Annotated in this window: 113 protein-coding genes (1 of these 113 running past the window's edge); 46 read left to right on the plus strand and 67 right to left on the minus strand. The window is 60.6% G+C overall.

Annotated elements, in window-relative coordinates:
- The 4 genes from KHP07_RS02090 to KHP07_RS02105 all read left to right on the plus strand — a co-directional run.
- Positions 1-1953 carry the 3' portion of a [protein-PII] uridylyltransferase gene (locus KHP07_RS02090; protein ID WP_078047203.1) on the plus strand. Its footprint begins 750 nt before the window's first position, so the window shows 1953 of its 2703 coding nt (coding positions 751-2703); its start codon lies off the left edge, out of view; the stop codon is at positions 1951-1953.
- A gap of 143 nt (positions 1954-2096) precedes the next feature.
- Positions 2097-3296 (plus strand): succinyldiaminopimelate transaminase, encoded by a 1200-nt coding sequence (dapC, locus tag KHP07_RS02095; protein WP_078047202.1) that lies wholly within the window; start codon positions 2097-2099, stop codon positions 3294-3296.
- 135 nt (positions 3297-3431) lie between these two features.
- Positions 3432-4142, plus strand: coding sequence for a matrixin family metalloprotease (locus KHP07_RS02100; RefSeq protein WP_214496516.1), 711 nt, complete (start codon positions 3432-3434; stop codon positions 4140-4142).
- 243 nt (positions 4143-4385) lie between these two features.
- Positions 4386-5252, plus strand: a complete 867-nt coding sequence (locus KHP07_RS02105) for a M12 family metallopeptidase (RefSeq protein WP_214496517.1) — start codon at positions 4386-4388, stop codon at positions 5250-5252.
- A gap of 7 nt (positions 5253-5259) precedes the next feature.
- On the opposite strand, the gene KHP07_RS02110 is transcribed toward KHP07_RS02105, so the two are convergent.
- Positions 5260-6903 (minus strand): Na+/H+ antiporter, encoded by a 1644-nt coding sequence (locus KHP07_RS02110; RefSeq protein ID WP_214496518.1) that lies wholly within the window; start codon positions 6901-6903, stop codon positions 5260-5262.
- 267 nt (positions 6904-7170) lie between these two features.
- Between KHP07_RS02110 and KHP07_RS02115 the strand changes: the two genes are divergently transcribed.
- The 4 genes from KHP07_RS02115 to KHP07_RS02130 all read left to right on the plus strand — a co-directional run bounded on the left by KHP07_RS02115 (position 7171) and on the right by KHP07_RS02130 (position 10227).
- Positions 7171-7479, plus strand: a complete 309-nt coding sequence (locus KHP07_RS02115; protein ID WP_229999207.1) for an arsenate reductase — start codon at positions 7171-7173, stop codon at positions 7477-7479.
- A 33-nt stretch (positions 7480-7512) separates the two neighbouring features.
- The gene (gene dapD, locus KHP07_RS02120) at positions 7513-8547 is read left to right on the plus strand and encodes a 2,3,4,5-tetrahydropyridine-2,6-dicarboxylate N-succinyltransferase (protein WP_078047198.1); all 1035 of its coding nucleotides are present in this window, start codon (positions 7513-7515) and stop codon (positions 8545-8547) included.
- Positions 8548-8611: 64 nt separating this feature from the next.
- Positions 8612-9817: an aminotransferase class V-fold PLP-dependent enzyme gene (locus KHP07_RS02125; RefSeq protein WP_099493732.1), complete on the plus strand. Its 1206-nt coding sequence runs from the start codon at positions 8612-8614 to the stop codon at positions 9815-9817.
- A complete protein-coding gene (locus KHP07_RS02130) occupies positions 9814-10227 on the plus strand; it encodes a SufE family protein (protein ID WP_214496519.1) in 414 nt (137 codons plus the stop codon). Before KHP07_RS02125 ends, KHP07_RS02130 begins: the two co-directional genes overlap by 4 nt.
- A gap of 116 nt (positions 10228-10343) precedes the next feature.
- Here the strand turns inward: KHP07_RS02130 and tcdA are convergent, their stop codons facing one another.
- On the minus strand, positions 10344-11159 hold the full coding sequence (tcdA, locus tag KHP07_RS02135) for a tRNA cyclic N6-threonylcarbamoyladenosine(37) synthase TcdA (RefSeq protein WP_032891671.1): 816 nt from the start codon (positions 11157-11159) through the stop codon (positions 10344-10346).
- Between the two features lie 212 nt (positions 11160-11371).
- Between tcdA and KHP07_RS02140 the strand changes: the two genes are divergently transcribed.
- From KHP07_RS02140 to KHP07_RS02155, 4 genes are all read left to right on the plus strand, one after another.
- Entirely contained in the window at positions 11372-13963 is a 2592-nt protein-coding gene (locus KHP07_RS02140) for a glycosyltransferase (protein ID WP_214496520.1), read from the plus strand.
- Positions 13964-14221: 258 nt separating this feature from the next.
- On the plus strand, positions 14222-15373 hold the full coding sequence (gene dapE, locus KHP07_RS02145) for a succinyl-diaminopimelate desuccinylase (protein ID WP_214496521.1): 1152 nt from the start codon (positions 14222-14224) through the stop codon (positions 15371-15373).
- Complete coding sequence (locus KHP07_RS02150; protein ID WP_078047193.1) at positions 15373-16182, plus strand: putative RNA methyltransferase; 810 nt, start codon at positions 15373-15375, stop codon at positions 16180-16182. The genes dapE and KHP07_RS02150 overlap by 1 nt, the downstream gene beginning before the upstream one ends.
- Positions 16183-16236: 54 nt before the next feature.
- Positions 16237-16614 (plus strand): hypothetical protein, encoded by a 378-nt coding sequence (locus tag KHP07_RS02155; protein ID WP_012722582.1) that lies wholly within the window; start codon positions 16237-16239, stop codon positions 16612-16614.
- 140 nt (positions 16615-16754) lie between these two features.
- On the opposite strand, the gene KHP07_RS02160 is transcribed toward KHP07_RS02155, so the two are convergent.
- On the minus strand, positions 16755-16964 hold the full coding sequence (locus KHP07_RS02160; RefSeq protein ID WP_003219353.1) for a cold-shock protein: 210 nt from the start codon (positions 16962-16964) through the stop codon (positions 16755-16757).
- A gap of 181 nt (positions 16965-17145) precedes the next feature.
- On the opposite strand from KHP07_RS02160, the gene plsB reads away from it, so the two are divergent.
- The 3 genes from plsB to KHP07_RS02175 are packed head-to-tail and all read left to right on the plus strand — an operon-like array spanning position 17146 to position 20832.
- Positions 17146-19650 (plus strand): glycerol-3-phosphate 1-O-acyltransferase PlsB, encoded by a 2505-nt coding sequence (gene plsB / locus KHP07_RS02165; protein WP_214496522.1) that lies wholly within the window; start codon positions 17146-17148, stop codon positions 19648-19650.
- Between the two features lie 51 nt (positions 19651-19701).
- Positions 19702-20103, plus strand: a complete 402-nt coding sequence (locus KHP07_RS02170) for a YbaY family lipoprotein (protein ID WP_078047191.1) — start codon at positions 19702-19704, stop codon at positions 20101-20103.
- 39 nt (positions 20104-20142) lie between these two features.
- A complete protein-coding gene (locus KHP07_RS02175) occupies positions 20143-20832 on the plus strand; it encodes a DUF4197 domain-containing protein (RefSeq protein ID WP_071496953.1) in 690 nt (229 codons plus the stop codon).
- A 69-nt stretch (positions 20833-20901) separates the two neighbouring features.
- Here the strand turns inward: KHP07_RS02175 and KHP07_RS02180 are convergent, their stop codons facing one another.
- Together KHP07_RS02180 and KHP07_RS02185 are read right to left on the minus strand one after the other, a co-directional pair.
- Positions 20902-23967 carry an efflux RND transporter permease subunit gene (locus KHP07_RS02180; protein WP_214496523.1) on the minus strand — a complete coding sequence of 1022 codons (3066 nt, stop codon included), beginning with the start codon at positions 23965-23967 and terminating at the stop codon, positions 20902-20904.
- A gap of 6 nt (positions 23968-23973) precedes the next feature.
- A complete protein-coding gene (locus KHP07_RS02185; protein WP_214496524.1) occupies positions 23974-25074 on the minus strand; it encodes an efflux RND transporter periplasmic adaptor subunit in 1101 nt (366 codons plus the stop codon).
- A gap of 93 nt (positions 25075-25167) precedes the next feature.
- Between KHP07_RS02185 and KHP07_RS02190 the strand changes: the two genes are divergently transcribed.
- The gene (locus KHP07_RS02190; protein ID WP_078047188.1) at positions 25168-25821 is read left to right on the plus strand and encodes a TetR/AcrR family transcriptional regulator; all 654 of its coding nucleotides are present in this window, start codon (positions 25168-25170) and stop codon (positions 25819-25821) included.
- A 44-nt stretch (positions 25822-25865) separates the two neighbouring features.
- Here the strand turns inward: KHP07_RS02190 and KHP07_RS02195 are convergent, their stop codons facing one another.
- Positions 25866-26648, minus strand: a complete 783-nt coding sequence (locus tag KHP07_RS02195; protein WP_078047187.1) for a class I SAM-dependent methyltransferase — start codon at positions 26646-26648, stop codon at positions 25866-25868.
- 96 nt (positions 26649-26744) lie between these two features.
- Between KHP07_RS02195 and KHP07_RS02200 the strand changes: the two genes are divergently transcribed.
- Entirely contained in the window at positions 26745-27365 is a 621-nt protein-coding gene (locus KHP07_RS02200; protein WP_078047186.1) for an energy transducer TonB, read from the plus strand.
- Between the two features lie 3 nt (positions 27366-27368).
- Here the strand turns inward: KHP07_RS02200 and KHP07_RS02205 are convergent, their stop codons facing one another.
- From KHP07_RS02205 to ppc, 7 genes are all read right to left on the minus strand, one after another.
- Positions 27369-28049, minus strand: a complete 681-nt coding sequence (locus KHP07_RS02205) for an extensin-like domain-containing protein (RefSeq protein ID WP_250883449.1) — start codon at positions 28047-28049, stop codon at positions 27369-27371.
- 21 nt (positions 28050-28070) lie between these two features.
- Positions 28071-28898: an isocitrate lyase/PEP mutase family protein gene (locus tag KHP07_RS02210; protein ID WP_214496526.1), complete on the minus strand. Its 828-nt coding sequence runs from the start codon at positions 28896-28898 to the stop codon at positions 28071-28073.
- A gap of 27 nt (positions 28899-28925) precedes the next feature.
- Positions 28926-29786 carry a DUF72 domain-containing protein gene (locus KHP07_RS02215; RefSeq protein ID WP_214496527.1) on the minus strand — a complete coding sequence of 287 codons (861 nt, stop codon included), beginning with the start codon at positions 29784-29786 and terminating at the stop codon, positions 28926-28928.
- A complete protein-coding gene (locus KHP07_RS02220) occupies positions 29786-30076 on the minus strand; it encodes a hypothetical protein (RefSeq protein WP_078047182.1) in 291 nt (96 codons plus the stop codon). Before KHP07_RS02220 ends, KHP07_RS02215 begins: the two co-directional genes overlap by 1 nt.
- A 160-nt stretch (positions 30077-30236) precedes the next feature.
- A complete protein-coding gene (gene tsaB / locus KHP07_RS02225) occupies positions 30237-30923 on the minus strand; it encodes a tRNA (adenosine(37)-N6)-threonylcarbamoyltransferase complex dimerization subunit type 1 TsaB (protein WP_214496528.1) in 687 nt (228 codons plus the stop codon).
- A 90-nt stretch (positions 30924-31013) separates the two neighbouring features.
- Positions 31014-31661: an adenylate kinase gene (gene adk / locus KHP07_RS02230; RefSeq protein ID WP_010212617.1), complete on the minus strand. Its 648-nt coding sequence runs from the start codon at positions 31659-31661 to the stop codon at positions 31014-31016.
- A gap of 279 nt (positions 31662-31940) precedes the next feature.
- Complete coding sequence (gene ppc / locus KHP07_RS02235) at positions 31941-34586, minus strand: phosphoenolpyruvate carboxylase (RefSeq protein ID WP_214496529.1); 2646 nt, start codon at positions 34584-34586, stop codon at positions 31941-31943.
- Positions 34587-34771: 185 nt separating this feature from the next.
- On the opposite strand from ppc, the gene KHP07_RS02240 reads away from it, so the two are divergent.
- The 3 genes from KHP07_RS02240 to lptF all read left to right on the plus strand — a co-directional run bounded on the left by KHP07_RS02240 (position 34772) and on the right by lptF (position 36656).
- Positions 34772-35116, plus strand: coding sequence for a pilin assembly protein (locus KHP07_RS02240; RefSeq protein ID WP_099493718.1), 345 nt, complete (start codon positions 34772-34774; stop codon positions 35114-35116).
- 273 nt (positions 35117-35389) lie between these two features.
- Positions 35390-35815 (plus strand): DUF4398 domain-containing protein, encoded by a 426-nt coding sequence (locus KHP07_RS02245; protein ID WP_214496530.1) that lies wholly within the window; start codon positions 35390-35392, stop codon positions 35813-35815.
- Positions 35816-35870: 55 nt separating this feature from the next.
- The gene (gene lptF / locus KHP07_RS02250) at positions 35871-36656 is read left to right on the plus strand and encodes a lipotoxin F family OmpA-related lipoprotein LptF (protein WP_078047179.1); all 786 of its coding nucleotides are present in this window, start codon (positions 35871-35873) and stop codon (positions 36654-36656) included.
- 93 nt (positions 36657-36749) lie between these two features.
- Here lptF and KHP07_RS02255 read toward each other — a convergent pair whose 3' ends face one another.
- The 18 genes from KHP07_RS02255 to KHP07_RS02340 form a co-directional block, all read right to left on the minus strand.
- Positions 36750-37100: a hypothetical protein gene (locus KHP07_RS02255; protein WP_214496531.1), complete on the minus strand. Its 351-nt coding sequence runs from the start codon at positions 37098-37100 to the stop codon at positions 36750-36752.
- A 171-nt stretch (positions 37101-37271) separates the two neighbouring features.
- Positions 37272-37748, minus strand: coding sequence for a hypothetical protein (locus KHP07_RS02260; RefSeq protein ID WP_214496532.1), 477 nt, complete (start codon positions 37746-37748; stop codon positions 37272-37274).
- A gap of 217 nt (positions 37749-37965) precedes the next feature.
- Complete coding sequence (locus KHP07_RS02265; protein ID WP_099493717.1) at positions 37966-38148, minus strand: hypothetical protein; 183 nt, start codon at positions 38146-38148, stop codon at positions 37966-37968.
- Positions 38149-38258: 110 nt separating this feature from the next.
- On the minus strand, positions 38259-38585 hold the full coding sequence (locus KHP07_RS02270; protein ID WP_069022076.1) for a PA3694 family proteiin: 327 nt from the start codon (positions 38583-38585) through the stop codon (positions 38259-38261).
- On the minus strand, positions 38582-39487 hold the full coding sequence (locus KHP07_RS02275) for an alpha/beta hydrolase (RefSeq protein WP_214496533.1): 906 nt from the start codon (positions 39485-39487) through the stop codon (positions 38582-38584). Before KHP07_RS02275 ends, KHP07_RS02270 begins: the two co-directional genes overlap by 4 nt.
- Before the next feature lie 154 nt (positions 39488-39641).
- Positions 39642-40919 (minus strand): flavohemoglobin expression-modulating QEGLA motif protein, encoded by a 1278-nt coding sequence (locus KHP07_RS02280; RefSeq protein WP_078047176.1) that lies wholly within the window; start codon positions 40917-40919, stop codon positions 39642-39644.
- Between the two features lie 21 nt (positions 40920-40940).
- A complete protein-coding gene (locus KHP07_RS02285; protein ID WP_078047175.1) occupies positions 40941-41489 on the minus strand; it encodes a hypothetical protein in 549 nt (182 codons plus the stop codon).
- 16 nt (positions 41490-41505) lie between these two features.
- Positions 41506-42222, minus strand: a complete 717-nt coding sequence (locus KHP07_RS02290) for a TetR/AcrR family transcriptional regulator (RefSeq protein WP_078047174.1) — start codon at positions 42220-42222, stop codon at positions 41506-41508.
- A 106-nt stretch (positions 42223-42328) separates the two neighbouring features.
- Positions 42329-43831: a lysine--tRNA ligase gene (lysS, locus tag KHP07_RS02295; protein WP_078047173.1), complete on the minus strand. Its 1503-nt coding sequence runs from the start codon at positions 43829-43831 to the stop codon at positions 42329-42331.
- Positions 43832-43912: 81 nt separating this feature from the next.
- A protein-coding gene (prfB, locus tag KHP07_RS02300) for a peptide chain release factor 2 (RefSeq protein WP_099493714.1) occupies positions 43913-45008 on the minus strand; the annotation gives its coding sequence in 2 pieces (ribosomal slippage) (positions 43913-44935 and positions 44937-45008; 1095 coding nt in all).
- An 889-nt stretch (positions 45009-45897) separates the two neighbouring features.
- Positions 45898-46899 (minus strand): response regulator, encoded by a 1002-nt coding sequence (locus tag KHP07_RS02305; RefSeq protein WP_078047172.1) that lies wholly within the window; start codon positions 46897-46899, stop codon positions 45898-45900.
- Between the two features lie 51 nt (positions 46900-46950).
- Entirely contained in the window at positions 46951-47961 is a 1011-nt protein-coding gene (locus KHP07_RS02310) for a chemotaxis response regulator protein-glutamate methylesterase (protein WP_214496534.1), read from the minus strand.
- The gene (locus KHP07_RS02315) at positions 47958-50228 is read right to left on the minus strand and encodes a hybrid sensor histidine kinase/response regulator (protein WP_214496535.1); all 2271 of its coding nucleotides are present in this window, start codon (positions 50226-50228) and stop codon (positions 47958-47960) included. The genes KHP07_RS02310 and KHP07_RS02315 overlap by 4 nt, the downstream gene beginning before the upstream one ends.
- The gene (locus KHP07_RS02320) at positions 50225-50926 is read right to left on the minus strand and encodes a chemotaxis protein CheW (protein ID WP_078047169.1); all 702 of its coding nucleotides are present in this window, start codon (positions 50924-50926) and stop codon (positions 50225-50227) included. The genes KHP07_RS02315 and KHP07_RS02320 overlap by 4 nt, the downstream gene beginning before the upstream one ends.
- Positions 50923-52182, minus strand: a complete 1260-nt coding sequence (locus KHP07_RS02325) for a CheR family methyltransferase (RefSeq protein WP_214496536.1) — start codon at positions 52180-52182, stop codon at positions 50923-50925. Before KHP07_RS02325 ends, KHP07_RS02320 begins: the two co-directional genes overlap by 4 nt.
- Positions 52179-52691, minus strand: coding sequence for a chemotaxis protein CheW (locus tag KHP07_RS02330; protein ID WP_078047167.1), 513 nt, complete (start codon positions 52689-52691; stop codon positions 52179-52181). The genes KHP07_RS02325 and KHP07_RS02330 overlap by 4 nt, the downstream gene beginning before the upstream one ends.
- Positions 52691-54313 (minus strand): methyl-accepting chemotaxis protein, encoded by a 1623-nt coding sequence (locus KHP07_RS02335; protein ID WP_078047166.1) that lies wholly within the window; start codon positions 54311-54313, stop codon positions 52691-52693. The genes KHP07_RS02330 and KHP07_RS02335 overlap by 1 nt, the downstream gene beginning before the upstream one ends.
- A gap of 147 nt (positions 54314-54460) precedes the next feature.
- On the minus strand, positions 54461-55171 hold the full coding sequence (locus KHP07_RS02340; RefSeq protein WP_078047165.1) for a tellurite resistance TerB family protein: 711 nt from the start codon (positions 55169-55171) through the stop codon (positions 54461-54463).
- Between the two features lie 168 nt (positions 55172-55339).
- Here KHP07_RS02340 and KHP07_RS02345 point away from each other — a divergent pair, with 168 nt between their 5' ends.
- From KHP07_RS02345 to KHP07_RS02385, 9 genes are all read left to right on the plus strand, one after another.
- Complete coding sequence (locus KHP07_RS02345) at positions 55340-56251, plus strand: LysR family transcriptional regulator (RefSeq protein ID WP_003209548.1); 912 nt, start codon at positions 55340-55342, stop codon at positions 56249-56251.
- A 133-nt stretch (positions 56252-56384) separates the two neighbouring features.
- The gene (locus KHP07_RS02350; RefSeq protein WP_214496537.1) at positions 56385-57842 is read left to right on the plus strand and encodes a gamma-aminobutyraldehyde dehydrogenase; all 1458 of its coding nucleotides are present in this window, start codon (positions 56385-56387) and stop codon (positions 57840-57842) included.
- Positions 57843-57914: 72 nt separating this feature from the next.
- A complete protein-coding gene (gene ydcS, locus KHP07_RS02355) occupies positions 57915-59066 on the plus strand; it encodes a putative ABC transporter substrate-binding protein YdcS (RefSeq protein ID WP_078047162.1) in 1152 nt (383 codons plus the stop codon).
- A gap of 234 nt (positions 59067-59300) precedes the next feature.
- Positions 59301-60335 (plus strand): ABC transporter ATP-binding protein, encoded by a 1035-nt coding sequence (locus tag KHP07_RS02360; RefSeq protein ID WP_078047161.1) that lies wholly within the window; start codon positions 59301-59303, stop codon positions 60333-60335.
- A 1-nt stretch (position 60336) separates the two neighbouring features.
- The gene (locus KHP07_RS02365; protein ID WP_078047160.1) at positions 60337-61266 is read left to right on the plus strand and encodes an ABC transporter permease; all 930 of its coding nucleotides are present in this window, start codon (positions 60337-60339) and stop codon (positions 61264-61266) included.
- On the plus strand, positions 61256-62065 hold the full coding sequence (locus KHP07_RS02370; RefSeq protein ID WP_012722540.1) for an ABC transporter permease: 810 nt from the start codon (positions 61256-61258) through the stop codon (positions 62063-62065). Before KHP07_RS02365 ends, KHP07_RS02370 begins: the two co-directional genes overlap by 11 nt.
- 170 nt (positions 62066-62235) lie before the next feature.
- Complete coding sequence (locus KHP07_RS02375) at positions 62236-63660, plus strand: gamma-aminobutyraldehyde dehydrogenase (RefSeq protein ID WP_214496538.1); 1425 nt, start codon at positions 62236-62238, stop codon at positions 63658-63660.
- Positions 63661-63793: 133 nt separating this feature from the next.
- Positions 63794-65656, plus strand: a complete 1863-nt coding sequence (locus KHP07_RS02380) for a flavin monoamine oxidase family protein (protein ID WP_214496539.1) — start codon at positions 63794-63796, stop codon at positions 65654-65656.
- Between the two features lie 296 nt (positions 65657-65952).
- On the plus strand, positions 65953-67578 hold the full coding sequence (locus KHP07_RS02385; protein ID WP_078047157.1) for a glucan biosynthesis protein D: 1626 nt from the start codon (positions 65953-65955) through the stop codon (positions 67576-67578).
- Positions 67579-67677: 99 nt separating this feature from the next.
- Here the strand turns inward: KHP07_RS02385 and KHP07_RS02390 are convergent, their stop codons facing one another.
- From KHP07_RS02390 to KHP07_RS02400, 3 genes are all read right to left on the minus strand, one after another.
- Positions 67678-67863, minus strand: coding sequence for a hypothetical protein (locus KHP07_RS02390; protein WP_078047156.1), 186 nt, complete (start codon positions 67861-67863; stop codon positions 67678-67680).
- A 270-nt stretch (positions 67864-68133) separates the two neighbouring features.
- Positions 68134-69240, minus strand: a complete 1107-nt coding sequence (locus KHP07_RS02395; RefSeq protein ID WP_078047155.1) for an NADH:flavin oxidoreductase/NADH oxidase — start codon at positions 69238-69240, stop codon at positions 68134-68136.
- Between the two features lie 127 nt (positions 69241-69367).
- Positions 69368-71269 carry a potassium transporter Kup gene (locus KHP07_RS02400; protein WP_078047154.1) on the minus strand — a complete coding sequence of 634 codons (1902 nt, stop codon included), beginning with the start codon at positions 71267-71269 and terminating at the stop codon, positions 69368-69370.
- A gap of 289 nt (positions 71270-71558) precedes the next feature.
- On the opposite strand from KHP07_RS02400, the gene rimO reads away from it, so the two are divergent.
- The 5 genes from rimO to tsaA all read left to right on the plus strand — a co-directional run bounded on the left by rimO (position 71559) and on the right by tsaA (position 75599).
- Positions 71559-72899, plus strand: a complete 1341-nt coding sequence (gene rimO / locus KHP07_RS02405; protein ID WP_003231334.1) for a 30S ribosomal protein S12 methylthiotransferase RimO — start codon at positions 71559-71561, stop codon at positions 72897-72899.
- Positions 72900-73004: 105 nt separating this feature from the next.
- Positions 73005-73475 carry a GNAT family N-acetyltransferase gene (locus KHP07_RS02410; protein ID WP_099494188.1) on the plus strand — a complete coding sequence of 157 codons (471 nt, stop codon included), beginning with the start codon at positions 73005-73007 and terminating at the stop codon, positions 73473-73475.
- Between the two features lie 183 nt (positions 73476-73658).
- The gene (locus KHP07_RS02415; RefSeq protein ID WP_214496540.1) at positions 73659-74369 is read left to right on the plus strand and encodes an rRNA pseudouridine synthase; all 711 of its coding nucleotides are present in this window, start codon (positions 73659-73661) and stop codon (positions 74367-74369) included.
- Between the two features lie 69 nt (positions 74370-74438).
- Positions 74439-74900 carry a YehS family protein gene (locus KHP07_RS02420; RefSeq protein ID WP_010212675.1) on the plus strand — a complete coding sequence of 154 codons (462 nt, stop codon included), beginning with the start codon at positions 74439-74441 and terminating at the stop codon, positions 74898-74900.
- 3 nt (positions 74901-74903) lie between these two features.
- The gene (tsaA, locus tag KHP07_RS02425) at positions 74904-75599 is read left to right on the plus strand and encodes a tRNA (N6-threonylcarbamoyladenosine(37)-N6)-methyltransferase TrmO (RefSeq protein ID WP_078047151.1); all 696 of its coding nucleotides are present in this window, start codon (positions 74904-74906) and stop codon (positions 75597-75599) included.
- Positions 75600-75747: 148 nt separating this feature from the next.
- Here the strand turns inward: tsaA and fpr are convergent, their stop codons facing one another.
- Complete coding sequence (fpr, locus tag KHP07_RS02430; RefSeq protein WP_003189055.1) at positions 75748-76527, minus strand: ferredoxin-NADP reductase; 780 nt, start codon at positions 76525-76527, stop codon at positions 75748-75750.
- A gap of 123 nt (positions 76528-76650) precedes the next feature.
- Between fpr and KHP07_RS02435 the strand changes: the two genes are divergently transcribed.
- On the plus strand, positions 76651-77577 hold the full coding sequence (locus KHP07_RS02435) for a LysR family transcriptional regulator (RefSeq protein WP_122719680.1): 927 nt from the start codon (positions 76651-76653) through the stop codon (positions 77575-77577).
- A gap of 3 nt (positions 77578-77580) precedes the next feature.
- On the opposite strand, the gene KHP07_RS02440 is transcribed toward KHP07_RS02435, so the two are convergent.
- The 3 genes from KHP07_RS02440 to KHP07_RS02450 form a co-directional block, all read right to left on the minus strand.
- On the minus strand, positions 77581-77943 hold the full coding sequence (locus tag KHP07_RS02440) for a diacylglycerol kinase (RefSeq protein WP_012722527.1): 363 nt from the start codon (positions 77941-77943) through the stop codon (positions 77581-77583).
- A 75-nt stretch (positions 77944-78018) separates the two neighbouring features.
- Positions 78019-78669 carry a response regulator transcription factor ErdR gene (erdR, locus tag KHP07_RS02445; protein WP_003189050.1) on the minus strand — a complete coding sequence of 217 codons (651 nt, stop codon included), beginning with the start codon at positions 78667-78669 and terminating at the stop codon, positions 78019-78021.
- 252 nt (positions 78670-78921) lie between these two features.
- Entirely contained in the window at positions 78922-79641 is a 720-nt protein-coding gene (locus KHP07_RS02450; RefSeq protein ID WP_214496541.1) for a tRNA-uridine aminocarboxypropyltransferase, read from the minus strand.
- A gap of 179 nt (positions 79642-79820) precedes the next feature.
- Here KHP07_RS02450 and KHP07_RS02455 point away from each other — a divergent pair, with 179 nt between their 5' ends.
- Complete coding sequence (locus tag KHP07_RS02455) at positions 79821-80261, plus strand: PA3611 family quorum-sensing-regulated virulence factor (protein ID WP_034102440.1); 441 nt, start codon at positions 79821-79823, stop codon at positions 80259-80261.
- A 377-nt stretch (positions 80262-80638) separates the two neighbouring features.
- Positions 80639-81751 carry an LOG family protein gene (locus KHP07_RS02460; protein ID WP_078047147.1) on the plus strand — a complete coding sequence of 371 codons (1113 nt, stop codon included), beginning with the start codon at positions 80639-80641 and terminating at the stop codon, positions 81749-81751.
- Positions 81752-81873: 122 nt separating this feature from the next.
- Here the strand turns inward: KHP07_RS02460 and recX are convergent, their stop codons facing one another.
- The 24 genes from recX to KHP07_RS02575 form a co-directional block, all read right to left on the minus strand.
- The gene (recX, locus tag KHP07_RS02465; RefSeq protein ID WP_078047146.1) at positions 81874-82341 is read right to left on the minus strand and encodes a recombination regulator RecX; all 468 of its coding nucleotides are present in this window, start codon (positions 82339-82341) and stop codon (positions 81874-81876) included.
- A gap of 8 nt (positions 82342-82349) precedes the next feature.
- The gene (gene recA, locus KHP07_RS02470) at positions 82350-83408 is read right to left on the minus strand and encodes a recombinase RecA (protein WP_010170065.1); all 1059 of its coding nucleotides are present in this window, start codon (positions 83406-83408) and stop codon (positions 82350-82352) included.
- Between the two features lie 84 nt (positions 83409-83492).
- Complete coding sequence (locus tag KHP07_RS02475) at positions 83493-83993, minus strand: CinA family protein (protein ID WP_071488741.1); 501 nt, start codon at positions 83991-83993, stop codon at positions 83493-83495.
- Between the two features lie 81 nt (positions 83994-84074).
- Positions 84075-84536 (minus strand): lysis system i-spanin subunit Rz, encoded by a 462-nt coding sequence (locus KHP07_RS02480; RefSeq protein WP_179030376.1) that lies wholly within the window; start codon positions 84534-84536, stop codon positions 84075-84077.
- A complete protein-coding gene (locus KHP07_RS02485; protein ID WP_214496542.1) occupies positions 84524-85081 on the minus strand; it encodes a glycoside hydrolase family 19 protein in 558 nt (185 codons plus the stop codon). Before KHP07_RS02485 ends, KHP07_RS02480 begins: the two co-directional genes overlap by 13 nt.
- 55 nt (positions 85082-85136) lie before the next feature.
- Positions 85137-86144 (minus strand): phage tail protein, encoded by a 1008-nt coding sequence (locus tag KHP07_RS02490; protein ID WP_071488738.1) that lies wholly within the window; start codon positions 86142-86144, stop codon positions 85137-85139.
- 9 nt (positions 86145-86153) lie between these two features.
- Complete coding sequence (locus KHP07_RS02495) at positions 86154-86366, minus strand: tail protein X (protein ID WP_071488737.1); 213 nt, start codon at positions 86364-86366, stop codon at positions 86154-86156.
- Positions 86359-86742, minus strand: coding sequence for a phage tail protein (locus KHP07_RS02500; protein WP_214496543.1), 384 nt, complete (start codon positions 86740-86742; stop codon positions 86359-86361). Before KHP07_RS02500 ends, KHP07_RS02495 begins: the two co-directional genes overlap by 8 nt.
- Complete coding sequence (locus tag KHP07_RS29420) at positions 86742-88313, minus strand: glycine zipper domain-containing protein (RefSeq protein WP_250883403.1); 1572 nt, start codon at positions 88311-88313, stop codon at positions 86742-86744. Before KHP07_RS29420 ends, KHP07_RS02500 begins: the two co-directional genes overlap by 1 nt.
- Before the next feature lie 5 nt (positions 88314-88318).
- Positions 88319-88444 carry a hypothetical protein gene (locus tag KHP07_RS29660; protein ID WP_017844653.1) on the minus strand — a complete coding sequence of 42 codons (126 nt, stop codon included), beginning with the start codon at positions 88442-88444 and terminating at the stop codon, positions 88319-88321.
- On the minus strand, positions 88441-89013 hold the full coding sequence (locus tag KHP07_RS02510; protein WP_214496544.1) for a phage tail assembly protein: 573 nt from the start codon (positions 89011-89013) through the stop codon (positions 88441-88443). Before KHP07_RS02510 ends, KHP07_RS29660 begins: the two co-directional genes overlap by 4 nt.
- A gap of 51 nt (positions 89014-89064) precedes the next feature.
- Entirely contained in the window at positions 89065-89571 is a 507-nt protein-coding gene (locus KHP07_RS02515) for a phage major tail tube protein (protein ID WP_071488733.1), read from the minus strand.
- On the minus strand, positions 89571-90737 hold the full coding sequence (locus KHP07_RS02520) for a phage tail sheath protein (protein WP_214496545.1): 1167 nt from the start codon (positions 90735-90737) through the stop codon (positions 89571-89573). The genes KHP07_RS02515 and KHP07_RS02520 overlap by 1 nt, the downstream gene beginning before the upstream one ends.
- A gap of 2 nt (positions 90738-90739) precedes the next feature.
- The gene (locus KHP07_RS02525; protein WP_175486651.1) at positions 90740-90913 is read right to left on the minus strand and encodes a hypothetical protein; all 174 of its coding nucleotides are present in this window, start codon (positions 90911-90913) and stop codon (positions 90740-90742) included.
- 83 nt (positions 90914-90996) lie between these two features.
- Positions 90997-91233: a tail fiber assembly protein gene (locus tag KHP07_RS02530; RefSeq protein ID WP_214496546.1), complete on the minus strand. Its 237-nt coding sequence runs from the start codon at positions 91231-91233 to the stop codon at positions 90997-90999.
- 9 nt (positions 91234-91242) lie between these two features.
- Entirely contained in the window at positions 91243-91995 is a 753-nt protein-coding gene (locus KHP07_RS02535; protein ID WP_214496547.1) for a hypothetical protein, read from the minus strand.
- Positions 91996-92062: 67 nt separating this feature from the next.
- Positions 92063-92605: a hypothetical protein gene (locus tag KHP07_RS02540; protein WP_214496548.1), complete on the minus strand. Its 543-nt coding sequence runs from the start codon at positions 92603-92605 to the stop codon at positions 92063-92065.
- Positions 92602-93240, minus strand: a complete 639-nt coding sequence (locus KHP07_RS02545) for a phage tail protein I (RefSeq protein ID WP_093120068.1) — start codon at positions 93238-93240, stop codon at positions 92602-92604. Before KHP07_RS02545 ends, KHP07_RS02540 begins: the two co-directional genes overlap by 4 nt.
- On the minus strand, positions 93240-94235 hold the full coding sequence (locus KHP07_RS02550) for a baseplate J/gp47 family protein (protein WP_214496549.1): 996 nt from the start codon (positions 94233-94235) through the stop codon (positions 93240-93242). The genes KHP07_RS02545 and KHP07_RS02550 overlap by 1 nt, the downstream gene beginning before the upstream one ends.
- The gene (locus KHP07_RS02555) at positions 94232-94564 is read right to left on the minus strand and encodes a phage baseplate protein (RefSeq protein ID WP_071488728.1); all 333 of its coding nucleotides are present in this window, start codon (positions 94562-94564) and stop codon (positions 94232-94234) included. Before KHP07_RS02555 ends, KHP07_RS02550 begins: the two co-directional genes overlap by 4 nt.
- Before the next feature lie 12 nt (positions 94565-94576).
- Entirely contained in the window at positions 94577-95185 is a 609-nt protein-coding gene (locus KHP07_RS02560; protein ID WP_214496550.1) for a phage baseplate assembly protein V, read from the minus strand.
- A 3-nt stretch (positions 95186-95188) separates the two neighbouring features.
- Complete coding sequence (locus tag KHP07_RS02565) at positions 95189-95704, minus strand: hypothetical protein (protein ID WP_071488726.1); 516 nt, start codon at positions 95702-95704, stop codon at positions 95189-95191.
- A 21-nt stretch (positions 95705-95725) separates the two neighbouring features.
- A complete protein-coding gene (locus KHP07_RS02570) occupies positions 95726-96070 on the minus strand; it encodes a phage holin family protein (protein ID WP_071488725.1) in 345 nt (114 codons plus the stop codon).
- A gap of 603 nt (positions 96071-96673) precedes the next feature.
- Positions 96674-97408, minus strand: coding sequence for a LexA family transcriptional regulator (locus tag KHP07_RS02575; protein ID WP_071488724.1), 735 nt, complete (start codon positions 97406-97408; stop codon positions 96674-96676).
- Between the two features lie 125 nt (positions 97409-97533).
- Here KHP07_RS02575 and KHP07_RS02580 point away from each other — a divergent pair, with 125 nt between their 5' ends.
- The 3 genes from KHP07_RS02580 to fdxA all read left to right on the plus strand — a co-directional run bounded on the left by KHP07_RS02580 (position 97534) and on the right by fdxA (position 101717).
- On the plus strand, positions 97534-98463 hold the full coding sequence (locus KHP07_RS02580; RefSeq protein ID WP_214496551.1) for an AraC family transcriptional regulator: 930 nt from the start codon (positions 97534-97536) through the stop codon (positions 98461-98463).
- Positions 98464-98659: 196 nt separating this feature from the next.
- A complete protein-coding gene (gene mutS, locus KHP07_RS02585) occupies positions 98660-101251 on the plus strand; it encodes a DNA mismatch repair protein MutS (RefSeq protein WP_078047127.1) in 2592 nt (863 codons plus the stop codon).
- Positions 101252-101393: 142 nt separating this feature from the next.
- Positions 101394-101717: a ferredoxin FdxA gene (gene fdxA / locus KHP07_RS02590; protein ID WP_003208688.1), complete on the plus strand. Its 324-nt coding sequence runs from the start codon at positions 101394-101396 to the stop codon at positions 101715-101717.
- 492 nt (positions 101718-102209) lie between these two features.
- On the opposite strand, the gene apbC is transcribed toward fdxA, so the two are convergent.
- Positions 102210-103304 (minus strand): iron-sulfur cluster carrier protein ApbC, encoded by a 1095-nt coding sequence (gene apbC, locus KHP07_RS02595; RefSeq protein WP_078047125.1) that lies wholly within the window; start codon positions 103302-103304, stop codon positions 102210-102212.
- Positions 103305-103476: 172 nt separating this feature from the next.
- Between apbC and metG the strand changes: the two genes are divergently transcribed.
- From metG to KHP07_RS02615, 4 genes are all read left to right on the plus strand, one after another.
- Entirely contained in the window at positions 103477-105528 is a 2052-nt protein-coding gene (gene metG / locus KHP07_RS02600; RefSeq protein WP_078047124.1) for a methionine--tRNA ligase, read from the plus strand.
- Between the two features lie 150 nt (positions 105529-105678).
- Complete coding sequence (gene rsxB, locus KHP07_RS02605; RefSeq protein WP_214496552.1) at positions 105679-106842, plus strand: electron transport complex subunit RsxB; 1164 nt, start codon at positions 105679-105681, stop codon at positions 106840-106842.
- Between the two features lie 126 nt (positions 106843-106968).
- On the plus strand, positions 106969-107607 hold the full coding sequence (nth, locus tag KHP07_RS02610) for an endonuclease III (RefSeq protein WP_099494176.1): 639 nt from the start codon (positions 106969-106971) through the stop codon (positions 107605-107607).
- A 107-nt stretch (positions 107608-107714) separates the two neighbouring features.
- On the plus strand, positions 107715-107897 hold the full coding sequence (locus KHP07_RS02615) for a PA3496 family putative envelope integrity protein (protein ID WP_099494175.1): 183 nt from the start codon (positions 107715-107717) through the stop codon (positions 107895-107897).
- An 84-nt stretch (positions 107898-107981) separates the two neighbouring features.
- Here KHP07_RS02615 and KHP07_RS02620 read toward each other — a convergent pair whose 3' ends face one another.
- From KHP07_RS02620 to KHP07_RS02630, 3 genes are all read right to left on the minus strand, one after another.
- Positions 107982-108614, minus strand: coding sequence for a response regulator transcription factor (locus KHP07_RS02620; protein ID WP_078047120.1), 633 nt, complete (start codon positions 108612-108614; stop codon positions 107982-107984).
- A gap of 623 nt (positions 108615-109237) precedes the next feature.
- The gene (locus KHP07_RS02625) at positions 109238-110455 is read right to left on the minus strand and encodes an argininosuccinate synthase (RefSeq protein ID WP_010212738.1); all 1218 of its coding nucleotides are present in this window, start codon (positions 110453-110455) and stop codon (positions 109238-109240) included.
- 129 nt (positions 110456-110584) lie between these two features.
- A complete protein-coding gene (locus KHP07_RS02630; protein ID WP_078047119.1) occupies positions 110585-111493 on the minus strand; it encodes a flagellar protein MotY in 909 nt (302 codons plus the stop codon).
- Positions 111494-111649: 156 nt separating this feature from the next.
- Here KHP07_RS02630 and pyrC point away from each other — a divergent pair, with 156 nt between their 5' ends.
- Positions 111650-112696 carry a dihydroorotase gene (gene pyrC / locus KHP07_RS02635; protein WP_034102409.1) on the plus strand — a complete coding sequence of 349 codons (1047 nt, stop codon included), beginning with the start codon at positions 111650-111652 and terminating at the stop codon, positions 112694-112696.
- A complete protein-coding gene (rnt, locus tag KHP07_RS02640; protein WP_010564138.1) occupies positions 112693-113364 on the plus strand; it encodes a ribonuclease T in 672 nt (223 codons plus the stop codon). Before pyrC ends, rnt begins: the two co-directional genes overlap by 4 nt.
- 100 nt (positions 113365-113464) lie before the next feature.
- Here the strand turns inward: rnt and KHP07_RS02645 are convergent, their stop codons facing one another.
- On the minus strand, positions 113465-114067 hold the full coding sequence (locus tag KHP07_RS02645) for a peroxiredoxin (protein ID WP_003172097.1): 603 nt from the start codon (positions 114065-114067) through the stop codon (positions 113465-113467).
- Positions 114068-114311: the final 244 nt, after the last annotated feature.

Consider the following 114311-nt stretch of genomic DNA (forward strand, 5'->3'; position numbering starts at 1 on the left):
AACGCTCTGCTGGCCTCGTCGCAGGAATTCCTCTGGAAGGTACGCTACGCCCTGCACATGCTCGCCGGGCGCTCCGAAGACCGCCTGCTGTTCGACCACCAGCGCTCCATCGCCACCCTGCTGGGTTTTGAAGGCGAGGACGCGAAGACCAGCATCGAAAGCTTCATGCAGCAGTATTACCGGGTGGTCATGAGCATTGCCCAGCTCAGCGACCTGATCATCCAGCACTTCGAAGAAGTGATCCTGGCCCCCGAGGATGAAGCGCCGCCACAGCCGATCAACTCGCGCTTCCAGCTGCATGATGGCTACATCGAGGCGCGCAACGACAATGTGTTCCGTCGCACGCCGTTCGCCATGCTGGAAATTTTCGTGCTGATGGCCCAGCAGCCGGAAATCAAGGGCGTACGCGCCGATACCATCCGCCTGCTGCGGGAAAACCGTCACCTGATCGACGATGATTTCCGTAACGACATCCGCAACACCAGCCTGTTTATCGAACTGTTCAAGTGCAAGATCGGTATCCACCGCAACCTGCGGCGCATGAACCGCTACGGCATTCTCGGGCGTTACTTGCCGGAGTTCGGCTTTATTGTCGGGCAAATGCAGCACGACCTGTTCCACATCTATACCGTGGACGCCCACACCCTGAACCTGATCAAGCACCTGCGTAAGCTGCAGTACACCCAGGTGTCAGAGAAATTCCCGCTGGCCAGCAAGTTGATGGCCAAGCTGCCCAAACCCGAGCTGATCTACCTGGCCGGCCTGTACCACGACATCGGCAAAGGCCGGCATGGCGACCATTCCGAGATCGGCGCCGTGGATGCCGAGGCCTTCTGCCAGCGCCACCAGTTGCCACTCTGGGACAGCCGGCTGATCGTCTGGCTGGTGCAGAACCACCTGGTGATGTCGACCACTGCACAGCGCAAGGACTTGTCCGACCCGCAGGTGATCCACGACTTTGCGCAGATCGTCGGCGATGAAACCCGCCTCGATTACCTGTACGTGCTGACCGTCTCCGACATCAACGCCACCAACCCGACGCTGTGGAACTCCTGGCGTGCCAGCCTGCTGCGCCAGCTCTACACCGAGACCAAGCGTGCCTTGCGTCGCGGCCTGGAAAACCCGGTGGACCGCGAAGAGCAGATCCGCCGCACCCAGAGCGCCGCCCTGGATATCCTGGTGCGCGGCGGCAACGATCCGGACGATGTCGAGCAACTGTGGTCGCAACTGGGTGACGATTATTTCCTGCGCCACACCGCCGGCGACGTGGCCTGGCACAGTGACGCGATCCTGCAACAGCCTGCCGATGGCGGCCCGCTGGTGCTGATCAAGGAAACCACCCAGCGCGAATTCGAAGGCGGCACGCAGATATTCATCTACGCCCCCGACCAGCACGATTTCTTCGCCGTGACCGTGGCAGCCATGGACCAGCTCAACCTGAACATTCATGACGCCCGGGTCATCACCTCCAGCAGCCAGTTCACCCTCGACACCTATATCGTGCTCGACACCGACGGCGACTCGATCGGCGACAACCCAGTGCGGGTGAAAAAGATCCGCGAAGGCCTGACCGAGGCCCTGCGCAACCCTGACGACTACCCGACCATCATCCAGCGCCGGGTACCGCGCCAACTCAAACACTTTGCGTTTGCGCCACAGGTGACCATTTCCAACGACGCCCAGCGTCCGGTCACGGTACTGGAACTCAGCGCCCCGGATCGCCCAGGGCTGTTGGCCCGTATTGGTGGAATCTTCCTGGAGTTCGACCTGTCGTTGCAGAACGCCAAGATTGCGACCCTCGGCGAGCGCGTGGAAGACGTGTTCTTTATTACCGATGCCGACAACCAGCCGCTGTCCGACCCGGAGCTGTGCCTGCGCCTGCAGGAAGCCATCGTCCAACAGCTAAGCGTCACCCAGGAACCCGGCGTCGAGCTGACGCGCCTGACCATATGAATTTTTAACTTTGTAAACACGCCCTTTGTAGGAGTCGGCTTGCCGGCGATGCGAACACCTTGGTGTATCAGGTACACCGACGCGATGCCATCGCTGGCAAGCCAGTTCCTACACGGTCTGTGTACACCGTCATAGAGGCTTACATGAACAACGCCCTGAACCAACTGCAGCCCTACCCGTTCGAGAAATTGCGCGCCTTGCTGGGCAGCGTCACGCCGAACCCGGACAAGCGCCCGATCGCACTGTCCATCGGCGAACCCAAGCACACATCGCCAACGTTCGTGGCTGAAGCACTGAGCAATAACCTCGACCAGATGGCGGTGTACCCGACCACGCTGGGCATCCCGGCCCTGCGCGAGGCCATCGGCGCCTGGTGCGAGCGCCGCTTCAACGTGCCCAAGGGCTGGCTCGACCCGGCGCGCAATATCCTGCCGGTGAACGGCACCCGTGAAGCGCTGTTCGCCTTCACCCAGACCGTGGTCAATCGTGGTGATGATGCGCTGGTAGTCAGCCCGAACCCGTTCTACCAGATCTACGAGGGCGCAGCGTTCCTGGCCGGGGCCAAGCCACACTACCTGCCATGCCTGGACGCCAATGGCTTCAACCCGGATTTCGACGCGGTGTCGCCGGACATCTGGAAACGCTGCCAGATCCTGTTCCTGTGCTCCCCCGGCAACCCGACCGGCGCATTGATCCCGGTCGACACCCTGAAAAAACTCATCGCCCTGGCCGACGAATACGACTTCGTCATCGCCGCCGACGAGTGCTACAGCGAACTCTACTTCGACGAACAAACCCCGCCACCTGGCCTACTGAGCGCCTGCGTCGAACTGGGTCGCCAGGACTTCAAACGTTGCGTGGTGTTCCACAGCCTGTCCAAGCGCTCCAACCTGCCCGGCCTGCGTTCCGGGTTCGTGGCCGGCGACGCCGAGATCCTCAAGGCTTTCCTGCTGTACCGCACCTACCACGGTTGCGCGATGCCGGTGCAAACCCAGCTGGCCAGTATCGCGGCCTGGCAGGATGAAGCCCACGTGCAGGCCAACCGTGACTTGTACCGCGAGAAATTCGATGCGGTGCTGGCGATCCTCAAGCCGGTACTGGATGTGCAGAGCCCGGATGGCGGCTTCTATCTGTGGCCGAATGTGAACGGCGACGATGCCACGTTCTGCCGCGATCTGTTCGTGGAAGAACACGTGACCGTGGTGCCAGGTTCGTACCTGTCCCGTGAAGTGGACGGCACCAACCCCGGCGCCGGACGCGTGCGTATGGCGCTGGTTGCGCCGCTGGCGGAATGTGTCGAGGCAGCCGAACGGATCAAGGCATTCATCACCCGTCGACACTGATCAACGAGGCCCGTTTGCACGCTGTAGTACACGGGCCTTCGCAGCGAAACATCTGCTAGTGACTACAGGGGAACGTTCCTGCAGCTTGGGTGAATAAGGAGTGGTCTTCGTCTTTATTCACAGCAGGAAAAAACCATGATCATTGCGAATAGCTCTCCTTTTCTTCATTCCCCCCTCCCCAACGAAGAAGCACCAGGCGCCAGTCGCTCAAGAACGCGACGTAATGTTGGCGAACCCGGCACGTATTGGCCACAGAACAGCACGATTAAAATCGCTCTGTACGGCTACGACATGAATGGGCCTTGGGTACAGGCCGTGAAGAACGCCGCCAACCAATGGCTGCCGTATATCAATCTCAAGTTCGAGTTTGTATCGGGAGAGGAAGGCGATGTGCGGATTTCGTACCGCCCACTGAGTCAACCTGCCGGCTCTGATTTGGGTACGAACGCGAGGCATACTCCTCCCGTGGAGCCGACTATGCATCTACCTGCGGACCCTACGGACCCAGACTTCGAAAAGACCGTAATTCATGAGTTCGGGCATATGCTGGGCGCTCGCCATGCCCATCAGCACCCGGATTCCCACATTCCATGGAACGTCCCCCAGACTTACGCCTATTACGGCCGGCTAGGCATGAGTGAAGAAAGTGTGCGCAGCAATATCCTCCCCCTCCCACGTAGCGACGCCTACTCGCTCCTTCCTTACGATGGGGATTCGATCATGCACTATCACATCGATCCGCAGGTGACGGACGGGTCTTGGGCGCAATCGGAATCCTATTCGCTCAGCGAGGGAGATAAAGCCTGGGCAAGAAATGCTTACCCTAGGACAGGGCAGGCAGAGTAATCATTCATCTTATAGACCCCAAACTCGGCTTATTCATATTCAAATCCGTCGTCATATATCTCTGAGCGTCGGCATCTGCTGCCCAAAGCTGATCGCATAGTGCAATCCACTCTGTCTCTCAAGTAACGGCTAACGTTCAGCAATAGATTCTCCGGAACCAAAGACATCAAGAGAACAACAATGCACACAGCACCCACCTGCCCCATTTTCAACCACGCAGGATTGGTCATCGAGGACAGGACAATGACCCGTATCGCACACTCACACCCCCCTATGCTTACAAACGCTTTCACTGCGCACACACCCCGTGACACTTCGAACAATGACGCAAGTATCAATACGCAACCCCTGAGTAGAAAAAAACGAGGTATTGCTGAGACTGCAAACCTTTGGCCTCAAAACTCAACACTTAAAATCTCGTTATACGGCTTAGACGAAAAGACCAAAAAGCTTATAAAAGAGGAAGCCAGCAAACTCCTACCCCACATCAATCTAAAGTTCGAATTCACAGACGAACGTGGCGGAGACATAAGAGTCACCCTGTTCAAGGGTACATGGTCTGCCGTCGGCACCGAGGCAAAAACTTTGCCGGTCGACGAACCCACCCTGTCTTTCGACAGAGGACTGATTGACACCCCCGAAGACCGTGGGCTAATAAAACATGAATTTATGCATGCACTCGGCGTGCACCATGAACATCAGCACCCCGACAGGGTTCTACCTCCTGAAGTACAGCTAGAGTATGAGAACCTTAAACAACGCGTAGACGCGCTAGAGAGAAAAAAAGAGGTCGCGATCAAAAGTGGGGACAAATGGGATTTGAAGAACGCAGAAAAAGAACTCAAACCCTTAAAAGAAAAATTAGAGCAAATGACCCGCGACAAAATAAACATTATCAACCCCGATACATCGACCCTCACAGACTACGACCCTGGCTCGATAACGGGTTATTGGCCCACCCCCAGAACCGAAGAGCTCTCAGACGGAGACAAAGAACTTCTGCGCTTACTCTATCCACCCAACACCGCACCGTCAGAGGCTCACACAATAATCGACCCTTTACCGCTGGCAACTACACTCATACGTTTCCTGATAGAAGAAGCGAATTGAGCAACGCTCATTTAACGCTGCCCAAATTCGCCTCACTCATATCCAGATCCGCCAACACCTCCCGCAACACGTCATCACCAATCTGGTGATGACGGCTCAGGCTATACAACTCCAATCGCTGTGCCCTGAGCGCCTTCAGTCGTAGCTTGCGCTCAAGCAGGTCCATCTGCTGCGCCAACGCCTGGGCTTCAGCAGAATCGTTGAACACTTCCAACTGATGGCGATATTCCGACATCAGGCGGGCCTTGAGTTCAGTCGCGAGTGCGGCCTGGGCGGCATCCTGGGTTTCGGCTTCAGCGGGCTCCTCCGCTTCAAGGGCGTGGATTGCCGCGACGGCAGTTTTCTTCCAGGCTTCACGCACTTCCTTGTGGCGTTTTTCATCAGGACTTTTTTCGATACCACGCAACAACAGCGGCAAAGCGATACACGCTGCAATCAGCGACAGCAAGATCACCCCGGCAGCAATGAAGATCAGCAGGTCGCGTTCGGGAAAGTCCTGGCCCGGCGTCAGCAGCAAAGGCACCGACATCACACCGGCCAAGGTCACCGCCCCGCGCACACCGCCAACGGTCAACAGCCAGCAGGAACGGGCGGTCGGCACCAGCGTCAGCTCGCTTTTGCCGCGAATCCTGCGTAACAGCCCGGACAGCCGCCAGATGCTCTGCACCCAGATAAAACGCAGCACCACCAAAACCAGGAAGATCGCAATCACATCCAGGCAGCGATAAAACAGCGCCGGCCACAGCGTCGGCTCATGGCTGACCACCGCCTTGATGATGTCCGGCAGTTGCAGGCCCAGCAGCAAGAAAATCAGACCGTTGAAGGCAAACTCCAACAGCGACCACACGCTGCGGTTAAGCAAGCGCGTGCTGGTCTGGCGCGGCAGCAGGTCGAGCCAGCTTTGCATCATGCCCGCCGCCACCGCTGACAAAATGCCCGAGGCGCCCAAGCGCTCGGCCAGCACATAGGCGGCAAACGGCAGCAGCAACATGAACACCACGTGGGTCGCTGGATCATCCCAGCCGCGGGCAATCATCCAGGCGCGCAAACGGCCGACCAACCAGCTCAGGGCCACGCCGACCGCCAGGCCACCCACGGCCACCAGGACAAAGGTCAGGCTCGCGTCCGCCAGGGAAAACACCCCCGTCAACGCCGCCGCCAGGGCGAACTTGAACGTTACCAGGCCCGAAGCATCGTTCATCAAGGCTTCGCCCTGGAGCATATGCATCAGCGGTGTGGGGAGACGGTTTTGGGCAATGGCCGACACCGCCACGGCATCCGTCGGCGACAACACGGCCGCCAGGGCGAAGGCCACCGGCAACGGGATCGTAGGCAATATCCAATGGATGAAATAGCCCGCACCGACCACCGTGAACAGCACCAGCCCCACTGCCAACGTCAGGATCGGCCCACGCAGCCGCCACAACTCACGCTTGGGCATGCGCCAACCGTCGGAGAACAACAATGGCGGCAGGAACAGAAACAGGAACAGCTCCGGGTCCAGCGCCACATGCAGCCCCAGCGTGGGCCAGGCCAGCAAGGCACCCGCGGCGATCTGCACCAAAGGTAAGGGTAACGGGATGACGCGCCCGATAAGGCGTGAAACGCTGACCAGCATCAGCAGGATAAGAACGGTGTAGGCGGTTTGCATAAAGCGGGGTTCCCGGACAATCGACTTGCAACGACACACATCAGGCAACAACTCACCGTTGAAGTGCCATATTACCCGGCTATGTTACCGCCCATGCTGCCCGCGGGCATTGGCACATAAGTCGCACGCCAGCATGACGGGGGGCACCGGCCCGCTGGTCGTGGCATAATCCATGACCTTTAATTTTCACTTGGTCCAAAGGGGGGCAATTCCTTGACCGCTTCAAGCAAAACGTTGCACCTTTTCGGCATCAAAGCCTGCGACACCATGAAAAAGGCGCGCACCTGGCTCGATGAGCACGGCGTCAGCTATGAGTTCCACGACTACAAAACGGCCGGTATCGACCGCGAACACTTGACCCAATGGTGCAACGAGCACGGTTGGCAGGTGGTTTTGAACCGTGCGGGCACCACCTTTCGCAAACTCGAAGACGAACGCAAAGCCGATCTCGATCAGTCGAAAGCCATTGAATTGATGCTCGCACAACCTTCGATGATCAAGCGCCCAGTGCTCGATCTCGGTGACAGAACCCTGATTGGCTTCAAGCCAGATAGTTATTCGGCGGCCCTCAAGTAGGCCAGCCCTTTCCATTTTTGTAGAGGTAACAGCATGTCCAATTCCCTGTTCAGCCTGGGCTTCGGCGTCGGCACTCAGAACCGCCAAGGTGCTTGGCTGGAAGTGTTTTACGCACAACCGTTGCTCAACCCATCGGCTGAAATTGTCGCCGCCATCACGCCGATCCTCGGTTACACCGAAGGCAACCAGGCAATCACGTTCACCGTCACCCAGGCCCTGCAACTGGCTGACGCGCTCAAAGGTGTCGACGCCGCCCAAGCCGCGTTGCTGAGCCGCCTGGCTGAAAGCCACACCCCGCTGGTCGCCACCCTGTTGGCCGAAGACGCCGCGCTGACCTCCACCCCCGAGGCCTACCTCAAGCTGCACCTGCTGTCCCATCGCCTGGTCAAGCCACACGGCCTGAGCCTGGCCGGTGTGTTCCCGCAGCTGCCGAACGTAGCCTGGACCAGCCAGGGCGCGATCGACATCAACGAACTGGCCGAGCGCCAGCTCGAAGCGCGCCTGCGTGGCGAGTTGCTGGAAGTGTTCTCGGTGGACAAGTTCCCGAAAATGACCGACTACGTCGTGCCGAGCGGCGTACGTATTGCTGACGCCGCGCGTATCCGCCTGGGTGCCTACGTGGGCGAAGGCACTACCGTGATGCACGAAGGTTTCGTCAACTTCAACGCCGGTACCGAAGGCCCGGGCATGATCGAAGGCCGTGTATCGGCTGGCGTCTTCGTCGGCAAGGGTTCGGACCTGGGCGGCGGTTGCTCCACCATGGGCACCCTGTCGGGCGGCGGCAACATCGTGATCAAGGTCGGCGAAGGCTGCCTGATCGGCGCCAACGCCGGTATCGGTATCCCGCTGGGCGACCGCAACACCGTCGAATCGGGCCTGTATGTCACCGCTGGCACCAAGGTCGCACTGCTGGACGAGCAAAACCAACTGGTCAAAGTGGTCAAGGCCCGTGAACTGGCTGGCCAGCCGGACCTGCTGTTCCGCCGCAACTCCGAGACCGGTGCCGTGGAGTGCAAAACCCACAAATCGGCCATCGAACTGAACGAAGCGCTGCACGCTCACAACTAAGCAGCCACTCGATGCCACTAGCGGGCCCCTACCCTGGGGCTCGCTTATACGAGTCTTGAACACCATGCTAGTGCCCTCCCCCTGGCGCGCCGATTTCCCGGCCATCGCCACCCTGCAACGGCAAGACCAGACCTACCTGGACAACGCCGCCACCACGCAAAAACCCCAGGCCCTGTTGGATGCCATCAGCCATTACTACGCCAACGGCGCAGCCAATGTGCACCGTGCCCAGCATTTGCCAGGTGCCCATGCGACCCAGGCGTTCGAAGACAGTCGCAGCAAGGTCGCGCAGTGGTTGAACGCAGGCGACAGTGGGCAGATCGTGTTCACCCACGGCGCAACTTCTGCGCTGAACCTCCTGGCCTATGGCCTTGAGCACTTATTCAATGCGGGCGATGAGATTGTCATCAGCGCCCTGGAACACCACGCCAACCTGCTGCCTTGGCAGCAACTGGCCAAACGTCGCGCCGCCACGCTGGTGGTGTTGCCGCTGGACGATGACGGCGTGATCGACCTGCCCGCCGCAGCCGAGCTGATCGGACCACGCACGCGTCTGCTGGCGGTGAGCCAGCTGTCCAACGTGCTCGGCGCCTGGCAGCCGCTGGAGGCCTTGTTGGCGCTTGCCCGGCCACACGGCGCCTTGACCGTAGTCGATGGTGCTCAAGGCATCGTCCACGGCCGCCACGACGTGCAGGCGCTGGGCTGCGATTTCTATGTGTTTTCCAGCCATAAACTCTATGGCCCGGACGGCGTCGGCGTGCTGTTCGGCCGCGATGAAGCCCTGCATCACCTGCGTCACTGGCAGTTTGGCGGCGAGATGGTGCAACAGGCGGACTACCACAGCGCCAGCTTTCGCCCGGCGCCGCTGGGTTTCGAGGCCGGCACACCGCCGATTGCCAGCGTGATTGGCCTGGGCGCCAGCCTGGATTACCTGAGTTCGCTGGACCAGCAGGCCGTCGTTGCCCACGAAGCGGCGCTGCATGATTACTTGTTGCGCGGGCTCAACGCGCGCAATGGCGTGCGCATACTCGGTTCACCGCAGGTCGCGCTGGTGAGTTTTGTCGTAGAGGGCGTGCATAACGCTGACCTTGCGCACTTGCTCACCGAGCAAGGTATTGCCGTGCGCGCCGGCCATCACTGCGCGATGCCCCTGCTCAAGGCGATGCACCTGTCGGGAGCCATTCGCGTGTCCCTGGCGTTATATAACGATTCCGATGACCTGGAACGCTTCTTCGAAGCGCTGGACCAATCCCTGGATATGCTGCGATGAGCTTGCCGATAGAGGCCGTTGCCGCACTTGAAGCCTTCCAGGCCGTCGGCAGTTGGGAGCAGCGCGCACGGATGCTGATGCAATGGGGCGAGCGGCTGCCGCCATTGGCGGATGAGGACAAGGTCGACGCCAACCTGGTGCAGGGCTGTGAAAGCCTGGTGTGGCTGCTGGGACGTTTGCAGGATGGCCACTGGCAGTTTGTTGCGAGCAGCGACGCGCGGATGATTCGAGGGTTGGTGGCGTTACTGCTGGCGCGGGTCAATGGGTTGTCGACGGCTGAGTTGCAGGCGGTTGACGTGCCCGACTGGTTTGCACAGTTGGGGCTTTCCCGCCAACTGTCACCGTCGCGCAGCAATGGCCTGAATGCGGTCTTGCAGCGCATGCGGGCATTAAGCCTTGCACAAAACTAAATGTGGGAGCGGGCTTGCTCGCGAAAGCGCAGCGTCAGTAGATACATCATTGACTGAACTACCGCATTCGCGAGCACGCCCGCTCCCACATTTGGGTCTATGTTCAGCAGTGAGATCTAGGCGGGTTTGACCCGCTCGGATGGCCTGCGCACCCCGGCCACAATCTTGTCCACCGCCTTGGTCGCCGCGACCATGCCAAAGGTGGCCGTCACCATCATCACCGCGCCAAACCCGCCCGCGCAGTCCAGCTTCACGCCGTCTCCGACAAAACTCTTCTGCAAACAGATGCTGCCGTCCGGCTTGGGATAGCGCAGTTGTTCGGTGGAAAACACGCACGGCACGCTGTAGTGGCGGGTCACGGTGCGTGAGAAACCGTAGTCGCGACGCAAAGTGGAGCGCACTTTCGAGGCCAGCGGGTCATTGAAGGTGCGGTTCAGGTCGCAGACTTGGATCAGCGTCGGGTCAATCTGCCCACCAGCGCCGCCGGTGGTGATGATTTGGATCTTGCGGCGCTTGCACCAGGCAATCAGCGCGGCCTTGGCATTCACCGCGTCGATGCAGTCAATCACGCAGTCGATGTTGGGCGTGATGTACTCGGCCATGGTGTCGCGGGTCACGAAGTCGGCCACCGCATGCACGGTGCAATCCGGGTTGATACCACGCAAGCGCTCGGCCATGACTTCGACCTTGGGCTTGCCCACGGTGCTGTCCAGCGCGTGCAACTGGCGGTTGCTGTTGCTGACGCACACGTCGTCCAGGTCAAACAGCGAGATCTCGCCCACCCCGCACCGGGCCATGGCTTCCGCTGCCCACGAGCCTACGCCGCCGACGCCGACGATCGCCACATGGGCCGCTTTCAAGCGTTCCAGGCCTTCAATGCCATACAAGCGGGCGACGCCTGCAAACCGCGGATCTTCTGTACTCATGACCATTACCCCAAAAACCGGCGCGCATTATAGGGCTACGCAGCGACAAGTTCGAAGCTTCAAGCTACAAGTTAAGAACTAAGATGGGCTTTCGCGGACTAATGTCCGGTTTTTCTCTGCTTGCTGTACGGTCAGGGAAGGGCCGGTGTAGGATGCGCGCCGTTCGGCGCAGGCCGACACCTCTTTTCGTTCCACACCCTTTGGAACCCGAAATAGCCATGGCATCGCGTAAATTTGGACTCAACCTGGTGATCGTGCTGGCAATCGCCGCGCTGTTCACCGGTTTCTGGGCGCTGATCAACCGCCCCGTCACCACTCCCAACTGGCCTGAACAGATCTCCGGTTTTTCCTACTCGCCGTTCCAGCAAGGCCAGTACCCACAGAAAGACCAGTACCCGACCGACGACCAGATGCGTCGCGACCTCGAGATCATGAGCAAGCTGACGGACAACATCCGTACTTACTCGGTCGATGGCACCCTGGGTGACATCCCCAAGTTGGCCGAAGAATTCGGCCTGCGCGTGACCCTCGGGATCTGGATCAGCCCGGATCTTGAGCGCAACGAGCGGGAAATCCAGCGCGCCATTGAAATTGCCAACAGCTCGCGCAGTGTGGTGCGGGTGGTGGTCGGCAACGAAGCCCTGTTCCGTGAAGAAATCACCCCAGAAGCCCTGATTGTGCTGCTCGACCGGGTGCGCGCTGCTGTGAAAGTGCCGGTGACTACGTCCGAGCAGTGGCACATCTGGGAAAAGAACCCGCAACTGGCCAAGCACGTCGACCTGATCGCCGCGCACATCCTGCCGTTCTGGGAATACATTCCCATGGACAAGGCCGGCCAGTACGTCCTCGACCGCGCCCGCGACCTGAAGAAAATGTTCCCGAAAAAGCCGCTGCTGCTGTCGGAGGTTGGCTGGCCTAGCAACGGGCGCATGCGCGGTGGCAATGAAACGTCCCCTGCCGACCAGGCGATCTACTTGCGCACTCTGGTGAACAAACTGAATCGCCAAGGCTTCAACTACTTCGTGATCGAAGCGTTCGATCAGCCGTGGAAAGTCAGCGACGAAGGCTCGGCCGGCGCGTACTGGGGCGTGTACAACGCCGCACGCCAGCAGAAATTCAACTTTGACGGGCCGGTGGTGGCAATTCCACAGTGGCGCGTGCTGGCCATCGGTTCGGTGGTGCTCGCATTGCTGTCCCTGACGCTGTTGATGATCGACGGCTCGGCCCTGCGCCAGCGTGGTCGTACCTTCCTGACCTTTATCGCGTTCCTCTGCGGTTCGGTGCTGGTGTGGATCGGCTACGACTACAGCCAGCAATACAGCACCTGGTTCAGCGTAACCGTGGGTATCCTGCTGGCCCTCGGCGCCCTGGGCGTGTTTATCGTGCTGCTCACAGAAGCCCATGAACTGGCGGAAGCGGTATGGACCCACAAGCGTCGGCGTGAATTCCTGCCGGTCGAGGGGGATTCGGACTACCGCCCGAAAGTGTCGATCCACGTGCCCTGCTACAACGAGCCGCCGGAGATGGTCAAACAGACCCTCGACGCCCTGGCCGCCCTGGATTACCCGGACTACGAAGTCCTGATCATCGACAACAACACCAAGGACCCGGCGGTGTGGGAGCCGGTGCGCGATTATTGCGAAACCCTCGGTCCGCGCTTCAAGTTCTTCCATGTCGCGCCCCTGGCCGGTTTCAAGGGTGGCGCATTGAACTACCTGATCCCGCACACCGCCAAGGACGCCGAAGTGATCGCGGTGATCGACTCCGACTACTGCGTATCACCGAACTGGCTCAAGCACATGGTGCCGCACTTCGCCGACCCGAAAATCGCCGTGGTGCAATCGCCGCAGGATTACCGCGACCAGAACGAAAGCACCTTCAAGAAGCTTTGCTACGCGGAATACAAGGGCTTCTTCCATATCGGCATGGTCACCCGCAACGACCGTGACGCGATCATCCAGCACGGCACCATGACCATGACCCGTCGCTCGGTGCTTGAAGAACTGGGCTGGGCCGACTGGTGCATCTGCGAAGACGCCGAACTGGGCCTACGTGTGTTCGAGAAAGGTCTGTCGGCGGCGTATTACCACGACAGCTACGGCAAGGGCCTGATGCCGGACACCTTTATCGACTTCAAGAAACAGCGTTTCCGCTGGGCCTACGGGGCGATCCAGATCATCAAGCGTCACACCGCCAGCCTGCTGCGCGGCAAGGACACCGAGTTGACCCGTGGCCAGCGTTACCACTTCCTCGCAGGCTGGTTGCCGTGGGTGGCGGATGGCATGAACATCTTCTTCACCGTGGGCGCCCTGTTGTGGTCGGCGGCGATGATCATCGTGCCGACGCGGGTCGACCCGCCGTTGCTGATTTTCGCGATCCCGCCGTTGGCGCTGTTCGTGTTCAAGGTGGGCAAGATCATCTTCCTCTACCGCCGTGCGGTGGGTGTGAACCTCAAGGACGCGTTCTGCGCAGCCTTGGCGGGTCTGGCGTTGTCCCACACCATCGCCAAGGCGGTGCTGTATGGCTTCTTCACCACCAGTATTCCGTTCTTTCGTACACCGAAAAACGCGGACAACCACGGCTTCTGGGTAGCGATTTCCGAAGCCCGCGAAGAAATGTTCATCATGTTGCTGCTGTGGGGCGCGGCACTGGGGATCTACCTGGTGCAGGGCTTGCCGAGCAATGACATCCGCTTCTGGGTGGTGATGCTGCTGGTGCAGTCGCTGCCGTATGTGGCGGCGCTGGTCATGGCGTTCCTGTCGTCGCTGCCGAAACCGGCGCCGAAGGCCGAGCCGGCGACGGTTGAGTAAAAACTTGCGCAATGCACTAAACGGCGGCCTCTGGCCGCCGTTTTGCTATAAGATAACGGCCGTTTTGTTGGATCAGGCAAGCGCCGATTGCCTTATGTGGGAGCGGGCTTGCTCGCGAATGCGGTGTTTGCGCCAATACATGCGTAGCTGACACTCCGCATTCGCGAGCAAGCCCGCTCCCACATTAGAATTTCGCCATTTCAAGTTCTGTATTCCACATTCGCCCTGCGCCCATTACACGCTTTCCGGAGTTCCCCCATGACGGCCCACGCCGACCTTTCGCCGACCCTTCAACTTGCCATCGACCTGATCCGTCGACCCTCAGTGACGCCGGTCGACGCCGATTGCCAGAAGCTGATGATGCAGCGCCTGGGCGACGCCGGTTTTGCGCTTGAGCCAATGCGCATTGAAGACGTGGACAACTTCTGGGCCACTCACGGCAAGCACGACGGCCCGGTGCTGTGCTTTGCCGGCCACACCGACGTGGTGCCGACCGGCCCGGTGCAAGCCTGGCAGAACGACCCGTTCGACGCGTTGATCGATGAAAACGGCATGCTCTGCGGCCGTGGCGCGGCGGACATGAAAGGCAGCCTGGCGGCAATGCTGGTGGCGTCGGAGCGTTTTGTCGCCGACTACCCGGACCACAAGGGTTCGGTCGCTTTCCTGATCACCAGCGATGAGGAAGGCCCGGCGCACCATGGCACCAAGGCCGTGATCGAACGCCTGGCCGCACGCAAGGAGCGCCTGGACTGGTGCATCGTCGGCGAACCTTCCAGCACCACGCTGGTGGGCGATGTGGTCAAGAACGGCCGTCGCGGCTCCCTCGGCGCCACCCTGACCGTACGCGGTGTACAGGGTCACGTGGCCTACCCGCACCTGGCGAAGAACCCGATCCACCTGGCCGCACCGGCATTGGCCGAACTGGCCGCCGAGCATTGGGATGACGGCAACACGTTCTTCCCGCCGACCAGCTTCCAGATCTCCAACCTCAACTCCGGCACCGGCGCGACCAACGTGATTCCGGGCGACCTGACGGCAGTGTTCAACTTCCGCTTCTCCACCGAATCCACCGTTGAAGGCTTGCAACAGCGGGTTGCCCAGATCCTCGACAAGCATGGCCTGGACTGGCACGTGGACTGGGCCCTGTCAGGCCTGCCGTTCCTCACCGAACCCGGCGCGTTGCTGGATGCGGTGTCGGCGAGCATCAAGGCGATCACCGGGCGTGAGACCAAGGCGTCCACCAGCGGTGGCACTTCGGATGGGCGCTTCATCGCCACGCTGGGCACCCAGGTGGTCGAACTCGGCCCGGTCAACGCCACGATCCACCAGGTCAACGAGCGCATCCTGGCCAGCGACCTCGATGTATTGACCGAAATCTACTACCAGACCCTGATCAAGTTGCTCGCCTGATGCTGGCCTGCCCCATTTGCAGCGCCCCGCTGAACGCGGTGGACAATGGCGTGGCGTGCCCGGCCGGGCACCGTTTCGACCGCGCGCGCCAGGGTTACCTGAACCTGTTACCGGTGCAGCACAAGAACAGCCGCGACCCGGGCGATAACCTCGCCATGGTCGAGGCCCGTCGTGACTTTCTCAACGCCGGGCACTACGCCCCGGTGGCCAAGCGCCTGGCGGAACTTGCCGCAGAACGCGCGCCGCAGCGCTGGGTGGATATCGGTTGTGGCGAGGGTTACTACACCGCGCAAATCGCCGACGCCCTGCCCCACGCCGATGGCTACGCCCTGGATATCTCCAAGGAAGCCGTAAAGCGCGCGTGCAAGCGCAACCCGGCGCTGACCTGGTTGATTGCGAGCATGGCCCGCGTGCCATTGGCGTCAGGCAGTTGCCAGTTTCTTGCCAGCGTGTTCAGCCCATTGGACTGGGAAGAGGCCAAGCGCCTGCTCAGCCCCGGCGGCGGCCTGATGAAGGTCGGCCCGACCAGCGGCCACCTGATGGAACTGCGTGAGCGCCTGTACGACGAAGTCCGCGAATACACCGACGACAAGCACCTGGCCCTGGTGCCCGACGGCATGAGCCTGGCCCACAGCGAGACGCTGGAATTCACCCTGAGCCTGGCCGAGCCCCAGGACCGGGCGAATTTGCTGGCGATGACACCCCACGGCTGGCGCGCCAGTGCCGAGCGCCGTGCCGAAGTCATCGAGGCCGCCGAGCCGCTGCAGGTCACGGTGTCGATGCGCTACGATTATTTCGTGCTTCAATAACCGACTTTTAAGCATCCGCGAATGGATTTTCGAATCCCGCAACGAGGAACATCCATGCGCCAACCTGATATCGAGATTTACCTGAAGGACGCCGACGTCGACTACAAGGCCATCGCCGCCTGGCTGGGCGCCGCTCTGGGTCCTTGCACCGACTGGGTCCAGAAAGGCCAGACCTACAAATGCAAGGCCGGCAACGTGCCCGTGACCTGGCTCCCCAAAGCCGTGGGCAAATGGAACAGCCTGTACCTGGAAAGCGACCAGACGCCGTGGGACGACGATATCGCCTGCGCCCGCGCCGCGTTTGCCGCGCTGAACGTCGAAGTGCGTTGCGCACCGGGCACGTGGGTCGAGGAAGAAGGTGAAGAAAGCGCTGATACCTGGATTCGCATCAGTGAAGACGGTGAAGAGCAGATCACCTGGAAAACCGCATAAGCCTGAGGTGTGAACCCAATCAAACTGTGGGAGCTGGCTTGCCTGCGATAGCATCACTGTGGTCTAGCTGATAGACCGAAGTGTCTGCATCGCAGGCAAGCCAGCTCCCACATGGGTTCAGCGGTATAACAACGTCCGCGTTAAAGCCCCACCACATCCTCCGCCTGCAAGCCCTTCTCGCCCGTCACCACGGCGTATTCCACCTGCTGGCCCTCGGCCAGGGAGCGGTGGCCTTCACCGCGAATGGCGCGGTAGTGCACAAACACATCCTTGCCGTCTTCGCGTTGAATGAAGCCATAGCCCTTTGCATCGTTGAACCACTTCACATTGCCGGTTTCGCGCGTTGCCATCTGTTTTGCTCCCACATGCTTTTTATTGTTGAGTCGCTCGCATTGAACTGCCGAGTATAAGACAGGCTCAAAAACGATCAACTCAAGTTTACATCGCTGCTTTTTTGCCGATTTTCGGCGAATACGGCACACTACCCGCCCGAGCGCCTGCTCGGTTTTTTCCACTTGAAGCAGCACGCCTATGACCCGCTCCCCGTTCCGCCGTCTAGTGTTTGGCACCTTGCGCCGACTGTTGTACCTCTGGGTTCGCTCGGAGACGATCAACCAGTCGTCCCTAACCCTCAACCTGGACCGCAGCCGGCCGGTGTTCTACGTCCTGCAATCGCCCTCCCTCACCGAATTGGCCGTGGTCGATGCCGAGTGCACCAAGGCCGGCCTGCCGCGCCCGGTGCTGCCGGTCTCGGTCGGCCCGTTGATGGAACCGGCGGCGTTCTTCTACCTCACGCCGGAACCGGACTGGCTCGGCCGCCAGGACAAGCGCGGCGCGCCGCCGACCCTGACCCGCCTGGTCGACACCCTCAGCGACCACGCCGAAGAGAATGCACAAATCATTCCGGTCAGCGTGTTCTGGGGCCAGTCGCCCGAAAGCGAGTCCAGCCCGTGGAAGCTGTTGTTTGCCGACAGCTGGGCCGTCACCGGGCGTCTGCGTCGCTTGTTGAGCATCCTGATCCTGGGTCGCAAGACCCGTGTGCAATTCTCTGCGCCTATCAACCTGCGTGAATTGATCGAGCACAATAAAGGGCACGAACGCACTGTGCGCATGGCCCAGCGCATCCTGCGTGTGCACTTTCGTAACCTGAAGACGGCGGTGATCGGCCCCGACCTGTCCCACCGTCGCAACCTGGTGAAGGGCCTGGTCAACATGCCATTGGTGCGCCAGGCCATCATCGACGAAGCCGAGCGCGAAAAAATCAGCCCGGAAAAAGCCAAGGCCCAGGCCCTGCGCTACGGCAACGAAATCGCCTCGGACTACACCTACACCGCGATCCGCTTCCTCGAAGTGGTGCTGAGCTGGTTCTGGAACAAGATCTACGACGGCATCAAGGTCAATAACATCGAAGGTGTGCAAAAGGTTGCCCAGGGTTACGAGGTAATCTATGTGCCGTGCCACCGCAGCCATATCGACTACCTGCTGCTGTCCTACCTGCTGTTCAAGAACGGCCTGACCCCGCCGCACATCGCCGCCGGTATCAACTTGAACATGCCGGTGATCGGCAGCCTGCTGCGCCGTGGCGGTGCGTTTTTCATGCGCCGCACCTTCAAGGGCAATCCGCTGTACACCTCGGTGTTCAACGAATACCTGCACACCTTGTTCACCAAGGGCTTCCCGGTGGAGTACTTCGTCGAAGGCGGACGCTCGCGCACCGGGCGCATGCTGCAGCCAAAGACCGGCATGCTGGCGATTACCCTGCGCAGTTTCCTGCGCTCCTCGCGCATGCCCATCGTGTTTGTGCCGGTGTACATCGGTTATGAGCGCGTGCTCGAAGGCCGCACCTACCTTGGCGAGCTGCGTGGCGCGAGCAAGAAAAAAGAATCGATCTTCGATATTTTCAAAGTGGTCGGCGCGCTCAAGCAACGCTTTGGCCAAGTCGCGGTCAACTTTGGCGAGCCGATCAAGCTGGCCGAATTCCTCGACAGTGAACAGCCGGATTGGCGCTCCCAGGAACTGGGCCCGAACTACAAGCCGGCCTGGCTCAACGAGACCACCAACCGCCTCGGCGAACAGGTGGCGCGCCACTTGAACGAAGCCGCGGCGGTAAACCCGGTGAACCTGGTGGCGCTGGCATTGCTGTCCACCACACGCCTGGCCTTGGACGAACAAGCCATGGCCCGCCAGTTGGACCTGTACCTGGCGCTGTTGCGCCGGGTGCCCTATTCGCAGCACACCACCTTGCCCGAAGGTGATGGCCTGGCGCTGATCAAACACGTCAAGGACATGGACCTGCTGTCGGAACAGAGCGATGCCCTGGGTAAGATTCTGTACCTGGACGAGCAGAACGCCGTCCTGATGACGTACTACCGCAACAACGTGCTGCACATCTTTGCCCTGCCGGCGCTGCTGGCGAGTTTCTTCCAAAGCACCTCGCGCATGAGCCGTGAGCAGATCCTGCGCTACAGCCACGCGCTGTACCCGTACCTGCAATCGGAACTGTTCATTCGTTGGTCACTGGAAGAACTCGATACGGTGATCGACCAATGGCTGGAGGCCTTTGTCGAGCAAGGCCTGCTGCGTTTCGAGAACAACGTGTACCTGCGCCCGGCCCCGAGCTCGCGGCACTTTGTGCTGCTGACGCTGCTGTCCAAGAGCATTGCCCAGACCCTGCAACGCTTCTACATGGCGATTTCGCTGCTGCTCAACAGCGGCCAGAGCAGCATCAGCGCCGAAGAACTGGAAGACCTGTGCACGATCATGGCCCAGCGCCTGTCGATCCTGCATGGCCTCAACGCCCCGGAATTCTTCGACAAGAGCCTTTTCCGACATTTCATCCAGACCTTGCTGGAGCAAGATGTGCTGCGCCGCGACGAGGCCGGCAAACTGAGCTATCACGACCTGCTCGGCGAACTGGCCGAGGGCGCGGCCAAGCGCGTGCTGCCGGCGGAGATTCGCCTGTCGATCCGCCAGGTCGCCCTGCACCGTGTCGATGGCGCGGCCGAAGCACCTGTCGAACCTGAAGAAAGCCGCTAGATTTAAGAAGGCGCCGGTTGGATGCCGGCGCCGCTGAAAAGGAGCTGTACCATGAAAAAGATCATCCTCCTGGGCCTCACCGCCCTGCTCGGAGCCTGCCAGTCCATGAGCCCCACGCCCAAGGCCAGCCTCGATGGCGAAGTGTTCTACCTGCAACGCATCGCCCTGCCGCCGGCCGCGACCCTGAGTGTCAGCCTGCAGGACGTTTCCCTGGCGGATGCACCGGCTGTGACCCTCGCCGAGCAGAAAGGCCCGGTCAAGGGCCAGGTGCCGCTGCCCTTCCACCTGAGCTACGACCCGGCGCAAGTCAAACCCGGCCACAGTTACTCGGTGAGCGCTCGCATCGAACTGGATGGCAAGCTACTGTTTATCACCACCGAACGGCACTCCGTGCAGCTCAATGGCCAGGACCCGCAACCGCTGCGTCTGCGCGTTGATGCAGTGGCCCACTGATAGCCACCAGAACATAAGCCCTACCAAAAGGAAGCGTCCATGCTCCGTAACTCCCTTCGTTTGACTGCCCTGTGTGCCGGCCTGTTGCTCGGTGCCAACGCCATGGCCCTGGACTTGAGCAGCCTGTCCCAGGGTGACGCCAGCGGCGGCCTCAAGGACGCCCTGACCCAAGGCGCGCAGATTGCCGTGAAGCAACTGGGCGTACCCGGTGGTTTCAGCAACAACCCGGAAGTGAAGATCGGCCTGCCAGGCAAGCTGGGCAAAGTCGCCGACAAACTGAAAATGTTCGGCATGGGCGACCAAGTCACCCAGCTGGAAACCAGCATGAACAAGGCTGCCGAAACCGCCGTGACCCAGGCTCAGCCGATCCTGGTCAACGCCGTGAAGAACATGAGCGTCACGGACGCCAAGGGCATCCTCAGCGGTGGCCAGGATTCGGCCACCCAATACTTGAACAAAAGCAGTCGCGAACAGATCCGCGCCAAGTTCCTGCCAATCGTCAAGGCCGCTACCGACAAGGTCGGCGTGGCCCAGCAGTACAACGCTTTGGCCGGCAAGGCCGCAGCCTTCGGCGCAGTGGACGCCAAAAGCGCCAACGTCGAGAACTACGTGACTGAACAGGCGCTGGACGGCTTGTTCAAGATGATTGCCAAGCAGGAAGAAACTATCCGCGAGAACCCGGCGGCGGCGGCCACCAGCCTGGCGAAGAAGGTATTCGGAGCGCTGTAACCCTCGTATCACCTTTGAACCACTGCGCCAAGGCCGCTTGTACGGGGCCTTGGCGCAATGCTGTCAGGCTTACACCACTTCTTTCCTGACTCTGAACCATGCCGCGTACAACGCCGGCAGGAACAACAGCGTCAGCGCGGTTGCCACAATCAACCCGCCCATGATCGCCACGGCCATCGGCCCGAAAAACACACTGCGTGACAGCGGGATCATTGCCAACACCGCCGCCAAAGCCGTCAGCACAATCGGGCGGAAGCGTCGCACGGTGGCTTCGATGATCGCCTGCCACGGTGCCAGGCCCGCCTTGATGTCTTGTTCGATCTGGTCCACCAGGATCACCGAGTTACGCATGATCATCCCGGACAGGGCGATGGTTCCCAGCATGGCCACGAAGCCGAAAGGCTGGCGGAAGACCAGCAGGAACAGCGTCACACCGATGAGCCCAAGCGGGGCGGTCAGAAACACCATCGCCGTGCGTGAGAAGCTGCGCAGTTGCAGCATCAGCAAGGTCAGCACCACCACGATGAACAGCGGCACACCGGCTTTTACCGAGTTCTGGCCACGGGCAGAGTCCTCGACCGTACCACCGACGTCCAGCAGGTAGCCATCCGGCAGCTCGGCACGCACACCTTCAAGGCTCGGCAGGATCTGCTGGACCAATGTCGCGGGTTGCTCCTTGCCATAGATATCCGCACGGACCGTCACCGTCGGCAGACGATTGCGGTGCCAGATGATGCCTTCTTCGAAGCCATATTCGAGGGTGGCGATCTGCGACAGCGCCACGCTCTTGCCATTGTCGGTCGGCACCGCCAGGCTTGGCAGCAGAGACAGTTCGGTGCGCTCATGCACGGTGCCGCGCAGGAGAATTTCGATCAACTCGTTGTCCTCCCGGTATTGACTCACGCTGGAACCGGTCAACGAACTCTGCAGGAATTTCGACAGGTTGGCCGTGCTGACGCCGAGGGCACGGGCACGGTCCTGGTCAATATTGAGGTAGACGATCTTGCTCGGCTCCTCCCAGTCCAGGTGCACGTTGACCACATGGGTATTCTCGCGAACCTTGGCCGCCACTTTGCGCGCGAGGGCGCGAACTTCCTCGATATGTTCACCGGTCACCCGGAACTGCACCGGGTAGCCCACGGGTGGGCCGTTTTCCAGGCGGGTCACCCGTGAACGCAGATCGGGAAATTGCTCGTTGAGAGTTTCGATCAGCCAGGTGCGCAGGCTTTCGCGCTCCTCGATGGTTTTCGCCAGCACCACAAACTGGGCGAAGCTGGCGGCTGGCAGTTGCTGATCCAGCGGCAGGTAGAAACGCGGCGAACCAGTCCCCACGTAGGCCACGTAGTTGTCGATGCCTGCGTGGTGCTTGAGCAAAGCTTCCAGGCGTTTGACCTGCTCGGCGGTGTTGCTCAGGGAGGCGCCTTCGGCAAGTTTGAGATCAACCATCAGTTCCAGGCGACCGGACGCCGGGAAGAACTGTTGTGGTACGAAGCGGAACAGCGCCACCGAGCCGATAAACAGCAGCAGGGTGAGGACGATTACCGTCTTGCGCCGCCGCACGCACCACTCCACCAAACGTCTTACACGCTGGTAGAACGGCGTGCCGTAGGGATCCGGACCATCGGTGCCGTGCTTGGCTGCATGAATCTTCGCCAGGTCTGGCAGGAGTTTTTCCCCCAGGTAGGGCACGAACACTACGGCAGCGACCCACGAAGCCAGCAACGCGATGGTCACCACCTGGAAGATCGAGCGTGTGTATTCGCCGGTGCTCGACTGCGCCGTGGCAATCGGCAGGAAACCCGCGGCGGTGATCAATGTGCCAGTGAGCATCGGGAACGCGGTGCTGGTCCAGGCAAAGCTGGCGGCCTTGAGCCGGTCGTAGCCCTGCTCCATTTTGATCGCCATCATCTCCACGGCGATGATCGCGTCATCCACCAGCAAGCCGAGCGCCAGCACCAGCGCGCCCAGGGAAATCTTGTGCAAGCCGATGCCGAGGTAGTACATGGTGGCAAACGTCATTGCCAGAACCAGCGGAATCGCCAGGGCCACCACCATGCCGGTGCGCACGCCCAGAGAGAAGAAACTCACCAGCAACACGATGGCCAGCGCTTCGGCCAGTACCTGCACGAATTCGCCGACGCTGGTCTTCACCGCCGCCGGTTGGTCCGACACCTTGCGCAGCTCCATGCCGGCCGGAAGGTTCTTCTGCAGGCGTGCGAATTCGCCTTCCAGGGCTTTGCCCAAGACCAGTATGTCGCCACCGTCACGCATGGCGACGGCCAGGCCGATCGCGTCTTCGCCCATGTAGCGCATGCGCGGTGCCGGTGGGTCGTTGAAGCCACGATGGATATCAGCCACATCACCGATGCGGAAGGTGCGATCACCCACACGGATCGGGAAGTTGCGGATCTCTTCCACAGTCTTGAAGTTGCCCGACACCCGCAGTTGCACGCGCTCGCTCGGAGTTTCAAAGAAGCCTGCGGTGGAGACCGCATTCTGTTCCTGCAAGGCTTGCTGCACCGCCGCCAATGGCAGGCCGAGGGTGGCCAGCTTGAGGTTGGACAGCTCGATCCAAATCTTTTCATCCTGCAGGCCAAGCAACTCGACCTTGCCCACATCCGCGACGCGCTGCAGTTGAATCTGGATGCGGTCGGCGTAGTCCTTGAGCACCGCGTAGTCGAAACCGTCGCCGGTCAGTGCGTAGATGTTGCCGAAGGTGGTGCCGAATTCATCGTTGAAAAACGGCCCCTGGATATCCGGCGGCAAGGTCTGGCGAATGTCGCTGATCTTCTTGCGCACCTGGTACCACAGCTCGGGAATCTGCGCCGAGTGCATGGCGTCACGGGCCATGAAGGTGACCTGGGACTCGCCGGGGCGCGAGAAGGAGACGATGCGTTCGTACTCACCGGTCTCCATGAGTTTTTTCTCGATGCGCTCGGTAACTTGCCGCGAGACTTCCTGGGCCGTAGCGCCGGGCCAGTTGGTCTTGATCACCATGGCCTTGAAGGTGAACGGCGGGTCTTCGCTCTGCCCCAGCTTGGAGTAGGACAATGTGCCGACAACCGCCAGCAGGATCATCAGGAACAGTACGATCTGGCGATTGCGCAACGCCCATTCGGAAAGATTGAAACCCATCGGGGACTACTCCTTGGCCGCCAGATTCACCACACGGTTGGAGCGATCCACCGGCCGCACCTGCTGGCCTTCGTGGAGCACATGCACACCCGCAGCAATCACCCAATCGGTCGGGGCCAGGCCTTCCAGGACTGGGACGGATTTTTCACCAAAGGCGCCAATGCGCACCGGCACACGGGTGATGGAGTTGTCCGGCTGCACACGCCAGACGTAGGACGCACCGTTCTCCGCACTGAGGGCCGACAGCGGCACCGACAGCGGAACAACACCGTCGGCCTGTATGAAAACGCGCGCGCTTTGGCCCAATTCGGCCGGGACCTTGCCACCGATGAATGCCACACGTGCGGCGAAGGTGCGCGACTTCGGATCGGCTGCCGGCGACAGCTCGCGAATGCGCCCGCTGAAGCGTTGATCGGGCTGGCTCCACAGCTCGACCGACACCGGCTGGCCGATCTTGAAGCGGCCAAAACCTTGCTCCGGCAAGCTGATCAGCACTTCACGCTCGCCATCGGTGGCCAGGGTAAATACGGTCTGGCCGGCAGACACCACTTGGCCGACTTCCACCGCACGCTTGGCAACCACCCCGTCCTGGGGCGCACGCAATACGGCATAGCCGGCCTGGTTGCTGGCCACGTCGAACTCGGCCTTGATCTGCTTGAGGCGTGCTTCACCGGATCTATAGAGGTTTTCGGAATTGTCGTACTGAGAGCGGCTGACCATCTGACGGTCCATCAGAGTCTTGTAGCGGTCGCGTTCGGCCCGCACCAGGCTCAGGTTGGCCTCGGCGGCGGCGACTTGGGCTCGGGTCGCTTCCAGTTGCAGGCGCACGTCCTGAGGATCGAGCTCTGCCAGCGCCTGGTTGGCCTTGACGCGTTCGCCCTCTTCCACCAGCCGCTTGCTGACTTTGCCGCCAATGCGAAAGGCCAGGTCCGGCTCAAAGCGTGCGCGCACTTCGCCTGGGTAGCTGTCCATCGACTGCGCAGAAGGCTGTGGCTGCACCACCATGGCCGGGCGGATGGTAATCTGGGCCGCTTCTTCATGGCCGCAAGCGGCCAACAGCAAGACCAAACTGACAGGCAAAGCAAAGGGCAGGAAAGTACTGCGCATGCTGTAGGACCTTTCGCAAGTAGAGCTAGGAATAATTATACTGGCGGGTATGGTATTAATACCAAACTCGCCAGTCCAGTATTAAAGGTGAAAATGTCCGACAATCCTGTAAACACCAATAGCCCCGGGCGCCCCAAGGACATGGCAAAACGCCAGGCGATCCTCGAAGCAGCGAAAAATCTGTTTTTGAGCAATGGCTACGCCAGTACCAGCATGGATGCGGTGGCACTGGAAGCCGGCGTGTCGAAACTGACCGTGTACAGCCACTTCAACGATAAAGAGACCTTGTTCACCGCCGCCGTGGTGGCCAAGTGCGAAGAACAACTGCCGGTGATGTACTTCGAGCTGCCCACGGGCATGCCCGTGGAAACCGTGTTGTTGAACATCGCGCGGGGGTTCCATCGCCTGATCAATAGCGAAGAGTCAGTCAACCTGCATCGCCTGATGATGACCACCGGCAATCAGGACGTGAAACTCTCGCAGATCTTCTTCGAGGCAGGCCCCATGCGCATGTTGCAGGGCATGGAACGCCTGCTCAGCAAGATCGACCAGAGCGGCGCGCTGAGCATCGACAAACCGTTTACGGCAGCCGAACACTTCTTCTGCCTGCTCAAGGGCACGGCGAACTTTTGCCTGCTGTATGGCTGCGGCGGGCAACTGAGCGAAGAAGCCGCCGAAGCCCATGTACAGGAGGTGGTGGGGTTGTTTATGCGGGCTTATAGGAGAGAGGCAGCGGTAAGTTGTTAGCTGCAAGCTGCAAGTTGAAAGCACTTTAGCTTGCAGCTTGTGGTTTAAGGCTTGAGTGCTTTTTTAGGGTAGATGTCATACCGGCTGGACTTGCCATCCAACGCATGGCTCGGCTTGGGCCCCTCAATGCACGGCGCCTTGCGCGGACGCTTGACCACCACCCGGTGACTGGCCAGGGCCAGGGCGGCCGCCAACAGCGCCGGAGCGTCTGGATCATCCCCCACCAGCGGCCGGAAAAGACGCATTTCCTTCTTCACAAGCGCAGTTTTCTCACGGTGCGGAAACATCGGGTCGAGGTAGATCACCTGCGGCGGCTCGCCTTCCCAATTGCGCATCACGTCGATGGAGTTGCCCTTGAGCAGCGTCATGCGCGCCACGATCGGCGCCACCTCGAAATCATCCGCGCCACGCGCCAGCCCGTCTTCAAGCAATGCGCCGATCAGCGGCTGACGCTCGATCAGGCTCATCTCGCAGCCCAGGCTCGCCAGCACAAAGGCGTCCTTGCCCAGACCTGCCGTGGCGTCCAGCACCCGTGGGCGCACGCCTTGGGCGATGCCGACGGCCTTGGCGATCATCTGCCCGCTGCCGCCACCATACAAACGCCGATGTGCCGCGCCCCCTTCCACAAAGTCCACCCGCACCGGCCCAGGCGCATCAGGCCCGAGCTGTTGCAACTGCAGGCCATGCTCCCCGACTTGCAGGGAAAAGTCCGCATCCGCCACCTGCAACGGCAGCCCCAACAGAGACGCCCACTGCTCGGCACGGGCCTTGAAACCGTCGCCCAAGGCCTCGACCTGTATGCGGCTGGCCGCTGGTTGTTCGCTCATCAATCGCTACGCTCAAAAATATTAAGGATCGGCAAATACCGGCCGATAAAAACAACAGTCAGGTATTTTGCCAGAGCTGAGCGTCGACCGAGAAAAATGTCAGACATTCTTCCCCTAACTATCGGTGTACTGCCGACCCACAACCACTACGGCCTGCGCAATACTCAAGCGCTGGCCGGGGTGAGTCATGTGTGGCAGGACTTCTTCGCCCGGGCGCTGGCCGAGCAGCTTGGCGATACGCCGGACGCGCTCGCCGTGCAGGTGCCTGCACCAGCGGACCCAGCGGTAGAACCCAGCGCCGGCGCCGACCTGTTGTCGCAGATCCTCACCCAACGTGAGTGCGACGTGAAAGACACCGAAATCGCCCCCCCTGAACCGCTGTTCCTGCCGATCGCCGAGCTCGAGGCCGACTTGCTGCCACCGGCCGCCCCGCCGTTCCCGGAAGAAGAGATCGTCGCCCAGCAGCGCCAGCAGAACTTCGAAAGCGGCTGGGTGCGCCCGATTGTGCTGACCGCCGGCCAACCGTTGCCAGAGCCTGGCCCGGCACCGGAACCTCGCCCTCTGCACCTGCCCATCGCCGAATTCGAACTGGACCTGCTGCCACCGGCTGCCACGCCGTACCCCACCGAAGAACTGGTGGCGCAACAAAAAGCCTTGGACTTTGATTACTACTGGGCGCGCCCGCTGGTCACCCAGAACCTGCGCCTGGCCGCCTGACCCTCAGCGACACACCCACCAACGCCCCATATCCAGATGGAAATGGTTGCGGTGCGCGGCGTTGTAGTCCGGGCTCAACACCACATTGAAATCATCGCAGGCGCTGTCGCGGACCTGACGCAGAAACCGCGCCTTGTCGCCCTCCCCTGGCCAGTCCTTGAGCACGTTGATGCTGCGCCCATCCGCCAGGCGAAAGCCGGCAATGTCCAGCGCATTGGCCGACGCGTGCTGGCTGAGTCGCCCCTCGGCACGGTTGTAGATATTGCGGCAGGCAAAGCTGCCCAGGTGATCGACCCGCGTCACCGCCTGGCCGAATATCGCCTGGGCCGCCGGTTGCACACTGTGGCGCTCGAACAGCGCAAACGCCACCGCCAATGGGCAACTGGCAAGGAAGCTGCTGCTCAGCCCCACCGCAGCGCCCTGTACGCGCAAAGTATTGCGCAAGGGGCACGCGGCATCCGCCGGCGAGTCCGCCTGATGGCTGACGCGCAGGCCCGAGGTTTCCAGCACCTGGTCGCACAGCGCCGGGTCATCCTGCAGGCGGCCCAGCTTGTAGCGGGTCAAGAAGTTGGGGTTGGCGCGCACGTCCAGCGGTGCCCATGGGTTCCAATCGGCCGGCAGTGGCACCCATCCACGCCAGGCACCCACGGCAACGGCACCCGCCAGGATCAGCAACACGCCCATCACTTTGAAAAAGCGCACCGCTTAGTCCTTGAAGAACTGGTTGGCCTGACTGAACGGCATCTTGCGCTCGGTAAAGGTGAACGTGCCCAGTTCATAGACTTCCTGGGCAGCGCGATAGAACTCACCATAGGCGGCCAGCGCCAGGGCCGAGCCAACGCTGATGCGCCGCACACCCATCTCGCTGAGCTGCGCGACGCTCAGGTTCAAGCCGCCGGACATCAACACATTCACTGGCTTGGGCGCCACCGCCTTGACCACCGCCAACACTTCCTCGGCAGTACGCAGGGCCGGCGCGTACAGCACGTCGGCACCGGCTTCGGCGTAGGCTTGCAGGCGGCGGATGGTGTCGGGCAGATCCAGGCGGCCATGCAGGAGGTTTTCCGCACGGGCCGTCAGGGTGAAAGGGAGTGGCAGGCTGCGCGCGGCAGCCACCGCGGCTTCCACACGCTCGACGGACAGGTCGAAGGGATAGATCGGGTCGACGGCAATGCCCGTGGCATCTTCGATGGAGCCGCCAACGATCCCGCTAGCCGCAGCACGCAGGATGGTCTGGGCGCAGCCTTCGGGGGTGTCGCTAAAGCCGTTTTCCAGGTCCGCCGCCACCGGCAACGCCGTGGCATTGGCAATCATGCTGGCGTTGATCAACGTGTCTTCCAGGGACAGCGCGCCTTCTGCATCTGGCCGCGCCAGGCTGAACGCGTAGCCCGCGCTGGTGGTGGCCAGCGCTTCAAAACCCAGGCTGGCCAGCATGACGGCGGAGCCTGCGTCCCATGGGTTTGGCATCACGAACGCGCGGTCACGCTCATGCAAGGCCTTGAAGGTTTCGGCGCGTAGGGTTTGGGCATCCATGTCGGGCTCCTGGCGGGAAAAGGAGCCCTAGAGTAACCCCAGTTGCTCCGCTTCGGGGGCCCGATCCAAGGTCGGCAGCGGCGGCAGGCCGGGTAGACGCGCCATCAACTGGTCGTGAAAGCGCAGCGCCAATTGCGCGGCGAGGCGGTTATCCGAGGTGTGCAGGAACACGTAGGGGGTGCGCCCTTCTTCGATCCAGCCGGCGACCTTTTCCACCCATGGCAGCAAAAATGGGTCGTTGGCTTCCAGTTCGGGATGACCGATAAACCGCACTTGGGGAAACTGCGTCAGCGCCGCCGGCCTTGGCGGCACCTTGGGCTTTTTCGATTGGGCGTGCAGCACGGCGGCCGTGGTGGAGGTGCAACTGAACAGTGCGCGCGGGTCCAGGCAGATACGCTCCACACCCCGGTCACGCAGCAAGCGGTTGAGCATGCGCTCGGCATCGCCCTTGGCGAAGAACGCCTGATGGCGTACCTCCACTGCCATTGGCCGCTCCAGGCCATCAATGAAACCTGCCAGCTCTCCCAGGCGCTGCGGTGTGAACGTCGCGGGCAGTTGCAACCACATCGGCGAGACGCGCTCCCCCAACGGGCTCATCAAGCCCACAAAGCTTTGCGCAGCCGGCAGCTGTTCAATCAGGTTGCCGCTATGGCTGATATCACCGGGAAATTTGGCCGTGAAGCGGAAATCGTCGGGCATGATTTCAGCCCAGCGTTGCACCGTGGCGGCCGAGGGGCGAGCGTAGAACGTGGTATTGCCTTCAACCGCATTGAAGACTTGGGAATAGAGCGCGAGGTATTCGCTGGAGCGGGCATCGGCGGGGTACAGGTACTCGCGCCAGGCGTGTTCACTCCAGGACGGGCAACCGAGGTAGTAAGGCAGACGCATCAGATGTGGATGTCGAGACCCAGCACTTCCATATCCCATTCGACAAAACCGGCGGTGGTCAGGTAGCTGGCCAGGGCGTTGGCGACGCTTTTGCTCATGGAGCGCGGGAAGACCATGTCTTGCTGACGGGCGGGAAGACCGCTGATACGAGCTTGAGAGTTGGCCTGCGCATCGGCCTGGACGTCGATGAAGTCCGGTGAATCCTCGACCGACTCGTCTACCGTGACGTTTGCCTTACGCGGCTTGCGTTTGATTGGGTAAGACTGTGAGGAAAAGCCATCAATACGCATGGGCGCGAACTCGCTATCAGTAATGGCATTTTGGCAGCATCGTCCATGGTGCGCAAATGCTCTGGTGATAACTAGAACACATAATTTGAAAAAGGTTTAAAACCAGGGCCAAATTCTGACGATTGGTGAACTTAGCCCCAAATTGCCATCATTTTTGACGTCAAATAATCCCGCGCTCGGCCTTGGTCTGCGCCACTTTATCGCGCAGGTACACAGGCGCTGCCTGATCTGCGGGAATCGCCTCACCGCGCTCGAAGGCGAAGCGCGCGAGGGTCAACAAATCTTCAGCGTGAGGCAACATCGTCGCGTCCTGGCCCACCAAGGGCACAGCGATGCGCTCGCCATAACCCCAACCGGTGCCAGCACCGAACCAGTCACCGCTGGCATCGTCCGGGAGTACAGACGCTTGCGGCGGCTGCACGGCTTCCACACCCACCAGGCGCATCTCGCCCGCCGTTTCGCGGTAGCAGCCCCAATAGACTTCATCCATGCGCGCATCGATGGCCGCCGCCACCTGGTGGGCACCGTGTTCACGCAAGGCGCGCTGGGCCAGCACGGCAAGGTTGGACACCGGCAACACCGGACGCTCCAACGCGAATGCCAGGCCCTGCACCACGCCGATGGCAATGCGCACACCGGTAAACGCACCCGGGCCACGGCCGAAGGCGATGGCATCCACCGCCGCCAGGGTGGTCCCGGCGTCTTCGAGCAGTTGCTTGATCATGGGCAACAGCTTCTGCGCGTGCAGGCGCGGAATCACCTCGTAGTGGCTTGTTACCTTGCCATCGTGCAGCAGGGCAACGGAGCAAGCTTCAGTCGCGGTGTCCAGGGCCAGCAGGGTGCTCATCGGTGTGGGTGTCCAAGTCGAAAAAAAGTGCGCCAGTATAAACAACAACGGCCCGCAAGCGGGCCGTTATCCTTGAAGCCAGTCGAGGGATCAGCTCAGTGCTTGCAGCACTTTGGCAGTGATCGCTTCAACCGAGCCGACGCCAGGAATGTGGCTGTACTTCGGCTTGCCCTGGGCAGCGGACAGCTTCTGGTAGAAGTCCACCAGCGGTTTGGTCTGGGAGTGGTAGACCGACAGGCGATGACGCACGGTTTCTTCGGTGTCGTCTTTACGCTGCACCAGGTCTTCGCCGGTCACATCGTCCTTACCTTCCACTTTAGGCGGGTTGTAGACAGTGTGGTACACGCGGCCAGAGGCTTCGTGAACGCGACGACCGGCAATGCGCTGGACGATCTCTTCATCTTCAACCGCGATTTCGACCACGGCATCCAGCTCGACGCCGGCCTTCACCAGGGCTTCAGCCTGGGGAATGGTGCGTGGGAAGCCGTCGAACAGGAAACCGTTCTTGCAGTCTTCCTGGCTGATGCGTTCCTTGACCAGGTTGATGATCAAGTCATCGGAAACCAGGCCACCGCTGTCCATCACGCTCTTGGCGATCAGGCCCAGCTCGGTGCCAGCCTTGACGGCCGCACGCAGCATGTCGCCGGTGGAGATTTGTGGAATGCCGAATTTTTCAGTGATGAACTTTGCCTGAGTACCTTTACCGGCCCCGGGAGCTCCCAGCAGAATGACGCGCATCGATGTGCTCCTCAATTTTTTATAGAGATGACGCTCGGATTCGCCGCGGGGGGCCAATCGCGTAAAAATAGAATTCGGGCCGCCCAAACGGCCAAAGGCTGATCAAGATACACAGCAGGCCTTAAGCACACAAGCCGCCAAAAGTCGCAGGAACCCGCGCCGTGCATGCGTCATAGGTAGGGTGTGCCTGGGGGCAACCCGGCCCTGTAAACGTTGACCGCCCCTTTCAGGGCGGTCGTTGCGGTTGGCTCGCAAGCCGTTGAGAACACGTAAAAAACCCTAGCCGGTGTTACGCAAACCGGCGGCAATACCGGCCACGGAGACCAGTAGCGCCTGTTCCAGAGGGCTGTCCTGTGCCGCTTCCTGCTGGCGCGAGCGGGCCAGCAACTCGGCCTGCAACAGGTGCAAGGGGTCGAGGTAGGTGTTGCGCAGGCGGATAAACTCCAGGGTATCAGGGCTATGGGCCAGCAGTTGCGACTGGCCAGTCAGGCCAAGCACCACGCTGCACGCCTGCGACAATAGGTCGCGCAGATGCGCACCCAATGGCAGCAGGTCGGGCTGCACCAGGCGCTCGTCATACAGGCGCGCGATGTCGGCATCGGCCTTGGCCAGCACCATTTCCAGCATGTCGATGCGGGTACGGAAGAACGGCCACTGCTCGCGCATTTGCCCCAGCAGCTCGCCTTCGCCGCGCTCCAAGGCCTTGCTCAGTGCCGCTTCCCAGCCGAGCCAGGCGGGCAGCATCAAGCGGGTCTGGGTCCAGCCGAAAATCCACGGGATCGCGCGCAGGCTTTCAATACCGCCCGCCCGACGCTTGGCGGGGCGACTGCCCAACGGCAAGCGGCCCAGTTCCTGTTCCGGGGTGGACTGGCGGAAATACTCGACGAACTGCGGATTTTCCCGCACCACGGCGCGATAGGCGCTGACCCCGTCCGCTGCCAATTCGTCCATCAAATGGCGCCAAGCCGGCTCGGGCGGCGGCGGAGGCAAGAGCGTCGCCTCCAACACAGCGGCCAGGTAAAGGTTGAGGTTCTGCTCGGCGATATCCGGCAAACCGAACTTGAAGCGAATCATCTCGCCCTGCTCAGTGGTGCGGAACCGCCCCGCCACCGAACCCGGCGGCTGCGACAGGATCGCCGCGTGCGCCGGGCCGCCGCCACGGCCCACGGTGCCTCCGCGACCGTGGAACAACAGCAGCTCCACTTGTTGCTCGCGGCAAATGTCCACCAACCGCTCCTGCGCCCGGTATTGCGCCCAGGCAGCGGCGGTAGTGCCGGCATCCTTGGCCGAGTCCGAATAGCCGATCATCACTTCCTGCGGCCCCTGCAAACGCGCGCGATAGCCCGGCAGCAGCAACAATTGCTCGATCACCGGGCCGGCGTTGTCCAGGTCGGCCAGGGTCTCGAACAGCGGCACCACGCGCATTGGCCGTTGCACGCCCGACTCTTTAAGCAGCAGTTGTACCGCCAACACGTCCGACGCCGCACCCGCCATGGAGATGACGTACGAGCCCAACGATGCAGCGGGGGCAGCGGCCACTTCCTTACAGGTGTTGAGTACTTCGGCGGTGTCGGTCGAGGGTTTGAAGTAGCTCGGCAGCAGCGGTCGACGATTGGCCAGTTCCTTCATCAGGAAGCTGATACGCGTCGCTTCGTCCCAGTCTTCGTAACGACCGAGGCCGAGGTAATCGGTGATTTCAGTCATGGCGGCCGAATGACGGCTGGAGTCCTGGCGCACATCCAGGCGCACCAGGAACAGACCGAACGTCACTGCACGCCGCAGGCAATCGAGCAGCGGGCCATCGGCGATCACGCCCATGCCGCACTCGTGCAACGACTGGTAGCACAGCTCCAGCGGCTCCAGCAGGTCGCGGTTGTTCTGCAGCACTTCGCCAGGCGCGGGCGTGCTGCTGCTCAGCGCCGTGTGGGCCCATTGGCGCGTGGCCCGCAGGCGTTCGCGCAATTGCTTGAGCAGGGCGCGATAGGGTTCGACGCTGTCACCGACCTTGGCCTGCAATGCCGGGCTGGCTTGCTGCATCGACAGCTCGGAAGCCAGGTGGTCGATGTCGCGCAGGTACAGGTCGGCCGCCATCCAGCGCGCCAGCAACAACACTTCCCGGGTGACCGGCGCGGTGACATTCGGGTTGCCGTCACGGTCACCGCCCATCCACGACGCAAAGCGGATCGGCGCCGCCTCCAGGGGCAAGCGCAGGCCGGTGGCGGCGTGCAGGGCCTGGTCGGCCTTGCGCAGGTAATTGGGAATGGCGTGCCACAGCGAATGTTCGATGACCGCAAAGCCCCACTTGGCTTCGTCCACCGGCGTGGGCCGGGTGCGGCGGATTTCTTCGGTGTGCCAGGCCTCGGCGATCAAGCGTTGCAGGCGCTGGCGGATCTGCTCGCGCTCCGCCGAGGTGAGGTCGCGGTGATCCTGCAGCGCCAGTTGGGCGGCGATGGCATCGTATTTCTGGATCAGGGTGCGGCGCGCCACTTCAGTAGGGTGGGCGGTGAGGACCAGTTCGATCTCCAGGCGCCCCAACTGGCGGGCCAGGGATTCGTTGCTGTGGCCTTCGGCTTGCAGACGCGCCAGCAGCTCAGGCAATACGCGGGATTCAAAGGGCGCCGGTTGCGACTCATCGCGCCGGTGAATCAGTTGGTATTGCTCGGCGATGTTGGCCAGGTTGAGAAACTGGTTGAAGGCCCGGGCGACGGGCAGCAGTTCGTTTTCCTGCAACTGATTCAGACGGGAGCTCAGCTCATCCCCCGCCGCCTTGTCGGAAATGGCTCCGCGGCGGTCAGCCTTGGCGCCTTTGCGGATCTGCTCGATCTTGTCGAGAAAATCATCGCCGTACTGGTCTCGAATGGTGTTGCCCAACAGCTCACCCAGCAGGTGAACATCCTCACGCAAGCGTGCATCGATATCACTCATCAGCCAATCTCCAGCCAGAAATCCGGGACGCGCAGGTCTGCCAGAGTGCCGCCAGCATCGTTTTATGACAAGACTTTAAACCTTGTGAGTTGCAGCTAGTCTCAACACTGAGTCGCCTGTGTTTATCCATGCACGCGACTGGTCACTCATCACTGCCTGCCATCGCGGGCTCCATTGAGGTTGCCATGAAAATCCGAGAACTGGCCCAGCATTGGGAAGAGAACGCCAAGGGTCGCTTGACCAAGACCGAGTACGCCATCCACCTGGACGTGGAGTCTGCCGCGAGGCTAGCGGCCATTGCCGAAATGTACCCCAAGCGCCAAACCGAAGAATTGCTCGGCGAGCTGATCGGCGCCGCCCTTGAAGAGCTGGAAGCCAGCTTTCCCTACATCAAGGGTCAGCAGGTGGTCGCCACCGACGAAGAGGGGGACCCGCTGTACGAAGACGTCGGCCCTACCCCGCGCTTTTTGACGCTGTCGCGACGCTATCTGCATGATATGTCGCTCAGCAGCGACGAACAGAAACACTGAAGCCACTCCAGCAAAACCCTTGTACGCCGGGCCTTCGCGGGCCAGGCGTACCGCTGCGCAACGCAGAAGTTCCAACTTTTTTACCCTGACCAATCAGTCAGATATTTTTTTAGGCAAATCGCCATCTTCTCTGAACTTTTGAAAAAAGCCTCCGGTCACAGCCAGTAAGCCATCACTTGGAACGGTCGTTTTAAAGGGCAATTTGTGCTTTACCGCCAAGGCCCCAACCGCTGACCAGTGACATGGATTTTGATGTATTTCAGGAGTTATCCAATGGAGTTGAAGACGATGAAGACCAGCACTGCCAAATCCTCGTTTAACCATCTGCGCGGGCTCAAATTGGCCGCGCTGGCAATCGGCACCAGCTTCGTTCTGGCAGGTTGCGCCGGTAACCCGCCGACCGAGCAGTACGCGGTGACCCAGTCCGCAGTGAACAGCGCTGTCAGCGCCGGCGGCACCGAGTACGCGGCTGTAGAAATGAAGTCGGCCCAGGACAAGCTCAAGCAAGCCGAGATTGCCATGCACGACAAGAACTACGACGAAGCCCGCCGCCTGGCTGAACAAGCCGAGTGGGACGCTCGCGTCGCAGAGCGCAAATCCCAGGCCGCCAAGGCTGAACAAGCTCTGAAGGATTCCCAGAAGGCTGTTGATGAGCTGCGTAAGGAAGGCATGCGCCCGGCTGCTATCCAGCAGAAGTAAGACGCACCCCTTGACCGCATCGCACCTGATATCGAATTGAAAGGACGACACGACTATGCGTAAACAATTGATGATCCCTGCCCTGCTGGCGATGAGCGTTGCACTGGCGGCCTGCTCCACCCCGCCTAACGCGAACCTGGAAAACGCACGGACCAACTTCTCGGCCCTGCAGACCAACCCGCAAGCCACCAAGCTGGCGGCACTGGAAACCAAGGACGCCAGCGAATGGCTGGACAAGGCTGACAAGGCCTACCGCGACAAGGAAGACGAGAAGAAAGTCGACCAGTTGGCCTACCTGACCAACCAGCGCGTTGAAGTGGCCAAAGACACCATCGTGCTGCGCGAATCCGAAGCCAAGCTGAAAAATGCCGGTGACGAACGTGCCCGCGCCCTGCTGGACGCCCGTGATGCACAGATCAAGCAACTGCAAGACAGCCTGAATGCCAAGCAGACCGATCGCGGTACCCTGGTAACGTTCGGTGACGTGCTGTTCGCCACTAACAAATCCGACCTGAAATCCAGCGGTCTGGTGAACATCACCAAACTGGCTCAGTTCCTGCGCGACAACCCGGACCGTAAAGTGATCGTCGAAGGCTACACCGACAGCACCGGTTCCGACTCTTATAACCAGAGCCTGTCCGAGCGTCGTGCGTCTTCCGTGCAACGCGCACTGGCTCAGCAAGGCGTGGACATTTCGCGCATCGTGACCCAGGGTTATGGCAAGGAATACCCGGTTGCCGACAACGGCAGCGTTTCGGGCCGTGCCATGAACCGCCGCGTTGAAGTGACCATCTCCAACGACAACCAACCGGTCAAGCCACGGTCTTCCGTCGCTAACTGATCGATAGGTGCAAAAAAAGCCCCGCCTGAATAGGCGGGGCTTTTTCGTTGTGTCTGACCCCAGGCGAAAGCTCTTCAGCACTTGATAACTGACTTAATTACTAGAGTAACCCGCTGTACGATTGCCGTTCTGCCCCGAATTAATGTAACTGCTAAAGCCCCCGGAGTTACCGTTATTGCCATAGTTGCCATGGCTACCGTGACGATTGGGTGAAGTCACCCGCAGCCCATCTATCTCATTGCCATTGCGCCCATGATTTTCATAGCGACTATGTGCGCCACCATTTCCGTTATTGCCATAGTTACCATGATTGCCGTTATCACCGCCGCCATAACGGCTGCCCCACGCACGTTGCTCGGCCGCAGGCCTCCAAGCCTGTTCATCGGGATAACGTGCGTAAAATGCATTGCGGTATTCATAGTGCGAGGCTAATAGCTGAGTCATCTTGACACCTTCTCTATTCCAGTAGACTGATGGGTTACACGTTCGCAATATAATAAGCGGCACTGTTCAGTCCGAATTACATCACCCCCATTAATTGGTGCCTTATTGGCAACCAGTTCATTTCGAATATTCTAGAAAATAAGTCAACGTTTGAAAGGGTGCGCCACTGCTTCAGGGCTGATTACCTTGCCTCAGGCCATTACGGGAAGGCCCGGCGCCTGCGGCGATTCGTTGATTACCGTTTATTCCGTGGTTGGAATAACCACTGTGACTCCCGCTGTTACCGTTATTTCCGTAGTTACCAAAATTGCCGTTATTCATGCTGCCATGGCCGCTATTGACATGCACACCCACTTGAGCTGACTTCACATCCCTGACGCTCACGTAGTGAATGTTGAAGATGTAGTTGTTATGGGTGACTGTAAGCGGCCGCTTCGATTCCAGCGGCTGACGCCAAGGTGCTCGCCCCATGTGCTGGGCTATCCCGCGATTCGGCGCTTGAATGCCGGCATACCTGGGTCGCTGGCTCGGTTGATAACTGGGGTAATGGCTTGCGTTGCCGCCACGGCTCCAGCCCATACTCTGTCCCGTGACAACGTTCCATGCCGTGGACATGGTCGTGAGGGTGTTCATGACTGCCGTGTTCATCAACGAGTCCAATCTCATCGCTATACTCCAAATGTAATTTCCCACGCGCCGGATTTAATCTCCTGACCGATATAGCAGTGGTCTCCCGCCGCTATCAGTTCCGTGCGGTATACCTTGGTAATAAATGATGGAGTGGCGCGACCCGCTTTCTCACTGATGCTGATGGATCAATTGAGCAGAAATAAAAAACCCACCAGAAGCGGTGGGTTTTTCACGTTTAGAATGTGATCGGACGCTTATCGTTCTCGAAACCCGCACCTGCAGGTTTCTCTTTGCACTGCTCCCCCTGTTCCTTTTGCGCGATGTCATCGATGCCCCCGCCAAGTGCTTCAACCAGCGCCTGCATCCTGGACATTTCCAACCACCTGTCTATCGCACTTATCTCACCCAACTTGACCATGACTCTCCCCTTGCTGGCGGTCCGCGACGACCCATCACGAACGTTGACGAGCCATTGAGTGGTCGGTCAGGCAAAACGGTTCCAAATATTTCAGACGCGATGCGCCCGGATCACTGCTGGAGCTGTGGTGTCTCCTGGCCCATGCACCGCACCGCCTGTTTCTTATTATTCACCAGCACACCGCTCAGGCCTTTCTGCTCGGTGTCGAACATCACCAGCACGCCATCCACACACTGCGCCACTTGCGCTGCCGGGGTCAGGGAGATCTTGTAGTCCTCGCCTGGCACGGTCTTGAGCAGGGTGAAATCGCTGAGCAGTAACGCATCTTCCGGCTTGGCGAAGTGCAGGTAGCCGTAGTACCACAAGCAGCCGACGGTACCGATGATGGTGCCGATGCCGGTGAGGATCAGCGGGATCATGTTGCGTTCTTCGCTCATTGCGGGTTCTCTGATGAATCAACGTTAGGAATGGGGTAATTCGGAATTTCGCCCAGGCGACGCAAACCGTTGAAGTGTTGCGGGTCTTCCAGGTAGCGCAGCATCACGGTTTGCCAGGTCTTGTCGGCAAAGGTCTGTACATGCCCGCCCCGGGTCAGTTGCAATACCCTGGGCGGTGGCGCGGCCTGGTACAGGCGGATGCCGTTGGCCACGGGCACGATCGGGTCATCCAGGCTGTGGAACAACAGCTTCGGCACACTGGTCAGCTGGGGCATGGCATGGATCGCACTGTCGGCGTCCGGGACCAGCCAGGACAGCGGCACCTGAAACGGCCATGTTAACCACGAGGTGCTCAGGGCGAATTGTCCTACGTCACGATAACTGGCAGGCACGCCGTCCAGCACCAACGCCTTGAGCTGGGCTTGGCGCTCCGGGTGAGCTGCCAGGTAGTGCACCGCCAATGCACCGCCCAGGCTTTGGCCCAGCACGATCAGCGGCTGGCCCTGGGTTTCAGGCGCCTTGTCGATCCAACTGAACGCCGCGTCCACATCCTGATAGATCGCGGGTAACGAGGGCTTGCCTTCCGACAAGCCATAACCGCGATAGTCCAGCAGCAGCACTTGGTAGCCTTGCTCAGGCAACCACCAACTGCCACCGAGGTGCCAGGCCAGGTTGCCGCCGTTACCGTGCAAATGCAGCACCGTGCCCTTGAGCGGCACACCAGCCTGGGCCGGCAACCACCAGGCGTGGAGCTTCACGCCGTCGGCGGTGGTCAAGGTGACGTCGCGATATTGCAGATGGGCTTTTTCCGGCGTGAATGGCAGGCCGGGTTCGGGGTAGAACAGCAGTGAGCTGCAGCCGTTCAATGTGAGTAGCAGGCAAAGAATGCCGAGGATTCTCATCCGTTGAAGCCTCGCTATTATTCGAAATTTTAAATTTCAGAGATTCAAATGTGGGAGCGGGCTTGCTCGCGAAAGCCGTGTATCAGTCAACTTATGTATATCTGATGTACCGCTTTCGCGAGCAAGCCCGCTCCCACAGGTCGATCCGGTTTCGTCAAAGGATATTCGAGTAATCCGCCTCGATCCGGTCCAGGCTCAAGTGGTTGAGGAAGTTGGAGAAGCACATCCACGCCGCCAGGGCGTTCATGTCACGGAACTGCTCGGGCAGGTACTTGGGCGGCACCACCAGGCCTTCATCGACCAGTTGGCGCAGGGTACGCATGTCTTCCAGGGTGGTCTTGCCGCAGAACAGCAGCGGCACTTGTTCCAGCTTGCCTTTGCGCACGGCGAGCTGGATGTAGTTGTAGACCATGATAAAGCCCTTGAGGTAGGACAGGTCCTTGGTAAACGGCAGACCGGTCGGCACCGAGCCACGGAATACGCGACTGGCGTTGCCATAGCTTTCGGCCATCTCAAAGCCTTGCTCGCGGAAGAACTCGAACACCTGCAGGAAGTCGGCGCCCTCTTCCACCATGTGGATAGCGCGGGTGCGGTTGGTCAGCTTGCGCAGGCGACTCGGGTAGGAGGCGAAGGTGATGATCTCCATCAGGATCGCCAGGCCTTCCTGGGTCACGGTGGACGACGGCGGGCCCTTGGACAGGAAGGTGCAGATCGGCTGGTTCTGGCCATTGAGGGTGGTGCCCACGTGCACCAGGCCCTCATGCACTTCCAGGGCGCGAACGTCGCGGTCGTTGAACATCGCGTCGGCGCGGATCTTGATGTAGTCGGCACCCGCCGCGGCGTCGGCGACGATACCGTCGGACTCGAACACGCGGATGGTTTCTTCGGCCTCGCCGAACACCTTGTTCAGGCGAGTTTGCAGCAAGGCGACGGCGTCCTTGGCGGTGAGGGTCTTGGCCTCATCCTTCAAGTCGCCACGGCCATCGATGTTGTTCAGGTAGTCGGACAGCATCAGGCCCAGGTCGGCCAAGGTCGGGTCGCCGGCGTGAAACGCATCGGAGGCCGCGCCGTACAGCTCCTGGGAAATCAGGCCGAAATCCTCGGTGCCGCGCGCTTCGAGCATGCGCACCACCATGCGGTATTCCTTGCACATGCGGCGCATGATCTGCCCCACCGGGCTGAACTGGCCAAGGCGGCGGGTGATGTCGCGCTCGATGTTCTGGAATTCCAGCTTCACCGCGCTGGAGTCGAAGGACAGTGGCCGATTGAGGTAGTAGTCGCGGTTCACCGCCGGCATTTCCTTGCCCTTGGCCTTGAGGAATCCCTGGCGAATGTTTTCGTCCCACTTCACGGCGTCGAGGACGCGAATCGGTGTTTGCGCCAGCACAATGCGATCAGACAAGGTGCGTATCGTCTGCTGGTAATCGTCCACCCGGTGCTTCCCCTTTAAACGTTATTTGCCCGCGCGCCGGTAGCGCACGGCTTCCACGAATACATCGGCATTGGCCGGGTCATCCAGGTACGCAAACACCTGGTCCAGAGGGCTGTCCACCAGCACCCCGGCGCCTTCGACGGTTTGCACAGTACTGCCATGCAGTGACTTTTGGCCTATCGCTTGATGAATCTGCTCAAGGTCGAGGTTGTAGACCACCAATTCGTGCTTTTCGTCGATTTCAAACCCAGCGAGAATGAAATGCCCACCCAGCTTGGCCGGCAACGGCGCCGACAGGTACCAGCGATCACCATGGCGCGACACACTGAACAGGTACTCATCACGCTGCTGCGGCTTGGCTGTAGGGTAGCTTACGGCTTTGTAGCGGTGTTCACCGACGCGCGTGATTCGCAGGTTGAGCGGCTCGCCCCAGGCATTCTTGCTCGACCACTGGCCCAGCAGGGCTGGCGGTGCGGCTTCATGGGCCGGCAGCGGGTCCTTGAAGGTCACCAGGCAACCGCTGAGCAGCAGGAACGACAAGGCGATTACAACCCTACGCCAGGTTTTCATTGGACATCCCCCGGTGTCAGACCGAGGCCAACACCAAATGCATGTAACGCTTGAGGATCTCAAGCATCTCTTCACCGGTCAGAGGCTCTGCGCCGCCCAGCAGGCCCTGATATTCCATCCGACTGATTATCGCCGTCAACACTTTGGCATCCTGCTGTGGCTCACGCGAGCCCAACACCTGGAAAAACTGCCCCGTGCCCTGCAACAGAATCTGCTGGTGGGAGCGCACCAGTTCAGCCAGGCGCGGGTTGAGCAAGGCTTCCTGGCGGAACGCCTGCTCGGCCATCAAGTGTTCACGGCGATTGGTCAGTTGGCGCTGCACGTAGTCGGCGGTCAGCCGTGCGATGTCATCGGCCAGTTGCGAGCGTGACTGCGGGCTGCCATCACCGTAGGCGACCATTTCACGCAGCAGGCCTTCGTTACGCACCCACAACTTGCCCATGAAGGCGGCGCTGCGCTCGACGTATTGGGCGAAGGTATCGGTGAGCAGGTCATCGATGTCCTTGAAATAGTAGGTGGTGGCCGACAACGGCACCCCCGCCTCCGCCGCCACCGCGCGATGGCGCACGGCCCGCACGCCGTCACGCACCACAATGCGCATGGCCGCATCGAGAATGTCTTGCCTGCGCTGCTCACTGCCCCGACGGCTGGCCTTGCGGCCCTGGTACTGGACGCTTTCAGCCACGGCAGCAGCAATGCCGGCGGCGCCTTCTTGAGCCATTACGCGGTTCACGACACACATCCTTGAAAAGATCAAAACCTGGCGCTGTTTGCTTGACGCTTATAGACGCCCCATAAAAAAGCCGCCTTATAAAAGGCGGCTTCGGATTTCGCTACGGTTACGCTTGTGGCCGCATGTGCGGGAACAAGATCACGTCGCGGATCGACGGCGAGTTGGTCAGCAGCATCACCAGGCGGTCGATGCCGATCCCTTCACCGGCGGTTGGCGGCATGCCGTATTCCAGGGCACGCACGAAGTCAGCGTCGTAATGCATGGCTTCGTCGTCGCCGGCGTCCTTGTCCGCCACCTGGGCCATGAAGCGCTCGGCCTGGTCTTGCGCATCGTTGAGCTCGGAATAGGCGTTGGCGATTTCACGGCCACCGATGAACAGCTCGAAGCGGTCGGTGACGTTCGGGTTGTCATCGTTGCGACGGGCCAGCGGCGACACTTCGAACGGGTACTGGGTAATGAAGTGCGGCTGTTCCAGCTTGTGCTCGACCAGCTCTTCGAAAATCATCACCTGCAATTTGCCCAGGCCTTCGAAGCCCAGCACCTTGGCACCGGCTTTCTTGGCGATCGCACGGGCCTTGTCGATGTCGTTCAGGTCGTCGGCGGTCAGCTCAGGGTTGTACTTGAGGATCGAGTCGAATACCGACAGGCGCACGAAGGGCTCGCCGAAGTGGAACACTTTGTCGCCGTACGGCACGTCAGTGCTGCCCAGGACCAACTGCGCCAGTTCGCGGAACAGTTCTTCGGTGAGGTCCATGTTGTCTTCGTAGTCGGCGTAGGCCTGGTAGAACTCCAACATGGTGAATTCTGGGTTGTGACGGGTCGAGACACCTTCGTTACGGAAGTTGCGGTTGATCTCGAACACTTTCTCGAAGCCGCCAACCACCAGGCGCTTGAGGTACAGCTCCGGCGCGATACGCAGGAACATTTCCATGTCCAGCGCATTGTGGTGGGTTTCGAACGGCTTGGCTGCGGCACCACCGGGGATGGTTTGCAGCATCGGCGTTTCCACTTCCAGGAAGTCACGCTTCATCAGAAAGCTGCGGATGTGGGCGATGACTTGCGAACGCACGCGGAAGGTCTGGCGCACGTCTTCGTTGACGATCAGGTCAACGTAGCGCTGGCGATAGCGCTGTTCGGTGTCCGTCAGGCCGTGGTGCTTGTCCGGCAGCGGGCGCAGGGATTTGGTCAGCAGGCGCACGCTGGTCATTTCAACATACAGGTCGCCCTTGCCGGAACGGGCCAGGGTGCCTTCGGCGGCAATGATGTCGCCCATGTCCCAGGTTTTCACCGAGGCCAGGGTTTCTTCGGACAGGGTCTTGCGGTTGACGTAGACCTGAATGCGACCGGTCATGTCCTGGATCACCATGAACGAGCCACGGTTGAGCATGATGCGACCTGCCACCTTGACCGGGATCGCAGCCTCTGCCAGCTCTTCCTTGGTCTTGTCCGCGTACTGCTTCTGCAAGGCATCGCAGTAGTTTTCGCGGCGGAAGTCGTTGGGGAAGGCATTGCCCTTGGCGCGCTCGGCAGCAAGCTTTTCCTTGCGCAGGGCGATCAGGGCGTTTTCTTCCTGTTGCAGGGCTTGCGGGTCGAGTTGTTGGTCGCTCATGTCTTTTGAAATTCCATCACAGATACGTTTTCCCCAGCCTTCGGCTGGGGATCGCGGGCAAGCCCGCTCCTACAAGGTTCTTTAGAGGCCGGATTTCAGGCTGGCTTCCAGGTATTCGTCGATATCGCCGTCGAGCACCTTGTCACAGTCGCTGCGTTCGATGTTAGTGCGCAGATCCTTGATCCGCGACGCATCCAGCACATAAGAGCGGATCTGGTGACCCCAGCCGATATCCGACTTGGTGTCTTCCAACGCCTGTGACGCGGCGTTGCGTTTCTGCATTTCCTGCTCGTACAACTTGGCCCGCAGCATTTTCATGGCGGTGTCCTTGTTGGCGTGCTGGGAACGTTCGTTCTGGCAGCTGACCACGGTGTTGGTCGGTACGTGGGTGATACGTACGGCCGAGTCGGTGGTGTTCACGTGCTGGCCACCGGCACCGGAGGAACGGTAGGTGTCGATACGCAGGTCGGCCGGGTTGATCTCGATCTCGACCTTGTCGTCGATCTCTGGCGAGACAAACACCGCAGAGAACGAGGTGTGGCGACGGTTGCCGGAGTCGAACGGGCTCTTGCGCACCAGGCGGTGCACGCCGATCTCCGTGCGCAACCAGCCAAAGGCGTATTCACCCTTGATATGCACGGTCGCGCCCTTGATACCGGCGACTTCACCGGCGGACAGTTCCATGATGGTCGCTTCGAAACCGCGCTTGTCAGCCCAGCGCAGGTACATGCGCAGCAGGATGTTGGCCCAGTCCTGCGCCTCGGTGCCACCGGAACCGGCCTGGATGTCCAGGTAGGCGTTGTTCGGGTCCATTTCGTGGCTGAACATGCGGCGGAATTCAAGCTTGGCGAGGTTTTCCTCGAGACGGGCCAGCTCGGCGACGACATCGCCCACTGCGCCTTCGTCGTTTTCTTCGACGGCCATGTCCAGCAGGTCACGGCAATCGGCCAGACCGGTGTTCAGTTCGTCGAGGGTATCGACGATCTGCGCCAGCGCAGCGCGCTCGCGGCCCAGTTCCTGGGCGTATTCGGGTTTGTTCCAGACACTCGGATCTTCAAGCTCGCGATTGACTTCGGTCAGACGCTCATGCTTTTGATCGTAGTCAAAGATACCCCCGAATAGTTTCGGAGCGCTCGGACAGGTCCTTGATGGTGTTAAGGATCGGGTTGATTTCCATGGCGGGCAGCACTCGTTGGCGAACTTTTGAAAGCCGGCGAGTATAACGGGAAATGGGGGGGAGCGGCAGCCCGCTTGGCGAAAAGGCGTTGGGGGTGGGCTTTACGGGGTACATATCCGTTGCTGCGGTAACGGCTGGTATTGGTTCCGCTCTTACAGCGGGTCACTTTTGAAAAGAGCCCAAAAGTAACCAAAAGGCTCTTGCCCCAACACTCGGCACCTCGCCTAGGCTCGGTGTGCCCGTAATCCGACAGTGATTTGGGGGGCCGCCGCCACGCGCCATCCATGGCGCGGGGCAGCTAAACCGGCATCCCTGCCGGTTTACCCCCCAAATCCCTGCCGAATTCCGGCCAGCGTGTTTGACGGGGCGCCTAAGATCAAGATCAAAAGCAAGAGCACAGCGGCCTGACAGCCGGCTTGAGTGGTGTGAAGCAAAGGCAAAAGCCAACGCGGTCCTGTAGGAGCCGGCTTGCCGGCGATGGTCTTCAACGATGACGCGGGGGAACCTGACAAAACGCGGCGTCCTCACGTTTTTCGCCGGCAAGCCGGCTCCTACAAGGGACTGCGTATCCACGATGCGAAGCGAGTCGCTCTTGATCTTGATTTTGATCTTAGGCGCCCCGTCAAACACGCTGGCCGAACGCAGGCTTGAATCCGTGGGTAACCCGGCAGGACGCCGGGTTAGCCGCGCTGGGCCAAGGATGGCCCATCGCGGCGGCCCACGGATTCAAGCCGGAGTGAGGGCATGCCGAGCCTAAGCGAGGCACCGAGTGTTGGGGCGAAGCGTTTTTGGTTACTTTTTGCGCTCTTCAAAAAGTGACCCGCTGTAAGAGCGGAACCAATACCAGCCGTAACCGCAGCAACGGATATGTACACAGCAGCGCTAAGCCCTACTCAATCCCCACCTGATTCCGCCCATTATGCTTAGCCGTATACAACCCCTTATCCGCCGCCATGATCAATTGACGACAATCCGTCCCCTGCACCGGCGTCATAGTCGACAGCCCAATACTGATAGTCAGACTCGCTCCCTCAGTCGGCGCGTTATGCGGAATCTTCAGAGCAGCCACCGCCATGCGCAGCTTCTCGGCCACCAACCGCGCCCCGCCCGGCGAGGTGTTAGGCAGCACCAGGGCAAACTCCTCACCGCCATAGCGCGCCGGCAAATCCGAAGGCCGACTGCTCGCCTCACGAATGGTCGCCGCCACCTTGCGCAACGCCTCATCCCCTTCAACGTGCCCAAAACTATCGTTATAGGTCTTGAAGAAATCCACATCAATCATCAACAACGACAACTGAGTCTGGTCACGCATGGCCCTACGCCATTCCAGCTCCAGGTATTCATCAAAGTGACGACGGTTAGACAGCCCGGTGAGGCCGTCGGAGTTCATCAGCCGCTGCAATACCAGATTGGTGTCCAGCAACTGCTGCTGGCTGACCCGCAACGCACGGTAAGCCGCATCCCGCTGCAACAGGGTCATGTAGGACCGCGAGTGATAGCGAATGCGCGCCACCAACTCGATGTTGTCCGGCAGCTTGACCAGATAATCATTGGCCCCGGCAGAAAAAGCCGCGCTCTTGATCAGCGGATCTTCCTTGGTGGAAAGCACGATGATCGGGATGTTCTGCGTGGCCGGATGGTTGCGGTATTCGCGTACCAGGGTCAGGCCGTCAAGGCCAGGCATCACCAGGTCCTGCAGGATAACGGTCGGCTTGATACGGATCGCCTGGGCGATGGCCTGGTGGGGATCGGCGCAGAAATGGAAGTCGATGTTTTCTTCATGGGCCAGGCCACGCCGCACGGCTTCGCCGATCATGGCCTGGTCGTCGACCAGCAACACCATGGCGGCGTTTTCGTCGGTCTTGATGTCGTCGATCTGTAAATCATTCATGTGCAGTCACCTGAATTACTGCCTGCAAGCCGGTGCTGCGAGAGGTCGTGTTCATTTGGCAAAGACCTCCAGCAATCGGGGCGCAATTCTATCCAGTGGGCGAATTTCAACAGCAGCATCAATCGCCGCCGCCGCTTTGGGCATGCCATACACCGCCGAGCTCTGCTGATCCTGGGCGATGGTCAAATAACCTTGTTCACGCAGCAACTTGAGGCCCTGGGCCCCGTCGCGCCCCATGCCGGTCAGCAGTACACCGACGGCATCGCCATTCCAGTGGCTGGCCACTCTTTCGAAGAACACGTCGATCGAAGGCCGGTAAATCTCGTTCACCGGCTCTGCGGTATAGGCTAGCGTGCCATTCTTCAATAAACGAATGTGGTGGTTGGTGCCGGCCAGCAGCACCACGCCGCTTTGCGGGGGCTCGCCTTCGCGGGCCAGGCGTACCGGCAGGCCGGAGGCGCTGCTCAGCCACTCGGCCATGCCAGCGGCGAACACCTGGTCCACATGCTGCACCAGCACGATGGCGGCGGGGAAGTCGCGGGGTAAGCCCTTGAGCAGGATTTCCAGGGCAGCCGGGCCGCCCGCCGAAGAGCCGATGGCCACCAGGCTCTGGCGTTTGCCCGAGGAACGCTGCGGCGCGGTTTCGGCGCGCACGCGGCTGCCGCGCTGGCCGATCAGCCAGCCGATGTTGAGGATCTTGCGCAACAGCGGTGCCGCCGCATCCTTGGGGTTGCCCACGCCGAGGGTCGGGGTGTCCACCACGTCCAGGGCACCGTGGCCCATGGCCTCGAAGACCCGGCTCACGTTGGCCTGGCGGTCGACGGTCACGATAACGATGGCGCACGGGGTCTCGGCCATGATCTGGCGAGTGGCTTCCACACCGTCCATCACCGGCATGATCAAGTCCATCAGGATCAGGTCCGGCGTCAGTTCGGCACAGCGCTGCACCGCTTCCAGGCCATTACTGGCCACCCACACCACCTCGTGCGCAGGCTCGAAGCTCAAGGCGCGGCGCAAGGCCTCCACTGCCATGGGCATGTCATTGACGATCGCAATCCTCATGCCCGTGCGCCTCCGATCAGTTCCACCACGGCGTCCAACAGGGCATCATCGTGGAAACTGGCTTTGGCTAAATAATAGTCGGCGCCGGCATCCAGTCCACGACGTCGGTCTTCTTCACGATCTTTATAAGACACCACCATCACCGGCAACGATTGCAGGCGACTGTCACGGCGCAAGAGTGTGACCAATTCAATACCGTCCATGCGAGGCATATCAATATCAGTGATCAACAGGTCAAAGTCTTCGGAACGCAAGGCGTTCCAGCCGTCCATGCCATCGACCGCCACGGCCACTTCATAACCACGATTAAGTAACAATTTGCGTTGCAGCTCACGCACGGTCAGCGAGTCATCGACCACCAGCACCCGCTTGCGCGGCGCCTCGGTGGTTTGCTGGCTGCGCCGGGCAATACGCTCCAGACGGCCGGTGTTAAGCAGTTTGTCCACCGAACGCAGCATGTCTTCCACGTCGACGATCAACACCACCGAGCCGTCATCCAGCAAGGCACCGGCGGAAATATCCTGGACCTTGCCCAGGCGATCATCCAGCGGCAACACCACCAGCGTACGCTCGCCGATAAAGCGCTCCACGGCAATCCCGTAGACCGCATCGCGCTCGCGGATCACCACCACTTTCAAGGTTTCGGACGGGGCCTGCCCCGCCGGGCGCTGCAACAACTGGCTGGCGGCGACCAGGCCGACATGCCGGCCCTCGTGCCAGAAATGCTGGCGACCTTCCAGCTGCACAATGTCATCCGGCGCCAGGTCGCACATGCGTTCGATATGGGCCAGCGGGAACGCATAGGCTTCCTCGCCGACTTCCACCACCAGGCTGCGCACCACCGACAAGGTCAGCGGCACTTCCAGGTGAAAACGACTGCCCTGCCCCGCCGTCTGTTCCAGCACCACTGCGCCGCGCAGTTGGCGGACCATGTGCTGCACCGCATCCAGGCCGACCCCGCGCCCGGACACTTCGGTGACCTTGTCGCGCAGGCTGAACCCCGGCAGGAACAGGAACGTCAGCAACTCTTCTTCGCTCAGGCGCAGGGCGGTTTCCACCGGCGACAAGTGCCGGTCGACGATGGTGCCGCGCAGGCGCTCCAGGTCGACGCCATTGCCGTCATCGCTCAGTTCCAGCACCAGCAAACCGGCCTGATGAGAGGCGCGCAGGCGGATCAAGCCTTCGGCCGGCTTGCCCGCCAACAGGCGTTGCTCAGGCATTTCGATGCCGTGGTCGACGGCATTGCGCAATAAATGAGTGAGCGGCGCTTCGAGTTTTTCCAGCACGTCACGGTCGACCTGGGTCTTTTCGCCCTCGATCTCCAGGCGCACCTGCTTGCCGAGGCTGCGCCCGAGGTCGCGGACCATGCGCACTTGCCCGGCCAGCACATCGGCAAACGGACGCATGCGGCACGCCAGCGCAGTGTCGTAGAGCACTTGGGCGCGTTGCCCGGCCTGCCAGCCAAACTCGTCCAGCTCGGCGGTTTTTTCCGCCAGCAGGGCCTGGGCTTCGCTGAGCAGTCGGCGCGTGTCGGCCAGGGCTTCCTGGGCTTCGTGGTTCAGGGCCTGGGTCTTGAGTTGCCCGTCCAGGGTGTCCAGTGCGCGTACGCTCTGGCTTTGAATGCGTTTGAGGCGCTGCAGGCTGGCCAGGTACGGCTTGAGCCGCTGGGTTTCCACCAGGGATTTGCTCGACAGGTCCAGCAGGCTGTTCAAGCGCTCGGCAGTCACCCGCAGTACGCGTTCGCCGCCTTCGGTCATGCGCTTGCCTTGGCGCGGTGGCTCGCTGGTCACCGGCGGCGCGGGCTCGGGTTCCGGTGGCAGTTCTTCGACCACGGGCGCAGGCGCAGGCTCTGGCGCGGTCGGTTTAACCGGCGCCTGGGACGGATCGAGCAGGCGCTCCATCAACGCCACGTAGGCTTCGATGTCCGCCGGCCCCACGTCATTGCCGGGTGTAGCGATGCGCATCAGCAGGTCGGTGCCTTGCAGCAGCGCATCAATATGCTCAGGTTGCAGGTACAGGCGGCTTTCCTGGGCGCTGACCAGGCAATCCTCCATGACGTGGGACACGCTGACGCCAGCGTCCACCCCAACAATGCGGGCGGCGCCCTTGAGCGAATGCGCCGCGCGCATGCAGGCTTCAAGCTGGTCGGCCTGGGTCGGGTTGCGCTCCAGGGCCAGCAGGCCCGCGCTCAGTACCTGGGTCTGCGCATCGGCTTCCAGGCTGAACAGTTCCAGCAGCGAGGCATCGCGCATCTGGTCGGGGGTCATGTGAGGCTCCGGGTCACGGCGGACAACAATTGCGCCTCGTCCAGCCAACGCAGGCTGCGGCCTTTCCACTGCAACACACCTTGGGTGTAGCGCGCGCTGGCCTGGGTGCCCGAGGCGGATGCTGCCTTCAAGGTGCGCTCATCGATGGCGTGAATTCCGTCGACTTCATCCACCGGCACCACCACCGGGCCATCCTGGGCAGCGATGATCAGCATACGCGGCATGATCCGCCCACCGCTGGCGCCATTGCCGGTAGCGTCCAGGCCCAGCAACTCCACCAGCGACAGGCACGCTACCAGCGCGCCGCGCACGTTGGCCACGCCGAGCAAGGCGCGCGAGCGCTGATGGGGCAGCGAGTGAATCGGTTGCAGCGGCGCGACTTCCACCAGGCAGCGGGTGGCAATGCCCAGCCATTCTTCGCCGAGACGGAACATCAACAGCGACCGGGTGACCACATCCTCGTCCACCTCGACCGCCGCGTGCGGTCGATGCGCGTCCTGCTGCAAGGCGTAACGGTCGAGCAAACGCGTGGCGGCCGCCGAGTACACCGAACAGTTACGGCAATGGATATGGTCTGCCAGCAAGGGGCAGGACTTGTCGCCGTGGATGCCGATACGGTTCCAGCAATCGTCGATGGCCTGGGTGTCGGCCAGGGTCAGGTCCAGGCCCGCGGTGTCGAGCGCGTCGGTGCTACTCATCGTTTGGACTCACTGTCAGCTCGCTCACTCCGGGCAGCCCGCGCCTGCAAGCGGCGCGCCCCCGCACTGTCGCCCTGGGACTCGAGCAACGCGGCCAGGTGCATCAAGGCCTGCGGATGCTGGGGTTCCAGGTACAAGGCTTTTCGATAATAGCCCTGGGCTTCCAGGGCGCTGCCGGCCACGTCGCTGAGCAGCCCCAGCCAGTAGAACACCTGGGCGGCGGGCGGGTGACTACTCAAGTAACGTTCGCAGGCTGCACGGGCCTCGGCACTTTTGCCTTCGTTGGCCAAGGTGGCGATCTGGCTGAGCAAGTCGCCTGCGTCGGACGGCGGCGCCTTGATCGGCACCACCTGGGCACTCGCAGAGGTAAACGGTCGTGGCTTGGGGGCAATCGACGCGGTGCTGCGTTGCGGCAATGGCGCGGGCATCGGCTTGAACGCGGGTTCAGGCTGGGCCGGCTCGGCATGCCGGCTGAACGCAAAGGACTGCGGCACACCGATCGAACGCATGCCATGGCGCCCCAGCAGGCTGCCCTCGGCGGGGCCGATAAAGAGCACGCCATCCACGTGTGTCAGGCCCTTGAGCACGTCGAACACTTGCTTCTGGGTCGGCTGGTCGAAGTAGATCAGCAGGTTGCGGCAGAACACAAAGTCATAGCTCGGCTCATTGGCCAGCAGCGCCGGGTCGAGCAGGTTGCCGACTTGCATGCGCACCTGTTCGCGCACGCGGTCGGCCAGGTGATAGCCGTCGCCATACTCAGTGAAGTGGCGGTCGCGAAAACCGATATCTCCCCCGCGAAACGAGTTCTTGCCGTACACCGCACGTCGCGCGCGCTCCACCGACAGCGGGCTGACGTCCATGCCCTGCACTTTGAACTGGTGCGGCGCAAGGCCGGCGTCCAGCAGCGCCATGGCAATCGAATAGGGTTCTTCGCCGGTGGAACACGGCAGGCTGAGGATACGCAGTGCGCGCATCTGCTTGATTTCCGCCAGGCGCGCCTTGGCCAGGCGAGCCAGGGTCGCAAAGGATTCGGGGTAACGGAAAAACCAGGTTTCGGGAACGATCACCGCTTCGATCAGCGCCTGCTGCTCATCAACGGAGCTTTGCAGGTGCAGCCAGTAGTCGCCGACCGTTTGTGCATTGACGGCCTGGCTGCGCTGGCGCACCGCACGCTCGATGATGGCTTCGCCGACCGACGCGACGTCCAGGCCGATGCGCTCTTTAAGGAAGGCAAAGAAACGCGGGTCGTGGCTCATACGCGCAGCTCGGCAGAAAACAGCACGGCGCGCACGTCATCGGTGAGCAGTTCGTTGACGCCGATCCACTGCATCAAGCCCAAGGCATCTTCACGCACCAACCCCAGGTATGGCGCCTCGCGGTTGTCCAGGCCGTAGGTCTTGAACTCGCCAAGGTCGCAACGCAGGGTGTCGGTGGCTTGTTCCAGGATCAGCCCCAGCCAGCGGGCTTCAACCCAGGGCTGCGGCTGGTAATTGACCAGCACCAGGCGCGTGCTGGTACGTGCCTGCGCCGGTTGGCCGAAGGTCAGGGCGCAGAGGTCGATGACCGGCACCAGCGCGCCACGGTGGGCAAAGATGCCCGCCACCCACGCCGGCGCATGAGCAATGGGTTTGAGCGGCACGCGCGGCAGGACCTCGGCAATTTCCGTGGCCCTGAGGGCGAAGCGCTCGTCGCCGATGTGGAACACCAGGAACAACGCCTTTTTCGCTGCCGGGACGGCGCCGCGTTTAGCCGCGAGGTCGCTCATCAGACTTTGAAACGCGACACGCCGCTGCGCAGACCGACCGCGACCTGGCTCAGCTCGTCAATGGCAAAGCTGGCCTGGCGCAGGGACTCCACGGTCTGGCTGCTGGCATCGCCCAGTTGCACCAGGGCGTGGTTGATCTGCTCGGCACCGGTGGCCTGGGCCTGCATGCCTTCATTGACCATCAACACCCGTGGCGCCAGCGCCTGCACCTGATGGATGATCTGCGACAGTTGCTCGCCCACTTGCTGCACTTCGAACATGCCGCGACGCACTTCTTCAGAGAACTTGTCCATGCCCATCACGCCCGCCGACACCGCCGACTGGATCTCGCGCACCATCTGTTCGATGTCGTAGGTGGCCACGGCAGTCTGGTCGGCCAGGCGCCGCACTTCGGTGGCGACCACGGCGAAACCACGGCCGTATTCGCCAGCCTTTTCGGCCTCGATGGCGGCATTGAGCGACAGCAGGTTGGTCTGGTCGGCGACCTTGACGATGGTCACCACCACTTGGTTGATGTTGCCGGCCTTCTCATTGAGGATCGCCAGCTTGGCGTTCACCAGGTCGGCGGCGCCCATCACCGAGTGCATGGTCTCTTCCATGCGCGCCAGGCCTTGCTGGCCGGAACCGGCGGCGACCGATGCCTGGTCGGCGGCGGTGGACACTTCGGTCATGGTGCGCACCAGGTCCTTGGACGTGGCAGCGATCTCGCGGGAGGTGGCGCCGATCTCGGTGGTGGTGGCCGCGGTTTCGGTGGCAGTGGCCTGTTGCTGCTTGGAGGTGGCGGCGATCTCGGTCACCGAGGTGGTCACCTGCACCGACGAGCGCTGGGCCTGGGACACCAGCGCGGTCAGCTCGGTCATCATGTCGTTGAAGCCGGTTTCGACGGCGCCGAACTCGTCCTTGCGCTCCAGGTTCAGGCGTTTGCTGAGGTCGCCGTCGCGCATGGTTTCGAGGATGTCGACGATGCGCTGCATTGGCGCCATGATCGCGCGCATCAGCAGCAGGCCGCACAAGCCGGCGGCGAGGATGGCGATGACCAGCGACACGGCCATGCTGATCTTGGCCGACAGCACCGACTCGTCGATCGCCGCCGTGGCCCGGTCAGACACGTTCTTGTTTTCAGTAATGATGTCGTTGAGCTTCATGCGCCCTTCGGTCCAGATCGGCGTCAATTGCTCTTCCAGCAATGTGCGCGCACCCGGCAGGTCATTGGCGTCGACGCGCTCGAGTACCTGGCTCAGGACTCTGTTGTAATTGATGTGCGCCGCCTTGAAGTTATCGAACTCCATGCGATCGGCCTGGCCATGAATGGTTTTTTCATAGCTGGCCATCTGCTGTTCAATACGCGCTTCGAACGACTTGTAGTCCGTCTTATCGGTATTAGTGAAGGTTTTGTCGTCGCGCAGGCCGATGATGTCGATGGTCTGCAAATAGCTATCGACCCAGGCGCTGCGGATCATCGAGCTGAGGTATACCCCTGGCACCGCATCGTCCCGGACCGCTTCCTGGCTGGCTTCGATCTTCAGCAACCGTGAGTAGGACACCACGACCATCAGCAGCATGATCGCGATAATGACCGCAAAGCTCGCCAAAATCCGTTGGCGCAAGGTCCAATTCTTCACAGTAATTCCTCGAAGGGCCATTCAAATGGGGGGAGTATAGCTGAGCACAAGCCCTCATTTATCAACGGGTTTTGATGTAGCACCCGCAGAATGCAAAAACACCCCGGGCCATGGCGGCAACCGGGGTGTTCGTGGTCAATGACAGGCTCAGAGGGTGGCTTGGCGCACCTGTTTCTCCAGCTCCAGCTTCAAGCCTGGCTCCAGTTTCAGTTGGCGTGCCAGCTCGTCGAGGTAGGCCTTCTCCATGAAGTTTTCCTCGTCCACCAGCATCACGCTGGCGATGTACATCTCAGCCGCCATCTCCGGCGTGCCGGCAGCGCGCGCCACGTCAGCAGGGTCCAGGGGCTTGTTGAGTTCGGCGTGCAGCCAGCTTTGCAGCTCGCGGTCGTTATCGAGCTTGGTGAATTCGCCTTCGATCAGCTCGCGTTCGCGCTCGTCCACATGGCCGTCGGCCTTGGCTGCGGCGACCAGCGCCTTGAGGATGCCTTGGCTGTGTTGCTCGACCTGCGCCGGTGGCAGGCGGTCGATGGTCTGCGGCTCGCCCTGGGGCGCATTGGCCTGGTTGGCCTGCCAGTTGCCGTAGGCTTTATAGGCGATCACGCCCAATGCCGCCAGGCCGCCGTAGGTCAGCGCTTTGCCACCGAATTTGCGCGCTTTCTTGTTGCCCAGCAGCAGGCCCATGGCACCCGCTGCCAGCGCGCCGCCCCCAGCACCGCCCAGCAGGCTGCCCAGGCCACCACCGCCGAGCAACCCGCCCAGCGCGCCTTTGTCGTCCTGTTTACGCTGGCCGCCAGCCTTGTTGTGCAGCATGTCCTGGCCAGACTTGAGCAACTGATCGAGCAATCCACGGGTATTCATTCGTAGCCTCCAGACACTAGGGTTCATAAGACCAATAGGCTCCCAGCGTAAAACTAAGTGCCAAAAAGCCTCGATCTAGAGTGCTTCCAGATGTAACGCGGTCGCCCTTCACTTGAATCGATATACACTCGAACAAATCTATAAAAACACCCCACTGGTAATTCCAGCATGATGACCTTGCGTCAAATCCGGCACTTTATCGCCGTGGCCGAGACCGGCTCGATCTCCGCCGCCGCGCAGACGGCGTTTATTTCCCAGTCCACCTTGACCCTGGCGATCCAGCAACTGGAGCAGGAAATCGGCGTCAACTTGTTCAACCGTCACGCCAAGGGCATGACCCTGACCCACCAGGGCCATCAGTTCCTGCGCCAGGCGCATCTGATCCTTGCCACCGTCGACAACGCCAAGCGCAGCCTGCAACAGAGCACCGACCAAGTGGCCGGCCAGTTGATCATCGGCGTGACCAGCCTGGTGGCCGGTTACTACCTCGCCGACCTGCTCACACGCTTCCAACGCGCCTACCCCAACGTGGAGATCCGCGTCATGGAGGATGAGCGCCCGTACATCGAGCATTTGCTGGTCAGCGGCGAAATCGACGTGGGCGTGCTGATCCTCTCCAACCTTGAAGACCGCCACGCCCTGCAAACCGAAGTGCTCACGCACTCCCCTCACCGCCTGTGGCTGCCGGCGCAGCACCCGCTGCTGGAACACGACAGCATTAACTTGGCCGATGTGGCACGTGAACCGCTGATCCAGCTGAACGTCGACGAAATGGGCCACAACGCCCAGCGCATGTGGACCGGCGCAGGCCTGCAACCTCGTGTGACCCTGCGCACCGCTTCCACCGAAGCCGTGCGAAGCCTGGTGGCGGCGGGCCTCGGCGTGTCGATCCAGCCGGACATGACCTACCGCCCCTGGTCGCTTGAGGGCGACATCATTGAAGCGCGCCCGATTGCCGACCTCAGCCAGACCCTCGACGTGGGCCTGGCTTGGCGCCGTGGCACCGCACGGCCTGCGCTGGTAGACCCGTTCCTCACCGTCGCCCGTGAACAGCCCCACCCGCGCAAGCCATCTATTTAATCGAATGCTGCATTCAGTATTTAGTATTTGTTGACCTCGCGCCTGACCTCTAGTCTCTGTTCATCCCCTAAGAGAAGGTCAGGCGCCTTGTAAGAGAACGCCCATGGCCACACAAGAAAAGAGATCGCGAAAAATGTCCGGCGCGCCCACCCCGCTGCTCACTGCGTTGCTGATCGACGGCGAACTGGTCCAGGGCCAGGGTTTTGCCGAACCGATCCTCAACCCGGCCACCGGTGAAGTGCTCACCCAAATCGCCGAAGCCAGCACCGAGCAGGTCGAAACCGCGATCCTCGCCGCCCATCGCGCCTTTGCCGGCTGGTCACGCACCACGCCGCAGCAGCGCTCGAACATCCTATTGGGCATTGCCGACGCCATCGAAAAACAAGCCGACTACTTGGCCCGTCTGGAATCCCTGAACTGCGGTAAGCCCTTGCACCTGGCGCGTCAGGATGATTTGAGTGCCACCGTCGATGTATTCCGCTTCTTCGCCGGGGCTGTGCGTTGCCAGACCGGGCAACTGAGCGGTGAATACCTGCCGGGCTACACCAGCATGGTGCGCCGCGATCCGATTGGCGTGGTGGCCTCGATTGCACCGTGGAATTACCCACTGATGATGGCCGCGTGGAAGATCGCCCCGGCCCTGGCCGCCGGTAATACCCTGGTGTTCAAGCCGTCGGAACACACGCCCCTGTCGATCCTGGCCCTCGCCCCTGTCCTTAAAGAGCTGCTGCCGCGTGGGGTGATCAATATTCTCTGTGGGGGCGGCGAAGGTGTCGGCAGCCATCTGGTCAGCCACGCCAAGGTGCGCATGGTCTCGCTGACCGGCGATATCGTTACCGGGCAGAAGATCCTGCAAGCCGCCTCCAAAACCCTTAAACGCACGCACTTGGAACTGGGCGGCAAGGCCCCCGTGATCGTGTGCAACGACGCCGACCTGCAAGCCGTGGTCGAGGGTGTGCGCGCCTACGGCTACTACAACGCCGGCCAGGATTGCACCGCCGCGTGCCGCATCTACGCCCAGGCGGGTATCCACGACAAACTGGTTGCTGAGCTTGGCGCTGCCGTGAGCAGCCTGCGTTTTGCCGGCAAACGCGATGCCGACAACGAACTGGGCCCGCTGATCAGCACGCGCCAGCGCGACCGGGTTGCCAGTTTTGTCGAACGCGCCCTCGGCCAGCCGCATATCGAACGCATCACCGGCGCCGCCGTGCATTCCGGTGCCGGCTTTTATTACCAGCCGACGCTGCTGGCCGGCTGCAAACAGAACGATGAAATCGTGCAGCGCGAAGTCTTCGGCCCGGTGGTCACGGTGACGCGCTTCGACGAGCTGGAGCAGGCGGTGGACTGGGCCAACGACTCCGAATACGGCCTGGCCTCGTCGGTGTGGACCCAGAACCTGGACAAAGCCATGCAAGTGGCGGCGCGCCTTCAGTATGGCTGCACCTGGATCAACAGCCATTTCATGCTGGTCAGCGAAATGCCCCACGGCGGCTTGAAGCGCTCGGGGTATGGGAAGGACCTGTCCAGCGATTCGCTGCAGGACTACAGCGTGGTGCGCCACATCATGGCGCGCCATGGCCAGCATCTTTAAAACAACAACTAAGCTCATGCGTTACCGGTTTGAACAACTGCCCCGACCATAATTAAAGAAGAGGGAACCCCCATGTCTGCGCACAAGACCGCACTGCTCAGTGCCCTGACCACCGCGCTGCTGGCCAGCGCCAGCCTCCAGGCCGCCGAACCGCTCAAGGCGGTGGGTGCCGGCGAAGGCCAGCTGGATATCGTCGCCTGGCCCGGTTACATCGAACGTGGCGAAAGCGACAAGGCCTACGACTGGGTCAGCGGTTTCGAGAAGGAAACCGGCTGCAAGGTCAATGTGAAGACCGCCGCCACCTCGGACGAAATGGTCAGCCTGATGGCCAAGGGCGGGTATGACCTGGTCACCGCGTCCGGCGATGCTTCGCTGCGGTTGATCGTCGGCAAGCGCGTTCAGCCGATCAATACCGCGCTGATCCCCAACTGGAAGAACATCGACCCGCGTCTCAAGGACGCGCCGTGGTACGTGGTCGGCCAGCAAACCTACGGCACCCCGTACCAGTGGGGCCCGAACGTGCTGATGTACAACACCAACGTGTTCAAGACCGCGCCCACCAGCTGGGACGTGCTGTTCAACGCGCAGAACCTGCCGGACGGCAAACCCAACAAAGGCCGTGTGCAGGCGTATGACGGCCCGATCTACATTGCAGATGCGGCGCTGTACCTGAAGAGCACCAAGCCGGAACTGGGCATCCAAAGCCCGTACGAACTGACCGAAACCCAGTACAAGGCCGTGCTCGAATTGCTGCGCGCGCAACAACCGCTGATCCACCGCTACTGGCACGACACCACCGTGCAAATGAGTGACTTCAAGAACGAAGGCGTGGTGGCCTCCAGCGCCTGGCCGTATCAGGTCAACGGCCTGCAGAACGAGAAGCAGCCGATTGCTTCGACGATTCCGAAGGAAGGCGCCACCGGCTGGGCCGACACCACCATGCTGCACACCGAGGCCAAGCACCCGAACTGCGCCTACAAGTGGATGGACTGGTCGCTGCAGCCGAAGGTCCAGGGCGATGTCGCCGCCTGGTTCGGCTCGCTGCCTGCCGTGCCTGCGGCCTGCAAGGAAAGCGAACTGCTCGGCGCCGAGGGTTGCAAGACCAATGGTTTCGACCAGTTCGAAAAGATCGCCTTCTGGAAAACCCCGCAGGCTGAAGGCGGCAAGTTCGTGCCGTACAGTCGCTGGACCCAGGATTACATCGCGATCATGGGCGGCAGGTAAGGCCTTCCTGGCTGCATAGATCCTATGTGGGCAGGGTGTATGTGGGAGCTGGCTTGCCTGCGAAAGCATCACCTCGCAGTAGCTGATACACCGAGGTGCCTGCATCGCGGGCAAGCCCGGCTCCCACAGAACAGCTCCCACATTGGGACCGAGCCAAACTCACTACCGCATTGTTTTTTCAGAAGTCCAGGCCGGGCCGCTGCGACGACCCGCGCCTTTTCGGAGCACCGCACCATGACGCTTGCAGTCCAATTCACCCACGTTTCCCGTCAGTTCGGCGAAGTGAAAGCCGTTGACCGGGTTTCCATCGATATCCAGGACGGCGAGTTCTTTTCCATGCTCGGCCCTTCCGGCTCGGGCAAGACCACCTGCCTGCGCCTGATCGCCGGGTTCGAGCAGCCGAGCGCAGGCTCGATCCGTATCCATGGCGAGGAAGCCGCCGGCTTGCCGCCGTATCAGCGCGATGTGAACACCGTGTTCCAGGATTACGCGCTGTTCCCCCATATGAATGTGCGCGACAACGTCGCCTACGGCCTCAAGGTCAAGGGCGTGGGCAAGGCCGAACGCCTGAACCGTGCCGAAGAAGCCCTGGCCATGGTCGCCCTCGGCGGCTACGGCGACCGCAAGCCGGTGCAGCTTTCCGGTGGTCAACGCCAACGGGTGGCCCTGGCTCGCGCCCTGGTCAATCGCCCGCGCGTGTTGCTGCTGGACGAGCCACTGGGCGCCCTTGACCTCAAGCTGCGCGAGCAGATGCAAAGCGAGCTGAAGAAGCTGCAACGCCAGCTGGGCATCACCTTTATCTTCGTGACTCACGACCAGACCGAAGCACTGTCGATGTCCGACCGTGTGGCCGTGTTCAACAAAGGTCGCATCGAGCAGGTCGACACCCCGCGCAACCTCTACATGAAACCCGCCACCGCGTTCGTCGCCGAGTTCGTCGGCACTTCCAACGTGATTCGCGGCGAGCTGGCCCAGCGCCTCAGCGGCAACGCGCAGCCGTTCTCGATCCGCCCGGAACACGTGCGCTTTGCCGAGGGCCCGTTGGGCGCCGGCGAAGTGGAAATCAGCGGTCTGCTCCACGATATCCAATACCAGGGCAGCGCCACCCGCTATGAACTGAAACTGGAAAACGGCCAGGCGCTGAACATCAGCCAAGCCAACAACCAATGGCTGGACATCAGCAGCGGCCATCAGGTCGGCCAGTCCATCACCGCTCGCTGGGCACGGGAAGCCATGACCCCGCTGACCGACAGCGCAGGCGAGGTGTGACATGAGCCTGGCCCTTTCCCATCCGCCGATGCGCAGGTTTTCCAACCTGCTGTACCGTAAGCCCAACCTCTACCTGGCAATGCTGCTGGTGCCGCCGCTGATCTGGTTCGGCGCGATCTACCTCGGTTCGTTGCTGACCCTGCTGTGGCAAGGCTTCTATACCTTCGACGACTTCACCATGGCGGTCACGCCGGACCTGACCCTGGCCAACTTTGCCGCGCTGTTCCAGCCGTCGAATTTCGACATCATCGTGCGCACCCTGAGCATGGCGATCGTGGTGTCGATCGCCAGCGCCATCGTGGCCTTCCCCATCGCCTACTACATGGCGCGCTACACCACGGGCAAGACCAAGGCGTTCTTCTATATCGCAGTGATGATGCCGATGTGGGCCAGCTACATCGTCAAGGCTTATGCCTGGACCTTGCTGCTGGCCAAGGGCGGCGTGGCGCAGTGGTTCGTGCAGCACCTGGGCCTGGAGCCGTTGTTGCAGTTCGTGCTGGGCATTCCCGGCGTGGGTGGCAGCACTTTGAGCACTTCGCACCTGGGGCGCTTCATGGTGTTCGTCTACATCTGGCTGCCGTTCATGATCCTGCCGATCCAAGCCTCCCTGGAGCGCTTGCCGCCGTCCTTGCTGCAAGCCTCTGCCGACTTGGGAGCCAAGCCGCGCCAGACCTTCATGCAGGTGATTCTGCCGCTGTCGGTGCCGGGCATTGCCGCCGGTTCCATCTTCACGTTCTCCCTGACCCTGGGCGATTTCATCGTGCCGCAACTGGTGGGCCCACCCGGCTACTTCGTCGGCGGCATGGTCTACGCCCAGCAAGGCGCCATCGGCAACATGCCCATGGCGGCGGCGTTCACCTTGGTGCCGATCGTGCTGATCGCGGTTTACCTGTCCATCGTCAAACGCCTGGGGGCCTTCGATGCACTCTGAAAAATCTTCTATGGGCCTGAAGATCGCCGCTTGGGGTGGACTGGTTTTTCTCCATTTCCCGATCCTGATCATCTTCCTCTACGCCTTCAACACCGAAGAAGCCGCCTTCAGCTTTCCGCCCCAGGGCTTCACCCTGAAGTGGTTCAGCGTGGCCTTCGCCCGGCCGGACGTGCTGGAAGCAATCAAACTGTCGCTGCAGATCGCCGCCATCGCCACGCTGATTGCAATGGTGCTCGGCACGCTGGCCTCGGCGGCGCTGTATCGCCGTGAGTTCTTTGGCAAGCAAGGCGTGTCGTTGATGCTGATCCTGCCGATCGCGCTGCCGGGGATCATCACCGGTATCGCGTTGCTGGCGACTTTCAAGACGCTCGGGATCGAGCCGGGGATGTTCACCATCATCGTCGGCCACGCGACGTTCTGCGTGGTGATCGTCTACAACAACGTCATCGCCCGCCTGCGCCGCACGTCCCACAGCCTGATCGAAGCCTCGATGGACCTGGGCGCCGACGGCTGGCAGACCTTCCGCTACATCATCATGCCCAACCTGGGCTCGGCGCTGCTGGCCGGCGGCATGCTCGCCTTTGCGCTGTCGTTCGACGAAATCATCGTCACCACTTTCACCGCCGGCCACGAACGCACCTTGCCGCTGTGGCTGCTCAACCAACTGAGCCGCCCACGGGATGTGCCGGTGACCAACGTGGTGGCGATGCTGGTGATGCTGGTGACGATGTTCCCGATTCTCGGTGCCTATTACCTGACGCGCGGCGGTGAAAGCGTGGCCGGTAGTGGCGGCAAATAACGTTGCAGCTGGAGGAGCTCAGTTCAAATGTGGGAGCGGGCTTGCTCGCGAAAGCGGTACATCAGATACACATGCGTCGACTGACACACCGTATTCGCGAGCAAGCCCGCTCTCACATTAAGAGCCGGTTTCTTCAGGGAATTAACACTCGTTTTGAGGAGAGCTGAACCATGCAAACCAAACTGCTGATCAACGGCCACCTGGTCGAAGGCGAAGGCCCGGCACAAGCCGTCTTCAACCCGGCCCTCGGCCGCGTGCTGGTAGAAATCAAGGAAGCCAGCGAAGCCCAGGTCGACGCCGCCGTGCGTGCTGCCGATGCAGCCTTCGAAGGCTGGTCGCAAACCGCACCGAAGGATCGTTCGCTGCTACTGCTAAAACTGGCGGACGTGATCGAAGCCCACGGCGAAGAGCTGGCCAAGCTGGAATCGGACAACTGCGGCAAACCCTACAGCGCCGCGCTGAACGATGAGATCCCGGCGATTGCCGACGTGTTCCGCTTCTTTGCCGGCGCCAGCCGTTGCATGAGCGGGTCGGCGGGCGGTGAATACCTGCCCGGCCACACCTCGATGATCCGCCGCGACCCGGTGGGCGTGATCGCCTCCATTGCGCCGTGGAACTACCCACTGATGATGGTCGCCTGGAAAATCGCCCCGGCCCTCGCCGCCGGTAATACCGTGGTGCTCAAGCCGTCGGAACAAACCCCACTGACCGCGTTGCGTATGGTCGAACTGGCTGCCGAAATTTTCCCGGCCGGTGTGCTCAACCTGGTGTTCGGTCGTGGGCCGACCGTGGGCAGCCCGCTGGTGACCCACCCGAAAGTGCGCATGGTGTCGCTGACCGGCTCCATTGCCACGGGCGCGAATATCATCTCCAGCACCGCCGACAGTGTGAAACGCATGCATATGGAGCTGGGCGGCAAGGCGCCGGTGATCATCTTCAACGACGCCGATATCGATGCCGCCGTGGAAGGCATTCGCACCTTCGGCTTCTACAACGCCGGCCAGGATTGCACCGCGGCGTGCCGGATTTATGCCCAGGCGGATATCTACGATGCGTTTGTCGAGAAACTCGGCGCGGCGGTCGCCAGCATCAAGTACGGCCTGCAGGATGATCCGGCGACCGAGCTGGGCCCGCTGATTACCGCGCAACACCGCGACCGTGTGGCCGGGTTTGTCGAGCGCGCCGTGGCACAGCCGCACATTCGCCTGGTCACCGGTGGCAAGGCGGTGGAAGGCAATGGCTTCTTCTTTGAACCGACCGTGCTGGCCGACGCGCAGCAGGACGACGAAATCGTGCGGCGCGAAGTGTTCGGCCCGGTGGTATCGGTGACCAAGTTCAGCGATGAAGCACAGGTGCTGGGCTGGGCCAACGATTCGGACTACGGCTTGGCGTCATCCGTGTGGACCGCCGACGTAGGACGCGCCCATCGCTTGGCCGCGCGCCTGCAATACGGCTGCACCTGGGTGAACACCCACTTCATGCTCGTCAGCGAAATGCCTCACGGCGGTCAGAAACTGTCGGGTTATGGCAAGGACATGTCCATGTACGGACTGGAGGACTACACCACCGTTCGCCATGTGATGTTCAAGCACTGACCCCAGCGCCACCTCTGTAGGAGCCGGCTTGCCGGCGATGAGGCCAGTGAGCCATGCGTTGCTCTTGTGGACGCCATCGCCGGCAAGCCGGCTCCTACAGGGGTCTTATAACAATAAAATTTAGGTTCCCCCCATGAATATCACCCGCCGCGACTTCCTCAACGGCGTCGCTGTCACTATTGCCGCCGGCATGACTCCGCTGCAGATCCTCCAGGCCGCCCCCGATGGCCGCTACTACCCACCCGCCCTCACCGGCCTGCGCGGCAGCCATGTCGGCTCGTTCGAGGTGGCGCACCAGATGGGCTGGGAAAAGAAGGTGTTCGACACCGATAAGCTGCCGGTCACCGAGCACTATGACCTGGTGGTCGTGGGCGGCGGCTTGAGTGGGTTGTCGGCGGCATGGTTCTACCGCGAGAAGCATCCCAAGGCAAAGATCCTGATCCTGGAAAACCACGACGACTTCGGCGGCCACGCCAAGCGCAATGAATTCCAGGCCGGTGGCCGCATGATCATCGGCTACGGTGGCAGCGAGGCGTTCCAGTCGCCCAACCACCTGTACAGCAAGCAAGTGAACGGGCTATTGAAGAAACTCGGGGTGAACATCAAGCGCTTCGAAACCGCCTTCGACCGCCAGTTCTACCCAGACCTGGGGCTGTCGCGAGGGGTGTTTTTCGACAAGGAGAACTTCGGCGAAGACAAACTGGTGACCGGCGACCCCACGCCGATGGTGGCCGACGACATCGCGCCAGACCGGCTCAACGCGCGTGCCATCCGCGACTTCATCAATGACTTTCCGCTGCCGCCGGCTGACCGCCAGGCCCTGATCGAGCTGCACACGGCGCCCAAGGACTACCTGCCAGGCAAGACCGCAGAAGAAAAAGCCGACTACCTGGCAGCTACCAGCTACCGTGATTTCCTGCTTAAGAACGTAGGTTTATCGGAAGGCGCGGTGAAGTATTTCCAGAGCCGTACCAATGACTTCATGGCCCTGAGCATCGATGCGGTGGCGTCTTCCGATGCCTACAACGTGGGTTTCCCTGGTTTTGCCGGGCTGAACCTGGCACCGATCAGCGAAGAAGCCGCCGCCGAAATGGAAGAGCCCTACATCTATCACTTCCCGGACGGCAATGCGTCAGTGGCGCGGTTGCTGGTGCGTAGCCTGATTCCAGGCGTGGCACCGGGGCACACCATGGACGATATCGTGCTGGCGGCGTTTGACTACGCCAAGCTCGACCAGCCCAAGGCGGCCGTACGCTTGCGCCTGAACAGCACGGCGGTCAGCGTGCGAAATGTCGGGGATGGCGTGCATATCGGCTACAGCCGTGGCGGACAACTCGCACAGGTAAGCGGCAAACGCTGCATCCTGGCGTGCTACAACATGATGATTCCATACCTGCTCAAGGACGTGCCAGCACCACAGGCCCACGCCCTGAGCCAGAATGTGAAGTACCCGCTGGTGTACACCAAGGTGGTGATCCGCAACTGGCAGTCGTTCCAAAAGCTCGGCGTGCATGAGATTTACGCGGCGACCCTGCCTTATAGCCGTATCAAGCTGGACTACCCGGTGAGCATGGGCGGCTATGACCACCCGCGTGACCCGACGCAGCCGATCGGCCTGCACATGGTCTACGTGCCTACCAGCCCCAACAGCGGCATGAACGCCCGCGACCAGGCCCGCGCCGGGCGCGGCAAGTTGTATGGGCAGACGTTCGAGCAGTTGGAAGCGCAGTTGCGCGACCAGTTGCAACGCATGCTGGGGCCAGGTGGTTTCGAGCATGAGCGCGATATCCTGGCGATCACTGTCAACCGTTGGTCACACGGTTATGCGAGCTTCTCCAACAGCTTGTTCGACAAAGCCGATGAAAGCGAAGCGCTGATGAAGCTGGCGAAAAAACCGGTGGGGCATGTGAGCATCGCCAACTCGGATGCGGCCTGGAGTGCGTATGCGCATGCAGCCATTGATGAGGCGTACCGCGCCGTTGGCGAAATCGCCTGACCCTTGTAGGAGCCGGCTTGCCGGCGATGAGGCCCTTGAGCCTTGCAGCGTTCTCTCGGACGCCATCGCCGGCAAGCCGGCTCCAACAGGGGATTTTTGTGAGTCGGAAATGTCTTGTCGCATTTGCTAGGCCATCACGTCGCTATCAATCAATTTTCCTACGCCATCGAACCGCTTAAGCTATCCGGCGTCTGTTTAATGTCCGTTGCGTTTGGTCGAAGGCATGTCCGAACCGTAATTTCTGATCCGCTACGTGCCAGGAAAGGCGCGGGATTTGCTCACGACAGGTTGTCTCTATGCACCGCAGGAATTTGCTCAAAGCGTCCATGGCCATTGCGGCTTACACCGGTTTGTCGGCCAGCGGCCTGCTCGCCGCCCAGGCCTGGGCCGGGAACCGTGCCGCCGATGGCAAGGCCGTGGCGTTCGACTTCGACACGCTCAAGGCCCAGGCCAAACAACTCGCCGGGACCGCGTACAAGGACACCAAACAGGTACTGCCGCCGACCCTGGCGACCATGACCCCGCAGAATTTCAACGCCATCGGCTACGACGGCAACCATTCGCTGTGGAAGGAATTGAACGGGCAGTTGGACGTGCAGTTCTTCCACGTCGGCATGGGTTTCAAGACGCCGGTGCGTATGCACAGCGTCGACCCCAAGACCCGTGAAGCGCGTGAAGTGCATTTCCGCCCTTCGCTGTTCAATTACGAAAAAACCACGGTCGACACCAAGCAACTGACCGGCGACCTCGGTTTTTCCGGCTTCAAGCTGTTCAAGGCGCCGGAGCTGGATCGCCATGACGTGCTGTCGTTTCTCGGCGCCAGCTACTTCCGCGCGGTGGATTCCACCGGCCAGTACGGCCTTTCTGCCCGTGGCCTGGCCATCGACACCTACGCGAAAAAACGCGAGGAGTTTCCTGACTTCACGCAGTTCTGGTTTGAAACCCCGGACAAGAACGCCACCCGCTTCGTGGTCTACGCCCTGCTCGATTCGCCGAGCGCCACCGGCGCATACCGCTTCGACATCGACTGCCAGGCCAATCAGGTGGTGATGGCCATCGACGCCAATATCAATGCGCGCACCACCATTGAACAACTGGGCATCGCGCCGATGACCAGCATGTTCAGCTGCGGCACCCACGAGCGCCGCATGTGCGACACCATCCACCCGCAGATCCACGATTCGGACCGCCTGGCGATGTGGCGCGGCAACGGCGAGTGGATCTGCCGCCCACTGAACAACCCGGCCAAGCTGCAATTCAACGCGTTTGCCGATAAAGACCCGAAAGGCTTCGGCCTGGTGCAGACCGACCACGAATTCGCCAGCTACCAGGACACCGTGGACTGGTACAGCAAGCGCCCAAGCCTGTGGGTCGAACCCACGACAGCGTGGGGGGAAGGCTCGATCGACCTGCTGGAAATTCCTACCACCGGCGAAACCCTCGATAACATCGTGGCCTTCTGGACCCCGAAAAAACCCGTGGCCGCCGGCGACTCGCTCAACTACGGCTACAAGCTGTACTGGAGCGCCCTGCCACCGGTGAGCACGCCGCTGGCCCAGGTCGATGCCACCCGTTCCGGCATGGGCGGCTTTGTCGAAGGTTGGGCACCGGGTGAGCACTACCCTGAAGTCTGGGCGCGCCGTTTTGCCGTGGACTTCAAGGGCGGTGGCCTGGATCGCCTGCCACCAGGCACCGGGATCGAACCGGTCGTCACCTGTTCCCACGGCGAAGTCAAAGACTTCAGCGTGCTGGTGCTGGATAACATCAAGGGCTACCGCATCCTGTTCGACTGGTACCCGACCAGCGACAGCGTGGAGCCGGTGGAGCTGCGCCTGTTCATCCGCACCCAGGACCGCACCTTGAGTGAGACCTGGCTGTACCAGTACTTCCCGCCGGCACCGGACCAGCGCAAGTACACCTGAGCAACCTTGTAGGCGCTGGCTGGCCAGCGATGGCATCACTGCGGTGTGACTGACACACTGCGGTGCTTGCATCACCGGCAAGCCAGCGCCCGCCAGTGCTCAGAACCGCGACACGCTCTTCATCGCCCCAATCAAATACCGCATCGCCACCTGATCGTTCTCGGTCAGGGCGCGGTATTGCGCCAACAACTCCATTTCATCCGTGCTCAGCCTTCGCCCCCGCAAAGACACCCGGCGAGCCAGAATCGACGTCACCACACCCACTACACCATAGGACTTGGCCATGGACTGCTTCTCCTGATATCCATCAAATACTCCTGCTGCCCATTACCCGCCTCCCATGAAGCGCAATGCCTCAGTGAGCAAACCGACTGACTTCCTGGGCCAGAAATCAGGCTTACCCTAAGCGTAGAAACGATCTCGCAACTTGTGGGATTTTTTTAGAGTATTCACTTAAAAAAATTTCGCGGTAACAAAGACCTACAGCCCTATCCCACCTTGCGGCCATAAAAAAACCCACCGGTCAGGGTGGGTTTTGGTGAAGCGTGCTGCGGGTCAATCCCTCAAGTCAGACTCATGGATCGGTTGGTCACGATGGGTGGCGCGCTGATATTGCGCCGGCCAGATGGCCTTGCGCCCGCCCAGGTCATCGTCGGCATGCAGCGGCCAGTAAGGGTCACGCAACAGTTCACGGGCGAGGAAGATGATATCGGCCTGGCAGGTGCGCAGGATGTGCTCGGCCTGGGCCGGCTCGGTGATCATGCCAACGGTGCCCGTGGCGATGCCCGACTCTTTACGCACGCGCTCGGCGAAGCGGGTCTGGTAGCCGGGGCCGGTGGGGATCTCGGCATTGGCGGCGGTGCCACCGGAGGACACGTCGATCAGGTCGACGCCCAAGTCTTTCAGGCGGCGCGCCAGCTCCACGGTTTCATCCGGGTTCCAGCCGTCTTCCACCCAGTCGGTGGCCGACACCCGCACAAACAGCGGCAGGTCCTGGGGCCAGACCTCACGCACTGCCTGGGTCACCTCAAGCACCAGGCGGATGCGGTTTTCAAACGAGCCACCGTACTGATCCTGACGCTGGTTGCTGATGGGCGAGAGAAATTGATGCAGCAGGTAACCATGGGCCGCGTGGATTTCCACCACTTCAAAGCCTGCGGTCAACGCGCGCTTGGCCGCGGCGACGAAATCGGCGATCACTTGCTGGATCTGTCCCTCGTCCAACTGCTTGGGTTGGGTGTGCTGGGGGTCAAAGGCAATGGGCGATGGCCCCACTGGCACCCAGCCACCGTCTTCGGGCTTGACGCTGCCATGCTTGCCGATCCACGGCCGATGGGTGCTGGCCTTGCGTCCGGCGTGGGCCAGTTGAATGCCCGCTACCGCGCCTTGGGCGGCAATGAAACGCGTGATGCGTTGCAGCGGTTCAATCTGCTCATCGTTCCACAGGCCAAGGTCCTGGGCGGTGATGCGGCCATCGGCCGTCACAGCGGTGGCTTCGGTGAAAATCAGCCCGGCGCCACCCACGGCACGGCTGCCAAGGTGCACCAGGTGCCAGTCATTGGCCAGGCCATCGTCGCTTGAGTACTGGCACATGGGCGACACGGCGATGCGGTTGAGCAGGGTCAATTGACGGAGGGTGTAGGGTTCGAGCAGTTGACTCATGGCGCACCTCTTCTGGGTTCTGTGGGCACTATTCAAACAGTGCTTAGAGCCTAGTCGACAACGCTGGATTGCACAGGGTTCAGAAAGGAAAGCGGGAGCCGGTTGCCGGCTCCCGTGCTGCAACGTCTTACATTTCGACCTGGGTGCCCAGCTCGATCACCCGGTTCACCGGGAGTTTGAAGAAGCGCAGGTTGCCGTTGGCGTTCTTCAACATAAAAGCGAACAACGCTTCGCGCCAACGGGCCATGCCCTTGATTCGAGACGCGATGACCGTTTCGCGGCTGAGGAAGTAGGTGGTGCGCATCGGGCTGAAGTCCAGGTCATCGAGGTGACACAGCTTCAGCGCCTCGGGCACATCCGGCTCATCGGTAAAGCCAAAGTGCAGGATCACGCGGAAGAAGCCTTCGCCGTAGGCATCCACCTCGAAGCGCCGTGCGGCCGGGACGCGGGGGATGTCCTCATAGACCACGGTCAGCAGCACCACTTGTTCATGCAACACCTGGTTATGCAGCAGGTTGTGCAACAGCGCATGGGGCACGGCGTCCGGGCGAGCGGTGAGGAACACGGCGGTGCCCTGCACCCGATGGGGCGGCTGCACACGGATACTGCTGATAAAGATCGGCAGCGGCAGGCCACCTTCGTCGAGGCGCTCCACCAGCAATTGCTTGCCGCGCTTCCAGGTGGTCATCAGCACGAACAGCACGATCCCCGCCAAGACCGGGAAGGCGCCGCCCTGGATGATCTTCGGCACGTTGGCGGCAAAATACAGCCCGTCGACCAACAGGCAGCAGACCAACACCGGCACGGCCAGGATCGGTGGCCACTTCCACAGCAGCAACATCACGGCTGACACCAGGATGGTGGTCATCAACATGGTCCCGGTCACCGCCACGCCGTAGGCCGAGGCCAATGCGTTGGAGGATTCGAAGCCCAGCACCAGCAGGATCACACCGACCATCAGCGACCAGTTCACCGCGCCGATGTAGATTTGGCCCTGCTCGGCACTAGAGGTGTGCTGGATATGCATGCGCGGGATGTAGCCCAGCTGGATCGCCTGGCGGGTCAACGAGAACGCGCCGGAAATAACCGCCTGGGAGGCAATCACTGTGGCCAGTGTCGACAACACCACCAGCGGGATCAGCGCCCAACTCGGGGCCAGCAGGTAGAACGGGTTGCGCGCGGCCTCCGGGTCGCCCAGCAGCATGGCGCCCTGGCCGAAATAGTTGAGCACCAGCGCCGGCAACACCAGGATGAACCAAGCACGGGCGATGGGTTTGCGGCCGAAGTGACCCATGTCGGCGTACAGCGCCTCGGCGCCGGTCAATGCCAGCACCACCGCGCCCAGGATGGCCACGCCGATGCCTGGGTGAGCTTCAAAGAAGCGCACGCCCCACATCGGGTTCAACGCGTTGAGCACTTCAGGGTGCAGGGTGATGCCATACACACCGAGACCACCGAGCACCAGGAACCACGTCACCATCACCGGACCGAACAGCTTGCCGATACGGTCTGTGCCGTGTTTCTGGATCAGGAACAGCGCCACCAGCACCACCAGCGCGATGGGCACCACCCATTTTTCCAGGCCATCGAACGCCAGTTCCAAGCCTTCAATGGCCGACAAGACGGAAATCGCCGGGGTGATCATGCTGTCGCCGTAGAACAGCGCTGCCCCGCACAGGCCACAGACCACCAGGAAACTGCGCAGCTTCTTGCGCTCCCCCGCCGCCCGTCGTGCCAGGGCCGTGAGCGCCATGATGCCGCCCTCACCCTGGTTGTCGGCGCGCAGCACGAACAGCATGTACTTGATCGAGACCACCCAGATCAGCGACCAGAAGATCAGCGCCAGGATCCCCAGCACGCCATCATGGTTGACCTGAACCCCATAACCGCCGTTGAACACCTCTTTAAGGGTGTAGAGCGGGCTGGTCCCGATATCGCCGTAAACCACCCCGACCGCTGCCACCAGCATGCCAATCGGTTTGGCGTTCGACTGCTCGGCACCTGCTGCCTGATTACTCGCGTGACCCATCAACCACTCCTGCCCTTTGACCTGAGGTCTTTTATAAACAACGCGTCTAAGCTGACCGTAGCATGCGCTGTTTTACTTCTCGTAACAGACGTTTTATTGACCTCGGGCTTTTACCCGTGTGCAACGGCGCGAAGCATAGCGCAGCACTCGTCGCATTTCCCTGCATAAAGCTGGTCAAGTGCGCTGCCCGTCGCTAGAATTGCGCACTTTTTGATCAGAGGCGCACCAAGCGCCCGTCCGCAGCCCTGTCGTGCCCGACTGGCGGCGTCATTCAATACCGAGGTTAGACATGTCCACCACCATCGCAAAGGCCAACCCCAAGGTTGGCTTTGTTTCCCTGGGTTGCCCGAAGGCTCTGGTCGACTCCGAGCGCATCCTCACGCAACTGCGTATGGAAGGCTATGACGTTGTGTCCACTTACCAGGACGCCGACGTGGTGGTGGTTAACACCTGCGGCTTCATCGACTCGGCCAAGGCAGAGTCGCTGGAAGTGATCGGCGAAGCCATCAAGGAAAACGGCAAGGTCATCGTGACCGGCTGCATGGGCGTGGAAGAAGGCAATATCCGCAACGTGCACCCGAGTGTGCTGGCGGTGACCGGCCCGCAGCAATACGAGCAGGTGGTCAACGCCGTGCACGAAGTGGTTCCACCGCGCCAGGACCACAACCCGCTGATCGACCTGGTGCCGCCGCAAGGCATCAAGCTGACGCCGCGCCACTACGCGTATTTGAAGATTTCCGAAGGCTGCAACCACAGCTGCAGCTTTTGCATCATCCCGTCGATGCGCGGCAAGCTGGTCAGCCGCCCGGTCGGTGACGTACTGGACGAGGCCCAGCGCCTGGTCAAATCCGGCGTCAAAGAGCTGCTGGTGATCTCCCAGGACACCAGCGCCTACGGCGTCGACGTGAAATACCGCACCGGTTTCTGGAACGGCGCGCCGGTGAAAACCCGCATGACCGAGCTGTGCGAAGCCCTCAGCAGCCTGGGTGTGTGGGTGCGCCTGCACTACGTTTACCCGTACCCGCACGTGGACGAGCTGATCCCGCTGATGGCCGCCGGCAAGATCCTGCCGTACCTGGACATCCCGTTCCAACACGCCAGCCCCAAAGTGCTCAAGGCCATGAAACGCCCGGCCTTCGAAGACAAGACCCTGGCGCGCATCAAGAACTGGCGCGAGATCTGCCCGGAGCTGATCATCCGTTCGACCTTCATCGTCGGCTTCCCTGGCGAAACCGAAGAAGACTTCCAGTACCTGCTGGACTGGCTGACCGAAGCCCAACTCGACCGCGTCGGCTGCTTCCAGTACTCGCCGGTTGAAGGCGCCCCGGCCAACCTGCTGGACCTGGCCGTGGTACCGGATGACGTCAAGCAGGACCGTTGGGAGCGCTTCATGGCGCACCAGCAGGCCATCAGCTCGGCGCGCCTGCAACTGCGTATCGGCAAGGAAATCGAAGTGTTGATCGATGAAGTCGACGAGCAAGGCGCCGTCGGCCGTTGCTTCTTCGATGCTCCGGAAATCGACGGTAACGTGTTTATCGACGACGCCAGCGGCCTGAAGCCGGGTGACAAGGTCTGGTGCACCGTGACCGATGCCGACGAATACGACCTGTGGGCTGAAAAGCGCGACTGATCGATGTAAAAATTTGAAAAAGCCCTGCCTCTGGACACGATGCGGGGCTTTTTTAGGTCTATCGTTTTGCCCATTGGCGCCAATTATCGGCAAGGGGCAGCGAGCATGCGTCAGCATTCGGTTATCCACACACCTAAAATCAGCGACTACGCGGAATTGGCGCGCCTCTGGGAAGCCTCGGTGCGGGCCACCCACGATTTTTTGCCGGACAGCTACATTGTGCTGCTCAAGAATCTGGTGCTGACCCGCTACCTGGACGCCGTGATGCTGATCTGCACCAAGGACACGCGCCAACGCATCACCGGGTTTGCCGGGGTAGCATGCGGTAAGGTCGAGATGCTGTTTATCGACCCGCAGCACCGCGGTGAAGGCCTGGGCCGGCAATTGCTGCGGTATGCGATTGAGCACTTGAATGCCGACGAACTGGACGTCAACGAACAGAACCCCCAGGCCCTGGGTTTCTACTTCAAACAGGGTTTTGAAGTGATCGGACGCACGGAGCATGATGGCCTCGGCCAGCCTTACCCATTGCTGCACCTGCGTTTGCGCCAGCAACAACACCTGCGCAGTGGCTGACAACGCGCAAAGCAAATGTGGGAGCTGGCTTGCCTGCGATACAGGCAACTCGGTGTATCAGGTGCACCACGGCGATGCCATCGCCGGCAAGCTCCCACAAAAAGCGCCAGCACTGAAATGGGGCCGGGATTAACCGGCGCCAGGCAGGTACAATAGCCGCCCCCTTTTGTTACGGCCCTTGTCATGACTGACCCCATACGCCTCTCCAAACGCCTTATCGAACTGGTCGGTTGCTCCCGTCGGGAGGCTGAGCTGTTCATCGAAGGCGGCTGGGTCTCGGTGGACGGTGAAGTGATCGACGAGCCGCAGTTCAAAGTCACCACCCAGAAGGTCGAGCTGGACCCGGAGGCCAAGGCCACCGCGCCCGAGCCGGTGACCATCCTGCTGCACGCCCCCGCCGGCGTGGATGCCGAAACGGCCATGGCGTCGATCAGCGCCGAAACGCTCTCGGAAGAACACCGCATCGGCAAGCGCCCGCTCAAAGGGCACTTCCTGCGCCTGACCGCCAGCGCCGACCTGCAGGCCAAGGCCAGCGGCCTGCTGGTGTTCACACAAGACTGGAAGATCCTGCGCAAGTTGACAGCCGATGCCGCCAAGATCGAGCAGGAATACGTGGTGGAAGTCGAAGGCGACATGGTTGCCCACGGCCTCAACCGCCTGAACCACGGCCTGACCTACAAAGGCAAGGAGCTGCCGGCCGTCAAAGCCAGCTGGCAGAACGAAAACCGCCTGCGCTTTGCGATGAAAAACCCGCAGCCAGGCGTGATCGCGCTGTTCTGCGAAGCAGTTGGCCTGAAAGTCATCGCCATTCGCCGCATCCGCATTGGCGGCGTGTCCATCGGCAAAGTGCCGGTCGGCCAATGGCGTTACCTGTCCGGCAAAGAGAAGTTCTAAACCGCGCCCCTTTTCTCGGCACCGCCCCATGGCGGCGGTGCCCTCAGTTGAATACCAGGATTGCCTACCATGATTCACAACGACGTATTGCGCAGCGTGCGCTACATGCTCGACATCAGCGACAACAAGATGGTCGAGATCATCAAGCTTGGCGGCATGGACGTGACCAAGGACGACCTGCTGACCTACCTCAAGAAGGACGAGGAAGAAGGCTTCGTGTTCTGCCCGGATGAAGTCATGGCCCACTTCCTTGATGGCCTGGTGATCTTCAAGCGCGGCAAGGACGAAAGCCGCCCGCCGCAGCCGATCGAAACGCCGGTGACCAACAACATCATCCTCAAGAAGCTGCGCGTGGCCTTCGAGCTGAAGGAAGACGATATGCACGCCATTCTCAAGGCTGCTGAGTTCCCCGTGTCCAAGCCTGAGCTGAGCGCGCTGTTCCGCAAGTTCGGCCACACCAACTACCGTCCGTGTGGCGACCAGTTGCTGCGTAACTTTCTCAAGGGCCTGACGCTGCGGGTGCGTGCGTAAGCCATGAGTTACCACGTCTCGCCCGTCGGCTTCGTGCGCTCCTGCTTCAAGGAGAAGTTCGCTATCCCACGCCAGCCGCAGCTGGCGCCGGCCGCCCGTGGCGTGCTGGAGTTGGTGGCGCCGTTCGACGGGGGTGAGGCGGTGCAGGGCCTGGAGCAGGTCAGTCACGTGTGGCTGTTGTTCCTGTTTCACCAGGCGCTGGAAGACAAGCCCCGCCTGAAGGTGCGCCCTCCGCGCCTGGGCGGCAACGCCTCCATGGGTGTGTTTGCGACCCGCGCGACCCACCGGCCCAATGGCGTCGGCCAGTCGGTGGTTAAGCTGGACAAAGTCGAGCCAGGACGCCTGTGGATTTCCGGCATTGACCTGCTCGATGGCACACCGGTGCTGGATATCAAGCCGTATGTGCCGTATGCCGACATCGTCGACACGGCCACCAACGACATCGCCAGCGCCGCGCCGCAGCTGATCCCCGTGCAGTGGCTGAAGACTGCCCTGCAACAGGCACAAGGCCATGCGCAGCGCCTGGGCGAGCCGCTGGTGGAGTTGATCGATCAGTGCCTGGCACAGGATCCGCGGCCGGCGTATCAGACGCCGGGGCCAGAGCGAGAGTATGGCGCGCAGTTCTGGGATGTGGATGTGCGGTGGCACTATCCCGAGGCTGGGGTGATTTGTGTGCTGGAAGTGCTTGCGGCTGGATAAACCCAGAAAAACAATGTGGGAGCTGCTTTTTGTAGGAGCTGGCTTGCCTGCGATGCCGACGCCTCGGTCTTTAGTTAAACCGAGGTGATGCCATCGCAGGCAAGCCAGCTCCCACACAAGCCGGCTCCCACATTATTTGGATCGGTGTTTATTTCTCGACGAACGCTCGCTCGATCAGGTAATCACCCGGCTCACGCATCCGTGGCGAAACCTTCAGGCCGAAGCTGTTCAACACTTCGCTGGTTTCGTCCAGCATGCTTGGGCTGCCGCACAGCATGGCGCGGTCGTCTTCAGGGTTGATCGGCGGCAGGCCAATGTCGCTGAACAGCTTGCCGCTGCGCATCAAGTCGGTCAGGCGGCCTTCGTTTTCGAACGGCTCGCGGGTAACGGTCGGGTAGTAGATCAACTTGTCACGCAGGGCCTCGCCGAAGAATTCGTTCTGCGGCAGGTGCTCGGTGATGAATTCGCGGTAAGCGACTTCGTTGACGTAACGCACGCCGTGGCACAGGATCACTTTTTCGAAGCGCTCGTAGGTTTCCGGGTCCTGGATCACGCTCATAAAGGGAGCAAGGCCAGTACCGGTGCTGAGCAGGTAGAGGTGTTTGCCCGGCTTCAAATCGTCAAGCACCAGGGTGCCTGTCGGTTTTTTGCTGATGATGATCTCGTCGCCTTCCTTCAAATGCTGCAATTGGGAAGTCAGCGGGCCATCCGGCACCTTGATGCTGAAGAACTCCAGATGCTCTTCCCAGTTCGGGCTGGCAATGGAGTAAGCGCGCATGAGCGGGCGGCCGTTGGGTTGTTGCAGGCCGATCATCACGAACTGACCGTTCTCGAAGCGCAGGCCCGGATCGCGGGTGCACTTGAAGCTGAACAGAGTGTCGTTCCAGTGATGAACACTGAGGACACGCTCGTGGTTCATGTTGCTCATGTACGGGGGACTCCTGGAAATGGGTCTGCGCCAAATGTAGTTGCGCAATTGCACAGCATTCTAATGGCGGCGACAATATCTGTTAACTGGATTATTAAGATAAGGGTTATCGGTTATATCGATATGCGATTTACTCTCCGTCAACTGCAAGTCTTCGTCGCCGTCGCCCAGCAGGAAAGCGTCTCCCGCGCTGCTGGCCTTCTGGCCTTATCTCAATCCGCCGCCAGCACTTCGATTACCGAGCTGGAGCGTCAATCCAGCTGCCAATTATTCGACCGCGCGGGCAAACGCCTGAGCCTCAACGCGCTCGGTCATCAACTGTTGCCCCAGGCGGTGGCGCTGCTGGACCAGGCCAAGGAGATCGAAGATCTGCTTAACGGCAAGTCCGGCTTCGGCTCCCTGGCGGTCGGCGCCACCCTGACCATCGGCAACTACCTGGCCACTCTGCTGATCGGCAGCTTCATGCAGCAGCACCCCGAGAGCCAGGTGAAGCTGCATGTGCAGAACACTGCCCATATCGTGCATCAGGTTGCGCACTACGAAATTGACCTGGGTCTAATCGAAGGCGACTGCAGCCACCCGGATATCGAGGTACAAACCTGGGTCGAGGATGAACTGGTGGTGTTTTGCGCGCCGCAGCATCACCTGGCCAAGCGTGGCGTGGCGAGCATGGATGAGTTGACCCACGAGGCGTGGATCCTGCGGGAACAGGGCTCGGGCACGCGCCTGACGTTTGACCAAGCCATGCGCCACCACCGCAGCACGTTGAATATCCGCCTGGAACTGGAGCACACCGAGGCGATCAAGCGTGCGGTGGAGTCGGGGTTGGGGATCGGCTGCATTTCGCGGCTGGCGCTGCGCGATGCCTTCCGCCGTGGCAGCCTGGTGCCGGTGGAGACGCCGGACCTGGACCTGGCCCGGCAGTTCTACTTCATCTGGCACAAACAGAAGTACCAGACCTCGGCCATGCGCGAGTTCCTGGAGCTGTGCCGCGCCTTCACCGCTGGGGTTCAGCGCAGCGACGAGATCGTGCTGCCGAGCATTGCCTGAAGGTCAGACCAGGATCACGGCCCACACCAGGGTGATCATGGTCAGCGCGACGAATTGCGCGGCGCTGCCCATATCCTTGGCGTTTTTCGACAGCGGGTGGCGGTCCAGGGAAATGCGATCGATCGCCGCTTCCACTGCCGAGTTAAGCAATTCGACGATCAACGCCAGCAGGCAGACCGCGATGAGCAAGGCACGCTCGACCCGGCTGACATTCAGGAAAAAGCTCACCGGGATCAGGATCACGTTAAGCAGCACCAACTGGCGGAAGGCCGCCTCGCCGGTGAACGCCGCGCGCAGGCCATCCAGGGAATACCCCCCAGCATTGAAGATACGTTTGATACCGGTTTGACCCTTGAAAGGCGACATAGATGTAGGCAACTGAACCAAAGGAGTGGGGAAACTAGATCACGCAAAGTCAAAAAAGCGTGAATCGCTGACAGCTTAATGCTGCGAAATTGACTCAAGTTGTTGCAAGAGCAGCGCCGCCTGGGTGCGCGTTCGCACGCCCAACTTGCGGAAGATCGCCGTCACATGCGCCTTGATCGTCGCTTCCGAGACGCTCAGCTCGTAGGCAATCTGTTTGTTCAACAACCCTTCGCACACCATGGTCAACACCCGGAACTGCTGGGGCGTCAGGCTGGCAAGGCCATCACGGGCGGCCTTGGCTTCGTCGGACACGTTGATTTCTTCAAATGCCTGCGGCGGCCAGGACACATCGCCATCCAGTACCGTACGCACGGCTTTCTGGATATCTTCCATCGCGCTGGACTTGGGAATGAACCCGCTGGCGCCAAACTCCTTGGAGCGCACCACCACATCGGCTTCTTCCTGGGCCGAGACCATCACCACAGGGATCTGCGGGTATTGGCCGCGCAATAGCACCAGCCCGGAGAAACCGTAGGCACCGGGCATGTTCAGGTCGAGCAGCACCAGGTCCCAGTCGGATTTTTCGGTGAGGCGGGCTTCCAGCTCGGCAATGCTGGCCACTTCGACCAGGCGCACGTCCGGGCCGAGGCCCAGGGTCACGGCCTGGTGCAACGCACTGCGAAACAGCGGGTGGTCATCGGCTATCAGGATTTCGTATGTGGCCATTGATTAAATGATCCTGTTTTTTATGGGAGCCCTGATGGGTTCAGGGTTCGCCAGTACACAAGGCGACAGCCAGGCAGCCATCGCCACAGGGCACGCTCAACGTCAAAAGCACCTGGAACGACGTCGAAAATTCACGGTTGCACCCCAATCGGCGCCCAGCATGCCCAGCGTAGCCTAGGGGGTCAAGCACTACGCCCACGGGCATTTTAGCGGGGTGAGGGTTTAGGGTGCCATCATGCAAACGTCGTCTGGCTATACCACCGGTACATAGGGCGCAAGACGAGTATGGACGATGTCCGTCGGGTCCAGGGGCAACTGGAACTTGGCCGCCAGGTAATGAGTGCTGAAGACGTCGAGGTAGGCGTCCAGCACTTCGCAGGCTACTGGGTCATCGGCCAGCTCAAGGCACAGGGCCGCGACTTCGGCGGTACAGAAGTGGTCGTCGCGCTTGGAGCGGCGCAGCTTGTAGCGTGACAGCTGTTCCGGGGCCAGGCTGAGTACCGGCAAATGCTCCAGGTAGGGACTTTTGCGGAACATCTTGCGCGCCTCACTCCAGGTGCCATCCAGCAGGATGAACAGCGGGCGCTTGCCCTCCTCCACCGTGACTTCGCTGACGACACGCTCGGCGGCGACAAACTCGCCGGGGAACACGATGTAAGGCTGCCACTGCGGGTCGGCCAGCAGGGTGAGCAAGTCAGGATCGACCTCGGTGCGCGACCAGGCAAACGCCGTGGTGTCGTCGATGACATCGGCGATCAGCCAGCCGGTGTTGCTGGGTTTCATCGGCTCGACGTCATGCATCAGCAGGCACATGGCGGATTTCGCCGCGACCTTTGGCCGCCAGGCACACAGGCAATACTCGGGGATGACCCGGCAGCCGGGGCAGCGCTCGGCACGCGAGCCACGATTAAGAAACGGCCGGACGGCGCGGGCCAGGCGCTGGGTGCGCAGGCGGGAAACGGCGTGGCTCATCGGATGCGCCGCTGGAACGGGTAAATCGACACGGTAAAAACTCGTGGAAGGCGGAAGTGGCCGCAGTTTACCAGCGATACGCCTGGCTGTAGTGGCAGGGGCTCACCTATAATTGCGCGCCACTGAACGCACAGCGCAGTGGCTGGTCTATGCACCAGTAACCGAATCAGGAGAGTTTCATGCTGCGTTCCATGCTGCGTTTTGTCGCCCCATCCGTCGCCCTCGCGCTGGTATTGCCCGTGTGCGCCCAGGCGGCCTCGCTGCTGGAGGCCCAAATGAACCGGAAACTGCAAAGCGTCGCGGCCGAAAGCAACAAGGACCTGCCACGGGAAATCGACGAAAAAACCCTGGAAGTCGCCTACACCGTAGAAGGTATGCAACTGATCGACCACTTGAGCGTGTTGCCCGACCGCGCTGAACAGATGCGTGCCAACCCCAAGGCGGTGTATTTCCAACTGGGCCAGAGCGTGTGCCTGAATAAGGGCTACCGCGAGCTGATGGCCAAGGGCGCGGTGATGCGCTACGAAATCACCGAAAACAAGACCAACCGTCCTGTGGCATCGGTGAAGTTCGTGGAAGCGGATTGCCCGGCACCGGCTGCGGCCAAGAAGAAAAAGTAACCTGTGCCTGACCCTCGCGCGCTGCCGTCCGGTGGCGCGCACTCCCTGCGCTTCAACTCCCCGTACACAGCTAAACTCCCTGATGAGTGACCAATAAGCGGTTGCCAGCCAAGGGTTTTTCGGCCCATGATCACGCTATCCCAACCGCCCGTTCACAATGGTTTCCACACCGTTCTGTAACATTTTCAGGGCAAAAGAGGGTTGCCCTCCTGCGACTTGCAGTGCAAAGGTTTTTAAATCACAAGGAACATACAGAGCCCGTTTGCCGCCTGGCAAACCTGTGCAATGCCTTGGGCATGCAGCGACACATGCAGTGTCGCGGCCGCCGGACGAATTTCTCGCCGCAGGCCCCGCCTCTGTGAAGAAGGAGAAGTTGAATGCCTTACGAACCGAACGACAGCCTACTCCGACATTTTGAAGAAAACGGCGCCGACCTCACGCAGCAGGTCGAAACCCAACTCCAGCTGATCGCCCCCAACAGCCCGAACATTCCGCTGTACCGCGACATGATCCTCACCGTGCTGCGCATGGCTCAGGACGACCGCAACCGCTGGAACGCCAAGATTACCCTGCAAGCCATCCGTGAACTCGACCATGCCTTTCGCGTGCTGGAGCAGTTCAAGGGTCGGCGCAAGGTCACGGTGTTTGGCTCGGCCCGTACGCCGGTCGAAAGCCCACTGTATGCCCTGGCCCGCGAAGTGGGCGCTGCCCTGGCACGCTCGGACCTGATGGTGATCACTGGCGGCGGCGGTGGCATCATGGCCGCAGCCCACGAAGGCGCCGGCCTGGAACACAGCCTGGGGTTCAACATCACCCTGCCGTTTGAACAGCATGCCAACCCGACCATCGATGGCACCGAGAACCTGCTGTCCTTCCACTTCTTCTTTACCCGCAAGCTGTTCTTCGTCAAGGAGGCCGATGCACTGGTGCTGTGCCCGGGCGGTTTCGGCACCCTGGATGAAGCGCTTGAGGTACTGACCCTGATCCAGACCGGCAAGAGCCCACTGGTACCCGTGGTATTGCTGGACGCGCCCGGCGGCGGTTTCTGGCAAGGCGCCCTGGACTTTATCCGCAGCCAGCTGGAAGCCAACCGCTACATCCTGCCTACCGATCTCAAGCTGATACGCCTGGTGTACAGCGCCGAAGAGGCCGTGGAAGAGATCAACCAGTTTTATGCCAACTTCCACTCCACCCGCTGGTTGAAGCGTGAGTTTGTGGTGCGCATGCATCACCCGCTCAGTGATCGGGCATTGGCCCACTTGCAGGGTGAATTCGCCAGCCTGCGGCTAAGTGGAGAGTTCCAGCAACTCGCGTATACCGGCGAAGAGCATGATGAGCCGAGGTTCAGCCATCTGACGCGGTTGGTGTTCAACTTCAATGGTCGCGATCAGGGCCGGCTGCGGGAGCTGGTGGATTACATCAACCTACCGGAGAACTGGGCGCAAGCTCAGGGGAAGGCGCAGCAACGAGTGGCGCCGGAGCCAGCGTGATTTTTTGAAGGCAAAAAAAAAGACCCACTATTTTCATAGTGGGTCTTTTTTATCGGCGGTGGTTTAGAGGGGGGGACGCTTCGCAGCCCGGCGGGAGCAAGCTCCCTCACCACACGAAGTCTTCAGTCGTCCATGTCTCGACCGCTCAACAAGCGACTGATCATCTCCATCGAAAACCCGCGATAACTCAGGAATCGCCCTTGCTTCGCACGCTCCCTGGCATCAATAGGCAGATGGCCAGAAAACTTGCGTCGCCAGGTGTCTTCCAACTGCGCCTGCCAGTTGATCCCGCATTCACGCAAGGCAAGGTCGATATCTGCGCGTTGCAGGCCTCGCTGACTCAGCTCTTCGCGAATACGCGCCGGGCCGTAGCCGGAGCGGGCTCGGTAGGAGACAAAACTTTCGAGGTAACGGGATTCGGAAAGCAGCCCCTCTTCCGTCAGGCGGTCGAGGGCTGTTTCGATCATCTCGGGCTCCGCGCCGCGCTGACGCAGTTTACGCGTCAGCTCGACCCGACCATGCTCGCGACGAGCGAGCAGGTCCATTGCAGTGCGCCGGACGGCGACAAGTGTATCCAGTACAACAGTCATCGTTTGGTTCAGATGTCAGTGTCGACTTCTTCCACCTCTTCAACCGGCTCACGGTTGGCGGCAGCTTTCACGTCTGGCGCTGCGGTCAGCAGCTTGTCGCGGATCTGCTTCTCAAGCGTGGCAGCGATGTCTGGGTTGTCCGCCAGGAACTTGGCCGAGTTGGCCTTGCCTTGGCCGATCTTGCTGCCGTTGTAGGCATACCAGGCACCGGATTTTTCAACGAAACCGTGCAGCACGCCCAGGTCGATCATCTCGCCGTTCAGGTAGATACCCTTACCGTAGAGAATCTGGAACTCAGCCTGACGGAACGGCGGAGCCACTTTGTTCTTCACGACTTTGACGCGGGTTTCGCTACCCACAACCTCGTCACCTTCTTTCACCGCGCCGGTACGGCGGATGTCCAGACGGACCGAAGCGTAGAACTTCAGCGCGTTACCACCGGTGGTGGTTTCCGGGCTGCCGAACATCACGCCGATCTTCATGCGGATCTGGTTGATGAAGATCACCAGGCAGTTGGCGTTCTTGATGTTACCGGTGATTTTACGCAGCGCCTGGGACATCAGACGGGCTTGCAGGCCCACGTGCATGTCACCCATCTCGCCTTCGATTTCAGCCTTCGGTACCAGGGCAGCCACGGAGTCGACTACGATCACGTCGATGGCGTTGGAACGCACCAACATGTCGGTGATTTCCAGGGCTTGCTCACCGGTGTCCGGCTGCGAAACCAGCAGGTCGTCAACATTGACGCCCAGTTTGCCGGCGTATTCAGGGTCGAGGGCGTGCTCGGCGTCGACGAACGCGCAGGTGGCGCCCATTTTCTGCGCCTGGGCGATCACCGACAGGGTCAGGGTGGTTTTACCGGAAGATTCAGGACCGTAGATTTCAACGATACGGCCTTTTGGCAGGCCGCCAATGCCGAGCGCGATGTCCAGACCCAGAGAGCCAGTGGAAATAGCCGGGATCGCCTGACGGTCGTGATCGCCCATACGCATTACGGCACCCTTGCCGAATTGACGTTCGATCTGACCCAGGGCCGCAGCCAAGGCTTTCTTCTTGTTGTCGTCCATTAAAGTCCTCACGTAATCAATAAGGCCTGGTCGGCCAACACCTGTATAAGTAGACAGTATTGTTCCACAAAGATCGGAGATCGCCTACCCCTGATTTTCTATTTCTGCTGCAGCTCGTCGCAACAAGCCCTCTAACGCGGCCTTTACCGTTTGTCGGCGGACCTCGTCGCGGTTGCCGGTGAAGTGCTCAAGTTCGGCCGTTATCTCTTCGCCCACGCCAAACGCCAGCCATACGGTGCCGACCGGTTTGTCTGGCGAACCACCGTCCGGCCCTGCCACACCACTGACGGCGACAGCAAACCGCGCCAGGCTTTTTTCCTGGGCGCCACGGACCATTGCTTCCACCACTTCCTGGCTGACCGCCCCGACTTTTGCAAACAATGTCTCCGGCACATTCAATTGCCGGGTCTTCTGCCGATTGGAATAGGTGACATAGCCCGCCTCGAACCAGGCTGAGCTGCCCGGAATTCGCGTGATGGCCTCCGCGATACCGCCGCCGGTGCAGGACTCGGCCGTGGTGACATGGGCGTTGAGCACCTGCAGGCGGCGGCCCAGTTCGGCAGCCAGTTGAGTGATTTCCTTCACGGTCGTCTCCAGTCGTGGGCGGGGGTTCGCCTACCCTACAGGAGACAATCTCACACGCAAGTGACGGACTGTCTCAAGACACTAACGGGCGACGGCTCGCACATACGCCTGGCAGGCACGCAAGGCAATCAGGGCGCTGTCGCCGTCGTCGGTGATGCGGATAATTCGCTGAGCATGCGCTGGGTCAAGTCGGGCTCGCGGGGCTGCATGAACCACGCTGCCGGCGGCGGTGGCGGCCGGCATTGGGCAGCCACTGGAAGCGTCGAGAAGGACTGACAGCCGCACATCAGCAGTAGCCAGGCGGTCACGCAAAGCGGCTTGAGTACGTTGGGCATCGCTCAACTCCCGGGCATGTTGTTGGTCGATGGCACTGAGCTGTTGCTCAAGGGCCAGCCGTCTGTCTTGTTCGGCCTGCTGTAGATGCAGGGCTTTCTGGGTCTGTGCGGCCGACAAGCGTTCAATCTGTGCCCCGTACCGCCACGCCTGCACCTGCCAGACAACGGCCACCAGCACGCATACGCCAATCGCAACTAAGAAACGCATAACACCGCCTTCGCCCGCGCCCACAGCTGCAAACGATCCTCCAGGCCATTGAGCCCGCCGTTGATGCGCCGGGTGATGGTGGTGAACTGGTCCTTGTCAGCGAGTTCATTCAAGCCATTGCTTTGCCAGAACCAGGCGGCGGATTCAGCAGCCCACTGGGGCTGCTCCAGCAACATCGGCTCTCGCAATAAACGATCATCACCAAACAATGCCTGGCTGCAGGCCTGGTAGTTACGGCGCCCCGTCACCTGGATCAGCCCCCGGCCCCGGTACTTCTGGCCGTCGCCGTCCGCTTCAGGAGTATTGCCCAGGCGCGCCGCCAGGATGCCAGTGTCGTACTTGCTCAGGTATTGATCGCTGCCCAGTTCGCGCACGTAGCGCAGTTGCCCGGACTCGTGGCCGACTTGGGCGATGAAGGCGGCGATGCGTTGTGGCGTGTTGATTTGACGGTGGAGCATGGCGCAGTTCAGCGCAGTAATGAAAACTCCCGCCTTGATGCGGGAGTTCGGTAGGATAGTTACGAGTTGCTGCTCAGACAGGACCATATTGTCTCCACATCAGAAACCTCAAACGAAGCATGAGGGGTGTCAATGGCGCGGTTTATTCCGCGGGGGACAAACCGCTCGCGCTGATCGTGCAGCGATAGCTGTCTTTGCGCTTGCCACTGGCCGTCACGGTATTGATCGACCAACGCCCCTGCATGAAGCCTGGCCATGACTCATCCAGCAGCAACAAGCCTTCAGCGGCGAATGCGGGGTTTCCAGGGCAAATCACCTCGATCTTCAGCCCTTCACGTCTCACACGGCGCATCTCGCCTTCAGCAGCGGAACGGGCTTCGGCTTCGTTCTGGTAACGCTGCGTAACCTCTTTAAACGGCTCGATACCCACCTGCACCACGTTTTTCTTACCGGCCGCCGCATCCCACCAGGACGCTTGTGCGCCGTCATATTTAGCGCGACTGCCCTCGGACATCTTGGCGCTGATAAAAGCACGCTCACCCGGGCGATTGTCACGCGTCAGCGACAGCCGCACATCCGGCAGGGTCTTGCCCGACAACGACGTGAGCTGGCCTTTTCGGCCCAGCACATAAAACTCATCGACCGGCTTGGCCACGGCATCAAAACGTCTGGCCAAGCGTGTCAGCAACGCCATGTCACTTTCGTTGGTCTGGTCAATGTGCGGAATCTGCTTGCCTTCGAGGTCAGGCGCCACCCGTGGTGAATAACCGTAGCGCGCCGTCAATTGACGGAACAGCGCGCCCAGGGTGATCGGCCCGTGACTGGCGGTGCGACGTTGCTTGAACCCGTCCATGTCAAACGGTGCCGCCGTGGCCTCCAATGCCAGGCGCATGGGAAACAGTGACGGTGTGCGCTTGGTGATCTTGAACGTCCCCTTGTCCACCAGGCCGGTTTCCAGATACCCCACGCGCAGACCGATTTTCCCACCCAGGTCGGGCAGGCCATCAAGGCCCTCGATATCGAGGGTTAACTTGAGATGGTCTGAGACAAGACCGGCCGTATCACTATGCTCCCACTCCAACAGGCGTTCGTTGAGCAGCGCGGCATTGGCCCCGTAGATTTCCACCACTGGCGTATATCCAAGTGTCATGGTCGCTCCTTAGTCCCAGGCCGAAACGGGCTGCTTCGCAATGGGCTGCCTGTCCAGTTCCGGCACAATCACACTGACACCTGCCGGCAGTACTGCGCCCTGCTCGGCCAACCCTGGGTTCAACCGCCACAGCACTTCCTCGGCGGCATCGTCACAGCGGCCAAGCTCGCGGTACAGCAACAGGTTCACCGAATCACCAGCAATACTTCGCACCCTACGCATTGACGAACTCCTCCAATACCAGCGACCAATTGACAACCATGGCGGTGCCATCGTCGATCACATTGGATTGTTTTTCGCTCACCGATTTGATCGTCCACAGCCCCCAGCTGAGGCCTACGCCATCGACCAGCGGCAATGGCGCACGCAGGGCTTGCAACGCACGCAGCTCATCCAGGCGTGCCATGCCGGTTGCCCGTGCGGCCTTACCGCCGAAGGTCAGCGTTTCAAGCTCTTGGCCGACCTGGCTGGACTTGGGTTTGCCGGCAATAATCGGCAGGCCGACCCATCCACCTGTGCTGGCGCGGTCCAGGGTGTCGTAGGCGAATCCACGAGACAGCCCGAAAATAAACGTGCCCAATGCCATCTGTTGCCGCATCACACCCCTCCAATATCGGTCAGTGCCGAATCACGTCGCGACCCCAGCAGGTCGCCCATCGACAGCGGCGAAAATTGCGCTTCGATCTGTTGCACCACCAACTCCGCCAGCTGTTGATAGCTGGCCTGCTCCGTTGCATTGATGGTGATCTGCGGGGCGAACGTGACTTGACGGTTGTCGGCCTGGGCATTGTCCAGGCGCTTGCTGACGTCGGCGGACGCGGGCAGGCGGTCGCTTGAACCGAGCAGCTTGTCACCGAGCCAACTGCCAGCCTCACTGCCCAACAAACCACCGATTGCACCACCGACCGCTGTACCGACACCGGGAAAAATCATGGTGCCGATGGCCGCACCGGCAGAGGCCCCGGCCCAGGCGCCACCGGCGGCACTGAGCCCGGCGCCGACGGCTTTGGCGTCACCGTTGCGCACGCCCTCAACCACATCCATAGCGGTGTCCACATACCGCATCGGGCCGAGACGACGGGCACCGACCGACTCCAGCCGGGTCATGGTGCCGGCCAACCGCGAAGTCGAGGCTTGAGGCAAATGGGGCGCCTGCGCAGCGTGCAACGCAGGCGGCGTGGGCAACATCGCCTTACCCAATCGATCGGATGCATCACGCAGCCAATTACCGAGCCTGCCGCCTTTTTTACCCGAGCCCTTGCCGGGGGCTTTACCGGAAGTGCTTTGCCCACGCTCACGCTCGTAGCCCGGCGGCAGAATAATGCTGGGGCGCGTGGAGCCGCTCTGCGACTCGTCAGGGCAGCAGCAACCTTGACCCTTGTCCTTTTCTTTATCGTAACCGCCGTCCTTGAACAACGTGCCAACCCCGGGCAACTTGCCCAGCGTCATATCCACCAAATTGCCCGTCACCCGCTCTTTAATCGTCTCGCCCACGCCCGAAAAAAATTCGGAAACCACCGGTGAAACGACCGACGACATCACCGTTTCAGCAGTCTTGAGCGATTCAGCGGCGACCGGTGAATCGCCGGCCCAAGTATTGACGGTGTCCAACACGCCGGTTTTGGCCAGCAGCCATGTGTCTTCTCCCAGGACCGGCACGGGTTCAAGCGTCCTGGTCAACCGCTCCGCGCTTTTGGTCGATTCTTCGCGCAAGACCGTTATTGATTTTTCCGGGGGGCGTTTCGATCCAAACGCAAGGCTGGTATTCGCCTGCTGAAGAGCCGCGACCGGGTCGAGGCGCTCCATATTGCGCACTGTCAAGGCTTCGCGTGTCAGGCGCCGATCATCCACCTTGCTCGACTTGAACGCCGTGGCACTGCCCGGCTCAGTCCGGCTGTCAGTTCTGGACGGGTTAACGTCCACGGCTTCAAGCCGTGATACTGAGACGCGCAGCGCATCTACGCTGCTGCGCAGTAACCCCAGGGACAATGACAGACCACTGAGCTGCAAGCTTGCGTTAGTCAGCGCCACGCTCATCGGGTGTATCGGTGCCGTCTCACCAAGGCGCTCAGGTGCCAACGCGCCTGAGTTGACCATGGCGGCGTCCTTGCCGACGACCGCCTGGCCATCCTTGGCCGCGGCATACGCCAGCGAATACTTGTTCTGCATCCCGCTTACTCCTGTTTGACGCCAAGGCGAGTGATCGCGATGTCGTAGCGGCGCAATGCTTTTCCGGCGTCCCAGTCGAGGATCTCGGCCTCATTGACTGAGTAAATCAGCGGCACCACATCGAGGATCACTTCGATGTCGCGCTCCGAAAGAAGTCCGCCGGTTGATTTAAAAAATCGTCGATACGCTCCTGCAATTCGGTCCAGTCAGGCACGGTCAGGCCGGCCAGGTCAGGAATCATCAGGCCGGCGCAGTGCGCGGTGATGAACTCGGCGCGCTCTTTGTTGGTGGCGAGTTTCTTCATCACCTTGGTAGCGCGCAGCGCGGGCATTTCCAGGGGCAGTTCGATGAGGTTTCGGCCGGCTGCGTCGAGGGGCAACAGCAGTTGGACGGGTTGGTCGTGGGTCGAGTCCGCTTGTTCGCCGAGAAAGAACGACGCAGGACGCGTCGACATCTCGTGTACGTACTGGGCAATGCTCACGTAATCCGGGCGCTTGAGTTGGTCGAGTTCTTTTTCCGACAGGCCGGTGGCGAGTTTCGCCAGTTCGAAAAACTGGTCGTCCTCGTCATCACCGGCCCGGGCCAGCGCGTCTTTTTGCGCGGCGTAGTACAGCGGTTTGAGTTGCACCTGCTCGATTATCGCGCCGGTATCGGCGGTGATCGGGGACAGCAGGACATGCAGCGGTGGCATCCAGGCCATGAGACAGCTCCTTGGTGAAGTATGGGGGCGAGCACGCCCGCCCCCGGGGCATTACGGCATCAGCACGGCGCGGCGCGCATCGCCGAGGATGTCGACGCCGTTCAGCACGAACTTCTGGGTGCGTACATCGATGTCGATGACCGGAATACCGTTTTCCAGGCGGTTGTAAGTGCGGCAGGACAGCTCCAGGGTGGTGAGTGCCTTATCGCCCATCTTCAGCTTCGCTTCGGACAGGGATTTGAGCTTGCCGCCAACGGTGTGGTAGGTGAAGTAGGTCTTGCCATCCTGATCCTGGCCGGCTTCGCGCACGTTGAGCAGGATGTCATCACCCAGGCGTACGCCCAGCGCGAGCATGATCTCCGGGCCGGCACCTTGCAGCACCAGCGTGGCGCCGAGCACCTTGCCGCTCTTGGCCATTTCCTCGGCGATAAAACGCCCGCCGGACATGGGCTCCATGTCGAACTCGATCTTCGGCGGAGTGAACTCCTCCACCGTCGCGGACAACGGCAGGCCTTGAAGGGTGGCCGCGATGGCCTGTCTGACTCGGTTGGTAAACATTAGAGAACGTCCTCCAGGAACTGCTCGATGATTTCATCGCGGGCATTGAGTTGATAAATCATGTGTTCATTCGGCGCGTAGCGGCCGTAGTCGATGACGATGAACCAGGTGCCGTTCTTGTACTTCTCGACACTGTTCAATTCCGGATGCAGGTACACGCTGCCACCAGGGATGGTTTCATCGGCGACCAGGGTTTGCAGCCAGTCGTTGATGCGCTTGACCTCCTGGTCCATGAAGGACTTGGTGAGGTTCTTGGCCATGGCTTTCTGGCCGGCCTTGACCAGCTTGCGGCTGATCGCATCTTCCAGGCCGACGTAGCTGATGAACTTGCCGGTGATGGAGCGGTTACCCAGCAGCGAGAAACCGCCGAGGATGGTACGGGCGTAGTAGCTCACGCCGTAGCGGTTGAGCAGGTCGCCTTCGGTGGAGGTGTCGAGGATGTTGTACTCGACCACGCGGGAAACGTCCTCGGCGAACGTCACCTGGTTGCCTGGACTTTCCCACTGCTTGACCTTGGCCAGCGCAGCGATGGCCAGGGACGATGGCGCGAGGAACACGTTTTTCTTGGCCGCCTTGGAGTACACCGACGGCATGTTGTGCACCAGAAGGCAGCGGTCAAAACCGAGATCGGCACCGCCCAGTTCGCCGCTGTAGGTCACTTGGTCGGCGACGCTGGCGTCCTTGCCGTCCAGCACCACGCGGGCCTTGATGCGCTTGCCGAAGGCAGCAAATTCACCGGCCACGGCCTTGGTGCCGGTGAAGCCAGGGGCACCGATGATGGTCAGGTCTTCCGGTACGCTGGCCAGTGCGGCCAGGCCAAGCTTGCGGCCAGTGACCGGTTCATCGCCGCCGATCACGTTGTTGATGGTCTCAGCCGGGGTCGCCCCCTCCTCCACGATCACTACGTAGACCGGCACCTTGACCACTTTTAGGATCTGGTACACGGCGTGGAACAGCGTGCCCGACTCCGTGCCGGTCGGGTCCAGCAGCGCCTGGGTGGTGAAACTGTTGATGCGGAACGGCGCATTCTTCGGGATCGACGCATGGGCCTTCGGCGCAGTGCCGACCAGGCCGATCACGTTGTCACCCAGGCCACCCATGGCCTCGGGGGATTCGGTGGCATTCACGGTGATACCGTTGTGCTCGAAGTTCAGAACCTCAGCCATGGTCAGTCAGCCTTCTTTGGGGTGGAGTTGAGGACGCTGGTCAGTTCCAGGCGGCCGGCGGTGCGCAGGGCGGATGCTTCGACGTCCAGCAGCTCCAGTTCCTCGCCGACGGTGGACCAATGGCCGCCTCCGGTGGGGAAAGGGATGAGGACGGTGTAGGTTTGGCGGTTTTGCATAGGGACAAATCTCCGGGTGGAAAACGCCAAAGCCCCTGCGGGAGGGGCTTTGGGAGGCGAAAAAAAACCGCTTTCGCGGTAGGTTATTTAAGGAAAGAGGGTTTTTCCGGCCAAATCACTGCATCGGGGTCCGCGCCTTGATCCGGGATGTCTCGAAGCCCTTGACGATAAACGACGAACGCCGCCTTGTTTTTATCCAACATTGGATAGTCGGGCATTGCGGCATAATCACTGGCTGACAAGTCTTTATCGCGAGCACTACGGATGACTTGCCATTTAATGAGTGGATGAAGTTCTGCAGGTACAAAAATTGGTTTCATGGTCTCTCCTTAATTCAAAGCCAACATAGTTCCCCAGTCGCCGGGACTGGTAACCACCCCCGTGCAAGCACCTGCCAACATCACTTCGACAATACCGGAAGCGGAAGTACGCATAGGATGAAGGTGATAATAGGCGCCGAATAGTTCACTGGGTGCAACAACCGCCGAACACCAGCGCCATTTCCCTTTAACCGCCCCGCTACTCCAGGCCCCCGTGATTGAACCCTCCACGACACGCACAAAAGCACCCAACGTGATATACGAGTTGAGCGGAACCGCACCTGTTCCATTAGCAAGCGCAGTATCAACCGTATAAGGGAAAGCAAGCCAAGGGCTCGCATCGGCGGTGGCCCATTTTAATTGCCACACATTAACGATCGTCCGCCAATACTCACTCGCCCTGATATCGAAGCCAGGAAATTGTTCGCGGACATCTGCCTGAACCTGAAGCATGAAATCCACATCTGCCTGCGGACGACCTGTAGCTTGAGACGTGGTGGTAATCGACCGAAGTTTGCTGCTGGTAACCTCGCCGTGAATCCCCCAATTATCGATCAACTTCCCATCCGTACTAGGATACAAGTTGAAGTTCTTGGTAACTGCAAGCCTGGGCAAACGGCTCTTCAGATCCAAAAGCTGTACATCGTAGGCGCGCCGGGCATCCGCAATCGCCTTATCTATCTCACCTACCTTGCCAGTTACGACACTGGTAAGACTATTCGCCGCGCTGACGACGGCCGCCAGTTGCTGTTCTGTACTCAAAATCAGATCTCCTTATCTGTTTGATTATTCAGTAGAATCTCACTGGTCAACACCAAGAAACTCACATTCAAAAATCACCATTCCTATGCTCAAGTTTCATCACGCGAAACAACAGTCCTACCTCTCTGGCCATAGTGTCAACACTGGCAGCAGAGAGTGTCGCCAACTCATCGACCAGTAGCACATTGAGGTTTTCACTCCCCACCACAATCGTCACACTGTTCGCTGGCAATGGCGAAATATCCAGCGTGAATTTTTGCAGTACTCGCGCTGCCGCCGCTTTATACGTCAACAACTTCCCTGCCACGGAATACACCGCCAGCAAAGTCCCGCTGGCGAGATAAAACCCGAACTCGCCGATTTCATATTCGGCCTCGCCATCAAACAGTGCGGCCATCCTGAGTTGCCGGTCGCCCAAGTCCTCGTAATCCACAATGGCGACCCGTTGGCGCTCATCGCGCAAGGCTATTTCCGAGCCGTCAGGGCTGTAGCGGCCGGTACCGGCGCCAATGTGGGTGATTTCGCCTTTCAAGCCCTGGTTCTTTGCCTGCAGCACTTCATCCAAACCTTTGGAGGTGAAGCGCACCAGGCGCGTAATGTCATCTGTCATGGCTGCGCCCTGAGGTCGTAGTCGTTAATGGTGTAGTGACGGGTGGCCCCGACACTGTTAAGCCGAGCAGCCAACGCCAACTCCGGTAGTGCGCTGGTCAGAGAAAACTCACCATCACTCAACGAAGCATGTGCGACTTGAGTGAACGCAAGGCGCCCTTGGGTTTCGAGAACGATGGTGATCGTTGCCAGGTCCCGCTCACTCTGCGCTGCATTGATGCGGCGGATCAGGCGGTTGTGGTCACCACTGGACCAACTGCGCCCGATGATGGCCTGCACATCAAAGGTGTAAGGCAAGCCCAAGGGTCGCTGCTGATACCAGGCACTGATGTTGGGAGTGAATCCCAGTGACTCCACCGCGTGAACGAGCGCCTTCGGTGTCCCCGCCTGACGCTGTATCTGCCAGGACAAGGCCACAGTCAGGCGTTTTTCCGACTCGCTGGCGTCAGCATCCCATTCACTGACGCCGCGGTCGGCGGCCAGATAAGGAAGAAACTCGCTGGGCGTTTGCAGCGGACTCATCAAGGCCGGAAATGGCGGACTCACTCGATCCAGCAGCCTACCCAACCCCAGGTCCAGCGCCCTTTCCAGCGGTGAGCTGTTGACCGGCAACAGGCTCGCTTTGGGTTCATCCATCATAGCGTGCGCACCTCCACCTCGACGCCCGTGCAATACGGGGCCTGGAACGCGGTGCTGATGATCGGCTCCAGCGGCTCAAGGATCTGCAGTTGCGCCGCGCCAGCGCTGTGGATGGCGTAGTCGATCCAGCTTGGGTCGACCCGACCTTCCAGGCGATGGCACGAGTCGGCGTAGGTTTGCAGCAGTTTCTGTGCAGCAACCTGGGTCAAGCCAGAATCCGGGCCGGCGTTGATCTTGGCGATCACGCGGATTTTGTAGCGCTGGATCTGTGCTCCCTGGACGGTGACCAGATCGGTTTCCGGCCTTACATCGGGCCGTGCGAAATGTCGCCGCACGCCGTCAAGCAAATCGGCGGAAGCGGTGCCATCACCCTCCCTGGAAAGCACGGTGACCATCACCTCGCCGGGCGCCGTGCGTCGAGCGTTGCCGTCCTTGACCTGCGCCGCGTAGCCGTCCGGATCAAAGGTGTAGCTGACGGTCACTACGCCCGGCGTGGCGCTTTGCACCTTCACCGATGGCCGCTCGCCCAGGGTGAACACCTCGCGACGATACTGCATGCGCGAGCCTGCCGCCGGGGCGTGGGGCGCCAGGTAGTAACGCAGGCGGGCGTCGTCGTCGCTTTCCAGAATCGGTGGCACCGGAGGGAAAGCAGCCGGGTCACCTGGGTCGAGGACCTGGCGCTCCAGCCCCATATCAGCCAGGCGTGCGTCCAGGTTGCTGCCGGTGGCCCACCAGGCCAACATCTGCTTGATGCGGGCGTTGTACTTGCGTTCGTGGGTTTGCAGGCGCACGCAAAATGCTTCCAGGGCCAGGGTCAGCAGTTCGCTTTCATTGTCGAGGCTGATCTTGAGTTTGGCCGAGCTTTGCGGGGCGCGAGTGGCGACGTAATCAACCACGAAGGCCTTGAACTCGGCCAGCAATGGTTCGAACTCATCGACCGCGATGATGGCCGGTTCGGCCAGTTGGTTCTGGCCAGGGATCAACATGCTCATGTCACGACCTCGAAGGATTGCTGGCGGTTTTTCCAGGTGCCGGCAAAACGCAGCAACAAACCGGCGCCCTGACGGGTAGCGACGATGATCTGGGGCTGAAAGTCGGCGATACCGTTCTGGGGGTTATAGAACGCCTGGGCGGCGTGGCTCTGGGCGAGGATCAGCAGATCGTCACCGAGGTTCTGCCCGAGTAGTTGCGGGATCAGCGAGCCGTACAACGGGCGCTTCTGGCGAGTGCCCACGGGAGTGGTCAGCGCTCGGGTGGCGCGCTGCACGAATTGCAACCAGTCATCGACGGCTGCCCCGGTGTCACGGTCGATTCCAATCATGGGATGTCCTTATCAGGGGCTGATGACCCGGCCTTGATGGTCCACCACCGGGCCGGTGAAGTGCGCGCCGCCGGCATCCAGCAACAGGCTGGTACCGCCGACTTGCAGCGTGATGCTCTGGCCGCTCATCGTCAGGCTGGCGGCGCCGACCTTGACGTAGACCTGTTCGCGAGAACCGATAAACGTGGTTGGGCCGTTGACCCAATTGAAGGTGTGGCTGGCGTCGTCGTAGTCGCTCTGGGTGCCATCCTGATAACGCCGCCGGGTCAGCGTCGGAACACTGGAAACCGGCGGAAAACGATCGCTGTTCAAGCCGAACAAGGCCACCGACTGCGCCCCACCCTCGCCGCCGCCATAGTTGAGCAACAAGCATTGCTCGCCCACTGAGGGGATACGGGTTTCGGTCTGCGCCCCGGCGCTGGGGTTGAAAAACTTGATCGCCGGACTGAGTAAGTCCCCGTGGCTGATCGTGCAGGTATTGCTGGCGGCGTCGACCTCCTGGCACACGCCAATTCGGCAGAAGCTTTCTGCGCGTCGATAGAGATCTTCAAGCTGGGCTTCCATTTCGGCCAGGCGCTCGACGATCGGCCCCAGTTGCATGCGTAGCAATGCATCGAACATGGGCTACTCCTGCAACGGGCGGTATTGGTCGGGATCATCGATGTTCGTGACTTCCCAGGTGCAGGCAAACAGCGGCTTGCCTGTGGGATCTTCGAGCAGCGACGGGCCAAGATAGAGGGTTTGGATGAAGGAAACAGTCCAGGTGTCGTAGTCCGTTTCCGCGCTGGTAAGCACGGAAGGTGCCGCGACAATCGCAGTGGGCAGGTCACATTGATCGGGCGGCAGGCCCCAGCGGTTATCCAGGGCCAAGTCCATCAGTTGGCTGGCCAGGTCGCAGGCGTCAAAGGGCGTCGAGCCACTGACGACCGTGACCTTGAGTGAAACCGACAAGGCATGCGCCTTGCGCCCGGCAAGGGAGCGAACACCCGGGCCATTGCGCTCCACGCTGATCAAAATGCCGGTTTTGTCGCCCGTCTCGGAGAAGTCATGGTGATTACCGACCCGTAGTTGTGGGAACGCGCGCTTCAGCGCGTCCCCAATCGCCACAGGCAGTTGGGAAGGTTTTTCGAGAAGTGTCATCTGCTTGCATCCTTGCAGCGCTTACTGCTGATCCGGGCGAGAGTTCGGGGCCTGGTTGACCCCGATGCGCTTGGCCGCCCAGCGTTCATAAAGGCCGATGGCCACGTCCGCACCGGCCATGGCGGTGAGGCAACCAATGGCCCCGGCGGTCCAGATCGACATGCCGGCGGCGTAGCACAGCATCAAGGCCGAGACCCCGCAGACCATGCACGCCCCGGACCGCAGGGCCAGGCGCCGGATCAACGACCAACCGCGGGCGCCCTCCTTGTCGGCGCGCCACATTTCGCCGGACACCCCGCCGATCAGGGCCAGTACGATCACCAGCCAGATAGGCATTTCCGCTAACGCTTGCTGCTCGTTTGTCATGTCACGCCTCCTGGCTGAGCACTACCGGCGCCGGGCCGGCTCTTGGGTAAATCCATTTCGTAGGTAGGCATTCCAAAAAGCCCGGTTGCCCGGGCTTTTCAGTAATGCGGTCCATATTCGATCTTTCGGCGCTACTGGCGCGGTACGGATCTTTCCTCGATGTTTTTCCGACCACGATCCCTGTCTGCCGGATAACTGCTTCTGGTGCTTTACGCTGCACACCCGGGTCAGTTGCCAACCCTCTGAACCGTTATGAGGCCGGTTCATCGCTGCCTGTGTTGGTTATGCTTTGAAACTAAAGAGCGTCGGCATCCTTGCCGGTATTGCCTGGCATCCCTGCCATCGCTCAGATGGCGTCCTTGCCGGTGTTGCGTGCCTTCCTTGTCTTTCCTGGCAGCATCCTTGCCGCCTCCACCAGGCCTTGTTTGGCTGGCTTGAGATGAAGAATAGATATGTATGCATATACAGTCAATGCACAAATGCATTTATTTTTAGCGGATAAATGCATTGACGCATTTATAGCCTTATAGGACGGGGGTTTGGCGATTTTCTGCAGACGGAAAAAAGCCCGCTCGTTGGCGGGCTTTGTCTTACGCGGGAAGGTTAACGGGCGTACATACCCCACCAAAACACATGACCCAGGATGCTGATCTGCTCATCCTGGATATCCTGGAAGCTGTAGTCTTCATCCGGGTGCTCATCGCGGTTGAAACTGCGCAGGCGGATCCCGGAAGGCAGGCGATAGAGCTGTTTCACGCGCAATTGGCCGTTGTGATTGATGGCATACAAGTCACCATCGACGATATCGCCGATGCCACTCTTGCCCGCGTTCACCCCGACCGTCGCACCGTCGCGCAGCACCGGCAACATGCTGTTGCCGCGCACCGTCACGCACTTGGCCTGGTCGAACTGCACACCGTTATGCCGCAGGCTGCGCTTGCCGAACCGCAGGCTGGCCTTCTCGCTTTCCTCGATGACGAATCTTCCTGATCCAGCAGCCAATTCAACCTCGCGCAGAAAGGGGATCGACACCTCGTCATCATTGACGGGCGTGTCGTCGTCCCAAAGGCTTATGTCCTTGAGTTCCGAATGCATCGGGTCGCGCGCGTCATCGCGCAAAGCGCCCATCGCCGCGCGCCCGCGCAGGTAATCGGTGCTGACACGGAAGTACTCGGCAATACGGGAGATGTGCTTGTCCGACGGATCAACGATCTTGCCGCTGAGGATCCGGGACAGCGTGGATTGTGGCACGCCGGTGCGCCGGTAAAGCTCCGTGGGGGAGATCCGGTCGCGGTCCAGCAATTCTCTTAAGACGATAGAAACGTTGCGTTTTTGCATAACGAGGATAGTGACGGGAGTTTTTTGGCTTGGCAAATGCTAATTTGCATTTTTTATGCATACTATCACGCACTATGACAACCAAATCCTCCGTCCACGCATCCCGCGCCGAGTACGCCCGACGCATGAACCGCGTACTCAACTACATCGATACCCACCTGGATACCCCATTGGAGGGTGCCCGGTTGGCCGATATCGCCAACTTTTCGCGCTTCCATTTTCATCGGATTTTCGCGGCGTGGATGGGCGAGACATTGGGCAGCTATGTCCGCCGGCGGCGACTGGAGAAGGCAGCGTTCCGCCTGTCCTGCGGCAACCACGAAACCGTACTCGAAACAGCATTGGCCAGCGGTTTCAACTCGGGCGAAGCATTCGCACGGGCCTTCAAACTACAGTTTGGCTGCACGCCATCCGAGTGGCGCACCAACACACCGCAGCGACTGGCAGCACAGGCGGCAGCCATCGGCCCGCGGCCGGGTGCGCAGCAGAGCAATCCTGATCAGGTCTTCGGCAATGCCCATCAGGCACATGAGCGTACGTTCGACGACGCTGGGCTCTCTTCTCCTTCAACGAAAGAGCCCACCATGGACGTACGCATCATTGATTTACCCAAGGTACGCGTTGCCTACCAACGCCTGATCGGCCCCTATGGCCCCGCAATCGGCCATTTCTGGCGCGGGACCATGGCGCCGTGGATGCACTCCAATGGCCTCGGCGATGAACGGTGTTACGGCATAGGGTATGACGATCCATCCATCACGCCCCCGAACAAGTGCCGCTACGATGCTTGCGTTGAAGTGCCAGCCTCTTTTTTAACCAGCGCCCAGGCAGACATTCAGACCCTGCCGCGCGGCCGCTATGCCGTAGCGAGCTTCAAAGGGAAAACAGAAAAAATAGCCGATGCCTGGATGTGGCTGACGCGAGAATGGATGCCTTCCAGCGGTCTGCAATGCGATGACCGACCATGTTTCGAGATGTTCTTTGCGGCAACCGCAACCGATTCGGACACCGGTGAGTTCATCTGCGACATCTGCATCCCTGTGCGGTCGCTGTAATACAAAGGCATCAAAGATACCGGCGGCGCGTTTACTTGCAGTTAAGTAAATGCACCGCCGGCTTTTGCGTTTTACCTATCCGTTTGCGACCTGCGAAGCTCCGACCTCACATGTTAACCTTGCGCCCATCGCAAAATCGCAGGGCGGAATGCCCCACATTTGCCCCACTCCTTTCAACGAATTTGCCTACGACCCAATGAGTAAAAACACGTCCGATCTGTCCTCCCACACCCCGATGATGCAGCAGTACTGGCGCCTCAAGAACCAGCACCCTGATCAGTTGATGTTCTACCGCATGGGCGACTTCTACGAGATCTTCTACGAAGACGCGAAGAAGGCCGCCAAGCTGCTGGACATCACCCTGACCGCGCGCGGGCAATCGGCGGGGCAGTCGATTCCGATGTGTGGGATTCCTTACCATTCGTTGGAGGGTTACCTGGTCAAGCTGGTGAAGCTGGGCGAGTCGGTGGTGATCTGTGAGCAGATCGGCGACCCGGCGACCAGCAAGGGGCCGGTTGAACGCCAGGTGGTGCGAATTATTACGCCGGGAACGGTGAGTGATGAGGCGCTGCTGGATGAGCGTCGCGATAACCTGATTGCCGCCGTGTTGGGCGATGAGCGCCTGTTCGGGTTGTCGGTGCTGGATATCACCAGTGGCAACTTCACGGTGCTGGAGATCAAGGGCTGGGAGAACCTGCTGGCGGAGCTGGAGCGCATCAATCCGGTGGAGTTGTTGATCCCGGATGATTGGCCGAAGGATCTGCCGGCAGAAAAACGCCGTGGGGCCAAGCGCCGTGCACCGTGGGATTTCGAGCGTGATTCGGCGCTGAAAAGTCTGTGCCAGCAGTTCTCCGTGCAGGACCTCAAAGGCTTTGGGTGCGAAACCCTGACCCTGGCCATCGGCGCCGCCGGTTGCCTGCTTGGCTATGCCAAGGAAACCCAGCGCACCGCCCTGCCGCACTTGCGCAGCCTGCGTCATGAGCGTCTGGACGATACCGTGGTGCTCGATGGCGCCAGCCGTCGCAACCTGGAGTTGGATACCAACCTGGCCGGTGGTCGCGATAACACCTTGCAATCGGTGGTCGATCGTTGCCAGACCGCCATGGGCAGCCGCCTGCTGACCCGCTGGCTGAACCGTCCGCTGCGCGACCTGGCTGTGCTGCAAGCGCGGCAGTCTTCAATTACCTGTCTGCTGGATGGCTATCGCTTTGAAAAGCTGCAGCCACAGTTGAAGGAAATCGGCGATATCGAGCGCATCCTGGCGCGGATCGGCCTGCGTAACGCACGACCCCGTGACCTGGCGCGCCTGCGCGATGCCCTCGGTGCCCTGCCGCAACTGCAGGTGGCGATGACCGAGCTGGATACGCCGCACCTGCAACAGCTTGCAACTACAGCCGGGACTTACCCGGAACTGGCAGCCTTGCTGGAAAAAGCCATCATCGACAACCCGCCGGCGATCATCCGTGACGGGGGCGTACTCAAGACCGGCTACGACAGCGAACTGGACGAGCTGCAATCCCTGAGCGAAAACGCCGGGCAGTTCCTGATCGATCTGGAAGCTCGCGAAAAAGCCCGCACCGGCCTGGCCAACTTGAAGGTCGGCTACAACCGCGTGCATGGCTACTTTATTGAGTTGCCGAGCAAACAGGCGGAGTCGGCGCCGATCGATTATCAGCGCCGCCAGACCCTCAAAGGTGCCGAGCGCTTTATCACCCCGGAACTGAAAGAGTTCGAAGACAAGGCACTGTCGGCCAAGAGCCGCGCCCTGGCTCGGGAAAAGATGCTCTATGAAAACCTGCTTGAAGACCTGATCAGCCAGTTGGCGCCGCTGCAGGACACCGCCGCCGCCCTGGCCGAACTGGACGTGCTGAGCAACCTGGCCGAACGTGCGCTGAACCTTGACCTGAACTGCCCGCGCTTTGTCAGCGAACCGTGCATGCGCATCGTGCAAGGTCGTCACCCGGTTGTAGAACAGGTGCTGACCACGCCGTTCGTTGCCAACGACCTGTCCCTGGACGACGATACCCGCATGCTGGTCATCACCGGTCCGAACATGGGTGGTAAATCCACTTACATGCGCCAGACCGCGTTGATCGTACTGTTGGCGCATATTGGCAGCTTTGTGCCGGCGGCCAGTTGCGAGCTGTCCCTGGTGGACCGTATTTTCACCCGGATCGGTTCCAGCGATGACCTGGCGGGCGGCCGTTCGACCTTTATGGTGGAAATGAGCGAGACCGCCAATATCCTGCACAACGCCACCGAACGCAGCCTGGTGCTGATGGACGAAGTGGGGCGCGGTACCAGCACCTTCGACGGCCTGTCCCTGGCCTGGGCGGCGGCCGAGCGCCTGGCGCATCTGCGTGCCTATACCCTGTTTGCTACCCATTACTTCGAGTTGACGGTGTTGCCGGAAAGCGAGCCGCTGGTGGCCAACGTGCACCTGAACGCCACCGAGCACAACGAGCGCATCGTGTTCCTGCACCATGTGCTGCCAGGGCCGGCCAGCCAGAGTTACGGCCTGGCCGTGGCACAACTGGCCGGCGTGCCGAACGACGTGATCACTCGCGCCCGCGAACACCTCAGCCGCCTGGAAACCACAGCCTTGCCGCACGAAACCGCAGTGGCCAGCCCGAAGAAAACCAGCAGCAAAGCCAGTGCGCCGCACCAGAGCGATATGTTCGCCAGCTTGCCCCATCCGGTACTGGATGAGTTGGCTAAACTTGACCTTGACGACTTGACGCCTCGAAAAGCGCTCGAAATGTTATATGCACTTAAGACTCGGATATAACGCAGACGCGTGCAAGCTGGTAGACTCTCGCGCGGTTTGGGATGCTGCAGGCTATTAGCCTGGCCTGCAGACTATCGCTCCCGAACCTCGCGAGCCCTGCCACAAAGGGTTTCGCTGCCGCCGCCTGAGGAGAGAATTAGAAATGACCTTCGTCGTTACCGACAACTGCATCAAGTGCAAGTACACCGACTGCGTCGAAGTGTGTCCGGTGGACTGCTTCTACGAAGGCCCGAATTTCCTGGTTATCCACCCGGATGAGTGCATCGACTGCGCCCTCTGTGAACCTGAATGCCCGGCCGTCGCTATTTTCTCCGAGGATGAAGTCCCGGCAGAGATGCAGGAATTCATTCAGTTGAACGTCGAGCTGGCGGAAATCTGGCCGAATATCACTGAACGCAAAGACCCGATGCCAGATGCAGCGGAGTGGGATGGCAAAAAAGGTAAGATTGCAGACCTAGAACGCTGATAGCGTCGCCCCCCAAAAGGCCCCTTGCGGGCCTTTTTGCGTTTCTGGAAGGTGGGTTTCACTTTCCTGCAGGCAAAAAAAAGGGGCGGTTTGACCCGCCCACATTTTTTCCCTAGTCCCTGTATTCCTTTTCATCATCCTGATGAATCGCATCCTGCGACGTTCCTTCAACCATCGTTCCTTGATGGCTGTGTCAATCCGTGGACACAGGGCTGATCTTAGAGAGTTCCAAAGTAAGTTCAACAGGATCCAACCCGGCAACTGACAGCCTCCCGCACCCAAAACGATATAAATAATTGTTATTTTTCAATTAGATAGAGAATCCCCTAGGCAGTTTGAGACGCTCCGGGATGGAAAAAAAACCAAACACTTACGAGAAAGTAAGTAAATGCTTACACGAGCAATTGCGTAAAAGCGTAACAAGCACCCTTTCTCAATCGCCGGACAAGAAAAAGCCCCGACACTGTCGGGGCTCGATGACCTGCAATCGCCTCAGTCGTCGCTGACAGAAATAGTCGGCATTGCCGGGCTTGCAGCTTCCTGCAACACGATCCGTGCTCCCACATGGCGGGCCAGTTCCTGGTACACCATGGCGATTTGGCCATCAGGGTCTGCTGCCACGGTGGGCTTGCCACCGTCGGCCTGTTCGCGAATCACCATCGACAGCGGCAATGAGGCCAGCAGCTCAACGCCGTATTGGCTTGCCAGCTTCTCGCCACCGCCTTCGCCGAACAGATGCTCGGCATGGCCACAGTTGGAGCAGATGTGCACCGCCATGTTCTCCACGACGCCCAGCACCGGGATATTGACCTTGCGGAACATCTCCACACCTTTCTTCGCGTCGAGCAGCGCCAGGTCTTGAGGCGTGGTGACAATCACCGAACCGGCCACCGGGACTTTCTGTGCCAGGGTCAGCTGGATATCGCCGGTGCCTGGCGGCATGTCGATCACCAGGTAGTCCAGGTCGCCCCAGGCGGTCTGGGTGACCAGTTGCAGCAAGGCGCCGGAGACCATCGGCCCACGCCAGACCATCGGCGTGTTGTCGTCAGTGAGGAAGGCCATGGACATCACTTCCACGCCCAGGGACTCGATCGGTACGAACCACTTCTGGTCCTTGACCTTTGGCCGCGTGCCTTCGGCGATGCCGAACATCACACCTTGGCTCGGCCCGTAGATATCCGCATCGAGAATGCCCACCCGCGCGCCTTCGCGGGCCAACGCCAGGGCCAGGTTGGCCGCCGTGGTGGATTTACCCACGCCGCCCTTACCGGAGGCCACGGCCACCACGTTCTTGACGTTGGCCAGGCCAGGGATCTGCGCCTGGGCCTTGTGTGGCGCGATCACGCATTGGATGTCGACCTTGGCCGAGGCCACGCCGTCGAGGCCTTCGATAGCCATTTGCAGCATCTGCGCCCAACCCTTTTTGAACAGGCCGGCGGCGTAGCCCAACTCCAGCTGGACCGACACCTGGTCACCCTGGACCTCGATGGCGCGAACACAGCCGGCGCTGACCGGGTCCTGGTTCAAATAAGGGTCGGTGTACTGGCGAAGAACGGCTTCCACCGCTGCGCGATTGACGGCGCTCATGGGCTACTCCCGAAAAAAGACTGACTGAAACAGGCGGCTATCCTAACCGTTCCAGCGCCTCAACGGCATGCTTTCGAAGGTTGGGAAGATTCTGAAACAGCGCCACGGGGTGAAATATATTTCCCGGCGCTTTATAGTGGCCGACCTCCGTTTCATCAAGTAGCCGAGCCCCATGTCCGAGCCACGCAAGATCCTCGTCACCAGCGCCCTGCCCTATGCCAATGGTTCCATCCATCTTGGCCATATGCTTGAGTACATCCAGACCGATATGTGGGTGCGCTTCCAGAAGCATCGCGGCAACCAATGCATTTATGTCTGCGCGGACGACGCCCACGGTTCGGCCATCATGTTGCGCGCCGAAAAGGAAGGCATCACTCCGGAACAACTGATCGCCAATGTGCAGGCTGAACACAGCGCCGACTTTGCCGAGTTCCTGGTGGATTTCGACAATTTCCACTCGACCCACTCCGTCGAAAACCGCGAGCTGTCGAGCCAGATCTACCTGCGCTTGAAGGATGCCGGGCACATCGACCAGCGTTCGGTCACCCAGTATTTCGACCCGGAAAAGAAAATGTTCCTGGCCGACCGCTTCATCAAGGGCACTTGCCCAAAATGCGGCACTGAAGACCAGTACGGCGACAACTGCGAAAAATGTGGTGCAACCTACGCACCGACTGACTTGAAGGATCCGAAGTCGGCAATCTCTGGCGCCACCCCGGTGCTCAAGGATTCCCAGCACTTCTTCTTCAAGCTCCCGGATTTCCAGCAAATGCTGCAAACCTGGACGCGCAGCGGCACCCTGCAGGACGCCGTGGCCAACAAACTCTCCGAATGGCTCGACAGTGGCCTGCAGCAGTGGGACATCTCCCGCGATGCGCCTTACTTCGGCTTCGAGATCCCGGGCGAGCCGGGCAAGTACTTCTACGTGTGGCTGGATGCGCCGATCGGTTACATGGCCAGCTTCAAGAACCTGTGCGACCGTACGCCGGAGCTGGACTTCGACGCGTTCTGGGGCAAGGATTCCACCGCCGAGCTGTACCACTTCATCGGCAAGGACATCGTCAATTTCCACGCCCTGTTCTGGCCGGCGATGCTCGAAGGTTCAGGCTACCGCAAGCCGACCGGCATTGCGGTGCACGGCTACCTGACGGTCAATGGCCAGAAGATGTCCAAGTCCCGTGGCACCTTTATCAAGGCGCGCACCTACCTGGACCACCTGTCGCCGGAATACCTGCGTTACTACTACGCATCCAAGCTTGGCCGTGGCGTCGACGATTTGGACCTGAACCTGGAAGACTTCGTACAGAAGGTCAACTCGGACCTGGTCGGCAAGGTCGTCAACATCGCCAGCCGATGCGCCGGGTTTATCCACAAGGGCAACGCCGGTGTATTGGTGGCCGAGAACGCCGCACCAGAGCTGACCGACGCGTTCCTGGCCGCTGCGCCGAGCATCGCCGACGCCTATGAAGCCCGTGACTTTGCCCGCGCCATGCGCGAGATCATGGGCCTGGCCGACCGTGCCAACGCCTGGATCGCCGACAAGGCGCCGTGGTCGCTGAACAAGCAGGAAGGCAAGCAGGCGGAAGTCCAGGCGATCTGCGCCACGGGCGTCAACCTGTTCCGCCAACTGGTGATCTTCCTCAAGCCGGTGCTGCCACTGCTGGCTGCCGACGCCGAGGCATTCCTCAACGTTGCGCCGCTGACCTGGAACGACCACGCCACCCTGCTCAGCAACCATCAACTGAACGAATTCAAGCCGTTGATGACCCGCATCGATCCGGTGAAAGTCCAGGCCATGACCGACGCTTCGAAAGAAGACCTGGTCGCCAGCCAGACCGACACCGGCGAATCGGCTCCGGCCGGTAACGGCGAGCTGGCCAAGGATCCGATTTCTGCTGAAATCGACTTCGACGCCTTTGCTGCCGTGGACCTGCGTGTCGCGCTGATCGTCAAGGCCGAAGCCGTGGAAGGTGCCGACAAGCTGCTGCGCCTGACCCTGGACCTCGGTGGCGAACAACGCAATGTGTTCTCCGGGATCAAGAGCGCTTATCCAGACCCATCCAAGCTCGATGGTCGCCTGACCATGATGATCGCCAACCTCAAGCCTCGGAAAATGAAGTTCGGCATATCCGAAGGCATGGTGATGGCGGCGGGTCCTGGTGGCGAAGAGATCTACCTGTTGAGCCCTGACAGCGGTGCCAAGCCGGGTCAACGCATCAAGTAAGCCTATGGGCCTGTGGCGAGTAAATTAGGCCTGTTGTAGGAGCCCGGCTTGCCGGCAATGGCGACCTCAGGGACGCCATTGCCGGCAAGCCGCGCTCCTACAAATCCATTACGAGCCTGTTCGCTTAATCGGCATACCCATGATCACAGCATGAACCTCATTCAACGTATCGACGCGCTGCTGCCGCAGACCCAATGCGGCAAGTGCGGGCACCCGGGTTGCAAGCCTTACGCCGAGGGCATCGCGCGCGGCGAGGCCATCAACAAGTGTCCGCCCGGCGGGCAGGAAACCATTGCCGGCCTTGCAGCCTTGCTGCGCGTGCCGGTGCTGGACCTGGACAGCAGCCGCGGCGAGGCGCCCGCCCAGGTAGCCTACATTCGCGAGGCCGAGTGCATCGGCTGCACCAAGTGCATCCAGGCTTGCCCGGTGGACGCCATCGTCGGCGCCGCCAAATTGATGCACACCGTCATCATTGATGAGTGCACCGGTTGCGACCTGTGCGTTGCGCCCTGCCCTGTCGATTGCATTGAAATGCACCCCGCGACCGGCGTGCTGCCGATGGTAGGTGGCCTGGCAGCCAATGATCATGAGCATCATGAGCGCGGCTTGAAGCGCGACCGGGCGCGGCGGCGTTTTGAGCAGCGCAACGCGCGCCTGCAACGGGAAGAAGCACACAAACTCGCCGAACGCCTGGCACGGGCCAAGCGCTCGGCGCCCGCAGCCCCCATGCCCGCCGATGCGACTCAGGTGGCCCAGGATGCGGCGGTCAAAAAGGCTAAAATCACGGTCGCCATGAGCCGTGCCCAACTGCACAAGTCGTTGAAGGCGTTCGGCCACCCACCGACCTTCGAGCAGCAATCGCAGTTGATCATCCTGCAACAGCAGTTCGAAGCGGCTGAGCAGGCACTCACCGCCTTGGAAGCCGCCGCTCCAACAACCTCGCCGCCGCCAAAAGACCCCGCACTCAAACGCGCGAAGATCCAATTGGCCATGCGACGTGCCGAGCTGAAAAAAGCCCAGGACCTGAACGCTGACGAGCAGCAACTGGCAACCTTGAGCGCTGCGCTGTCCAGCGCGGAGCAAGCCTTGCACAACGCCGAGGCAGACAGTGAGCAGCCCAGGCCCGATTTGCAGCGGGTGGAAAAACGCCCGATAGACGCACAACTGCGCCAGCTGAAAACCGCCCTGGCGTACGCCCGAGCCGATGTCAGCAAGCTGCAACGGCAGCCGGGGGCGAGCGCGGATCAACTGATCGCCGCGCAGCTCAGGCTCGAAGAAGCGCAACGCCAGGTGGACGTCTACGTCGACGCTTGATCCACCGCAAGCGCTGCCGGGCACCCTGGCGATGGTTTATCCTGCTCAGACGATTGCTCGCAGAACCCAAAGCCTGGATCCACCTTTCACATTTATGCCGACCGCCTGCAAGGAACCCACCGCCCGATGAATGCCGCTAAACGCCTGGAAATTTTCCGCAGGCTTCACGAAGACAATCCTGAACCGAAGACCGAACTGGCTTACACAACGCCGTTCGAGTTGCTGATTGCGGTGATCCTGTCGGCCCAATCCACCGACGTCGGCGTCAACAAGGCTACCGCCAAGCTGTATCCCGTGGCGAATACGCCGGAGGCGATCCATGCCCTGGGTGTGGAAGGGTTGTCGGAATACATCAAGACCATCGGCCTGTACAACAGCAAGGCCAAGAATGTGATCGAGACCTGTCGCCTGCTGATGGAACTGCATGGCAGTGAAGTGCCACAAACCCGTGAAGCCCTGGAAGCCCTGCCGGGCGTTGGCCGTAAAACCGCCAACGTGGTACTCAACACTGCCTTCCGGCAACTGACCATGGCTGTGGACACCCACATTTTCCGGGTCAGCAACCGCACCGGCATTGCCCGCGGAAAGAACGTGGTGGAGGTGGAAAAGCAACTGATGAAGTTCGTGCCCAAGCCGTATCTGCTGGATTCCCACCACTGGCTGATCCTTCACGGACGCTATGTTTGCCAGGCCCGCAAGCCGCGCTGTGGCAGTTGTCGCATCGAAGACTTGTGCGAATACAAGGACAAGACGTCCGACGATTGAGGAATCATTGGTTTTCTCGATCAGCCGATTGAAAAAATCTTTTTTACCCAACCATGGATTATCGTTATAAGGAGCGCCAACGGCAGTCTTAGCCCGGAGTGAACCTTATGAGCACTGGCAAAGAACAACTGGAAGTGGAAGACGACCTCGTTGAGTCGGATGACGATGGGACAGAGGCACCTGTGGTTGAGGTCGCCAAGACTAATTTGAGCAAACGCCGCACCATCGACAATCTTCTGGAAGAACGACGCTTGCAACGACAACTGGCCGATTACGACTTCGATCTCTGATTGAGCGTCGACGGTCGGAAGCCTCCCTCACGGAGGCTTTTTTCTGCCGGTTACCCACGCCAACACGCGCTGCAGTGCCCTCCTCTATACCAAGCCGTTACGTTGGGCCAGCTCGATCAGGTCGACAAGGGAGCGGGCGTTGAGCTTGAGCAGCAAACGCGTCTTGTAGGTACTGACAGTCTTGTTACTGAGGAACATGCCGTCGGCAATTTCCTTGTTGGTCCTGCCCCTGGCCAACTGCTGCAATACCATCATTTCCCGGCCGGACAAGCGCTCGACCATATCGGCCTCGCTGGCATTGCCCATGGTGGAGCGTACCGAGTTAAGCGCCTGGTTCGGGAAGTAGCTGTAGCCTGACAAGACTGCCTTGATCGCACTCAGCAGCTCGGTCAGGTCCTGTTGCTTGCACACGTAGCCGGCAGCCCCTGCCTGCATGCAGCGCATGGAAAAATGGCCGGGAGCCTGGGACGTCAGCACCAGCACCTTGAACGGGTTGGCCTGCTTGGTAGAAGACAGCCGGCAGATAACTTCCAGCCCATCAAGTTTGGGAATCCCGATATCCAGTATGACAATGTCCGGCATATGCTCCCGTGCAAGTTGCAACGCATCGACGCCGTTATCGGTCTCGGCAACGACCTCATAACCATGACGCTCCATTAGCATACGCACAGCAAGACGAATGACGGGATGATCATCCACGATCAGCACTTTATTCATGAGAAAGTCCAATTTCGCTGTTCGAATTATTTAGAGCAAGCACAATAGCCTAGTCGTTTCCTAGTTGGCATAGCATTCCCCCCCAAGCAACAGCAAGCAGAGACCCACCCCACAGCGATAACGGAATTAGCCTACAAAAAAACGCCTTCTCGGAGGTTTCTGATTTTATGGATCCTTTCAGACCTTTCCGGTGGCTTACATATTTTGAGTGAAATATCCCTGGGATATGCGGGGTCAGGTAAACGTGCCGTACGTAACTGTCAGGAAATGCCCCTTGCCTATCGCTTGAGCGTAAGAAAACCGTCAAGAAAAATCTGTCTATTTTAGTTCCATTCAACATATTCACTTACACCCCTAATTCCTACAGAACTCTCAGCGTTTTATATATTCGCTGTACTTTCATGAGTGAATTTTCTGTAAGACTAGTTCCTATGCAGATGTAAGAATTTCATTCTCCCTACATCCTTTAAACAAAAATTCATTCAAAACCATTGAAAAGGAAAGGGACTTAGAAAAACATCAACGCACGTTTAAAAAAATAAACCCCACAACCCACCACAAAATCCACGGCCAAAAAAAATGGCCCCTTGAACAAGGGGCCATTCTTTATAGTGCGCCGAGACTTAGAACAACGAGCGACCTTTGTTGGCCGCAATGCGCATGCGCAGTGCATTCAACTTGATAAAGCCCGCTGCGTCCGCCTGGTTGTAGGCGCCGCCGTCTTCTTCGAAGGTGGCGATGTTGGCGTCGAACAGCGATTCATCGGACTTGCGACCGGTAACGATCACGTTGCCCTTGTACAGCTTCAGGCGCACAACGCCGTTCACGTGAACCTGGGATGCGTCGATCATCTGTTGCAGCATCAGACGCTCAGGGCTCCACCAGTAGCCGGTGTAGATCAGGCTGGCGTACTTGGGCATCAGCTCGTCTTTGAGGTGAGCCACTTCGCGGTCCAGGGTGATGGACTCAATGGCGCGGTGGGCGCGCAGCATGATGGTGCCGCCTGGGGTTTCGTAGCAGCCACGGGACTTCATGCCCACGTAACGGTTCTCGACGATGTCGAGACGGCCGATACCGTGTTCGCCACCGATACGGTTCAGGGTCGCCAGCACGGTGGCCGGGGTCATTTCGACGCCGTCCAATGCGACGATGTCGCCGTTGCGGTAGGTCAGTTCCAGGTATTGCGGCTTATCGGGAGCGTTCTCCGGGGAGACGGTCCACTTCCACATGTCTTCTTCGTGCTCGGTCCAGGTGTCTTCCAGCACGCCGCCTTCATAGGAGATGTGCAGCAGGTTGGCATCCATCGAGTACGGGGACTTCTTCTTGCCGTGACGCTCGATCGGGATCGCGTGCTTTTCAGCGTAATCCATCAGCTTTTCACGGGACAGCAGGTCCCATTCACGCCACGGGGCAATCACTTTCACGCCTGGCTTGAGTGCATAGGCACCCAGTTCGAAACGCACTTGGTCGTTGCCCTTGCCGGTCGCGCCATGGGAAATGGCGTCGGCGCCGGTTTCGTTGGCGATTTCGATCAGGCGCTTGGCGATCAGCGGACGTGCGATGGAGGTACCCAGCAGGTACTCGCCTTCGTAGACGGTGTTGGCGCGAAACATCGGGAAAACGAAATCGCGGACGAACTCTTCGCGCAGGTCGTCAATGTAGATCTCTTTCACGCCCATGGCTTGCGCCTTGGCACGTGCAGGTTCGACCTCTTCGCCCTGACCCAGGTCAGCGGTGAAGGTCACCACTTCACAGTTATAAGTATCCTGCAGCCACTTGAGGATCACCGAAGTGTCCAGGCCGCCGGAATACGCGAGAACGACCTTGTTTACGTCGGCCATGCCATCACTCCACGGGGTTGTACGGAAAGGCGTCGATTCTACCGACCAAAACCGCGAATTTACAGGGGCGCGACAGCAAATGAAGATAAAGCGACAGATTATGTCGAGCGGGCGACCGATGGTCGCCCCTTATGAGGTGTGCGCAGGGTTGCTCGGGCCGGTGGCCGTGGGGGCCGGTTTCTCGGGGGGAGCCACGCGCTCAAGCTGAATATTCACGCGACGATTGCGTGCCCGGTTGGCCGCATTGGTGTTCGGCGCCAGTGGGTAGCTTTCGCCATGGAAACGCAGGGTGATCTGCGATTCCTGGATACCGTTGGCCTTGAAGTAGTCCATGACTGCCAGGCCACGGCGGCGCGAGACGTCGCGGTTGGTCAAGCGGTTGCCGCTGTTGTCCGAATGGCCGTTCAACTCGATGTGGTTGACGGTGGGATCGGCTTTCATGAACGCGAGGATCACGTCGAGCTTCTTCTTGGCCGCCGCGTCCAGCTCGATACCACCGCCGGGGAAACCGACCTCGGTCTGCTTGACCTGGTCGTAATTCATCGGCAACAGCTTGGTGGTGCACAGCTGATAGTCGTTAAAGGCCTTGTTGAATTTCACCGGCAACAGGCGAATTTCCGAGTAGCCGCCCTCACGCCCGTAGTGGCGAACAGTCGGGCTGCGCCCTTCCAGAAGCCCCGTGAACAGGCGCCCGGCCTGGGCCTGGGAGCTGTTGAACAAGACGTCGCCGCTGCCGGCACGCACGGCGCCAAGGTTGATATCACCGCGCCCCGGCTGCCAAGGCGCAGCGGCGGCCAGCAAGGTCGCCGAGCCTGCGCCCAGCGAGCCATTATAGGCTTTCAGACGAAACGTCGCCTGCTCACCGGCCCGGCGCACGAACTCACCCGAGCCGAAGTCGGTGATCGGCTGGGTCAGGCGGCACTCGAACTGGTCGCCTTCTACCTTCCACTCAATATTCTCCAGACGTGTCTGGAACGTGAGGGCCATCGCAGGCAGGCTGGCGAACACACTGAGCAGGGCTAGATAATGCTGGCGCACGGGAGGCTCCACTGGTTTCTACAACACTTCAAAGCGTCATACATCGATAAGGCATACAAAAGGCTATCGGTTGCATCCTGCAAAACTTGATAGCGGGTGCCTGCAAGAGTCTTTTCCGGTAGCATTCCCACCAGATTGACCCGCCTGGAATCCCCAATGTCCGACCGCCTGACCCTGCTGCGTCCCGACGACTGGCATATTCATCTTCGCGATGGTGCTGCGTTACCCCACACCGTGGCCGATGTAGCGCGCACGTTTGGCCGCGCCATCATCATGCCTAACCTGGTACCTCCGGTGCGTAACGCCGAGCAAGCCGATGCCTACCGCCAGCGTATCCTCGCTGCTCGGCCGGCCGGCAGCCGCTTCGAACCGCTGATGGTGCTCTACCTCACCGACCGCACCCAGCCCGAAGAAATTCGCGAGGCCAAGGCCAGCGGCTTCGTGCACGCCGCCAAGCTGTACCCGGCCGGCGCGACCACCAACTCCGATTCCGGCGTGACCAGTATCGACAAGATCCTGCCGGCCATCGAAGCCATGGCGGAAGTCGGCATGCCGCTGTTGATCCACGGTGAAGTTACCCGTGGCGACGTGGACGTGTTCGATCGCGAGAAGATCTTCATCGACGAGCATATGCGCCGTGTGGTCGAGCTGTTCCCGACCCTCAAGGTGGTGTTCGAGCACATCACCACCGCCGATGCCGTGCAGTTCGTCACCGAGGCCTCGGCCAACGTCGGCGCGACCATCACCGCGCATCACCTGTTGTACAACCGCAACCACATGCTGGTGGGCGGGATCCGGCCGCACTTCTATTGCTTGCCGATCCTCAAGCGCAACACCCACCAGGTGGCCTTGCTGGATGCGGCGACCAGCGGCAATCCGAAGTTTTTCCTCGGCACCGACTCCGCGCCTCACGCCCAACACGCGAAAGAAGCCGCGTGCGGCTGTGCCGGCTGCTATACCGCATATGCCGCGATCGAGCTGTACGCCGAAGCATTCGAACAGCGCAATGCGCTGGACAAGCTCGAAGGGTTCGCCAGCCTCAATGGTCCGCGTTTCTACGGCCTGCCAGCGAATACCGACCGCATCACCCTGGTCCGTGAAGACTGGACCGCCCCTGCCAGCCTGCCGTTTGGCGAGCTGACTGTTATCCCGCTGCGCGCCGGTGAAACACTGCGCTGGCGCCTGCTGGAGGAAAGCAAGTGAGTGAAGACCATTACGATGACGAACACGAGCACAGTGGTGGCGGCTCCCGTCACCCGATGGCCGAGCGGTTCCGCGGCTATCTGCCGGTTGTCATCGACGTAGAAACCGGTGGTTTCAATTGCGCCACCGACGCGCTGCTGGAAATCGCTGCGACCACGATCGGCATGGATGAACAGGGCTTTGTGTTCCCGGAACACACCCACTTCTTCCGCGTCGAGCCGTTCGAAGGCGCCAACATCGAAGCGGCTGCCCTGGAGTTCACCGGGATCAAGCTAGACCACCCCCTGCGCATGGCGGTGAGTGAAGAAGCGGCGCTGACCGATATCTTCCGTGGCGTGCGCAAGGCGCTGAAGGCCAATGGCTGCAAGCGCGCGATCCTGGTCGGCCACAACAGCAGTTTCGATCTGGGCTTCCTGAACGCCGCCGTGGCGCGGTTGGATATGAAGCGCAATCCGTTTCACCCGTTCTCCAGCTTCGACACCGCAACCCTCGCTGGTCTGGCTTATGGCCAGACGGTGCTGGCGAAGGCCTGCCAGGCCGCCGGTATCGACTTTGACGGTCGTGAGGCTCACTCGGCCCGCTACGACACCGAGAAGACTGCCGAGCTGTTCTGCGGCATCGTCAACCGCTGGAAGCAGATGGGCGGCTGGGAAGACTTCAACGACTAACAGCGCTTTTGTGGTGAGCGGGCTTGCCACAGGCGCTTTTCCTGAGCACAAAAAAAACCGGCCCTTTCACAGGCCGGTTTTTTTGTACCTCGATTCTGGCTTACAGCTTGCCAGCGTTCTCGGTCAGGTAAGCCGCAACGCCTTCTGGCGAAGCGTTCATGCCTTTGTCGCCTTTTTTCCAGTTGGCAGGGCAGACTTCGCCGTGCTCTTCGTGGAATTGCAGGGCGTCGACCAGACGGATCAGCTCTTCCATGTTGCGACCCAGTGGCAGGTCGTTGATGATCTGGGAGCGAACCACGCCTTTGTCGTCGATCAGGAATGCGCCACGGAACGCCACGCCGCCTTCGGATTCAACGTCGTAGGCCTTGGCGATGTCGTGCTTCATGTCGGCAGCCATGGTGTATTTGACTTTGCCGATGCCGCCATCGTTGATGGCAGTGTTGCGCCAGGCGTTGTGGGTGAAATGGGAGTCGATGGAAACGGCTACCACTTCAACGTTGCGCGCCTTGAAATCGTCCATGCGGTGGTCCAGAGCGATCAGCTCCGAAGGGCAGACGAAGGTGAAGTCCAGCGGGTAGAAGAACACCAGGCCGTATTTGCCTTTGATGGCTTCAGACAGTTTGAAGCTGTCTACGATTTCGCCATTGCCGAGGACGGCTGGGACGTCGAAATCCGGGGCTTGTTTGCCGACGAGTACGCTCATTGGATATCTCCTGATGTAGGGGTGACGATTGAAGTAAAAGGACCGGCCTTGAGTCTGCCGTGTTTAGGCGACAGCCCTGTGACGCAGTCACGCTTCGTGAAGACCGACCATCATACACTGAAAAAACCGTTCGTCAGTGCGGGCGCGGTGCCAGCGAATACCCTACGAATCTACTTTGACAATCATTCTCGTTAACATTAAGATCCATCGCACTTAAGCCTTAAACCCGCGACGGTTCTCCCTT

The organism is Pseudomonas sp. VS40 (assembly GCF_018587885.1).
GTDB classification, from domain to species: domain Bacteria; phylum Pseudomonadota; class Gammaproteobacteria; order Pseudomonadales; family Pseudomonadaceae; genus Aquipseudomonas; species Aquipseudomonas pergaminensis.

Bases quoted from the DNA above. Each gene is read 5' to 3' on its own strand.
- KHP07_RS02270 (WP_069022076.1), bottom strand. From the start codon at position 38,585: ATGAGCGAAGAACGCAACATGATCCCGCTGATCCTCACCGGCATCGGC.
- KHP07_RS02560 (WP_214496550.1), bottom strand. From the start codon at position 95,185: ATGTTCGATGCATTGCTACGCATGCAACTGGGGCCGATCGTCGAGCGC.
- KHP07_RS02645 (WP_003172097.1), bottom strand. From the start codon at position 114,067: ATGAGCGTACTCGTCGGCAAACAAGCCCCGGATTTCGACGTCCCAGCC.
- KHP07_RS02460 (WP_078047147.1), top strand. From the start codon at position 80,639: ATGCCTTACGAACCGAACGACAGCCTACTCCGACATTTTGAAGAAAAC.
- KHP07_RS02340 (WP_078047165.1), bottom strand. From the start codon at position 55,171: ATGAATACCCGTGGATTGCTCGATCAGTTGCTCAAGTCTGGCCAGGAC.
- KHP07_RS02545 (WP_093120068.1), bottom strand. From the start codon at position 93,240: ATGGATGAACCCAAAGCGAGCCTGTTGCCGGTCAACAGCTCACCGCTG.
- KHP07_RS02555 (WP_071488728.1), bottom strand. From the start codon at position 94,564: ATGATTGGAATCGACCGTGACACCGGGGCAGCCGTCGATGACTGGTTG.
- KHP07_RS02450 (WP_214496541.1), bottom strand. From the start codon at position 79,641: ATGAGCCACGCCGTTTCCCGCCTGCGCACCCAGCGCCTGGCCCGCGCC.
- KHP07_RS02110 (WP_214496518.1), bottom strand. From the start codon at position 6,903: ATGCAAACCGCCTACACCGTTCTTATCCTGCTGATGCTGGTCAGCGTT.
- KHP07_RS02215 (WP_214496527.1), bottom strand. From the start codon at position 29,786: ATGCGTCTGCCTTACTACCTCGGTTGCCCGTCCTGGAGTGAACACGCC.
- KHP07_RS02315 (WP_214496535.1), bottom strand. From the start codon at position 50,228: ATGACCCCCGACCAGATGCGCGATGCCTCGCTGCTGGAACTGTTCAGC.
- KHP07_RS02130 (WP_214496519.1), top strand. From the start codon at position 9,814: ATGAGCTTGCCGATAGAGGCCGTTGCCGCACTTGAAGCCTTCCAGGCC.
- KHP07_RS02550 (WP_214496549.1), bottom strand. From the start codon at position 94,235: ATGAGCATGTTGATCCCTGGCCAGAACCAACTGGCCGAACCGGCCATC.
- KHP07_RS02530 (WP_214496546.1), bottom strand. From the start codon at position 91,233: ATGAAACCAATTTTTGTACCTGCAGAACTTCATCCACTCATTAAATGG.
- KHP07_RS02210 (WP_214496526.1), bottom strand. From the start codon at position 28,898: ATGGATGCCCAAACCCTACGCGCCGAAACCTTCAAGGCCTTGCATGAG.
- KHP07_RS02175 (WP_071496953.1), top strand. From the start codon at position 20,143: ATGCTCCGTAACTCCCTTCGTTTGACTGCCCTGTGTGCCGGCCTGTTG.
- KHP07_RS02310 (WP_214496534.1), bottom strand. From the start codon at position 47,961: ATGAGGATTGCGATCGTCAATGACATGCCCATGGCAGTGGAGGCCTTG.
- KHP07_RS02265 (WP_099493717.1), bottom strand. From the start codon at position 38,148: ATGGTCAAGTTGGGTGAGATAAGTGCGATAGACAGGTGGTTGGAAATG.
- KHP07_RS02170 (WP_078047191.1), top strand. From the start codon at position 19,702: ATGAAAAAGATCATCCTCCTGGGCCTCACCGCCCTGCTCGGAGCCTGC.
- KHP07_RS02385 (WP_078047157.1), top strand. From the start codon at position 65,953: ATGCACCGCAGGAATTTGCTCAAAGCGTCCATGGCCATTGCGGCTTAC.
- KHP07_RS02570 (WP_071488725.1), bottom strand. From the start codon at position 96,070: ATGACAAACGAGCAGCAAGCGTTAGCGGAAATGCCTATCTGGCTGGTG.
- KHP07_RS02100 (WP_214496516.1), top strand. From the start codon at position 3,432: ATGATCATTGCGAATAGCTCTCCTTTTCTTCATTCCCCCCTCCCCAAC.
- KHP07_RS02200 (WP_078047186.1), top strand. From the start codon at position 26,745: ATGTCAGACATTCTTCCCCTAACTATCGGTGTACTGCCGACCCACAAC.
- KHP07_RS02455 (WP_034102440.1), top strand. From the start codon at position 79,821: ATGCTGCGTTCCATGCTGCGTTTTGTCGCCCCATCCGTCGCCCTCGCG.
- KHP07_RS02435 (WP_122719680.1), top strand. From the start codon at position 76,651: ATGCGATTTACTCTCCGTCAACTGCAAGTCTTCGTCGCCGTCGCCCAG.
- tcdA (WP_032891671.1), bottom strand. From the start codon at position 11,159: ATGGTCATGAGTACAGAAGATCCGCGGTTTGCAGGCGTCGCCCGCTTG.
- KHP07_RS02140 (WP_214496520.1), top strand. From the start codon at position 11,372: ATGGCATCGCGTAAATTTGGACTCAACCTGGTGATCGTGCTGGCAATC.
- recA (WP_010170065.1), bottom strand. From the start codon at position 83,408: ATGGACGACAACAAGAAGAAAGCCTTGGCTGCGGCCCTGGGTCAGATC.
- KHP07_RS02615 (WP_099494175.1), top strand. From the start codon at position 107,715: ATGAGCACTGGCAAAGAACAACTGGAAGTGGAAGACGACCTCGTTGAG.
- KHP07_RS02180 (WP_214496523.1), bottom strand. From the start codon at position 23,967: ATGGGTTTCAATCTTTCCGAATGGGCGTTGCGCAATCGCCAGATCGTA.
- KHP07_RS02580 (WP_214496551.1), top strand. From the start codon at position 97,534: ATGAACCGCGTACTCAACTACATCGATACCCACCTGGATACCCCATTG.
- tsaB (WP_214496528.1), bottom strand. From the start codon at position 30,923: ATGAGCACCCTGCTGGCCCTGGACACCGCGACTGAAGCTTGCTCCGTT.
- KHP07_RS02365 (WP_078047160.1), top strand. From the start codon at position 60,337: ATGAGCCTGGCCCTTTCCCATCCGCCGATGCGCAGGTTTTCCAACCTG.
- lysS (WP_078047173.1), bottom strand. From the start codon at position 43,831: ATGAGCGACCAACAACTCGACCCGCAAGCCCTGCAACAGGAAGAAAAC.
- KHP07_RS02240 (WP_099493718.1), top strand. From the start codon at position 34,772: ATGAAAATCCGAGAACTGGCCCAGCATTGGGAAGAGAACGCCAAGGGT.
- rsxB (WP_214496552.1), top strand. From the start codon at position 105,679: ATGAACCTCATTCAACGTATCGACGCGCTGCTGCCGCAGACCCAATGC.
- KHP07_RS02275 (WP_214496533.1), bottom strand. From the start codon at position 39,487: ATGAGAATCCTCGGCATTCTTTGCCTGCTACTCACATTGAACGGCTGC.
- KHP07_RS02195 (WP_078047187.1), bottom strand. From the start codon at position 26,648: ATGAGCGAACAACCAGCGGCCAGCCGCATACAGGTCGAGGCCTTGGGC.
- KHP07_RS02495 (WP_071488737.1), bottom strand. From the start codon at position 86,366: ATGCGTAGGGTGCGAAGTATTGCTGGTGATTCGGTGAACCTGTTGCTG.
- KHP07_RS02155 (WP_012722582.1), top strand. From the start codon at position 16,237: ATGCGCCAACCTGATATCGAGATTTACCTGAAGGACGCCGACGTCGAC.
- KHP07_RS29420 (WP_250883403.1), bottom strand. From the start codon at position 88,313: ATGCAGAACAAGTATTCGCTGGCGTATGCCGCGGCCAAGGATGGCCAG.
- KHP07_RS02220 (WP_078047182.1), bottom strand. From the start codon at position 30,076: ATGCGTATTGATGGCTTTTCCTCACAGTCTTACCCAATCAAACGCAAG.
- ydcS (WP_078047162.1), top strand. From the start codon at position 57,915: ATGTCTGCGCACAAGACCGCACTGCTCAGTGCCCTGACCACCGCGCTG.
- KHP07_RS02400 (WP_078047154.1), bottom strand. From the start codon at position 71,269: ATGGGTCACGCGAGTAATCAGGCAGCAGGTGCCGAGCAGTCGAACGCC.
- KHP07_RS02370 (WP_012722540.1), top strand. From the start codon at position 61,256: ATGCACTCTGAAAAATCTTCTATGGGCCTGAAGATCGCCGCTTGGGGT.
- KHP07_RS02260 (WP_214496532.1), bottom strand. From the start codon at position 37,748: ATGAACACGGCAGTCATGAACACCCTCACGACCATGTCCACGGCATGG.
- nth (WP_099494176.1), top strand. From the start codon at position 106,969: ATGAATGCCGCTAAACGCCTGGAAATTTTCCGCAGGCTTCACGAAGAC.
- KHP07_RS02125 (WP_099493732.1), top strand. From the start codon at position 8,612: ATGCTAGTGCCCTCCCCCTGGCGCGCCGATTTCCCGGCCATCGCCACC.
- KHP07_RS02515 (WP_071488733.1), bottom strand. From the start codon at position 89,571: ATGTTTACCAACCGAGTCAGACAGGCCATCGCGGCCACCCTTCAAGGC.
- KHP07_RS02540 (WP_214496548.1), bottom strand. From the start codon at position 92,605: ATGACAGATGACATTACGCGCCTGGTGCGCTTCACCTCCAAAGGTTTG.
- fpr (WP_003189055.1), bottom strand. From the start codon at position 76,527: ATGAGCAACATGAACCACGAGCGTGTCCTCAGTGTTCATCACTGGAAC.
- KHP07_RS02190 (WP_078047188.1), top strand. From the start codon at position 25,168: ATGTCCGACAATCCTGTAAACACCAATAGCCCCGGGCGCCCCAAGGAC.
- pyrC (WP_034102409.1), top strand. From the start codon at position 111,650: ATGTCCGACCGCCTGACCCTGCTGCGTCCCGACGACTGGCATATTCAT.
- KHP07_RS02345 (WP_003209548.1), top strand. From the start codon at position 55,340: ATGATGACCTTGCGTCAAATCCGGCACTTTATCGCCGTGGCCGAGACC.
- KHP07_RS02115 (WP_229999207.1), top strand. From the start codon at position 7,171: ATGAAAAAGGCGCGCACCTGGCTCGATGAGCACGGCGTCAGCTATGAG.
- KHP07_RS02320 (WP_078047169.1), bottom strand. From the start codon at position 50,926: ATGAGTAGCACCGACGCGCTCGACACCGCGGGCCTGGACCTGACCCTG.
- KHP07_RS02395 (WP_078047155.1), bottom strand. From the start codon at position 69,240: ATGAGTCAACTGCTCGAACCCTACACCCTCCGTCAATTGACCCTGCTC.
- dapD (WP_078047198.1), top strand. From the start codon at position 7,513: ATGTCCAATTCCCTGTTCAGCCTGGGCTTCGGCGTCGGCACTCAGAAC.
- KHP07_RS02420 (WP_010212675.1), top strand. From the start codon at position 74,439: ATGATTCACAACGACGTATTGCGCAGCGTGCGCTACATGCTCGACATC.
- fdxA (WP_003208688.1), top strand. From the start codon at position 101,394: ATGACCTTCGTCGTTACCGACAACTGCATCAAGTGCAAGTACACCGAC.
- KHP07_RS02245 (WP_214496530.1), top strand. From the start codon at position 35,390: ATGGAGTTGAAGACGATGAAGACCAGCACTGCCAAATCCTCGTTTAAC.
- KHP07_RS02350 (WP_214496537.1), top strand. From the start codon at position 56,385: ATGTCCGGCGCGCCCACCCCGCTGCTCACTGCGTTGCTGATCGACGGC.
- plsB (WP_214496522.1), top strand. From the start codon at position 17,146: ATGACCCGCTCCCCGTTCCGCCGTCTAGTGTTTGGCACCTTGCGCCGA.
- KHP07_RS02285 (WP_078047175.1), bottom strand. From the start codon at position 41,489: ATGAAAACCTGGCGTAGGGTTGTAATCGCCTTGTCGTTCCTGCTGCTC.
- KHP07_RS02360 (WP_078047161.1), top strand. From the start codon at position 59,301: ATGACGCTTGCAGTCCAATTCACCCACGTTTCCCGTCAGTTCGGCGAA.
- KHP07_RS02500 (WP_214496543.1), bottom strand. From the start codon at position 86,742: ATGCGGCAACAGATGGCATTGGGCACGTTTATTTTCGGGCTGTCTCGT.
- KHP07_RS02490 (WP_071488738.1), bottom strand. From the start codon at position 86,144: ATGACACTTGGATATACGCCAGTGGTGGAAATCTACGGGGCCAATGCC.
- recX (WP_078047146.1), bottom strand. From the start codon at position 82,341: ATGACTGTTGTACTGGATACACTTGTCGCCGTCCGGCGCACTGCAATG.
- dapC (WP_078047202.1), top strand. From the start codon at position 2,097: ATGAACAACGCCCTGAACCAACTGCAGCCCTACCCGTTCGAGAAATTG.
- KHP07_RS02325 (WP_214496536.1), bottom strand. From the start codon at position 52,182: ATGAGCCACGACCCGCGTTTCTTTGCCTTCCTTAAAGAGCGCATCGGC.
- KHP07_RS02510 (WP_214496544.1), bottom strand. From the start codon at position 89,013: ATGGCCTGGATGCCACCGCTGCATGTCCTGCTGTCCCCGATCACCGCC.
- KHP07_RS02620 (WP_078047120.1), bottom strand. From the start codon at position 108,614: ATGAATAAAGTGCTGATCGTGGATGATCATCCCGTCATTCGTCTTGCT.
- mutS (WP_078047127.1), top strand. From the start codon at position 98,660: ATGAGTAAAAACACGTCCGATCTGTCCTCCCACACCCCGATGATGCAG.
- KHP07_RS02160 (WP_003219353.1), bottom strand. From the start codon at position 16,964: ATGGCAACGCGCGAAACCGGCAATGTGAAGTGGTTCAACGATGCAAAG.
- KHP07_RS02185 (WP_214496524.1), bottom strand. From the start codon at position 25,074: ATGCGCAGTACTTTCCTGCCCTTTGCTTTGCCTGTCAGTTTGGTCTTG.
- KHP07_RS02520 (WP_214496545.1), bottom strand. From the start codon at position 90,737: ATGGCTGAGGTTCTGAACTTCGAGCACAACGGTATCACCGTGAATGCC.
- KHP07_RS02105 (WP_214496517.1), top strand. From the start codon at position 4,386: ATGACCCGTATCGCACACTCACACCCCCCTATGCTTACAAACGCTTTC.
- KHP07_RS02390 (WP_078047156.1), bottom strand. From the start codon at position 67,863: ATGGCCAAGTCCTATGGTGTAGTGGGTGTGGTGACGTCGATTCTGGCT.
- KHP07_RS02625 (WP_010212738.1), bottom strand. From the start codon at position 110,455: ATGGCCGACGTAAACAAGGTCGTTCTCGCGTATTCCGGCGGCCTGGAC.
- dapE (WP_214496521.1), top strand. From the start codon at position 14,222: ATGACGGCCCACGCCGACCTTTCGCCGACCCTTCAACTTGCCATCGAC.
- tsaA (WP_078047151.1), top strand. From the start codon at position 74,904: ATGAGTTACCACGTCTCGCCCGTCGGCTTCGTGCGCTCCTGCTTCAAG.
- KHP07_RS02150 (WP_078047193.1), top strand. From the start codon at position 15,373: ATGCTGGCCTGCCCCATTTGCAGCGCCCCGCTGAACGCGGTGGACAAT.
- KHP07_RS02575 (WP_071488724.1), bottom strand. From the start codon at position 97,408: ATGCAAAAACGCAACGTTTCTATCGTCTTAAGAGAATTGCTGGACCGC.
- KHP07_RS02480 (WP_179030376.1), bottom strand. From the start codon at position 84,536: ATGCGTTTCTTAGTTGCGATTGGCGTATGCGTGCTGGTGGCCGTTGTC.
- ppc (WP_214496529.1), bottom strand. From the start codon at position 34,586: ATGAGTGATATCGATGCACGCTTGCGTGAGGATGTTCACCTGCTGGGT.
- lptF (WP_078047179.1), top strand. From the start codon at position 35,871: ATGCGTAAACAATTGATGATCCCTGCCCTGCTGGCGATGAGCGTTGCA.
- KHP07_RS02440 (WP_012722527.1), bottom strand. From the start codon at position 77,943: ATGTCGCCTTTCAAGGGTCAAACCGGTATCAAACGTATCTTCAATGCT.
- KHP07_RS02330 (WP_078047167.1), bottom strand. From the start codon at position 52,691: ATGAGCGACCTCGCGGCTAAACGCGGCGCCGTCCCGGCAGCGAAAAAG.
- KHP07_RS02380 (WP_214496539.1), top strand. From the start codon at position 63,794: ATGAATATCACCCGCCGCGACTTCCTCAACGGCGTCGCTGTCACTATT.
- adk (WP_010212617.1), bottom strand. From the start codon at position 31,661: ATGCGCGTCATTCTGCTGGGAGCTCCCGGGGCCGGTAAAGGTACTCAG.
- apbC (WP_078047125.1), bottom strand. From the start codon at position 103,304: ATGAGCGCCGTCAATCGCGCAGCGGTGGAAGCCGTTCTTCGCCAGTAC.
- rimO (WP_003231334.1), top strand. From the start codon at position 71,559: ATGTCCACCACCATCGCAAAGGCCAACCCCAAGGTTGGCTTTGTTTCC.
- KHP07_RS02305 (WP_078047172.1), bottom strand. From the start codon at position 46,899: ATGAATGATTTACAGATCGACGACATCAAGACCGACGAAAACGCCGCC.
- KHP07_RS02375 (WP_214496538.1), top strand. From the start codon at position 62,236: ATGCAAACCAAACTGCTGATCAACGGCCACCTGGTCGAAGGCGAAGGC.
- KHP07_RS02485 (WP_214496542.1), bottom strand. From the start codon at position 85,081: ATGGTCCTGTCTGAGCAGCAACTCGTAACTATCCTACCGAACTCCCGC.
- KHP07_RS02205 (WP_250883449.1), bottom strand. From the start codon at position 28,049: ATGGGCGTGTTGCTGATCCTGGCGGGTGCCGTTGCCGTGGGTGCCTGG.
- KHP07_RS02565 (WP_071488726.1), bottom strand. From the start codon at position 95,704: ATGACACTTCTCGAAAAACCTTCCCAACTGCCTGTGGCGATTGGGGAC.
- KHP07_RS02525 (WP_175486651.1), bottom strand. From the start codon at position 90,913: ATGCAAAACCGCCAAACCTACACCGTCCTCATCCCTTTCCCCACCGGA.
- KHP07_RS02410 (WP_099494188.1), top strand. From the start codon at position 73,005: ATGCGTCAGCATTCGGTTATCCACACACCTAAAATCAGCGACTACGCG.
- erdR (WP_003189050.1), bottom strand. From the start codon at position 78,669: ATGGCCACATACGAAATCCTGATAGCCGATGACCACCCGCTGTTTCGC.
- KHP07_RS02255 (WP_214496531.1), bottom strand. From the start codon at position 37,100: ATGACTCAGCTATTAGCCTCGCACTATGAATACCGCAATGCATTTTAC.
- KHP07_RS02415 (WP_214496540.1), top strand. From the start codon at position 73,659: ATGACTGACCCCATACGCCTCTCCAAACGCCTTATCGAACTGGTCGGT.
- metG (WP_078047124.1), top strand. From the start codon at position 103,477: ATGTCCGAGCCACGCAAGATCCTCGTCACCAGCGCCCTGCCCTATGCC.